The following is a 113,259-nucleotide window of genomic DNA, read 5'->3' on the forward strand; positions in this document are numbered from 1 at the left end:
CGCAGAACTGCGTGCACTGCAAGACCTGCGACATCAAGGACCCGACGCAGAACATCGTGTGGGTCACGCCGGAAGGCAGTGGCGGACCGAATTACCCGAACATGTAACGCAACGTATCCCCGCGCCTGCGGGCGCGAACGAACCGGAGTGAGACGATGAGCAATGCAGCGAAAGAAGTCGTGGTGGTGAGCGGTGTCCGTACCGCGATCGGTGATTTCGGTGGCAGCCTGAAGGATTTCTCGCCGACCGATCTCGGCGCGAAGGTCGTGCGCGAAGTGCTGTCGCGCGCGAACGTGCCGGGCGATGCGGTCGGGCATGTCGTGTTCGGCCACGTCGTGAACACCGAGCCGAAGGACATGTATATCGCGCGCGTCGCGGCGATCGACGGCGGCGTCGCGCAGCACACGCCCGCGCTGACAGTGAACCGCCTGTGCGGTTCGGGCCTGCAGGCGATCGTGTCGGCCGCGCAGACGATCATGCTCGGCGACGCCGACGTCGCGATCGGCGGCGGCTCGGAGAACATGAGCCGCGCACCGTACACCGTGCCGGCTGCGCGCTTCGGCCAGCGCATGGGCGACGGCAAGCTCGTCGACATGATGCTCGGCGCGCTGCATGACCCGTTCCAGACGATCCACATGGGTGTGACGGCCGAGAACGTCGCGGCGAAGTACGGCATCTCGCGCGACGCGCAGGATGCGCTGGCGCTCGAGTCGCATCGTCGCGCGGCGCGCGCGATTGCGGAAGGGCGCTTCAAGGATCAGATCCTGCCGATCTCGATCCGCACGAAGAAGGGCGAGGTTGCGTTCGACACCGACGAGCACGTGCGTCACGACGCGAGCGAGGACGATTTCACGAAGCTGCGCCCGGTGTTCAAGAAGGAGAACGGCACCGTGACGGCCGGCAACGCATCGGGCATCAACGATGCGGCCGCAGCCGTGCTGATGATGAGCGCGGACGCCGCGCGCGCTCAGGGCGTGAAGCCGCTCGCACGCCTCGTCGCGTATGCGCACGCGGGTGTCGATCCGGCGTACATGGGCATCGGCCCCGTGCCGGCGACGCAGAAGGCGCTCGAACGCGCGGGCCTGAAGATCACCGATCTCGACGTGATCGAGGCGAACGAGGCGTTCGCTGCCCAGGCGTGCGCGGTCACGCAGGAACTCGGCCTCGATCCCGCGAAGGTCAACCCGAACGGCTCGGGCATCTCGCTCGGTCACCCGATCGGCGCGACCGGTGCGCTGATCACGGTCAAGGCGCTGTACGAACTGAAGCGCATCGGCGGGCGTTACGCGCTCGTGACGATGTGTATCGGCGGCGGCCAGGGGATTGCGGCGATCTTCGAGAACATCTGATAATCGAACGCTCAGCACCCGAACACACAGGAAATTTCATGGCCATCGAAATTGTCGGCGTCGTGGGCGCCGGAACCATGGGTAACGGCATTGCGCAGACCGCCGCCGTTGCGGGACTCAATGTCGTGATGATCGACGTCAGCGACGCCGCCCTCGAGAAGGGCATCGCGACGCTGAAGGGCAGCCTCGAGCGGCTCGTGTCGAAGGACAAGCTCGACGCAGCCACGCGCGATGCGGCGCTGGCGCGCATCACGACGTCGACCGACTACGCGAAGCTCGCGTCGGCCGATATCGTGATCGAAGCCGCGACCGAGAACGTCGAGCTGAAGGGCCGCATCCTGAAGCAGATCGAGGCCGTTGCGCGTCCCGAAGCGATCATCGCGACCAACACGTCGTCGATCTCGATCACTGCGCTCGCGGCACCGCTCGCCGATCCGGCGCGCTTCGTCGGCATGCACTTCTTCAACCCGGTACCGCTGATGCCGCTCGTCGAGATCATCCGCGGGCTGCAGACGAGCGACGCGACCGCGTCGGCGGTGCGCACGCTGACCGAGCGTTTCGACAAGTCGCCGATTGGCGTGCGCAATTCGCCGGGCTTCGTCGTGAACCGGATCCTCGTGCCGATGATCAACGAGGCGTTCTTCGTGCTGGCTGAAGGGATCGCGTCGGCGGAGGAGATCGATGCGGGGATGAAGCTGGGTGCGAACCATCCGATCGGGCCGCTCGCGCTGGCGGATCTCGTCGGCCTCGACGTGTGCCTCGCGGTGATGGACGTGTTCGTGAAGGACTTTGGGGATCCGAAGTATCGCGCGTGCCCGCTGTTGCGCGAGATGGTGACGGCGGGGCGCCTCGGGCGCAAGACGGGGCGTGGCGTGTACGACTACAGCAAGTAAGCGGCAAGCCTTTCCACTTCGTGCGGCCGCCTGCGGGCGGCCGCACGCATTGAACGGCGCGACTATGCGTCGAGTACCGACAGATCCCGCGGCAGCGCACGCTTGAACATCGCGAGGATCTGTCGTGCCGCCTTCGGCGGCAGCGTGATCGCATGCCGCACGGCCGCCGCGATCTGGATCATCATCAGCTCGGCGAATGCGCTCCGTTGCGCATGGGGGGAGCCGGGCGCCACTTCTCCCAACGCATCAGCAAACAACCCGGCCAGGAACTCGCCGTCCTCGCGATCGAGTGCCTGCAGCGCGCGGTCGGCCTGCGTGGCTCGCCAGATGTCGCGCATCAGCGGCTCGTCGACGAACATCCGGTAGTAGCTGTCGGTAATGCGGCACAGCGTGTCGTGCAGATCGTCGAGCGTCTTCATCGCAGCCAGATCGCGCCGCACGCAATCGTGCCCGGCCTCGTTGTAGCGCTCCGCGAGCGTGCCGATCACGGCTGTCTTGTCCGGAAAATACTGGTACAGCGAACCGAACGAGATGCCCGTGCGTTCGACGATGTCGCTCATCCGGAACGCGTCGCAGCCTTTCTCGATCATCACTTCCGACGCGCACGCGAGGATGCGCTCGAACCGCTCGCGGCTGCGCTGCTGCGTCGGCACGAGCCGCGCGCGCACCGGCGCGTCGGCTGCCGCTTCGGGCTCGTCATTCCGCCCCGATTTCTGTCGCCCCATGCCGCCTCCGGAAAAACTTGATCTTTCAAATGCGAGAGTCTATCGTGTTTTTGAAACACGAGAAATTATCGTATTTTTGATCGAGACTGAAGGAGACGCACATGTCGGCACTTCCCACCCTCATCGTCGGCGGTTCGGGCAAGACGGGCGCCCGCGTCGATGCACGGCTGCGCGCGCGCGGCATCGCGACCCGGCCCGTGTCGCGTACGTCGGCCGTCCGCTTCGACTGGACGGCGCCCGCGACGTGGCCTGCCGCACTCGACGGCGTGTCGGCCGCATACGTGACTTACCAGCCCGACCTGGCCGTTGAAGGCGCGGTGGAAGCAATCGCCGCATTCGCGCGGCTGGCACGGGAAAGCGGCGTCGAGCGCGTGGTGCTGCTGTCCGGGCGCGGCGAGCCCCGCGCGCAGGCCGCCGAGGCCGCGTTACAGGCGTCGGGCGTGGGCTGGGGCGTGGTGCGCGCGAGCTGGTTCAATCAGAACTTCTCCGAGGGCTACCTGATCGACGGCGTGCTGGCCGGCGAAGTCGCATTGCCGGCCGGTGCGGTGCGCGAGCCGTTCGTCGATGCGGACGACATCGCGGACGTCGCGGTAGCCGCACTCACCGATGCGCGCGTCGCGAACCGCGTGATCGAGGTCACGGGCCCGCGCGCGCTGACGTTTGCCGAAGCTGTCGGCGAAATCGCGCTGGCCGCTGGCCGGCCGGTCGTCTATCGCGAGATTCCGGCGGTTGCGTTCGTTGCCGGATTGCGCGAGGTCGGCGTGCCGGAGCCGGTCGTCGCGTTGCTCGACGATCTGTTCGGCGTGGTGCTCGACGGGCGCAACAGCGCGGTGACGCACGGCATCGAAGAGACGCTCGGGCGGCCGGCACGCGATTTCGCCGACTATGCGCGCGCGGCGGCCGCGACCGGCGTGTGGAGCGCACGATCATGATCGCGTTCGCAACCGCCGCATTGCTGTGGGGTTCGGCCATCGGCTGCGGGCTGATGGCCGGCGTGTATTTCGCGTTCTCGACGTTCGTGATGACGTCGCTCGGACGGATCGCGCCGCATGCCGGCGTGGCCGCGATGAACGCGATCAACGTCGATATCGTGCGTTCGCCGTTCATGCCGCTGTTCCTCGTCACGACGCTGATGGCGCTTGCACTCGTCGTGCTTGCGCTGCTCGATCGCGACCAGCCGGGCGCGATGGCGGTGGTCGCGGGCGGCGTGCTGTACGTGTTCGGCATGTTCGCGGTGACGATGGCCGTCAACGTGCCGCTCAACGATGCGCTTGCCGCGGCCGATCCGTCGACCGCGCACGGCGCGGCGCTGTGGACGCGCTACGTGCACGACTGGACGATGTGGAATCACGTGCGCACGGTGGCATCGGCAGCCGCGTGCGTGTTCTTCATCGTGGGGATTGCGGCGCGGTAACGGTGTGCGTCATGCGGTGCGCGCGGCCTGCAGGGGCAACCGGTACTCGGCGATCGTGCCGGCATCGCATGCGATCAGCGAACCGCGTACCGGATCGTGCCGACGAGCGACGAAGCCCGGAAGTGCCCCGAGCGACGCACCCGACGCCAGGCTCCAGATCGTCGTTCCGCCCGGCGTCGCGACGTACAGCGATGCGCCATCGCTGAACAGGGCGCCGATCCGGTCGGGTTCGGTCGCCATCGGGATGCGCCGGTCGTGCGACTGCAGGGCGTCGGTCGCATCCAGGATGCGCACGCCGGCGTCTTGCCCGGTTTCGGCGAATTCATCTTCGTCCCAGTCGGCGAGCCCCCAGTACGCGATATGCCGGTTGTCGATCCAGCACGCGGGCGTATCCCAATCGTCGCGCTGGGTCAGGCTGACCACCGATGCGCCGTCTTCGCTTTCGAAGGGGTTGTCGTCGAGCCACGCGGCGACGGACCATGCACGCGGGATCGAAACGGGATGCCAGACCCATCCGTCATCGAACAGCCGGCTGCCGTCGGGGCTCGGCACGAGCCGGCCGTGGAAGTAGTCGAGGTAATGCGCGGGCCGGTCGTTGCTGGCGTACGGCGCGATGTCGCGCGCGGTCAGCGATGCGCCGGTGGCCGGGTCGGCCGCGTCGAGCCGGTTCCAGGCGGTGCGGTGCACGAAGATCGTGCGATCGCGATGGCGCAGGAAGCATGCGCTGAACGGGACGGTATGCGAGTAGTAGTCGCCGCCGTCGAGTTGCATCGTCGGTGTGCCGGTGGTGACGTCCAAGACGAGGCCGTGCCGCCCGTAGTCGGTCACGATCGCCGCGTGCTGGCCGTCAGGCGAAGCGTGCAGGCGATAAGCGGGCGCGCCGAACGCGGTGTGACCCGTAGGAGGCGGGAGCGGCGGTAACGACACCGAACACAGCATCGAGTGGCATCCCGTATCGAGATCGACGCCGTGCAGCGAGCCGTCCGTCGTCAACACGAGCAGATGGCCGTAGTTGGCCTGGACGGCGCAGATATCGGTGATCGGCGCGTGTTCCCACGTGAGCGTATTCACGGTACGGGATTCGTGCGGCGACGCTTGCAAACGGTGCGGGCTGATTGGGTTCATGAGCGCGATTCTATCGCTCACGGCGCCCGTGCTGCGCATGACACGCGCGGCACGCACGACCACGCGCTACGTGTAAAACGCCGACGGCGACACGCCGAAGTGCCGCTTGAACATCGCGGAAAACGCGCTCTGGCTGTTGTAGCCGTGATCCATCGCGACGGTCAGCACCTTCTCGCCGTGCGCGAGACGCTTGAGCGCGAGCAGCAGCCGCGCCTGTTCGCGCCAGCGGCGGAAGCTGAGCCCCGTCTCGCGCTGGAACGCGCGATGCAGCGTACGGACCGACAGGCCGAGCAGGTCGCCCCATTCTGCGATCGTGCGCGTGTCGTCGGGCGCGGCGACGAGCGTGTCGCAGATCGTCCGCAGGCGCGCGTCGTGCGGCCACGGCAGGTACAGCGGCAGCAGCGGCGCGACCGTCACCTCGGCAAGCAGCAGGTGCATCAGGTGATCGTGGCGGGAGCCCGGCGCATAGTCGAGCGGCACGTCGACCGCGGCGAGGATCAGCTCGCGCAACAGCGGGTGTACTTCCACGACGCAGCTCCGCGCGGGCAGGTGCTCGACCGCGCCCGGCTCGACGAACACGGTGCGCATCTGCACGTCGCCGCTCATCTGCACCGTGTGGTCGAGCCCGGCTTCGAGCCACACGCCGCGCGTCGGCGGCACGACCCACGACGCGCCTTCGGACTGCACGTGCATCACGCCCTCGATCGCATAGAGCAGTTGCGCGCGGCGATGGCTGTGCGTCGGGATCGACGTGCCGTGCGGGTACGCCGCCGCCATCGCCGATACGGGCATCGGCGTCGATTCGTAGCGCAGGTGTGCGCCGGGCGCGGTGGACTCGAGTGTCCGATTGGCGACAAGTCGTGACATTTTGGCGTGAGACAGGCAGTTGGGCGGACGGGCACGATGGCGTTCCGATCCACGCCAGACCCCTGTCACGATATTAATCCGTCAAATGCGATGAACAAGTCTCCATTTCTGTTTCCTTTCTGCGCGATCGCGCTGTGGGCCGGCAACGTGGTCGTGTCCAAGCTGTCGGCGTCAACGATCGACCCGTCGGCAATCACGTTCTACCGGCTGCTGCTCGCCGTCGCGCTGATGAGCGCGTTCACGTTGCGACCCGCGTGGCGCAATCGCGCGGCGCTCGTCGCACACCTGCCGCAGCTCGCGGTGCTCGGCTTTCTCGCGATGGCGCTGTTCCAGAGCCTGTCCTACGAGGCCGCGAAAACGACGAGCGCGACCAACATGGCGATCATCACGGCGCTCGTGCCGCTGATGACGATGGCGCTCAGCTCGCTGCTGCTCGGCGATCCGCCTAGCGCCGGCATGGTCGGCGGCGGGGTGCTGTCGCTCGCGGGCGTCGTCTACCTGATTGCCGAGGGGCATCCGACGACGATCGCCGCACGCGGCGTGCATGCGGGCGACCTGCTGATGCTGGCCGCGTCGGCCGCGTATGCGCTGTACGGCGTGCTGCTCAAGCGCTGGCGCATCGGTGCGCTGCCGGCGTGGCAGTCGACCTACGTGCAGGCGCTCGCCGCGCTCGTGTTCATGGTGCCGATGCTGCTGCGTTTGCCCGCGCAGGCGGCATGGCCGACGCGCGCGAGCGTGCCGTTGATCCTGTATGCCGGCGTGCTGGCGTCGGTGGTGCTGCCGTATCTGTGGATGCAGGGCGTGCGGCTGCTCGGACCGAGCCGCTGCGCGATGTTCATGAACCTGCTGCCGGTGATGACGGCCGGCGGCGCGATCGTGCTGCTCGGCGAATCGCTGCGGCTGTATCACCTGATCGGCGGCGGCGTGGCGCTCGTCGGCGTGGCGATCGCGCAGCGGTTTCCGTTTCAGGCGAGCGCATCGCAAGGAGTGCGGCAATGAGCGGCGATCGCGACATGCAGAACCTGATGGCCGCGCTGCCGGACGCTCGCGCCGCCGTCGACGGCCCGGGGCTCGCGCATCAGCTCGAACGGATCGCCGCCGCGCTCGAAGCGCTGGCGGGCACTGGCCAGCCGGCGGCGCCCGTCGATTTCGACGCGGCGGTCGCGTTCCGCTGGCGCGGTTTCGATGGCGGGACGCGGACAGCGCCGCTCGAGCCGGTTGCGGCACCCGCACTTATCGCGTTCGATGCGCTGCGCAACGTCGACCGTCAGGTGGCGATCGTCGAACGGAACACGCGGCAGTTCGTGCGCGGGTTCGCAGCGAATCACGTGCTGCTGACCGGCGCGCGCGGCACCGGCAAGTCGTCGATCGTGAAGGCGTGCCTGCATGCGTTTGCGCCGCACGGGCTGCGGCTGATCGAGGTCGGCAAGGAACGGCTGGGCGATCTGCCGGCGATCGTCGAGCTGGTGCGTGCGCGGCCTGAACGGTACATCGTGTTCTGCGACGACCTGTCGTTCGAGGCGGGCGAGACCGGTTACAAGGAACTGAAGACGGTGCTCGACGGCTCGGTCGCGAGCGACCTGTCGAACGTGCTGGTGTACGCGACGTCCAATCGCCGCCACCTGATGCCCGAGCAGGCGAGCGACAACGCGAACGTGTCGCGTGCGGAGAACGGCGAGCTGCATCCGGGCGATGCGGTCGAGGAGCGGATTTCGTTGTCGGAGCGCTTCGGGATCTGGGTGACGTTCTACGGGTTCACGCAGGACGATTATCTGGCCGTCGTCGAAAGCCGGCTCGGCGAGGCCGGGTTCGATGGCGCGCAGATCCATGCGGCGCGCGAACCGGCGCTGCAGTGGGCGCTGGAACGCGGTGCACGGTCGGGGCGGATCGCCGCACAGTTCGTGCGGGATTACGTGGGGCGGCTCGCGGACGAGGGCGACGGGAGCGAACCCGCGCACGCGTCGCGCACGGGTTGAGCAGGGCGCTACAACACCCGTTCCGACAACACCTTGAATGCGACATCGGGGACGACGAAGCACAGCGGTTCGCCGGTCGCGCCGATGCGCGCGAGGAACTCGCCGCCGCCGACCGGTTCGACCGGCTTCAGCGGCCGGACGGCATCGATGTCGATCGGCAGGTCGATCGACGCATGGGCCAGGCCGTCGCAGTCCGCGACATGCGCGACGGCCGCGTGCTGCAGCGACAGGTAAGCGATGGCGTCGCGCCAGCTTTCGAAGAACGGTGCAAACGCCGCGGGTAGCGTGTAGTCGTCCGACCGGGCCGCCGAGCAGTGGAAATCGGGCGCGCTTCCTCTGCCGCCGGACAACCGCGTTCGGTACCGTCCATCCTGCACGGCATGCGTGAAGCATTCGGCGAGATGCGACGGCAGCGCGTCGCTGAAGAGCCGGCTGCCGAGCGCATAGAGCGGATGATCGAACACGTTCTTCACGAACAGCACCGTCCGATCGGCCGGCCTGCCGCCCGGCAGCGCATCGACGTAAAGCCGCCAGTTGCTTTGCAGCGGCGACGGGAACACGCGTCGCAGCGGGCCCGCGATACGCGGGCCGAAATGACGGTGTGCATAGGTGAGGATCGTGAACGGCGTGCGGCCGTCGCGGCTCGCGAGCGTAACGCCGCGCGGCACGAGGTGGGCGACTGCGGCGACATCGACGAGCCACGTGCAGTACACGACGTTCTCGACCTCGCTCGCGAGCTGCAGGAACGGCAGGCGCGACAGCAGCGCGCGACGTGTGCGCAGCAGAGGGCGGTTCGCGACGAGCCGGTTGGCGAAGCGGCCGATGGGGCCGGCGGACGGGTAAACAAAGGCGTTGTCTGGGCGCATGAGCGGCATTGTGCCGGTTTTCCAGCGACTCGCCGAGCGGAGTGCGACGTTCGACAATTGCTATGTCGGCAGCATGGCGTGTATTCCTGCCCGCAGGGAATTGCATACCGGGCGCTACAACTTCCTGCATCGAAGCTGGGGGCCGCTCGAACCGTTCGACGATTCGATGCCGGACATGCTTCGACGCAAGGGCATCCATACCCATCTGGCCAGCGATCATCCGCACTACTGGGAAGATGGCGGCGCGACCTATCATACGCGGTACAGCAGCTGGGAGTTCTTCCGCGGGCAGGAGGGCGACCCGTGGAAGGGGCAAATCCGGCGGCCGCCGATGCCGACGCGGCTCAAGGGGGCGCTGAACGAAAAGGCCGCGCGGCAGGACTTCGTCAACCGCCAGTACTACCCGACCGAAGATCTCGATCCGAAAACGCTGACTTTCGACGCAGGCGAGGCGTTCATCCGGGAAAATCACGATGCGGAGTCGTGGTTGCTTCAGATCGAGACTTTCGATCCCCATGAACCATTCACCAGTTATCCGAAGTATCGCGATCTTTATCCGCGAAAGAATACGGACGCGCATTTCGACTGGCCGCCATACGGTCCTGTTTCCGACAACGAGACCGACGAGGACATCCGGCATGCACGAGCTGAATATGCCGCGCTCGTTTCCATGTGCGATCACTCGCTGGGCCGGGTTCTCGACCTGATGGACGAACTGAATCTGTGGCGGGACACCATGCTCATCGTGTGTACGGACCATGGATACATGCTGGGAGAACACGGCTGGTGGGCCAAGACGGCGCAACCCTGGTTCGACGAGCTTGCGCATACGCCGCTGTTCATCTGGGACCCCCGCTCCGGTCGTGCGGGCGTTCGGCGCCAGTCTCTCGTGCAGATGATCGACATCGCACCGACGCTCCTCGATTTCTTCGGCTTGCAGGCGACACCGCGCATGCAGGGCGTGGCGCTCGGGAAAACCATCGACGAGGATCTTCCGGTCCGGGAAGCGGCACTATTCGGCATGCATGGCGAACATGTCAACGTGACGGACGGGCGTTATGTGTACATGCGCTCCGGACCCGATCCGGACCGAAATGCGCCGCTGTTTGAATATACGTTGATGCCCACGCACATGCGCGAGATGTTCCGCGTCGAAGAACTGCAAGATGTCGAGCTGGCGGGGCCGTTCCCGTTTTCGCAAGGCGTGAGCATGATGAAGATCGTCAGCCCGCCCATTGGATACTCGTATCGTGCCGGTACGCTGCTATTCGATTTTCTCGCGGATCCTGCGCAGGCGCCCCCGCTGTTCGACGACGCCGTCGAGCATCGCATGGCGACGCTTGCACGCGACCTGATGCGCGCCAGCCATGCACCGGACGAGCAGTATGAGCGCCTGGGTTTGCCGGCCACGGGCCCGGTCGATTGCGATCAACTTCTCGCCCGTGCCCATGCGGATCGAGCCGAGGCGCTGCGCCTGCATCCGGCTGCCCGTGCGCTAGCGATGCGCGCTGAAGTGGAGAACCGGCGCGTCCGTTCCGACGCCGTGCCGGACCGGTGAGCGGAGCGGGAGGGTCGTCGGCCGTTCGTCGATGCTTGCGAGACGATGCGCATCCGTTCCGCTTGAGGGGCTTGCGGTCCGTCAGAAAGAGCGAGCCGATCGGCGATGCACGAAGGCTTCCGGCTTGCGGTTGACCCGGTACTGTCGAATGCAAAAAACCGCGAGGGCTTCACAGCCTTCGCGGGTTGTGTTCTTTCGGGCGAGCGTGCTGGGTTCCGCCCGACAGCACGGATCTGCAGCCGTCATCCAGCCATCGGGGTGCGGAATCCGACGTGTCCCGGATGCGCGTATTCAGCGTCGAGATGTTCACGCTGCCGTTGCTGCCGGACGTGACGTCGTGCCGGGTAGTGGCGGCTTGAGGCGTTCGTCAATACGCCGACTCGCTGCCACCTTGATCGGTCACGATCGCCACCCCCGAGCTCGTGCCGAGCCGCGTCGCGCCGGCCTCGATCATCGCGAGCGCGGCCGCGCGGTCACGTACGCCGCCCGATGCCTTCACGCCGAGCACGGGGCCGACCGTGCGGCGCATCAGCGCGACATCCGCGAGCGTCGCGCCGCCGTGGCCGAACCCGGTCGACGTCTTCACGAACGCGACGCCGAGATCGCGGCACATCTCGCACACGCACACCTTCTCGTCGTCGGTCAGCAGCCCCGTTTCGAGAATCACCTTGAGCGGCACCGCGCCGCATGCGCGGTGCACGGCTTCGATATCGGCCTTCACGTCGTCGGCGCGGCCGCTCTTCAGCGCGCCGATGTTGATCACCATGTCGATCTCGCCGGCGCCTGCCGCGATCGCGGCGGTTGCTTCAAATGCCTTCGCGGCCGACAGCCCGGCGCCGAGCGGAAAACCCACCACCGCGCACACGAGCACGCCGGTATCGGCCAGCTCGCGCGCGGCGAGCGGCACGTTCGCCGAATTCACGCAGACCGAGTAAAAGCGATGTTCGGCCGCCTGGCGGCAGAGTTCGCGGATCTGCGCGTCGCTCGCGTCGGGCGCGAGCAGCGTGTGATCGATGGTTTGAGCGAGTTGGGCGTTGGAAAGCGGCATGTTTCAGGACTCCACGGAGCGTGTGCCGGAAGGGCACACGTAAAGTTGATGTTTTCACATCGGTTTGTTACAAATACGACATTCCGGCCGGGCCCGCGCGCCCGGCACGACAAGCGACGGATGCGACGGACACGCAGGATACTGGCATGGAAACGAAGAAGGGCGAACGGATCAAGACACTGATGAACGTGCTGCAAGGGCAGAACGCGATTCATCTGAGGGAAGTCGCCGAGCTGTTCGGCGTCTCGGAAATGACGATCCGCCGCGATCTCGCGGACAATCCGCATGGCTTGAGCCTGATCGGCGGCTATGTGACGCGCCACTTCGCCGCGCAGCGCAGCGACATCGGCGAATACGTGGTCAGCGCCGAGAACAACCGGCAGACCGAGGAGAAGCGCCGCATCGGCAAGCTGGCTGCGCAGTTCGTGACGACCGGCGACACGATCTTCGTCGACTGCGGCTCGACCACGCCGTTCGTCGTCGACTTCATCCCGGACGACCTCGAATTCACCGCGGTCTGCAATTCGCTGAACGTATTCGCGAAGCTGCAGCAGAAGCCGCATTGCAGCGTGATCCTGTGCGGCGGTGCGTACCATCGCAAGAACATGGTGTTCGAGTCGGTGGCCGAGACGGGCATCCTCGACACGGTGCGCGTGTCGAAGGCGTTCATCTCCGCGGCCGGCGTGAGCGACCGCTGCGGCGTGACCTGCTTCAACTTCCACGAAGTCGACGCGAAAAAGAAGGTGATGGAGCGCGCGCAGAACCGCTTCCTGCTCGTCGACCATACGAAATTCGACGAAGTGCGCGCGGCCTATTTCGCCGAGCTGACCGACTTCAACTACGTGATCTCGGACGGGCAACTGAGCCGCCGCTACGAAACGACGATCCGCGAACATGGGATCGCGCTCGTGACCTGACGCCGCGCGGCCGCGCATCGCTTCACGCATTGCGTGCTTCCGCCGCGCTCAGGTAGCCGGTGACGACTTCGAAGCGGCGCGTCGCGCCCGGCGCGAGTGCCGCGACATGGCCTTTGCGGCGTTCGGCTTCATAACCCTCCGGCTCGCAGGTCGACGGCAGCGCGAACGCGGCGACCTGCTGGTCCGCGTTGTGCAGGATCCAGCGCGTCGCGTGCGGGAATTGCTCGGGGCGGTAGGCGGTGTGGAAGGCGCCGCCGTCCGGGTGCTCGAGCAGGAAATGCGCGACGCCGCTTGCATCCGTTGCCACGTCGTTCATGAAGAACACGATCTCCGGGTCGTACAACGCGGGCGTATCGAGCGTGTGAAGCCGTTCCGGTTCGCGCGCGAGCGTGGCCGTGTAGTCGCGCCATGCGGCGGTCGGCTTCACGTGCGCGGGCACGCTGTCGCGCAGCCGCAACCCGCCGCGCGGCTGCGACTGCACGAAACGGCCGCCCGGCACGTACACGTAGTTCAGGTGGGCCATGTACATCAGGTCCATCGACGTGCCGGCGAGGTTCGTCACGTCCATCGCGATCGTCATCTGCGCGGCGTGCTCGGCGAGCCGCACCGACGGGCGCGCCACATAGTGGCTGCCGAAACCCTGCACATATTCATATTCGCCGGTCACTTCGACGAACGCGCCGCGCGCATCCGCGCCGACGACCAGGCTCGCGCGATCCATCGGCGCGCACGGCATCTCGCCGTGCAGCGCATGCGTGTCGTCCGGCCCCGGGCAGCCGTTGCGCAGCAGCCCGCTGTGGAACATGAAGCAGCCATAGGTATCGATGATCGATGCCGCGCGCTTCGGCTGCCGGAACATGTGCTTCATCGTCAGGTCGCAGCCGTCGAACGCGGCGGCCCAGATCATCTGGCCGAGATATGGCAGCACGACGATGTGGCCGCGACGGTTCTCGAGCTTCAACGCCTCGACGCCGGACGGATACGCGAACGCGGTGACGGTCAGGCCGTCGGTGCGGTACAGCGTGCGCGGCGTGTCGCGGAAGTCGTCGCGCCGCAGTTCGATTTCGCCTCGCATGCTTACGCTCCCGACGTGTTGCGCGTGGCGGCGTAGCGCGCGGACGCGTTGCCGTCGGCGGCCGCGTCGGGCGTCGCGGCCGGCAGGTGGCGCAGGCAGTAGAAGCCGTAGTAGACGATCACGACGAAGCACGCGAGCGGCACGACGAACGCGAGCTGCATGTTGCCGCCCGTGTGATCGGAGATCAGCCCCTGGATCAGCGGCACGACCGCGCCACCGACGATGCTCATCACGAGGATCGAGCCGCCGTACTCGGTGTCCTTGCCGAGCCCGTCGATCGTGAGGCCGTAGATCGTCGGCCAGCACGGGCCGAGGAACACGCTCACGCCCACGGCCGCATAGACGGCGGTGATGTTGTGCACGCTGATCGTGTAGGCAAGCAGCACGATGCACAGGATGCCGTAGACGATCAGCACCTTGGCCGGGCCGACGCGCTTCATCACGAGCGTCGCGACCAGCTTGCCGACGAAGAACGCGAAGAACGTCGCCAGCAGGTAGTGCGATGCGCCGCGCTCGGTGAGGCCGCCGATCTGCATCGCGAGCCGGATCGTGAAGCTCCACACGCCGACCTGCGCGCCGACATACAGGAACTGCGCGACGATCCCCGCGACGAAGCGCCGGTTGCCGAACAGGCGCGCCAGCGTGCCGCGCGCGTCGATCCGGTGCGTGGCCACGCTGGGGCCGTTGCCCTTGCAGGCCGGGTAGGGTGTGAGCGCAAACACGATGAACACGGCGACGAGCACGACGATCAGCCATTTGTACGGCTCGAGCGTGGCCTGGATCATCGCGAGCTGGTGCACGTGGGCTTCGGCGGCCGACATCGCGGCGAGCTGCGCATGCGACGCGTCGCCTTCCTTGAAGATCAGGAAGCTGCCCATGTACACGCCGGCCATCGCGCCGAACGGATAGAACGTCTGCGAGATGTTCAGCCGCCGCGTGCTGGTCTCGCGCGGGCCCATCAGCGTCGAATACGAGTTCGACGCGGTTTCGAGGAACGACAGGCCCGCCGCGATCACGAACAGCGCGACGAGGAACATCCCGTACTTCGCCATCGACGCGGCCGGGAAGAACAGCAGGCAGCCGGTCGTGTAGAGCAGCAGGCCGACGAGGATCGTCGTCTTGTAGCTGAACTTCTTCACGACGGTCGCGGCCGGAATCGCGAGGAAGAAGTAGCCCAGGTAGAACGCGGACTGCACGAATGCCGATTCGAAATCGGACAGGAAGAACGACTTCTTGAACTGCGCGATCAACACGTCGTTCAGGTTCGCGGCGGTGCCCCACAGCGCGAACAGGCAGCACAGCAGCGTGAATGCGAAGAGCGGCGTGCGGTTCAGGTAATAGCCGTCGGGGGTGTGTTCGATTCTGGCTCGGCCCATGGGTGTCTCCTTCCCAATTGTCTCGTCGATGAAGGCGCCGTTTACATGCCGGCGTCGCGGAGGAAGCGTTCGAACGTCGCGGTGTCGGCGTACGACTTCTGCGTGCCGAGGCCCGTGACCGAATGCGCGGCGTACGCGGATGCGTAGCGCATCGCGTCGACCGCGTCGCGCGACGCGGCGTAGCAGCGCGCGAAGCAGCCGATGTACGCATCGCCCGCGCCTGTCGTGTCGCGCGCGTCGACCGGTACGCCCGGCACGTGCCGCACGCCGTCGCGCGATACCAGCAGCGAACCGTTGCTGCCGAGCGTGACGAGCACGTGCTTCAGCCCGCGCGCGACCAGCGCTTCGGCGGCGCGCGCCGCGGTGTCGCGCGAATCGACCGGCATGCCCGACACGATCGCGAGCTCGGTTTCGTTCGGCACGAAGAATTCGACGGGACGGATCCGCTCGAAATCGAGGTCGGCCACCGCGGGCGCGGGGTTCAGCAGCACCGGGATGCCGTGCCGCGCGCCGAAGTCGATCGCGTGATAGACGGTGTCGAGCTCGATCTCGAGCTGCAGCACGATCAGCGCGCATTCGGCGAGCTGCGGCGCGGCCGCGTCGATGTCGGTCGGCGTCAGGTGGCGGTTCGCGCCCTTGACGATCAGGATGCTGTTGCTCGAATCGGGTTCGACGAAGATCGGCGCGACGCCGCTCGGCACGCCGGCGACCTTGCGCACGTGTGTGGTGTCGATGCCCTCGCGCTCGAAGTTGCGGATCGTGTTGTCGGCGAAGACGTCGTCGCCGACCTTCGTGACCATCACGACGCGCGCGCCGAGGCGCGCGGCCGCGACGGCCTGGTTCGCCCCCTTGCCGCCGCAGCCGAGCTCGAAATTCGGCGCTTCGAGGGTTTCGCCCCGGGCGGGCATGCGGGCGACATAGGTCACGAGGTCGACCATGTTGCTGCCGATGACGGCGATTGTCTCCATCTGCGTCTCTTCCTTGGTATGGGGTGCGCCGCGCGCGTGGTCGGCGGCGGCGTGCAAGATGTGACAATAAAATCACATAAAATGTGAGAATGCAATCATATGATGTTCGGAGGGTTACTCTCCAGGTCGGCGCGCGTGCGGCGGCTTCTCGGCGAAATCGAGGCTTCTGCCGGGTTTTTGTGTGATGTCGTACAAGAATGACGAGGCAAGAGCCCGGCGCTGCGGGGTGCTGCTGGAAGAGGTCGTGCCGATCGGGCGTGTGGGTCGCCGGGCGTGACGGGGCGGCTCGGCCGAGCCGATGGTGGCCAGTCGGGCGCGTTCGTGCGGGCGTGCCCGGCGCTTATGCGTACGCGGCGATCAGCGTGTCGAGATTGCGCTGTGCGAGCGGCGTGAGCGGCGCGAATTCCGCCGATTGAAACAGCGGGACCTGTGCGCGCAGATGTTCGAGCGCCTGCCTGCGGCCCGTGCGGAATGCTGCCGACGGCGCATCGGGATCCTGCGCCCACTCGCGTGCGATGGCACGGTCGTATTCGCGCAGCCGATCGGGCGCGGCCGCGAGGATCGCGAGATCGGCGTCGAGAAAGATCCGCCCGGCGCGTTGCAGCTGCAGAGTGGATGCGAACGTATCGGGCAGCCGATGCGATTTCGTTGCGAGCACGAGATCGTGCGCAACGGATACGTGCGAAGCGTGCGCATGCAACCAGGCTTCGCTGCAATGGGCGTTCGTGACCTGCACGAGCCATTGCGCGCTGCGTGCTTCGTTATCCGCGTAATCGGGCAGCGTCGTCGCGTACACGAAGTCGTGCGCCCATACCGCGAGTTCGATCGCCGGCCACAGCGGTTCCGCGCGATACGGCGCGAGATGCGCGAACAGCTCGGCCAGGTGCGCGAGCGTGTGGTAGTGGCGTTGCGGTTCGCGATATGCGTGCTCGACCAGCGGCCAGATGGCGGCCGTGCCGAAGCGCGCGTCGCAGGAGGCGCACAGCGTGCGGGCGAGGTCGGGGGCGAGGGCGGTCATGGGTGGCGAGCGGCGCGGGCGGGCGATGCGCGCAGCATAGCAAACGCGGCGGCGCGGGCTGCATGAATGCATGAGATTCGTCGCGTGTGGCGCGCTGACCAGCGCTGCGGCAAGACATCAGTCCGTGTCCGTCGTCTCGAGACATGGCGCGTCGGGCGGTGCGAGCGCCCGACGCGACATGTCATGTGGCGTCGTGGAAGCGGGCGGGGCAGGGGCGCGGCGCCTGAAGTCGACGGCGATGCCCCGCGTCTCGCGCTGGCGATTGACACTTCGAAGTCGTTGGCGCAACGTCATGAACTGCACGAAGCCTTGGGCCGTGAAAGGCGATAGTCGTCGTGATACTGTCATCTGCGCGTTCCGTTCCGTACCCGGGACGCGAGCGGTGTGCGATCTCAATGGACGACAGGCAACCGATGCCATCTGTCGAGACAATCTTCCATGATGACGCGTCGTAATGTGACTGGCGGCCTGCGAAACACGGTGCACGGGCCGTCACCGAATGGAACACGGCTGAACAGGTGAACCGATATGAATACTGGAACACATTCCCACCAGGCAGAACACTGCGCCCGCATCCGGACCGCGCTTCTCGATTTGCACCGGACACTGGTCGAACTTGAGCGTCGCGAGTATGAGAAGACCCATGGGCACCAATCGGCCGGCGATTTTCTGCAGGTGATGGCCTTCGACGATTCGATGAAGTGGCTGGAGCCGCTCAGCCGACTGATCGTCATGCTGGACGAAGCGCTGGATCAAGAGGGTGAGCTGGAGCTGACGCCGACGGTAGTCGTGGCAAGAACACGGGAATTGCTCAAGCTGGACCGTGCGTCCACGGACGCATTTGCGACGCGTTATCTGTATCACTTCGACAACTCGGCCGATCTCGCGGTCGACCACACGGCGTTGTTGAAGCTCATCGGCAACGTTGCGTAGGTCATGCTCGAAACGAGTGGTCGACGTGCGTGGCGCGACCTCTACGCGTCACGCTGACAGGACGTGTAGCCGCTGCGATTTCGCATGAACAGGAAGTCATCGAGGGCAATCCCGATCGGCACAAGCCGTTGATCTGGATTGCACACACATGTCTGGTCCGTTGCACGCGGGTGGCTTTTGCATTGATCGTCGGGATCGAAGACGGGCCCGCCGCGTCCTGACCTCACGGGAGAGACGATATGGTTCTACGGCAGATCATCGGCAGTTGGCGTGATGTGTCCTTCGAGGTTGCCGCATGGGATGGCGTCGGGGCGGAGGTTGATCTTTCCTGTGGTTGCATGTTCGCCCACGAGGCGGCAGGTGGGGGGCCGGCGGGCGGACTACGCCATCTCGACCTCGCGCTTTCGGGGGCGCTCACCGGGTTGCGGCAAGAAGGTCACTTTCTGGCAGCGCCGATGGAAACACTGTTGATCAGCCGCCCGCCCGCGGGCATCGAAGCGGGCCGCGTGCTGTTGATCGGGCTCGGTGATCCCTCACGCTGGACAATCGATGTCACCGCGGAGGCCGCCGCCACGGCCGCCCGAACGGCGATGCAGCAGGGTTTGCAAAGTGCAGCCTTCGCGCCGAGCATACTCGACGGCGGGTTGACGAACGCGGCCACCGACGGTATGCCGCACGCCATGGTGACGGCCGTGCTGGCCACGATAGACACACAATACCGGATCGCGGAACTGGGGCTCGCCGCGCGACCGTCACTGCGCCATTGGGTCTTCGATGTCGGCGCGTCCCGCTTTGACGGAGCGGTAGAACAATTCGGAAACGCACTGGTGACCGCACAGTCCCAGCGCTCGAAGTAGAGGAAGATCGATTCGGTTTGCGTGAAATGCGGCGTTCTCAGGCGGCGCGTCGGGTTGTCCACCTCCGCCAGCAGCGTGCAGGCCGGCACCCGTTCCTCGAACCGCCGATGATCGCTGCCGTCGATCTGAATGGATTCGCCCAGGCGCACGCTGCAGCGCAGCCGCTTTTGACCTCGGACGCCAACTGCAAAGCGAAACTCGATCGGCGTCACCGCTGTCATTCCGCCTCGTGGCCGGTGGCGGATCGCGCGCGGGTGACGGCCATGTATGCAGTGGTTCGGACGCGAAACCTATCCCCGGAAGATTGCTGACGAACCTGTCGTCGCAGCGTGGGCCGCGAACCGCGCGATTCCGCAGACGGTAACGACCTGTCCGTCGGGCGCGTCTACAGGTTGACGACGCCGCGCCCCAGTTCGATCACGCGCCCACCGACCTCGATCTCGCCGGTTGTATTGACTGACAACCGCAGCAGGCAAGGCCGCCCGACGGCTTCACCCTGCTCGACGTGAAACGCGGCAGGCAGGTCGCGGTTCATCGCAAGCAGCCATCCGCCCAGATTCGCGCACGCAGATCCCGTGCCGGGGTCTTCCGACACGCTGCCCTGCTTCACGAAGAAGTAACGGGACACCACCGTCCCCGGTCGCTTGGCGTCGAACGCGAACACATACGCGGTCCTGCGGCCGAGACTGCTTTGAGGCCAGATGTCGAGGCGGGCGCTGTCGGGCTGCGCACGCCGTACGGCGGCGGGGTTCTTGACCGCGACCAGCAACTGGTCTGCACCCGTGTCGACCCAGATCGGCGGCGCGAGCAGATCGGCTTCCGTGAGTCCCAGCAGGGCCGCCGTGCGGGCAGCGGACAAATCGCACGGCGCCGTCTTTGGCATGCCCACGTGCGGCGCGGTGAACGTCCACACGTCGTCGTGCGCGTTGACGTCGACCACGCCGGCCTTGAATTCGAGCGCGAGATCGTTGCCCGCACCCAGCAGGTCGCGCACGACATGCGCGGTGCCGAGCGTCGGATGGCCTGCAAAGGCCATCTCGTAGCCCGGCGTGAAGATGCGTACCCGCGCATGCGCGCACGCCGACGGCAGCACGAAGGTCGTTTCCGACAGGTTGAACTGCACGGCGAGTGCGCGCATGGTCGCGTCGTCCATGCCGCGCGCATCTTCGAATACGCAAAGCGGGTTGCCGCCGAACGTCGATTCGGCGAAGACATTCAGCAGGCGGAAGGCGTAGGAAGGCATTTGACGCTCGTGTGAGTGGGGTGAGTGGCGTGTGCGCTGCTCGATGCGCCGGAAGCCGTGCAGGGTCGCATGGGCCGGCTCGGCTTGTCGAGTGGCGCAAGCATTGCCGGTGTTCCGACGGACCGAATGCGTCGATCAACACGCGCCCGCTCGCGTCCGGCTTGATGTACTCGACCGCGAGCAGCGCGACGATCGGATGGGTCGTCAAAAGGTGGCGCGATCGGGTGAATGATCGCCGAAGTCCGCCACCATCGCGCCGGTGTTGCACGCCACCACTGCCGCCACCGCGACGGCGAGCCGACCTCCGCCGCTTGGGCGCCGACGTAACGTGCGCATACGATCGGTCGGAATTTCATTTTTCGTGCATGATCGGGTTTCTCCGTCGATCGACGGCGATCGGGCTCCGGCATTCAGCTATCCGCAACGCTCGCGGATATTTTTGCGCTGAAGCAGACAGTCGCGCTCCTGCGCGTGTCAATTGCGATCGCATGCGAACACGGGCTCATCGGATTGACCACAACGACGCCGTGCCCATGCAACACGTGTCGGGTTCAGTGTCGCTCGGCGCGTGCAGGTTGCCGCACGCAGGAGGAAGACATGGAACCAGACAGAAGCGTCCTGAATACCAGCGGCGGGTTGGCCAGCGCGCTTGCGGGGACCGGCTCGCCGCAGGCCGCCCTGGACGCGATCGTTCGTGGCGTGGAAAGCCACGGCATTTCTGCCGGCATGGACTGGCCGACGGCGAAGCAGTCCCTCGCGGACAACGACGGACAGTGGAAATTCTCGGCGGTGCTGGTCGCGATCGTCGCGCGGCGCGAGCCGACGATCCTGCTGACCAAGCGCGCGTCGGATCTCAGCGAATACTCGTCGCATGTGAGTTTTCCGGGGGGACGCCCGGCGGAGTCCGACCGCGATATCGGCGCGACCGCATTGCGCGAGGCGTTCGAGGAAATCCGCCTTGCGCCGGACGCGGTTCGCGTGGTCGGCAGCTTGCCGATCCATAAAACCAGAAAGCGCAATCACGCGATCTTTCCCGTAATCGGCATCGTGCCGGAAACGGCGAAATGGGAAGCGGCGCCCGCGGAAGTTGCGGAGATCTTCGAGTTTCCGTTCCCGGTGCTGCTGAATCCGGATCTGCTCCGGCAATACCCGGACGGCGAGCGCGCGGGCGCATGGTACTGGGCGGAGCAGGCGCAGGACATCTGGGGCGTGACTGCGCTCATCCTGAAGTCGCTCGTGGGCCTGGTACGCGATGCCGCACGCGGCGAGCAGACGCGTCGCGACTAGTTCATGAACCGGGCCTCCGTCCGGCAAGGGTGACGCATGGAGATGGCAGAAACGTTCGGCGACGAAGGGTTCGACATTCCTCGCCGCTATTTTGCAGCGGTCGCGATTCTGGTCGGCGTATTCATGTCCGCGCTGGACAGCGCAATCGTCAATATCGCGCTGCCGACGATCTCGACCGACCTGCACGTGGGTGCGGCGGCGGTCATCTGGGTCGCGAACGGGTATCAGGTGGCGAGCGCGGCGACGATGCTGACGTGCGCGTCGCTCGGCTCGAGAATCGGCGAGCGACGCTTTTACACGATCGGGCTGGTGTTGTTTACCCTCTCGTCTCTCGGCTGCGGACTGGCGCCCACCTTCGGTGCGCTGGTGGCGATGCGGATCCTGCAGGGCATCAGCTACGCAATCCTGATCAGCGTCGGCTATGGTCTCTACCGGGTGATCTTTCCGCCCGGTTCGCTGGGGACGATCTTCGGTATCAATGCGCTGGTGTTTGCGGTCGGGACGGCTGTCGGCCCTGCATTGGGCGGCCTGATCGTCTCCTGGGCATCGTGGCCCTGGCTGTTCTACATCAACCTTCCGTTCGGGATCGCCGCCATCGCGTTCTCGTTCGTCGCGCTGGGGAAAGACACGCATCGGGAGCGCGGCTTCGACGTGCCGGGGGCGGTGACTTCCGCCGCGGCATTCGGCCTCTTTGCGCTGGCCATTGACCAGATCGGGCAGTGGAGCAATCGAACCGTGCTCGTGCTTGCCGCGGCGGCGGTGGCGTTGATGCTGGCCTTCTGCGTCGGGCAGGCCCGGGCACGGCATCCGCTGTTGCCGCTGGATATTTTCAGGTCGCGCCGGTACACGTTCGCGGTGCTGACGTCGGTGACGATGTTCGTGTCGCAGGGCATGGCGTTGGTGGCGTTGCCGTTCGTGCTGCAGCACACGTATGCATACAGCGTGTTGAAATCGGCGCTGGTCTTTACGCCCTGGCCGATTGCGGTCGCGCTGTGCGCGCCGTTTGCCGGGCGACTGGCGAATCGCTTCAATGCGACGCTGCTGTCGAGTGTCGGCGTGCTGATGTTCTGTCTCGGGATCGGTTCGCTGACCCTGTTGCCCGCGCAACCAACGGTCGATGATGTCCTGTGGCGCGTCGCGCTATGCGGCGTGGGGTACGGCTTCTTCCTGCCGCCGAACAACAAGGAGATGTTTGCGAACGCGGCGAAGAACCGGACGGCCACCGCTTCCGGCGTGCTGTCGACTGCGAGAACGACAGGCCAGTCGATTGGCGCCGCGCTGGTCGCCGTGGTGATCGCACTCGTCGGCGGCGTGGGCGGAGGCGGGGGCGAGCGGCAGTTTCCGGTCTACGTTTTCGCGTTGGCCTGCGCGATCGCCGCGCTGTCGTTTTTCGCGAGCATCGCGCGCATCTACCGGCAGCGGGGCTAGGTGCGGTTGACGGACATCCACACGCGGGCCTCGCGCGCTGCCCGATTCAATGCGACGACACGAACACCGCATCGTCGAATGCGGCCGGAATCGCGAAGTTTGCGCGCATGCGCTGCGTTTCCTTCGCCGGCGTCAGGCCGAACAGGCGCTTGAATTCGCGGCTGAACTGCGACGGGCTCGCATAACCGACCGCGTAGCCGGCCGCCTCCGCCGTCAGGTCCTCACGCACCATCAGCAAGCGGGCCTGATGCAGCCGTGTCGATTTCAGGTACTGCATCGGCGATACCTGCGTGATCGCCTTGAAGTGGCTGTGGAAGCTCGGCACGCTCATGCCGGCTTCGTCGGCCAGTTGCGGCACGTCGAGCGGCCGCGCGTAATCGGCGTGGATCACGCGCAGTGACCGGCCGATCCGGCCGAACTGTCCGCGCATCGCCAGGGCGCCGCGCATCGCGCTGCCCTGCGCACCGGTGAGCACGCGGAAATACAGCTCGCGCAGCAGCGCCGGGCCGAGCACCGCGGCGTCGAGCGGCCGGTGCATCGCCTCGACGAAACGCAGCACCGACGCGTGCATCGTGGCATCCATCGGCGTCGACATCAAGCTCCGGGGCGCCTGCACGGGCTCCGCGATGCCTGCGCGGTCGATCTGCGCCGCGAGTTCGGCGGCCATCGTGAAATCGAGGTGCAGGTACAGCGCGAGCAGCGGACGCTCGGACGTCGCGTCGGTTTCCATGCTGAACGGGACGGGCACGGACACCGCCAGGTAGTGATGTTCGTCGTACAGATAGCGCTCACCACCGAAGTAGCCGCGTTTGCGGCCCTGGCACACGATCACGATGCCGGGGTCGTAAAGCACCGGCGTGCGCGACAGCGCGCGGTTCGAGCGCAGGATGCGCACGCTCGGCAGCGCCGTCAGGTTGTAGCCTTCGTCGGGCGCCAGCGCGCGCAGCAGCGTCACCAGACGCTTCCGGTCGCGCGGCGGCAGCGATGGGGGCCGGGCGGAGGTGGGCTCGGGGCTCATAGTTTTGTGCAAGAAAATCAGCGGAATCGGGCTTATTCGGCGTGCAGCGTCAGACTAGTATGCACGCTCCAATCGACATTCGGGAGAAGCTCAAATGGCATCCGGCAACCTCATGCTCATCACCGGCGTCAGCAGCGGCTTCGGCCGCGCGCTCGCACAGGAGGCGCTCGCGGCCGGTCACACGGTGGTCGGCACCGTGAGAAGCGCGCAGGCGGCGCAGGATTTCGAAGCACTGTCCGCGCAGGCGTTCGCGCGGGTGCTCGACGTGACCGACTTCGATCGCATCGACGGCGTCGTCGCTGAAATCGAGGCGAACGTCGGGCCCGTCGACGTGCTGGTGAACAACGCCGGCTACGGGCACGAAGGGATCATGGAAGAAGCGCCGCTCGCGGAGATGCGCCGGCAGTTCGACGTGAACGTCTTCGGTGCGGTCGCGATGATGAAGGCGGTCGTGCCGTACATGCGTGAACGGCGGCGCGGCCGCATCCTGAACATCACGTCGATGGGCGGCCACATCACGATGCCGGGCATCGCCTACTACTGCGGCAGCAAGTTCGCGCTGGAAGGCATTTCCGAAACCGTCGGAAAGGAGCTCGAGCCGCTCGGCATCGCCGTGACGGCCGTGGCGCCGGGTTCGTTCCGCACCGACTGGGCCGGCCGCTCGATGATGCGCACGCCGCGCTCGATCGCGGACTACGACGCGCTCTTCGATCCGATTCGCCAGGCGCGCGAAGAGAAGAGCGGCAAGCAACCGGGCGATCCCGCGAAAGCTGCGCGGGCGATGCTCGCGGCGATCGCGGCGGAACATCCGCCCGCGCATCTGCTGCTCGGCAGCGATGCGCTGCGGCTCGTGCGCGGCAAACTGGCGGCGCTGGATGCGGAATTCCGGGCGTGGGAGGCCGTGACGGTGTCGACGGATGGTTGACACGTGGCTACGCACGATCGTTCGTCCGTAGCGGGTTCGTCCACGTTGACGAAAGTGTCGACGATCATTCGCATCTTGGCATCATCGTTTAACAAACCTGTCCGATAATGGCTGCCGGCCACAGCGCCGAGTCCAACCACCTTACAGGAGTCCATCGCGATGCCAACCGTCACAACGAAGGATCACGTCGAGATTTTCTACAAGGACTGGGGCCCGAAGGACGCGCAGCCCATCATGTTCCACCATGGCTGGCCGTTGTCCGGTGACGACTGGGACGCGCAGATGCTCTTCTTCGTCCAGAAGGGCTATCGCGTGGTGGCGCACGACCGGCGTGGCCACGGCCGGTCGGCGCAGGTGTCGGACGGCCATGACATGGATCATTACGCGGCAGATGCGTTCGCGGTGGTCGAAGCGCTCGACCTGCGCAATGCAGTGCACATCGGTCACTCGACCGGCGGTGGCGAAGTGGCGCGCTACGTCGCGAAGCACGGCGAGCCGGCCGGCCGCGTCGCGAAGGCCGTGCTGGTCAGCGCGGTGCCGCCGCTGATGCTGAAAACCGAATCGAACCCCGAAGGGCTGCCGCTCGAGGTGTTCGACGGCTTCCGGAAAGCGCTTGCCGACAATCGCGCGCAGTTCTTCCTCGACGTGCCGAGCGGCCCGTTCTACGGGTTCAACCGCGAAGGTGCAACCGTGCATCAGGGCGTGATCCGGAACTGGTGGCGACAGGGGATGGAAGGCAGCGCCAAAGCGCATTACGAAGGCATCAAGGCGTTTTCGGAAACGGACCAGACCGACGACCTGAAGTCGATCTCCGTCCCGACGCTCGTGCTGCATGGTGAAGACGACCAGATCGTGCCGATCGCAGATGCCGCGCTGAAGTCGATCAAGCTGCTGAAGAACGGCACGCTGAAGACGTACCCGGGTTACTCGCACGGGATGCTGACGGTCAACGCGGACGTCCTCAACGCCGACCTGCTGGCTTTCGTGCAGGCGTAACGGTATCGGCGCAGGCCCGCTTCGGCGGGCTGCGCTGTCGTTGCGTGCCGGCGGCGCGAGGGTGCGCCCGTCGCGCCGTCGGCAACGCGGCCGGATCGCCGGCCGCAGCGGTCAGCCCGGACCGTTGAAGCGGATGCCCGGAAACGTCAAACGCGGCATCCGGCTTTCCAGGAACGCGAGCAATTCGCGCACCTGCGCGGCCTTGGCGGAGTCTTCCGGCCAGACGAGGTAGTACGCGTCGCCGGTATTGACGGCCGTCTTGAACGGCAGCACGAGCTGCTTCTCGTCGATGGCCGTGGCACACAGCGCGAGATCGCCAATCGAGAGGCCGTGGCCGGCAATGGCCGCCGCGATCCCCTGTTCGAGCATGTCGAACACCTGCCCGCGCGTGATGTCCACTTCGAGATCATGGCCGCTGCCCTTGAGCCAGCGGCGCCAGTCGCGCCGATCGGGCGACGGGTGGATCAGCTCGCATGCCGCCGGATTCGTGCGTGCGACGGTCGCGGTCGCACGCGAGCACACCGGAATCAGCCATTCATCGAACAGCTTCACGCACTGCGTGGCCTCGCCGAACTTGCCTGCGCCGAGCAGGATCGCGCAATCGTAGGATTCGCTGAAAAAATCGACGGTATCGACATCCATCCACACGCTCGCGATCTGCACCTCGAACGCGGGACGCGTGGCGCGAAACGCGGCGAGTGCATCGAGCAGCCAGCGCATCGTGAGGGTGGACGGCGCCTTGAGCCGCAGCACGTCGCGTTGCGACTGGAACAGCACGCAGGCTTCCTCGATCTGCCGGAAGCCGCGCCGCAGGCCCGACGCGAAGATGTGCGCTTCCGCCGTCACGGTCATTTTCGGGCCGCGCCGGACGAACAGCTTCCGGCCGAAGTAGGCCTCGAGCGTTCGGACGTGCTTGCTCACCGCGCTTTGCGTCAGGCTCAGTTCCTCGGCGGCCAGCGTAAACGAGCCGGTGCGCGCGGCGCTTTCGAACGCGCGCAGCGCGTAGACGGGGGGGAGCGGTTTGGCCTTCACGGGTTTCGAATATGAATAAAACTCATGTCATCCGGCAGGATTTTCCGTTTTTCAGCAGCAGGGCGGGCACGCAATACTTGATAAACCCGTGCAATCCACTGCGCTGAATCCCGATGATGCCACCGTGGCGGGCGCACGCGTCAATCCATCCAACAACTTTTTGTCATGGCACTCCATTACCCGCTGCTGTTCGCCTATCTCGCCGCGATCGTGCTGCTCATCGCGACCCCCGGCCCCGTCGTCATGCTCGTGGTTGGCACCGTCGCGCGGCGCGGTTTTCGCCAGGGCTTGCTGACCGCGGTGGGCGCGAATGCCGCGAGCCTCGTGATGATCGCGGGGGCGATGCTGATGGTGTTCGGCGTCGTGCTCGTCAGCGATCGCCTGCTCACGGGGCTGCACGTGGCCGGTTGCATCGTCATCGCGGTGCTAGCCATCCGGACGCTGCTCGGCGAATGGCGCGCCAGCCGGACGCGCGACGGCAACGACTCGCGGGAAGGCGAACCGGCATCGCAGGCGCCGCGCTTGCCGGGCGTCGTGCGCGGCTTTCTCGTCGGCATCGCGAATCCGAAGGACCTGCTGTTCTTCGTCGCGTTCTTCCCGCAGTTCGTCGGCATCACGCCGGATTCGCGCGTGAGCCTGGCCATCCTGGCCGCACTGTGGATCGCGGTCGATTTCACGATCCTGACCAGCTACATGGCCGCGATCAACCATCCGCTGATTCATCGCAAGCAGCGCTGGATCACGGCTTCGTCGGCGGGCGCGCTGCTCGTGATTGCGCTCGCCGGGCTTGGCGGCGCGATCGCGGGTGCCGCATAGGCCCATCGGCGATCTGCGTTACGCTTCGTGTGCCTCAACGCTCTTATCGAGTTCAACCATGTCCAGCACTACCCCGACTTTCTCCGAGCACCTCTTTTCCTATGGCACGCTGCAACTCGAACCGGTGCAGCTTGCCACCTTCGGCCGCAAGCTCGACGGCCGTGAGGATGCGATGCCCGGTTACGCAATGACGATGCTGAAAATCGACGACCCGGAAGTGGTCGCGACGAGCGGGAAGACGCATCATCCGGTGGTGGCCTATACCGGCCACGCGGGCGACCGCGTCACGGGCACCGTGTTTGCGATCACGCCCGAAGAACTGCAGCACGCGGACGACTACGAAGTCGATTCGTATCGACGCGATCGCGTGGTGCTCGAGTCGGGCGTCGCCGCATGGGTGTACGTGGACGCGAATTCGCCGCGCCCGGATTGAGTCCGGTTCGCGGGCACGATCGACGCCGCCGCGATTGGGCCCGCTAATCGTTGCGCAGGAACACGACGTAGCCGCGGAACCACGGGTTCGTCGCGAGGTAGGGCGGCGCGTCCCATTCGCCGCCCTGGATGATGCCGATGCGAAACGGCAGCTGCAGCCGCGCGACGCGCGGCAAGTAGTCCGCGTAGTCGGGGATCGTGCTGCGGCCCTGGTAGGTCTGCACGACCACTTCGTCGACGATTCCCCTGAGCTGGTTGACCTGGTCGGTATCGATGCGGCTGCTCCAGTCGAGCAGCCCGGTGATGCTCAGCCGGCAATCGGCGGGCAGCGTCTCGCGCAGCGACCGCAGGAATTCGAGGTAATCCTGCAGGTGGCGCGTGCGCGCATCGAAGTCGATCTGGATACCGGTGATCGTGCGGCCCGACGCGCGCCAGCGCGTGAGCTGCGCGAGCATGATCTGCGTGACGCGCGGTGTCCACCGCAGCGTATGCGCACGATAGACGAGCCACACGCGCGCCTGCGGCGCGGGCGGCAGCGCGACGCCCTGCGCGATCACGCGGACCTGCGATTCGTCCCGCGGCGGGGCCTCGATCTGCCCTTGGAGCACGTAGACGGTGCGGGCGGCGCGCACGACCGCCTGCGGCTTCACGCCCGCCCACAGCCAGAACGCGTCGTACCGCGCGGCGTCGACGGTGCCGGCCAGGGCGACGCGCCCGGCCAGCAGCAGTGCGAGGCACGCCAGGCACGCGATGCGCTTCACGCGGCGCTTACCAGTAGTAGCGGAGCTTCTGCGCCCACGGCGTGCCCGCGTAGCTGGCCTTCAGCGTATCGAACCAGCGCTTGCGCACGTTCTTCGGCACGTCCTTGCCGCCGCATTCGTTGGAGCCGCCCGGCGCATAGCACTTGATCGCGCGGTAGTACGCGTAGGCGCGGTCGTTCGGGTTCGCCTGGGCATCGGCCATCACCGTCACGTAGCTCGACATCCGCTCGTACGGCTTGCCGGCGAACTGCGACGGCCCGGCGCCGAGCGTCGGCGGGATGCGCGTGGCGGCCGTCGTCGATGCGTTGCGTATCCACATCGGCACCGGATCGTTTTCGAGGCCGGGTGCGGGCGGGTGCAGGCGCACGAAATCGGCGAGGCAGTTCAGCCCTTTCGCATCGGCGGGATTCTGCTGGAGCGCCGTCGCAATGTCGTGCGCGGACGGGCACGTATAAGCGTCGTCGTTTTTGGCGCCGGCTGCGATGAACGGCTTCAACGGATCGGCGGGCTTGCCGGACACCAGCGCGGCATCCGCGATGAACTCGGCGTAATGCGAGCGCGTGAGCTCCTTGTACAGCAGCGTGTACAGCGCGGTGTCGCGCATCGCGCCGCCGGCCGCCTGGTTTTGCGCCTGCGCACGCAGCAGGTCCGCATTGGCCGAGCGTTGCAGCAGCACGGCGCGAATCGCGGCGTTCTGCACGGGCGAATCGTCGGCGAACGCGTCGTTGACGAGTCCGGCCTGCTCCAGGTTGATCGCGAGCGCGAGTTCCAGCGCCTCGCGCTGGAAGCGGAATTTCGCCAGCGGGATCAGGTCGCGCCACAGCTGGCGCGCCTTGTCGGTCTGGCCGCTGTCCTCCAGCGCGAACCCGCGCAGTGCCTGCTGGCTCAGGCCGAAGTAGTCGAGCGGCTCGGCGGGCGTCTGCGGCAGCAATGCGAGCGCGGCGTCCGGCTTGTGCCCGATCTGGACATACCAGGTCGCGAGCAGGTAGTCGTAGAGCGCGGGCGCATTCGCGAAGCGCGGCTTCTGCGCCTGCAGGTCGTCCAGCGTCAGCGACTTGCTGCGGCTCGAATCGCTGCTGTTCGACGTGCGCATGTTCAGCAGGTCGATGGTCGCGAGCACGGTCGGCGACTGGATCTGGCTCGGGTCGAAGTCCGCCCCGAACAGCAGCTTGCTGTCGAGTTCGTTCGCCAGCTGGATCAGCGGCACGTTCGACGTCGCCGGCGACCAGCGCGCGAGCGCGTGGCCGTACAGGTCGGCCTGCTGGGTGACGTTCCCGCCGAGCCACGCGACACGCCGCAACAGTCCCGTCGCGGAGGTCGCATAGCGTCCCTGCGGATACACCTTCAGGTAGGTGCGAAACACCGTATTGGCCGCGTCGAGCGATACCTTCGTCACGCGGCCGCGCGACGGCGTGGGGCCGTCGTTGTCGAACACGTTGGCCTGCGCGGCATTCAGCTGCGCGCGCCCGGCCATATAGAGGCCGGTTTCCTTCAGCCACGGGTTCGCGCTGTGCGAAGCGCTCGCGAAGGCCCGGGTCGCGGTGAGGAAGTCGGCACGGTAGAACGCGTTCGTGCCGTCGAGGTACGCAGCGAACTGCTGACCGAGCGGCGACTTGACCGGCGGTTTCGTCCAGGCCGCGGTGCTCGCGCCGCCCGTGGCGCAGGTCTTCTGCGTGATGTCGGCGCGCGCCGCGCGCAAGCGCGCGGCTTCGTCGGCGGGGAGGCCACCGGCACTGCCCAGCGCGTCGTTGAATGCGTCGGCGCCCGCGCTCATGCTGCGGCAGATGCTGCCTTCGCCGTCGGCGTACTGGTTCGACGGTGCTTCGCTATCCGCTGCGTTGCCGGTCTTGTCGGGCTCCTTCTGCCCGATGTAGATCCATCCGGAAAAGTCCATCGGGAACGGCACGATGATCTGGTTGATCCGGTCTTTCGCCGGGATCGTCTTCGGATCCGGAAACGCCTGCGCGACCTTGGTGCTGTCGACCATCATCAGCATCGCGTTGATGCGTGTGTCGTTGGCCGGGCTCAGCATCGGCAGGTTGGCGCAGGAGTAGGTGGTTTGCCGGAGCGTGGTCGGCGCATAGCAGCCGTCGTCGCCGCTGGCATGGGCGCCGGGGATCCAGAGCAGGCTGGCCGCCAGCGTGGCGAACAGGTTTCGGTGCAGCGATGGGTTTTTAGGCATTTTTTTCTTGTGCCGGGTGTGGGGCCGCAGCGGCCGAGTCTCTCAGGTGAGGCGATTTCGCCCCGGCGCGTATCGTACCGCACGGGCTGCACGAAATTCGCAGGCGCGCGCTGCGGCCGGGCTCAGCGGCAACCGACGAGCGTAGGTCGGCAAGTCATGTCGATGGCCGGTTCGATCCGGCGCCTGCATCACGCGTATACGCTGCTGGCGACGCCGTCGCCGGCCACATCGTCGATCGCGGCGCGCAGGTCGTCGATCGCCACCATCAACTCGCGAACCTGCCGCAACGACGGGTACTGGTGCAGCACGGCATGCCATTGCGGTAGCGTCAGCAGCGCGTGCCAGACGACGCCGAGGCTGCCCGGATCGGCATCCGGCCGCTGTGCCAGCGCGCTCGCGTATTCGAGGCTGGCCTGTGCCGACAGCAACTGCATCCGGCTGGCAGCGCCCAGCAGGCGCGGCGTCGCGTCCGCGGACGCATCGCAGCAATAGAGCACTTCCCGTGGCAGCGCCGCTTCGTCGGTCGTCAGCGCGCGCAGCGACGCGCCGTGCACGCGCACCGTGCCCTGGTGCGTCTCGAACGCATAGATCGTGTCCGGATCGGCCTGCGCGAGCAGGTTCAGGCCGCGCAGCAGCCGCGGCAGATCGGTCGTCGCGGCATCCGCGGACGCTTTCGCTTCGACGAGGAAGCGCACGTTCCACGCAGGCGCCGGGTCATCGCCGCGCGGGCGTTCAAGCAGGATCGCGTCCCATTCGGTTTTCGCGCGATCGTGCCGGCCCGGTATCGACGACGGCACGCGCATCGACGTCACCACCCGGTACGTGCGGCGTGCGTCGACGGCGTCGAGCCTGCTGGCCAGTGCGTCGAGCGCCCGCGCGGCCAGCGCTTCGACGGCTGCGCCACGCTGCTGCGACGCGACGCCTTGCGCGACGGCGACCGTGCTGCCTTCGAGCGGACCTTGGCGAACCCAGAGCGCACGGTAGCGACGGACGTGCTCGTTCGATGCCAGTGCGTCGACGCGCAGCATGCGTTCGAGCGCGGGGCTGTCCTTCAGCTTGACGATGTCCTGCTCGAATGCGGCGTCGGTCGCCATGTCGGGCAGCGCGAGCAGTTGCCGCAATGTGTCGTGCAGGTCGGCCCACGACGCGGCGGTAGCGGCCGCATGCAGCCGCGCGAGCCCGTCGCGTTGCCACGGCCGGGCGCTGCGCTCGAGCTTGGCCGGGTGCGCGATCGCATTGACGGCCGAGTGCAGCGCGCGACGGTCCTGTTCGGCGTGCGCGGACAACGACGCGTATTCGCGCACGCTCGGCGCATCGTGCCGCAGCACCGCGGCCTGGAAGGCGGGATCGCCGGAGTGCGTATCCGTCGCATCGCGGATCATCTGCGCGAGGGCGTCGATGAAGCGCTGCCGCAGTGCCGCGTCGGGCGTCTGTCCGTCGCTTCGCATCCTGCGTGCTTCCTCGATCACGATCGCGAGCGTGGCGGCCGGGTTCGCGGCATCGGCCGGCGACAGCGCGCGGTCGAGCGGCGGCAGCCGGTAGCGGCGCGCGACGGTGCGCAGTGTTTCGTCGAGCAGGGCGGGAAGCGGTGTCAGCGACATGGTCGGTATCGGCGTGAAAGCGTGCGTGCCAAGGGTTAGGGCGCAGTGCGCACGATGATGTGCAACGTTATCACGCCGGGGCGGGCGGGATGGGGCGCGTGCCGTTGCGAAGGGGCGTCGTGCCACGGCACGCGGCATCAGTCGCGCGCAATGTTCCTGGTCAGCGTCTCGATGGTCAGGCTGTCGTCTCGCGGCACGCCGACGCCTGCGTCGAACGGGTAGCCCATCCGCTCGCCCGTTCGCGTGTAGCCGCGGCGCAGGTAGAAGTCGATCAGTTCGTGGCGCACCGACAGGACGACCATCACGGCGGTTCCGATCTTCCAGTGGCGAACGGCGAATTGCTCGGCTTCGTTCAGCAACGCCTTGCCGAGCCCGCGGTCCTGCATCGACGGCGCGACGGCCAAGGTGCCGAGACAGGCCGCGTTGCCGTCTCGTCTGACTTCGATGCAGCCGGCGATGCTGCCATCGATCTCCGCGACGAGCAGGGCGGAGTCCGGTGCCCGCAGCGTCGCAGCGAGCTGTGACGACGTCATTCGCGGGCCGTCGATCAATGATGCTTCATGTGTCCATCCGGCCGCACCCGTCGTCGGGCGGTACGCTGCGTTGACCAATCGGACGAGCGCGTCGACGTCCTGCTCGGTCGCTGCCCGGTAGCTGGCGGCGCGCTTGAGCCCGCCTGTCGTTTCATCCATTTGAGCCTTCGGTGTCCGGTACAACGGTTGGTCCTGAACGTCACGTCGTCCAAGGATAGCCGAACGATCGGCCGGCATGGGCATGGGCCCGGCCTGGCCGAACACCCGGCCATCGACATTTCGCGTTACGCTGAAGCGTTCGCGCCGGGCCACCGGCATCATCGGCTTATGCGGCCCGTGCCGAACGGGCCGATCCCGATCCCGCCGTGGACTGCGAACGCGAATCCCCGACATGCAGCAGCCCGTCATGCCCCGCAGCCCGCCCGCCGTCGCGGATCTGCTCCTGCTCCTCACGCTCTCGACGTTATGGGGCGCGTCCTACACGTTCATCCGGATCGGCGTCGAGACGATTCCGCCGCTGACGCTGATCGCCGCGCGGACCCTGATCGCGGGCGCGGTGCTGCTGCTGTGGATGCGCGTCACGCGCATTCGGATGCCGCGCGATCTCGCGGTCTGGCGGCGCTTCTTCGTCCAGGCGCTGCTGAACAGCGTCGTGCCGTTCACGCTGATCGCGTGGGCCGAACGTTCGGTCGAAGCGGGGCTTGCGACGATCCTTAATTCCGCGTCACCCGTACTCGCATTCGTCGGCACCTGGCTGATCACGCGCCATGAGCCGCTGACGCCCAGGAAGCTGTTCGGCGTCGTCGCGGGGCTCGTCGGCATCGCGCTGGTGGTCGGCGTCAGCGCATTCGAAGGGCTCGGGCGGCAACTCGTGCCGCAACTGGCGATCGTCGCGGCGACCGTTTGCTACGCGGGCGCGGCGATCTACGGGCGGGCCTTCAGCGGACTGTCGCCCGCGGCGCCTGCCGCCGGCTCGCTCATCGTCGGCGCGGCCGTGCTGGTACCGGCCAGTCTCGTCGTCGATCGCCCGTGGACGCTTCATCCGTCGGCGCCATCGCTGATCGCGCTGGCAGCGCTCGCGGTCTTCTCGACCGCACTCGCGTTCGTCATCTACTTCCGGCTCGTCCAGACGCTCGGGTCGGTCGGCACGACGGCGCAGGCGTATCTGCGCGTGCCGATCGGCGTTGGCATCAGCATGGCGCTGCTCGGGGAGTCGTTGTCGGCATCGGCGTGGCTGGGGCTCGGATGCGTCGTCGCGGGCGTGGCCGCGATGACGCTGCCGTCACGACCGCGCGGGCAGCCACGCTCCTGACACCCGCCACGAAGCAGGCCGCGCATGGATCGCGGCCATCATGCTGAGGCCAGCGACCGCCCCGGTCAGCCGTGCCCGCGTGCCGCGTGCATCACGCCGTCAACGTCACCGACAGGCTGCCGAGGTCGCCGAAGCGGACCGTCAGCGCATCGCCGAGCGGCACGTCGATCGCGCCCGCGTACGAACCGGTCGTCACGATCTGCCCGGCGCGCACGGCGTCGCCGCGCGAGGCGAGGAAATTGACGAGCCACACCAGCGGTTTCAGCGGATCGCCGTCCGGATGGCGGCCATCGATCGCGCGGTTCAGCGCGCCTTCGAACGACAGCGCCAGCGTCTCGAGCGGCACGTTCAGCCCGTCGGGCACGACCGGGCCGACGCACAGCCCCTGGTTGAATTGCCCGTCGGCCAGCAGTTCGAACTTCGACGCGCGCGTGGGCTCCGCATAGCGGCAGCCCAGCACCTCGAGCACGATGCGCACTTCGCGGATCGCGTCGCGCACCTCCTGTTCGTCGTACGGCTGTTCGCGCGCGGGCAGGTCGCGATCGAGCACGAACGCGATTTCCGGTTCGATCCGCACGATCGGCCCGCCGACCACGCGGTACGGCGCATCGGCGTCGCGGATCGTCGACGCGAAGATCGGCGCGAGGATCACGCGGTCGGGCGGCGGCAGCGCGCATTTCCATCCGCCGATGGGTTCGCCGAGCAGGTCGGCCACGCGCTGCTGGATCGCGAGCGCGGTCTCGACGTTCTCGGGACGCAGCGCATCGGGCAGCAGCGGGCCGGGCGCGCCGGCATGGCGGGCGGCGACGAGATGCTGGGCGGCGCCGTCCACGCGTTCGGTAGTCGTTGTCATGTCGGTTGAGCGAGTTGAAAGTGGGCCGGCAAATAAGGGCCGGACGAAAGTCGCACATCCGATGATAGCGCCTTCGGCTCGATGGCCGCTCGATCCGGTTGCGCATGGACGGCTCGCAACCGCCGCGACAGGCCTCCGGGATATCCCCTAGACGATCGGTTCGCCCCGGCGCTTGCACGCCGGGCAGGTTGTGCGACACAATAGGGAAAGCGCTTTCCCAAATGAATCGGACGACGGGGAAACGCGGGCGACTGCGCGACGGATCGCGGCCGCATCGGATGCCGCATGTTCCGATCGCCGCACGCCATCGGCCGTGCGCCACTCGCCGTGCACAACGATTCGACAACAACATGGAGACAGCAGATGTTCAACAGGCTTCGGGCAGTAACTTTCGCAGTCCTTTCAGTGCTGGCGGCGCAGGTGTGCGCCGCGCCGGTCATGCTCGACGTGACGGGCTGGAAGGGCGGCGGCGCCGAGCCCGCCAACATGGCGGCGCTGATCGCAAAGTTCGAGAAGGAAAACCCCGACATCAAGATCAAGTTCGAGTACATGTCGCGCAACGACACGACGACGGTCGTGTCGTCGCGGCTGCAGGGCGGCAACGGGCCCGACGTGCTGATGGTCGACCGCGAGCTGATGCGGCAGTGGCAGGGCGCGCATCAGTTGCTGGACCTGAGCGGCGAGAAGTGGGTGCCGACGATCTGGCGCGGCGTGCGTAGCCACACGCAGATCGGCGGGAAGACCTACATGCTGCCGATGGAGCTGGTCGGCATCGGCCTGTTCGCGAACCTCGACCTGCTCAAGCGTGCGGGCGTCGCGACGGTGCCGACCGACGTCGACCAGTTGAAGGCCGCGTGCGGGAAGCTGGCAGCGGCCGGCATCACGCCGATGCTGCTGCCCGCGAAGGAAGGCTGGGCGCCCGCGGCGCTCGTGATTCCGTCCGGGCTGGCAGCCGGCGGCGGCGATGCGGATGCGCGCGCCGAATCGTTCGTCGGCGCGGGCAGCACGCGCTTCGCGGCCGATCCGGCGTTCAAGCAGTCGATGGCCGCGCTGAAGGTGCTCGCCGACGCGAAGTGCTTCGTGCCGCGCCTGAACAATGGCGTGAGCGCGTGGAGCACGGGGCTGACCGAATTCCAGGCCGGCCGCGTCGCGATGATGCCGCAGGGCGCATGGAACATCGCGAAGTTCAGCGCGACGAAGGGCCTGTCGTTCCAGTTCGCGCCGCTGCCGGCGCTCGTGCCCGGCAACGGGCCGGTCGCGCTCGACATGCTCGGCACCGCGTGGGCGATCAACGCGGCATCGCACCAGACCGACGCCGCGAAGAAGTGGCTCGCGTTCTGGGCACGCCCCGACAACGACCGCCAGTTCCTCGACGCGGAAGCCGGGTTCAGTCCGTTCGAAGGCGGCACCGATGCGATGCCGCCGCAGGCACAGCCCTACGCGGCCGTGCAGAAGAACGGGCACGTCGTGCTGTATCCGAAGGGCGTGTGGACCGGCACGCTGTTCACGGCGATCTGGAATTCGATGTCCGCGTATTTCCTCGACATCGGGCAGGACCCGGCGAAGCTGCTCGCCCGCTGGGATGCGGCCGCGCGATGAACGGCCTGACTGCTGACATTTCCCGTGCCGCGCGAGGGTGCGCGGCGCGGTTCGACGAAGGAGGCACCCGATGAAGCGCAACCGGACCTTGCTGTGGTGCGCCGTGCCGGCGCTCGCGCTGTACGCGCTGCTGAGCCTGTATCCGCTGTTCAAGGCCGCGCGGATGAGCCTGACGGATTTCTCCGGCGTGGGCGACGCGCACTGGATCGGGCTCGCGAACTACGCGGCCGCGTTTCGCGATCCGGCGAGCCTGCATACGCTCGTCGTCACGTTCGCGTATGCGGCGATCGTCGTGATCGTGCAGAACGGGCTCGGGCTGCTGTTCGCGGCGCTGCTGTTCTCGCTGCCCCGGCTGCGCGGCGCGCTGCGGGTCGGGCTGCTGGTGCCGAGCATGTTCTCGGCGGTGATCGCCGGGTTCGTGTGGGAGTACCTGTACTCGCCGCTCGGCGGCGGCATCAACGAGCTGCTGCATCTCGTGCATCTGGACGCGCTGCAGCAGGTATGGCTCGGCGATCCGTCGGTCACGCTGCCGGCCGTCACGGCCGTGCACGTGTGGATGTACGTCGGCTATTCGACGGCGATCTTCCTGGCCGGCTACCTGAACATTCCGTCGGAACTGCACGACGCGGCGAAGCTCGACGGCGCGAATGCGTGGGTGCGCTTCACGCGCATCGACCTGCCGCTGCTCGCGCCGGCCTTCACCGTGAACATCACGCTGAGCACGATCGGCACGCTGAAGACCTTCGAGCTGCCGCTCGTGCTGACCAACGGCGGGCCGGACGGCGCGACGACCACGCTCGGGCTGCAGATTTTCCACAGCCTGTTCAACGACTACAAGTTCGGCTTCGCGAGTGCACTGTCGATGATCATGCTCGCGATCGTCGTGGTGGTCGCCACCACGCAGAACACGATCCTGCGCCGCCGGGAGGACAACCTGTGAACGTCATCCGTCAACGATTTCATGCGGACCGTCCGTCCGCCGGCACGTCGGGCGGCGGGCTGCGCGCGGGGGCGCTGCTGCGCCGCATGCCGGGGTTCGCGCGGCTCGTCGCCGCGATCGCGATCGTCGCGATCGTGCTGCTGCCGACGATCTACATGGTGCTGATGTCGCTGCGCACCGGCGACGACATCATCGCGCGCCCGCTCGGGCTGCCCGACCACGTGTTCTTCGGCAACTACGCGGCTGTGTTCACGCAGATGAACTACTGGCGCAGCGTCGCGAACACGATCGGCATCACGCTCGCGGTCACGTTCCTCGTCGCGCTGCTGTCGTCGCTCGCGGCGTATCCGCTGGCACGCGTGAAGGGCCGGCTGTCGAACGCGGTCTACATCGTGCTGACGCTAGGCCTGACGATCCCGATGTTCGTCAGCCTGACGCCGCTGTACGTGCTGTTCCGCGACCTGCACCTGCTCAACACGTATCTCGGCGTCGTGCTCGCGTACACCGTGCAGAGCCTGCCGCTCGGCGTGTTCTTCTATACGAGCTTCCTGAAGCGCATTCCGCTCGAACTGGAAGAAGCGGCGGTGATGGACGGCTGCAGCCCGCTGCAGGTGTACTGGTACATCGTGCTGCCGCTGCTGCGGCCGATCACCGGCACGCTCGCGATGTTCGTCACGCTGTCGGTGTGGAACGACCTCGTCTATCCGCTGCTGTTCCTGACCGACTCGTCGAAGTTCACGATCACCGTCGCGGTGTTCCGCTTCATCGGTACCAACGACATCGATCCGACCAAGCTGTTCCCGGCAGCCGTGATGGGCACGCTGCCGCTGCTCGTGCTGTTCTTCATTCTCCAGCGCAGGATCGTCGCGGGCATCACGGCCGGTGCGGTCAAGGGGTAAAACCATGAATCCATTCGAATCGCTCGACGGCCGCGTGATCGTCGTCACGGGAGGCGGGGACGGCATCGGCCTCGGCATCGTCGAAGTGCTCGCGCAATGCGGCGCGCAGGTCGTCGTCGCGGAGAAGAATGCCGCGCGCGCCGACGTGGTGCGCGAACGGCTCGGCGGCCGCGACGCGCTGTTCGTCGAAACCGACGTCGCGGACCCGGCGAGCGTCGTTGCGCTGTTCGAGCGCGTGGATGCGCATCACGGCCGGCTCGACGGGCTCGTGAACAATGCGGGCATCACGCTGCACGGCCCGTTCGACGCGTTCTCGCTCGACGACTGCGACCGCCTGTACCGCACCAACCTGCGCTCGATGTTCCAGTGTACGCAGCTCGCGGCGCCGCGCATCGCGCGCGCCGGTGGCGGCGCGATCGTCAACATCGCGTCGAATCATGCGGGCGCGAGCGTGCCGGGCTTCGAGATGTACGCGGCGACCAAGGGCGGCATCGTCGCGATGTCGCGTGCGATGGCGACAAGCCTCGCGCCGCAGCGCATCCGCGTCAACACGCTGAGCCCCGGCTTCACGCTGAACGCGCCGATCGGCGCGGCACTCGAGCGCGATCCCGCGCTGCTCGACACGTATCGCGCGCTGCATCCCGCGCAGCGCATCAACGAACCGGCCGATATCGGCCGGATCGCTGCGTTCCTGCTGTCGGACGCGGCGACCGGCATCGCCGGCGCCGATCTCGTCGCCGACAACGGCATGTCGGCACTGCTGTTCAACCGGACCCGTTCCTCCACATGAAGATCACCGAAATCGAAACATTTGCGGTCGCGCCGCGCTGGCAGTTCGTCAAGGTCAGCACCGACGAAGGGCTGGCCGGCTGGGGCGAGCCGATCGTCGAAGGGCGTGCGGCCACGACCGCGGCGGCCGTGCACGAACTCGCCGACTACCTGATCGGCCGCGATCCGCGCCACATCGAGGATTTGTTCCAGGTCATGTATCGCGGCGGCTTCTATCGCGGCGGCCCGATCCTGACGAGCGCGATCTCGGGCATCGAGCAGGCGCTGTGGGACATCAAGGCGCGCGCGCTCGGCGTGCCCGTCTACGACCTGCTCGGCGGCCCGGTGCGCGACAAGGCGCGCGTCTATGCGCACGTGAAGGGCGACACGCCCGACGAGATGGCCGCGAACGCGCGGCAGCTCGTCGAGGCCGGTTATACCGCGCTGAAGATGGGCGTGGTCAACGCGACCGACTGGATCGAGTCGCCGGCGGCGATCGATCGCGCGGTGGCGCGCTTCGGCACGGTGCGCGATGCGGTCGGCAAGGAGGTCGGGCTCGGCATCGACTTCCACGGCCGCGTGCGCCGCCCGGTCGCGAAGGCGCTCGCGAAAGCGCTCGCGCCGTTCGACCCGATGTTCTACGAGGAACTGCTGCTGCCCGAGCACAACGACGCGCTGCGCGAAGTCGCGCGCGATTGCGCGGTGCCGCTCGCGACCGGCGAACGGCTGTTCACGCGCTGGCAGTTCAAGGAGCTGCTGCAGGAGGGCGTCGTCGACATCGTGCAGCCCGACGTGAGCCATACGGGCGGCATTTGGGAGCTGCGCAAGATCGCGGCGATGGCCGAAGCGTACGACGTCGCGGTCGCGCCGCATTGCCCGCTGGGGCCCCTGACGCTCGCGGCGTCGCTGCAGATCGATTTCTGCACGCCGAACGCGTTCATCCAGGAGCAGTCGACCAATGTGGCCTATCACGACGACAACGCGATGTACGCGTACACGCGCGGCATCCCGTTCGCATTCGACGCGGGCTACGTCGCGCGCCCGGATGCGCCGGGGCTCGGCGTCGAGATCGACGAGGAGAAGGTGAGGGAAGCCGCCGCGACGGGGCACCGCTGGCGCAACCCGGTGTGGCGCCGCGAGGATGGCTCGGTCGCCGAATGGTAAGCGGCACGAACGGACGAGGAGAAACGCAATCATGGCAAGTGTGTCGCTCAAGCAGATCCGCAAGCGCTACGACGACGGCGCGGATGTGATCAAGGACGTCAGCCTCGACATCGAGGATGGCGAATTCATGGTGTTCGTCGGCCCGTCGGGCTGCGGCAAATCGACGATGTTGCGGATGCTCGCGGGGCTCGAGGAGATCACGTCGGGCGACCTGCTGATCGACGGCCGCCGCGTCAACGACGTGCCGGCCGCGAAGCGCGGGCTCGCGATGGTGTTCCAGAACTACGCGCTGTATCCGCACATGACGGTGTTCGAGAACATGGCGTTCGGGCTGAAGCTCGCGGGCGTCGACGCGGCCGAGACGCGCGCGCGCGTCGGGCAGGCGGCCGAAGCGCTGCGGCTGTCCGCGCTGCTCGACCGCAAGCCGAAGGCGCTGTCGGGCGGCCAGCGGCAACGCGTCGCGATCGGCCGCGCGATCGTGCGCAAGCCGGGCGTGTTCCTGTTCGACGAACCGCTGTCGAACCTCGACGCGGCACTGCGCGGCGGGATGCGGCTCGAACTCGCGCGGCTGCACCGCGAGCTCGGCAGCACGATGATCTACGTGACGCACGACCAGGTCGAGGCGATGACGCTCGGCGACCGGATCGCGGTGTTCAACGGCGGACGCATCGAGCAGGTCGGCTCGCCGCTGGCGCTGTACGAGCAGCCGGCGAACCATTTCGTCGCGTCGTTCCTCGGTTCGCCGTCGATGAACTTCCTGCCGTGCCGCGCGCAGGGCGGCGCGGACGCACCGCGCTTCGACGTGCCGGGCGGCTCGCTCGCCGCGACGCCGGACGCGTCGCGCACGTGGCCGTCCGGTTCGCTGCAGCTCGGCATCCGCCCGGAGAACCTCACGATCGGTGCGCCCGGCACGGGGCTCGACGGCCGCGTCACGCACGCCGAGCACCTGGGCGACGCGACGATCGTCTATGTCGAGCTCGCGGGCCACGACCGGCTGCTGTCAGTGCGGCAGAACCGCGACGCGTACACGGTCGCGTCGGGTCAGCCGGTCGGCGTGCGCGTCGACATGCGGCACGCGCACTTCTTCGACGACGCGGGCCGCGCGCTCTGAGCCCGGCTCGCCGGCAGGTTCCGCTCGCCGTACCGGCGGGCGGCCGAACGCATGCATAACAACAGAATTTCGATGACGACAGTAAAACTGGTACAGGGCGCGAACGCGATCCTGGGAGAGGGCCCGCTCTGGTGCGAACGCTCGGCGTCGCTCTATTGGATCGACATCAAGCGCACCGCGCTCTACCGCTACACGCCCGGCCACGGGCAGACGGGCTTCTGGCTGCTGCCGGAGCTGGCCGGCTGCGTCGCGGGCGTCGACGACGGGCGGCTGCTGGTCGCGCTGAAGAGCGGCCTGCACCTGTTCGACCCCGCGCACGGCACGCTCGAACGGCTGACCGACGCCGCGCATGCGCGGCCGTCGCTGCGCTACAACGACGGTGCGGTCGACTCACGTGGCCGCTTCTGGGTCGGCACGATGGCCGACGACGGCGACGGCCCCGGCGATCTGCATTGCTTCGAGCATGCGCGTGCGTCGCGCGTCGCGGTGGCCGGCTTCGCGTGCGCGAACGGGATGGGCTGGAGCCCGGACGGCACGACGATGTACGTGACGGATTCCGGCCGCCGCACGATCTTCGCGTACGACTTCGACGTCGATGCCGGGCGGTTGTCGAATGCGCGGCCGTTCGCGACGTTCGGCGACGCGCGCGGCGTGCCGGATGGGCTCGCGGTCGATGCGGAGGGCGGCGTGTGGTCGGCGATCTGGGACGGCTGGCGGCTGCATCGCTACGCGCCGGACGGCGCGCTCGACCAGGTCGTCGAAATGCCGGTGCAGCGGCCGACCAGCGTCGCGTTCGGCGGCGCCGATCGCGCGACGCTGTTCGTGACGTCCGCATCGGTCAACGTGAGTGCTGACGGGTTGCTGCGCGGGCCGCTCGCGGGCAGCCTGTTCGAGATGCGCCCGGGCGTGGCCGGGCTCGAGCAGCATTGCGTCGCGCGCGCGTGGCTGGGGGACGCGGTCGCGGCCGTGCCGCGTTGATCGGGCCGTAAGCGGCGAACGCTCAGCGGCGGCGCGCGTCGCGCGGCCGCACCGTCGATTCGCGGACGACGAGCCGCGCTTCGAGCATCGTATGCGGGGCGGGCGACTTGCCCGCGAGCGCGTCGAGCAGCGTCGTCATCGCGATTTCGCCGGCGCGCTCGGTTTCGGTGTCGATCGACGTCAGCGTGGGCGACGTAAGCTTGCCGAGTTCGAGGTTGTCGAAGCCGCACACGGCGACGTCGTGCGGGATCGCGATACCGAGCCGTTCGGCCTCCTTGATGAAGCCGGCCGCGATCATGTCGTTGTAGCAGATCACCGCATCGGGCGGCTCGGCCGACAGCATCACTGACGCGCACACACGCTCGCCGTCGGCCACCGTCGCACGCGGCACGCTGAAGGTGCGCAGCGGCAGCCCGGCACGTGCGAGCACCTGCTCGGCACCGGCGCGGCGTTCGTCGTCGCCGCGCGCGTTGGGCAGGCTGATGTACGCGAAGCGCTGGTACTTCTCCATCAACAGGTGCTGCGCGAGCATCTCGCCCGCACGGATCGGATCCGAGTACAGCGTGAGCAGGCCGTCGCGCGGTGCGGAACCGACTGCGACCACCGGCTTGCCGAGGCTCGCGGTCCAGCGCAGGTCGTCGTCGGGCATGCTGGTGTTCAGGATCAGCCCGTCGACGCGCCGGCTCAGCTTGGTCAGCGCGGGCCGCTCGCCCTTGCGGTTCTCGTCGGCATCGACGATCAGGACGACGAAGTCGTTGCGCTGCGCGATCCGGTTCACGCCCTTGACCATCGCGGTGAAGTACGGGTTGAGAATGTCCTGGATCACGACGCCGACCGCGCCGGTCTGGCCGGTCGCCATCGAGCGCGCGAGCGGGTTCGACTCGTAGCCGAGTTGCTCGATCGCTTCGGCAATGCGGCGCTCGACGTCGGGCGAGAAGCGCTTCGTCTTGTTGATGAACTTCGAGACGGTTCCGATGGAGACGCCTGCGGCGGCGGCGACTTCGTTGATCTTGGCCACGATGAAAGTGAGTGTCAGTGCATTTTGCCGGCGAGCATAGCATGCGCACCGGCGGCGGCGATCGGGCGGCGGCATCGCAGGCGTGCCGCGCGATCGGACTCGGTAGTATCCCTTGGAGGGCCAGAATTTTCTTGAAAAAGCGCAACCGCGCGTCGACAATGAAAACGCTTTCCCTTTTCGCGAGCATAGCACGCGTGCCTTCCGCAAGAAACGTAGCGGAAAACGATGCACGACAACCGCCGCGAAATTTTTTTGCTGTCGAGGGAAAGCGCTTTCCCCAATCAAACGAGACGTGAACGAAAAGAAGGAGGAGATCTAGATGCGACAGTATGGGTGGATCGCGGCGCTGGCCCTGGCGGTGCCGGCGGTGGCGCAGGCTCAATCGAGCGTCACCGTGTGGGGGCGTGTGGGCGGCGACGTGCAGTACCTGAGCGGCGTACAGAACGGCCCGCATTCGACGGGCTCGCGCATTTCGGAAGGCAACGACTGGGGGACGAGCATCCTCGGCATCACCGGCAAGGAGGATCTCGGCGGCGGCAACCAGGCGGTGTTCTGGCTCGAATCGTCGATCAACGCGGCGAACGGCAACTACGGCGGCGGTGTGCTGTTCCAGCGCGGGGCGTGGGTCGGCTTCAAGAACGAGCGCTACGGTTTCCTGCGGCTCGGGCAGGGTTCGTTCATCAACAGCTATATCTGGTCGTACGATCCGCTGCTCGAGGAAAACTATTCGGTCGAGTCGCTGACGTCGTACCGGAACGGCCCGAAGCTGTCGAACGGGATCCGCTACGAATCGCCGAAGTTCGGCGGCTTCTCGTTCGCGCTGCAGGCGAACCTCGGCAACAGCTCGAACGGCTGGCTGCGCGGCTCGCCGAACAACGTGGGCGCGACGGGGTTGTCCGATGGCGCGACGGTGGCCTACACGCACGGCGACTTCGAAGTGCGCGCCATCTGGAACGAGATCCGCAACCAGTACGGCCGCGAAGACAACCTGTTCACCGCATCGCAGGAAGCATTCATCGGCGTGCGCGACCGCTTCGGCCCCGCGCTGGTGCAGATCGGCTATACGCGCTACAGCGCGCCCGACACGCCGGCCGGCCTGTCGCGCACCGCGAACTACTACTGGGGCGGCGTGACCTACGACGCGACGCCGTTCCTGCATCTGCAGAGCGCGGTCTATTCGATGAAGATCGACGCGGGCCAGTGGACCGCCGACCACAGCGGCGAAGGGCGCTCGACGATCATCGGCCTCGGCGCGATGTACGACCTGTCGAAGCGTACGTTCCTGTATGCGACGGCCGCGCATGTGTTCAACAGCGCGGGGGCGAACCTGGGCGTGAACCCGCAGTCGCCGGGGCTCGGCAACGGCAACGGGCTCGGTGCGTCGCCGATGCCGGGGCACGGGCAAACGGGCGTCTACGCGGGTATCGAGACGCTCTTCTGATACCGGCCTGACGAAGCCGCGAGCCGCAACCGTCAAACAGAGGAATCCTATGCAAGATGCAATACCACGACCAGGCGGCCCCTCGCCGGTGCCACGCCTGATCGCGCTCGACTGGGGCACCACGTCGCTGCGCGCGTACCTGATGACGGATGCGCGGACCGTGCTCGACGAGCGGGCCGCGCCGAAGGGCGTGATGCAGCTGGGCGGCGCGGGCGCCGCGATCGCTGACGCATGCGATGCGGCCTTCGAGGACGTGTGCGGCGCATGGCTCGATGCGTGGCCGGCGCTGCCGGTCGTCGCGGCCGGCATGGTCGGCAGCACGCAGGGCTGGCGCGAGGCCCCGTATGCGGACGTGCCGATCGACGCGGCGCGGCTTGGCGCGTCGCTGCAGACGGTGCGTGCGCGGCGCGGCGTGACCGTGCACATCGTGCCGGGGCTGATCCAGCGCGGCGAGCTGGCGAACGTGATGCGCGGCGAGGAGACGCAGATCGTCGGTGCGTTGCAGGCGGGCGGCGTGTCGCCCGGTTCGGCGTTGGTCCGGTGGATCGGTCTGCCGGGCACGCATTCGAAATGGGTCGCCGTGCGCGGCTCGCGCATCGAGCGCTTCCGCACGTTCATGACGGGCGAACTGTACGCGCTGCTGTGCACGCACAGCCTGCTCGGCCGCACGATGCAGCCGTCGGCCGGGTTCGCGCGCGACGCCTTCGAGCGCGGCGTGCGCGCCGCACGGGCCGGCCATGCGACGGGGCTGCTCGCGACGATCTTCGGCAGCCGTGCGCGGCTGCTGGCCGGCGATCTGGCGCCCGACGAGCAGGCCGACTACCTGTCCGGCGTGCTGATCGGTCATGAGCTTGCGGGGCTGGCGGCCGAAGACGGTGGGCCAGGCGGTGCGACCCGTGATGACGCGTCGCGCCCGATGCTGATCGGCGACGCCGCGTTGTGCATGCGTTACCGGCATGCGGCATCGCTGTTCGGCTGGCCGCCCGTCGACACGATCGACGGCGCGGCGGCAGCCGGCCTGTGGGTGCTGGCCGAGCGGGCGGGGCTGCTGCCCGCGGCAAGCGAGGAGGGGGCGCCGGTTCGTCTCGACGAACCGGCTGCCGGAATGGGCGGCCGGCATGAGGATCGAACCGCGGATCGACCTGCGGTCGACCCGGTGCCGGATCACGAATGCAATATTTCGGGAGACTGACTTTGAAACACTGGAAGATTGTCGCAGCGCCGCTGATCGGCGCGCTCGCAGCATGCGGTGGCGGGGAATCGGCGGACGGCGTCGCGGCCGGGCAGCAGCTCGCCGCCGCGCCCGCTGCCGGAAAGACGGCCGATGACGTGCCCGGCACGCTGCACGTCGACTGCTCGCTCGGCGCGAACGGAACGGGCTCGCCCGCGACGCTCGGCTCCGCCGCGAATCCGATTCACGATCTCGCGACGCTGAACCGGATCGTGCTCGCGCCCGGCATGCATGTGCGCTTCAAGCGCGGCACGACCTGCGACGGCAGCTTTACGCCCGCACCGGGCAGCACCGGCGCGGCTGGCGCGCCCATCGTCGTCGATGCGTACGGCGACCCGAAGGCGCCGCGCCCCGTCATCGCGGCCGGCTGCACCGATGCGACGGCCGACCCCGACCAGTCGATCACCGAGCAGCACAAGACGCCGAGCGGGTTCAGCGGCTATTACTCGCTATGCAAGTCCGACAATCCCACGGTGAATCGTGCGGCCATTTATCTCTACAACACCCAGTACTGGGAGATCCGCTCGCTCGAGCTGACCAACGATGCGACGACGCCCGGCGGGCGCCTCGGGCTGTATGTGCGGCTCGAGGATTACGGCACGGGCAGCCACTATCACGTCGACGACGTGTACGTGCATCACGTGCGCGGCTATCTGAAAGACGTTGCCGGCAATACGGTCGGGTCGTACAAGACGACCGGCGGGATGCTGTTCGAAGTGACCCGCGACAACGAAGTCGTCGGTACGAAGGAGAAGCGGACCGGCTTCGACGACATCGCGGTCGAGAACAGCGAGATCTACAACGTCGACGCGGTGGCGCTGTCAACGCGATCTGCGTGGATGTGCCGGGAGGGTGGTGCGCCGTGCGGCGACTATCCGCCGTACAAGGGCAACTCGGCCTACCTCACGAATCCGGCCACGCAGGCATCGACCGACTATTTCCCGATGACGCGCGTCGTGTTCCGCAACAACCTGATCCACAACGTCGGCGGCGACGGCATCATCGTCCGCACGGCAACCGCGCCGCAGGTCGAGGCGAATCACCTGTACGACATCTGGATGCGGGCGCCGGGCAACAGCGCCGGCGCCTGGGCGATCAACACGGACGATGCGCTGTTCCGCTACAACGAAGTCAACGGCGTGCGGCTGCAGAACAATATCGAGGCCGGCGACGGGATGGCGTTCGACGCCGATCTCGGCACGCGCAACACGCGCGTGGCCGAGAACTTCAGCCACGACAACGACGGCGGGCTGATGCTGTTCTGCGGATGCGGTTCCGACGGGCTTGGCCACGTCGCGCAGGAAACCGGTGCGATCGTCGACAACAACCTGAGCCTGAACGACAAGCGGCGGATCGTGTCCGCCGCGGGCTCGGCCGACTCCGTCGTGCGCGACAACGTCGTGATCACGCGCACGCCGGGCCTGATCACGCCGATCGTCGAAAACCTCAGCTATGCGAACGCGTTCCAGGTGACGGGCAACCGCTTCTACAACGCATCGGACAGCGGCGCGATCTTCCGGACGAAGAATCCGCAAGGCAGCTACGCCAACATCGTGTGGAGCGGCAACACGTACTTCGGCTACGCGGCGGACCCCGAATTCACCGGGCCGAACTATCGTCACGGCGCCCAGCCCGATACGGTCCTGCCGTTCGCGGGACAGGACGTGGATGCGGTCGCCAGCGAATGGTCGCGTGCCAGTGGGTTCGACAAGTACAAGTACCGCGCGCCGCACGCACGATGACGTAAAGGCCGCCGGCGCGGGGCGGCGCCCTGCGTCGGCCGGTCGCAGCGTGAATGCCGGCGCGACTTGATCGCCGTCAACATTCGAACCCGCCATCCGCCGATGATGGTGACAGGGCCGCGCGCGATCAGACGCGCGGCCAATCATCCCAGCGAGGTTCGCATGTACGAGAAGATCATGGTGGCCGTCGACGGCAGCGCTTCGTCGAAACAGGCGCTTGCCGAGGCAGTGAAGGTTGCGCTGGCGGGTGACGCGCACGTCAGCGTCGTGTACGTGGTGGACAAGTCGGTGTTGTTCACGTACGCGGGCCGTTTCGACCCGCACGCGCTGGTCGAGGAAATCCGCGACGACGGGCGCAAGGTGCTGCGCGAAGCGGAGCAGATCATCGCGCTGGCCGGCGCGAAGGGCGAGGCCGAACTCGTCGAGACCGAGAGCATCGGCGAGGACATCGCGGAACGCCTGCAGCGCTACGTGAAGGAATGCGGGATCGATCTCGCGGTGGTCGGTACGCACGGGCGGCGCGGCATCCGGCGTGTGCTGCTCGGCAGTGTCGCCGAGCGCTTCGTGCGCGGCTCGAAGTGCCCGGTGCTGCTGATCCGCGGCGACGATGACGACGGCGCAGCGGCTGCCGCTGCTTAACGCGGCGGGTGCGCGATGATACGTCGCCAGTACCGGATCGTCGTCGCGGCGATCGCCGTGTTCGTGTCGTTCGCGGGGATGATGGCCGTCGTGTCGGGGCTGCTGTTCGACAACGCGATGGCGCTGCGCGGCGGCGCGATCGCGCTGGTCGTTGGCGTGGCGGGCTTCGTCGTGATGCTCAATCCGGGCGCGAAAGGCGAGGAGTGACGGAAGCGAGCGTGGCCGGCCTCGTCCGGGGATGGTGCCGGTAGCCGCTTTCCACACTTCTGGCGACAGCCGTTGCGGCGCCATGCGTCCGCTTGCCTGTCCGCTCGTATCGCCGGTTACTCGCTTGTCGTACCCGACGCCTTCGCGCCATCCTGCCCGAGCGGTATCGCCAGCCGCTTCAACGTCTCCGCCAGGTCCGCGTTCTCCGGCTGGACCTTCCGCGCCTGCGCGAACGCATCGCGCGCGGCATCCTCGCGGCCCAGCTTCCACAGCACTTCCCCCTTGTGCGTCAGCCCGCTCGCATAGGCTTCGAGCGTGCCCTTGTCCGCGTCGTCGTCCTTCGCGAAGATCGCGATCGACCGGTCGAACCACGTCAGCGCGTCGTCGTTGCGACCGAGGCGATACAGTGCCCAGCCCTTGCTGTCGAGCGCATACGCGTCGTTCGGTGACGTCGCCAGGTGCGCATCGATCATCGCCATCGCACGATCGATCTTCAGGCCCGCATTGACGAGGTCGTAACCGACGCTGTTCAACATGCGATCCGAGAAATGGCCGACCTCGAGCGCGGTGTCGATGCGGCCTTCGTCCCGCTCGGCAATCGCCAGCGCGACCATCTTGGCCGCGATCTGTTGCTGGAGTGCCCGGCCGAGGTGCTGGCCGTCGGCGACCAGGCTGCCGAGATACTGCGTGTAGAGATCGGGCACGCCCGGATTGCCGGCACTGTTGGCGATGTCCGTGGCGGGCCCGGCACACCAGTCGGTGTCCGCGGGCACGCGCAATACCGTGGGGTGCAACCAGAGCTTGCGGTCCACCTGCGATTGCGCGAAGACGGTATAGCCGTTGGCATCGATGCGCCCGCAAGCCAGGTATGCGCCCGTCACGTCGAGTACATACGAGTAACGGCCGTAGGGTCGCCCCGTATCTTCGTCGATCACGCGAAACGTCCCGCCCATGTCGCCTTCGCCGACGACAGGCTGAAGCGCCCACTCGCTCTCGGGATGACGGGCGGGCAGGCGAATCCGCACCGTGCGACCGGCGGCATCGGTTGTGCCGAACACGACGCTTTCGCCGCCTTCTTCATAGGGAGGCAGCCCCGCGATCACCTGCCCGGGCAGCAGCAGCCGGTAGCGTGCATTCGGCAGCGGCTGGTGCGTGACGGGGTCGCGCAGCACGAATTGATGCACATAAGCTCCTTTGCCGAACGACGCGGTCGGCGGGACATAGGTGCGTGCGTGGGCAGCGGGCAGGACGGTGCAGCTCAAGGCCGCGGCAGCGAGCGCGGCGAGAAGTCGGGATGTCATGAAATTGCAGTGCTTATTGGTATGGGTTTTTGTTGGTCGACGGCCGGAAATGGAAATGCGCTGAACCTGTTGCGCAACCGTCGACCGGCAACCGGCTGCGGCATGCGAATCCCGCTACGGATGGCAGGGATGTTCAGCACAATTCAATGCGAAATCCGAGCGCCGCTACGCGATGCAGGGAAGCGGCGGACGGATGACGCGCGAATGCAGTGCGCAGCATAGCAGGGCTTGCCGCGCGCTCGCGCCCCAGGTGGCGTTTGCTGTTGCGCGCGGATCAACGATATCGTGATTTGTATCAAGTCATGATATGTCGATCCGCCCGACAATCGATTCGACCACGGTGGAAAGGGCGAAACGAATGCGATCCGATCGACCTTTACATCCGCCATTTCACCTCCTTAAATAATCAGGGTCTGCCAAAAGACCGGAAAAACGAGATCCCCATGAGCCATTTCCTGGATAGATTGCGTTATTTCTCCACCACGAGGCCACGCTTTTCCGACGGACACGGTGCCGTCACGGACGAGGACCGAAAATGGGAAGACGGCTACCGGCTGCGCTGGCAGCACGACAAGATCGTCCGCTCGACCCACGGCGTGAACTGCACGGGCTCGTGCTCGTGGAAGGTCTATGTGAAAGGCGGGATCGTCACCTGGGAAACCCAGCAGACCGACTATCCGCGCACGCGCCCCGACATGCCGAACCACGAGCCGCGTGGCTGCTCGCGCGGTGCGTCCTACTCCTGGTATCTGTATAGCGCGAACCGCCTGAAGCATCCGATGGTGCGCAGCGCGCTCGTGAAGCTGTGGCGCGAACGCCGCCGCACGCTTGGGCCCGTCGACGCGTGGCGCTCGATTGTCGAAGACGACGAAGCACGCCGTTCGTACCAGAGCCGGCGCGGGCTCGGCGGCTTCGTGCGCGCGAGCTGGGACGAGGTCAACGAGATCGTTGCGGCCGCAAATGTCCACACGGTGAAGCAGCACGGCCCCGATCGCGTGGTCGGCTTCTCGCCGATTCCGGCGATGTCGATGGTGTCGTATGCGGCGGGTTCCCGTTCCCTGTCGCTGATCGGCGGCGTGTGCCTGAGCTTCTACGACTGGTATTGCGACCTGCCGCCTGCGTCGCCGCAGACCTGGGGCGAGCAGACCGACGTGCCGGAATCGGCCGACTGGTACAACTCGACGTTCATCATGATGTGGGGCTCCAATGTCCCGCAGACGCGTACGCCGGACGCGCACTTTCTCGTCGAGGCGCGCTATCGCGGCACCAAGGTCGTGTCGGTGTTCCCCGACTACTCGGAAGGCGCGAAATTCGGCGACCTGTGGCTGCACCCGAAGCAGGGCACCGACGCGGCGCTCGCGCTCGCGATGGGGCACGTGATCCTGAAGGAATTCCATCTGGCGGGGAAGAGCGACTACTTCACCGACTATTGCAAGCGCTATACCGACATGCCGTGCCTCGTGCGCCTCGTGCCGCACGGCGACGGCTACGTGCCCGAGCGTCTCGTACGCGCATCCGACTTCGACGATGCGCTCGACGAAGCCGCGCATCCGGACTGGAAGACCGTGATGATCGACGATGCGACCGGCGAGTTCGTCGTGCCGGTCGGCTCGGTCGGGTTCCGCTGGGGGCAGCAGGACGAAGCCGACAAGGGCAAGTGGAACCTGCGCGGCGAGACGTCGAAGGGCGCGGCACTCGCGCCGCGGCTGTCGTGCACGGCCGCGCACGACGACGTGGTCGACGTGCTGTTCCCGTATTTCGGCAACCAGCCGCACGCGCATTTCAATTCGACGCAGCACACGTCCGAGCTGTCGCGCCGGATCGGCGTGCGGCGCATCGCGACGCGCAACGGCGACCTGCTGGTCGCGACCGTCTACGACCTGTTCGTCGCCAACTACGGGCTCGACCAGGGCCTCGGCGGCCGCGACGTGGCCGCGAGCTACGACGACGACCTGCCGTACACGCCGGCCTGGCAGGAAGCGATCACCGGCGTGAAGCGCGCGGACGTGATCTCGGTCGCGCGGCAGTTCGCGGAGAACGCGCACAAGACGCAAGGCAAGTCGATGGTGATCATCGGCGCCGGGATCAACCACTGGTTCCACATGGACATGTCGTACCGCGCGATCATGAACATGCTGATCATGTGCGGCTGCGTCGGCAAGCCGGGCGGTGGCTGGTCGCACTACGTGGGCCAGGAGAAGCTGCGCCCGCAAACCGGCTGGACGGTGCTATCGGGCGCGCTCGACTGGAGCCGCCCGCCGCGCCAGATGAATGCGACGTCGTTCTTCTACGCGCACACCGACCAGTGGCGCTACGACCCGATGGACCCGGCCACGCTGCTGTCGCCGCTCGCGGACAAGTCGCAGTTCCACGGCGCGCCGATCGACTACAACGTGCGCGCGGAACGGATGGGCTGGCTGCCGTCCGCGCCGCAGCTCGCGGTGAATCCGCTGAAGGTCGGCGCGGCGCTCGCCGATCCCGCGCATGCCGGTGCGGCGCTCGCGCAGCAGTTGAAGGCGGGCACGCTGAAGTTGGCGAGCGAGGATCCCGATGCGCCGGAGAACTTCCCGCGCAACCTGTTCGTGTGGCGCTCGAACCTGCTGGGTTCGTCGGGCAAGGGGCATGAATATTTCCTGAAGCACCTGCTCGGTACGACCCACGGCGTGCAGGGCGAGGATCTCGGCGCGACCGGCGGCACGCGCCCCGAGGAAGTGACGTGGCATGACGACGCGCCGCGCGGCAAGCTCGACCTGCTCGTGACGCTCGACTTCCGGATGTCGACGACCTGCATGTACTCGGACGTCGTGCTGCCCACCGCGACGTGGTACGAGAAGGACGACATGAACACGTCCGACATGCACCCGTTCATCCACCCGCTGTCGGCGGCCGTCGATCCCGCGTGGGAATCGAAGAGCGACTGGGAGATCTTCAAGGGGATCGCGAAGCGCTTCTCCGAACTGTGCGACGGGCATCTGAGTGTCGAACGCGACGTGGTGCTCGCACCGATCGCGCACGACACACCGGGCGAGCTCGCGCAGCCGTTCGACGTGCAGGACTGGAAGCGCGGCGAATGCGAGCCGGTGCCGGGCCGCACGATGCCGAACGTGACCGTCGTCGAGCGCGACTATCCGAACACCTACGCGCGCTTCACGTCGCTCGGGCCGTTGATGGACAAGCTCGGCAACGGCGGCAAAGGCATCGGCTGGGACACGAAGGACGAAGTGAAGCTGCTCGGCGAGCTGAACTACAAGGTGGCCGACGGCGCGGCGCAAGGGCGGCCGCGTATCGACACGGCGCTCGACGCGGCCGAGGTGATCCTCGCGCTCGCGCCCGAGACCAACGGCGAGGTGGCGGTGAAGGCGTGGCGCGCACTGTCCGGCATCACGGGCATCGACCATACGCACCTGGCCGCCGCGCGCGCGGACGAGAAGATCCGTTTCCGCGACATCCAGGCGCAGCCGCGCAAGATCATCTCGTCGCCGACGTGGAGCGGGATCGAATCCGAGCACGTGTCGTACAACGCCGGCTACGTGAACGTGCACGAGCTGGTGCCGTGGCGCACGATGACCGGCCGCCAGCAGCTCTATCAGGATCATGCGTGGATGCGCGCGTTCGGCGAATCGCTGTGCGCATACAAGCCGCCGGTCGATACGGGCAGTTACGCGCACATGGTCGGCACGCGTTCGAACGGCAACCCGGAACGGGTGCTGAACTTCCTGACGCCGCACCAGAAGTGGGGGATCCACAGCACCTACACGGACAACCTGCTGATGCTGACGCTGTCGCGCGGCGGCCCGATCGTGTGGATGTCGGAGGACGACGCGAAGGCGATCGGCGCGGTCGATAACGACTGGATCGAGTGCTACAACTCGAACGGCGCGTTGTGCGCGCGGGCCGTCGTCAGCCAGCGGATTCCGTCCGGGATGGTGATGATGTACCACGCGCAGGAGAAGATCGTGAACACGCCGGGCTCCGAGATCACCGGTACGCGCGGCGGCATCCACAACTCGGTCACGCGCATCGCGCTGAAGCCGACCCACATGATCGGCGGCTACGCGCAGCTCGCGTACGGCTTCAATTACTACGGCACGGTCGGCTCGAATCGCGACGAGTTCCTGATCGTGCGCAGGATGAACAAGATCGACTGGCTCGATAGCGAAGAGACCGCGGTCGACCCCACAACGCAAGCCGTACGGGCTACCGGAGAAACGTCATGAAGGTACGCGCACAGATCGCGATGGTGCTGAACCTCGACAAGTGCATCGGCTGCCATACCTGCTCGGTGACCTGCAAGAACGTATGGACGAGCCGCGAAGGGATGGAATACGCGTGGTTCAACAACGTCGAGACGAAACCGGGCATCGGCTACCCGAAGGACTGGGAAAACCAGGACCGTTGGCGCGGCGGCTGGAAACGGCGTGCCGACGGCAAGATCGAGCCGCGTCTCGGCAGCAAGTGGCGGTTGCTCGCGCAGATCTTCGCGAACCCGCACCTGCCCGAGATCGATGACTACTACGAGCCGTTCACGTTCGACTACGCGCACCTGCAGGAAGCCGGCAATACGCGCGCGATGCCGGTCGCGCGGCCGCGCTCGGTGATCAGCGGCCAGCGGCTCGAGAAGATCGAGTGGGGGCCGAACTGGGAGGAAATCCTCGGCGGCGAGTTCGAAAAGCGCGCGAAGGACTACAACTTCGAGAATGTGCAGAAGGAGATCTACGGGCAGTTCGAGAACACTTTCATGATGTACCTGCCGCGCCTGTGCGAGCACTGCCTGAACCCGGCGTGCGTCGCGTCGTGCCCGTCGGGCTCGATCTACAAGCGCGAGGAAGACGGCATCGTGCTGATCGACCAGGACAAGTGCCGCGGCTGGCGCATGTGCGTGTCGGGCTGCCCGTACAAGAAGATCTACTACAACTGGCAGAGCGGCAAGGCCGAGAAGTGCATCTTCTGCTATCCGCGCATCGAGGCCGGCCAGCCGACCGTGTGCTCGGAAACCTGCGTGGGCCGCATCCGCTATCTCGGCGTGCTGCTGTACGACGCCGACCGGATCAGCGAGGCGGCCAGCGCCGAGAACGAGAAGGATCTGTACGAAGCGCAGCTGTCGCTGTTCCTCGATCCGGACGACCCGGCCGTGATCGCGCAGGCCGAACGCGACGGCGTGCCGGCCGCCTGGATCGACGCCGCGCGGCGTTCGCCGACCTACAAGATGGCGATCGACTGGAAGATCGCGTTCCCGCTGCATCCGGAATACCGGACGCTGCCGATGGTGTGGTACGTGCCGCCGCTGTCGCCGATCAACGCGGCCGCGAACAGCGGGGACCTCGGGATGAATGGCTACCTGCCGGACGTCGAATCGCTGCGCATCCCGCTGCGCTATCTCGCGAACCTGCTGACGGCCGGTGACGAGGCGCCCGTGAAGCTCGCGCTCGAGCGGCTGCTCGCGATGCGCGCGTTCATGCGCGCGCGCCACGTGGACGGCATCGACGCGCGCGGCGTGCTCGACCAGGTCGGGCTGTCGCTCGCGCAGGTCGAGGAGATGTACCGCTATCTCGCGATCGCGAACTACGAGGATCGTTTCGTGATCCCGACCACGCATCGCGAGTATGCGGAGAACGCCTACGACCTTCGCGCGTCGTGCGGCTTCTCGTTCGGCAACGGCTGCTCGGATGGCCGTTCGGAGGCCAGCCTGTTCAGCCCGAGGAAGGGCAGCAAGACGATTCCGATCCACGAGGCTTCCCGATGATGAGCACCGCATCCGATCCGACCTATGCGGCGCTCGCTGCGCTGCTTGATTATCCCGACGAGGCGCTCGTTGTCGCGCTCGATTCGATCGAAATGCACCTGCGCGAGCATGCGCGCCTGCCGAAAACGGTGCGCGCGGGCCTCGACCGGTTCCTTGCATACGTGCGCGAGCGCGACCTGCTGACGCTGCAGGAGAACTACGTCGGGCTGTTCGACCGTGGCCGCGCGACGTCGCTATACCTGTTCGAGCATGTGCACGGTGAATCGCGCGACCGCGGGCAGGCGATGGTCGACCTGCTGCAGATGTACGAGCGGCACGGGCTGTTCCTGAACCAGGGCGAACTGCCCGACTACCTGCCCGTGTTCCTCGAATACCTGTCGCGTCTGCCGGCGCCCGATGCGCGCAAGCTGCTCGCCGAAACCGGCGAAATCCTGAGCGCGCTGGCCGGCCAGCTCGCGCAGCGCGGCAGCCATTACGGCTTCGTCGTCGGGGCGCTGCTGCCGATGGCCGGCCTCGCACCGGCCGACGCGCCGGACGACACCGACGACGACGTGGCCGCCGAGCGGCCGAGTGCCGCCGACTACCGCGCGCTCGACGCGTCGTATGCGGACGAGGCCGTGCGCTTCGTCGGCGCGGCCACGCCGGCGGAGGAACCGGTGCGCTTCTACGATCAACGGCCTGCGCGGCGCGCGTAAGCGCGCCGGTTCAACAGGGGAAAGCCATGAACGATTACCTGCATCAATTCCTGTTCGGGATCTATCCGTACATCTGTCTCGCCGTGCTGCTGCTGGGCAGTCTGATCCGCTTCGACCGTGAGCAATACACGTGGAAAAGCGATTCGTCGCAGCTGCTGCGCCACGGCATGCTGCGGCTCGGCAGCAACCTGTTCCACTGGGGCGTGCTGGTCGTCGTGCTCGGGCACTTCGGCGGCTTCCTCGCGCCGCACTGGCTCGTGTCGCCGTTCCTGTCGGCGTCGGGGCACCAGCTCGTCGCGATGGTGGCGGGCGGCGCGGCCGGCGTAGCCGCGATCATCGGGCTGACGATCCTGATCTGGCGGCGCCTCGGCGACCCGCGTATCCGTAAGAACAGCCGCAAGTCCGACATCCTGATCGTGCTGATGCTGTGGGTGCAGCTCGCGCTCGGGCTCGGCACCGTCGTGCTGTCGACGCGCCACATGGACGGCGCGATGTTCGAGCAGCTGACCGACTACGTGAAGGGCGTCGTCACGTTCCGGCCGGACATCGCGAGCCTGCTGGTCGGCGTGCCGCTGACGTACCGGCTGCATATCCTGCTCGGCTTCACGATCTTCCTCGTGTCGCCGTTCACGCGGATGGTGCACATCTGGAGCGGGATCGCGTCGGTCGCGTACCTGATCCGCCCGTACCAGCTCGTGCGCAAGCGCTGAGGAGGCCGCATGAACGACGTTCTCCATGACGTGCCGGCCGCGTTGCGCATCAACGGCATCGCGATCGATGACGACGCGGTCGCGGCCGAGGCCGCGCATCACGGCGACGCGCCCGATCCGCTCGACGCCGCACGGCGCGCGCTCGCGGTGCGCGAACTGCTGCGGCAGCGCGCAGTGTCGCTCGCGCTGCTCGACGAAGGCGCGCCGCTCGACGACGCGGCCGTCGACGCATTGCTCGAACGCGAGCTCACGCACCTGCCCGAACCCGATCGCGCGGATTGCGAGCGCTACTACGCGCAGCATCCGGCGCGCTTTCGCCGCAACGACATCGTCTATGCGAGCCACGTGCTGTTCGCGATGACGGACCGTGTGCCGCTCGCGCCGCTGCGGCAGCGCGCGGAAGCCGCGCTCGCCGATGTGGTGGCCGCACCCGACACGTTCGAAGCGCTCGCTCGCGCGTCGTCGAACTGCCCGTCGGCGGAAGTCGGCGGCAGCCTCGGGCAACTGCTGCGCGGCGACACGGTGCCGGAATTCGAGGCCGCGCTGTTCGACACCGACGGGCTCGGCGTGCTGCCGAAGCTCGTCAATACGCGCTTCGGCTTTCACATCGTGCGCATCGAGCGCCGTGTGCCGGGCGATGCGGTGCCGTTCGACGAAGCCGCCGCGCAGATCGCCGCGTACCTGTCGGAACGCGTGCGGGAGCGGGCGATGCGGCAGTACGTGGCGATTCTCGCGGGTAGTGCGCGCGTCGAAGGTGTCGCGTTCGATGGCGCGAACGGCCCGCTGGTCCAATGAAACGGGGTTTGGCGTATGGCAACTCAACAACAAGGTAACGTGGTGCCGGCCGGCGGCGCGCCGGCGATTCCGCTGCGCGCGTGGTCGGTGCTGGCCGCGAGCACGCTCGCATTCATGGTGTGCTTCGTCGTGTGGATGATGTTCGGCGTGCTCGGCGTGCAGCTGCGCACCGATCTCGGGCTGAACAGCACGGAGTTCGGGCTGCTCACGTCGACGCCCGTGCTGACCGGCGCGCTGATGCGCCTGCCGCTCGGCACCTGGACCGACCGCTTCGGCGGCCGGATCGTGATGACGGTGCTGCTCGTCGTGTGCGCGGTGCCCGTCTATATCGTCAGCTACGCGACGCAGCTGTGGCAGTTCCTGCTGATCGGGCTGTTCCTCGGTTGCGTCGGTGCATCGTTCGCGGTCGGCACGCCGTATGTCGCGCGTTTCTTCCCGCCGCAGCGGCGCGGGCTCGCGATGGGCGTGTTCGGCGCGGGCACCTGCGGCGCGGCCGTCAACCTGTTCGTCACGCCGCTGCTGCTCGGTGCGTACGGCTGGCGCTTCGTGCCGCGCGTCTACGCGGTCGCGCTGCTCGTCACGGCCGCGATCTTCTGGTTCGCGTCGGCGCCGGACCCGGGCGCGGGCAAGCGCGGCGGCTCGTGGCTCGATTCGTTCAAGGTGCTGCGCGACCCGCGCGTGTGGCGGCTGTGCCAGTACTACTCGATCACGTTCGGCGGCTTCACAGCGCTGTCGCTGTGGATTCCGCAGTACCTCAAGAGCGAATACGGGATGTCGCTCGTGATGGCGTCCGCGTTCGCGGCCGGCTTCTCGCTGCCGGGCTCGGTGCTGCGCGCGCTCGGCGGCGCGCTGTCCGACCGCTTCGGCGCGCACGCGGTCACATGGTGGGGGCTGTGGATCGCGTGGATCGCGCTGTTCCTGCTGTCGTATCCGGCGACCGACTTCGTGATCCACACGATCGACGGCACCGCGACACTGAACGTGTCGATGCCCGTGGCCGGTTTCGTCGCGCTGACCTTCGTGCTCGGCGCGGTGTTCGCGCTCGGGATGGCGTCGACGTTCAAGTACGTCGCCGACGATTTCGCGGACAACATGGGCGTCGTTACGGGCATCGTCGGGCTCGCGGGCGGGCTCGGCGGGTTCCTGCTGCCGATCCTGTTCGGCGTGCTGCTCGACCTGCTGCGCGTGCGCACGACCTGCTTCATGTTCCTGTACGGGATCGTGTGGGTGTCGCTGATCCTGATCTATTTGTCGGAAGTGCGGCGCACGCCGGTCACGGGCTGACGGGTTTCGATCGATGTGATGTGTCTGAGCGCGACGCCGGAACGATCCGGTGTCGCGCATCGGTGCCCGTCGCGCCAGGAACGCCGCGCGCGACGTATCCGGCCGCGCGCGCTTCTGTCAAACTGGCGGCCATGAAACCGCGCCTCGCTTCACCGCCTTCCCCCGATTCTGCGCCTGCGCCCGCAGGCTTTCCCGACGCCGACGAACTGGCCGCGCTGCGTGCGTGGTATGCGGGCATGACCGTGCGCCAGGCCGTCGCGCGCTACCTGCCCGATCGTCTCGGCGAAGGGCGCTCGGCGCGCGGCGTGATCGGCGTCATCCGCCGCCGTCTCGTGCGCGTCGCGCGGCAGGCTGGCCGGCCCGATCTCGCGGAGCAGCTCGGTCATCCTGACGGTGAGCGTTTGCAGGAGGCGAAGGCTGCGGCCGAAGCGATCGGCCTGCTGCGTCATGCACGCCCGCCGGTCCCGCAGATCAGCGACGACGTCGGCCTGTGGCTGCCCGCGCGCGCGGTCGTCGCGCTGCGTGCGCACGGGATCGCGACGCTGGCCGATCTCACGGTGCGGATTCCGCGCCGGCGCCAGTGGTGGCGTGCGATCGCGGGCCTCGGCGTGGCCAGTGCGCGGCACATCGAGGCGTTTTTCGCCGCGCATCCGGCCCTGACCGAACGGGCGCGCGCACTGATCGCGGCGACACCGCGCGGCAGCATCGTGCCGTGGGAGCAGTTGAAGCTGCCGCACGAGGTCGACGGCTCGGCCGGCACGTTCCGCGCGCCGCGCGCGACCAGCACGCTGGATGCGGACAACGATTACGCGGCCGTGCACGCGTGGCTGTCGCTGCACGAATCGGCCGCGACACGGCGTGCGTACCGGAAGGAGGCCGAGCGGCTGATCCTGTGGGCGATCGTCGAACGCGGCCGCGCGCTGTCGTCGCTGACGACCGAGGATGCGGTCGCCTATCGCGCGTTCGTGCGGCGCCCGACGCCGCACGAACGCTGGGTCGGGCCCGTGCGGCCGCGCGGTGCGCCCGACTGGCGGCCGTTCTCGGGCGCGCTGTCCGCGCGCTCGGCCGCGTATACGCTGTCGGTGCTCGGCGCGCTGTTTCGCTGGCTGATCGAGCAGCGCTACCTGCTCGCGAATCCGTTCGCGGGCGTCAAGGTGCGCGACACGCGCGGCGCGAACGCACTCGACACGTCGCATGCGTTCACCGAAGGCGAGTGGCTGCTCGTGCGCACGATCGCCGACGGGCTCGAGTTCCGCAAGGGCGCGACGGCTGCGCCGCAGTCGGGCTGGACACCGGCCGCCGCGCAACGGTTGCGCTTCATTCTCGATTTCGGCTATGCGACCGGGCTGCGCGCGAGCGAGCTGGTCGGCGCGACGCTCGGCGACATCGAGACCGATGCGCACGGCGACGCGTGGCTGAAGGTGATCGGCAAGGGCAGCAAGGCCGCGCGCGTCGCGCTGCCGCCGCTCGCACGCACGGGGCTTGACCGTTTTCTGGTCGCACGCCGGTTGCCGGTCACGCCATCGCGCTGGCGGCCCGACACGCCGCTGATCCCGAGCCTCGCGGAAGACGGTGCGGCCGCGATCACGAGCGTGCGGCTGTGGAAGGTGATGCAGCGTTTCTTCGCGCAGACGGCCGATCAAGTCGATGCCGACAATCCCGCGCTTGCGCAGAAGCTGCGGCAGGCGAGCCCGCACTGGATGCGTCATACGCATGCGACGCACGCGTTGGCGCGCGGCGCGGAGTTGACGACCGTGCGCGACAACCTGCGGCATGCGTCGATTTCCACGACGTCGATTTATCTGCATGGCGACGACGTGAAGCGGGCGCGGCAGATGTCGAGCGCGTTCGCGGCCGACAAGTAACGGCGTCGTGCCGGTCGGGCAGGGGCCGCCTGCGCGTCGTCAAGTCGCCTGTCGGCCTGCGTCCGGCGGTGCAAGGTGCTGCGCCGCGCGCGCCACGACCGCATGACGATCGGGCCGCACGCGCTCGAACAGCGCGGACACCGACGCGAGAATGTCCGGTGCGGCCTGCTCGGGACGTCCGCAGTCGAACGGCGGCTCGGGCGCGTACTCGATGCCGAGCTGCACGGCTTGCGCGTAGGCCGGGCCGGCGATGTCGGCCATCACCGACAGCGCCATGTCGATGCCGGCGGTGACGCCGCCGCCCGTGATGACCGGGCCGTCACGCACTACGCGGCCGGTGTCGACGATCGCGCCGAACGGCGGCAGCAGGTCGCGCCACGCCCAGTGGCAGGCGGCCCGCCGGCCGTACAGCAACCCGGCCGCGCCGAGCACCAGCGACCCGCTGCACACGGAGGTAACATAGCGGGCGCCTTGCGCGAGCCGGCGGACTTCGCAAACGAACGCGTCGTCGGCGATCGCGTCGATCACGCCGAGCCCGCCCGGCACGCAGACGAGATCGGCGTGTGCGATGTCGGCAAGCCGCTCGACGGCCGCGATGGTCAGGCCGCTGTCCGCGCGAATCGATCCGCCGCGCACGGAAGCCCGGTGAATCCGCGCGCCCGGCAGGCGCCAGAACACCTCGTCCGGGCCGGTGAAATCGAGCTGCGTGACATGATCGAACAACGCGAATACGACGATGAACGGCGTGGTGGCCATCACGATCTCCCGAAGACATGAACGGCCTGTAGGATCGGGCCGCGCGCCGTCCGTCGCAATGTCATTTCTCCCGCACTTTCTGCCATGACCCATCGCGTCGCCATGCTCGTGTATCCCGGCTTCCAGTTGCTCGATGCCGCCGGCCCCGTTGCCGCGTTCGAGATGGCCGACTACGCGCGCACGCCGTATTACGCGATTCGCATCGTCGCGGTGCAGCCGGGGCTGGTTCGCAGTTCGTCGGGCGTGAGCTGGCACGCCGAGCCGCTGCCGGAGGCGGCGGACCTCGATACGTTGCTGGTCGCGGGCGGCGATGGCGTCGATGCGGCGATGGCAGACGACGCGACGTGCGCATTCGTCCGGCGCTGCGCGGCGCGCGGCATCCGCGTCGCGAGTGTCTGTTCGGGCAGCCTGCTGCTGGCCGCGGCCGGCGTGCTGGACGGCCGGCTGGCGACCACGCACTGGGGCTGCGGCGAGCGCTTCGCGCAGGCGTTTCCGCAGGTGCGGCTGGCGCTCGACCGCATCTACGTGAACGACGGGCCGTTCTGGACGAGCGCCGGCATCACGGCCGGCATCGACCTGACGCTCGCGCTGATCGGCGCGGATCGCGGCGAGCGGCTGGCGCGCGCGGTCGCGAAGCGGCTGGTCGTGTACTACCGGCGCCCCGGCGGGCAGTCGCAGTTCTCGGCGCTGATCGAACTCGACAGCGCGCAAGGGCGCTTCCAGCCGTTGCTCGACTACATTCGCCGCAATCTCGGCGCGCGCTTGCGCGTGAGCGACCTGGCCGAGCAGGCGTGCATGAGCCCGCGTCAATTCGCGCGGGCGTTCCAGACGGAAACCGGCCTCACGCCGGCCAAGGCCGTCGAGAAACTGCGCGTGGAAGCCGCCCGTGCCGCGCTGGAAAGCGGTGCGGCATCGCTGCAGCGCGTGGCGAACGAGTGCGGGTTCGGCGATACGGAAAACATGCGGCGCAGTTTCCAGCGCTGGCTGGGCGTCGCGCCGTCGGCGCTGCGTTCGTAGACGGGCAGCGGCGCGATCGGCGACGGGGCGCGACGTGTCGCGCCGCATTCGCCGCCCGCTCAATCGCCGGCCGGATCGTCACGCTCCGCCGCCACGCGCGCGAGCCATTCCGCATAACTCGACGCGACCCGTTCACGCCGGTCGTCGTCATGCCAGACCCGGATCACTTGCCCGACCGTGCCGCCTTCGGCGGGATCGAGGTCGACGCACAGATGATTGCCGCTGCCGTCGTGCGTGAACGGAATCCACTTGAGGTTGTACCAGTCGTCGCGGATGCCGGCGGCCGGGTCGGACGTCATGTCGTCGAAGTCGCCACCCGATACCAGTTTCTTCCAGATCGACCATTGCGCGATGATCTCGTGCGCGCTCAGCAATGCGTCGTTTTCGGCGAAGACGGTTGCCGGATCGGCCTGGCCGTCGTGAAGCCGAAGGCTTTCCAACAGGTCATCCGGCAGCGTCGTGCCCAGCGTGCCGTGCAGTGCGGCGATCGCGTGCGCTGAGGCCGGCCCGTTGAGGCCGCCGGGAAGGTGCTTCGGATCGGCGTCGATCCGGTTTTCGATGTGTTGCCATGATTCGCGAACGTCGGGGACGGTTGCGTCAGCAACCAATGTGCCGGTACCGGTGTCGGTGTCGGCTGCTTGCGGTGGCAGTGGCGGCGGCGCGTCCGTCGCCGTATCCGGAGGTTTTACCTCGCCGCGACGCGGCGCTTCGTGGCCGGTGCGGTCGAGCCATACGAACAGGACGGGCGTACCGGCAGGCAGCACCGTTTCCCCGGCCGGGATCGCGACGAGCACCTCGGCGTCGGTCACGGCGCGAATGGGTCCGTCTCCCTGGCATGGCAGCAGGCTGACCCGCGATTCGCCGCGTTCGGCGCCATGCCGAACGCCCCAGCGCATCCCGTTGAGTTCGGCGTCCGGTGCGATATCGTGCGCGGTCAGCGCGGTTTCCCAGTGCGGGCCCGGCGACGCGACATGCTCCAGCGAATCGAGCACGTACCGGACGATCGCATGCATCAATACCGCGACGCCGCTCGTATGGCCCGGCAGGTTGACCAGTACCGCCTGATCGTAGCTGACCTTCGCTTCCGACCTGTAGATGTAGCCGTTCGGCCTCGTATATTCCACCAGCCACTTCTTCGGTGGCGAGCGGTCCATACTGCGTCCGACATTGAATATTCCACCGGGCGTCTGCTTGATCCGGATCGTGTCCCGACTGTTCGGGTACGCCATCTGGCTGTTCAGGCCGCGAATCTGGAATGGATCGCCCGCCGGCAGCCCGGCGCCGACGATCAGGTCGTAGCGCCCGGCCAGTTCGGCCAGCTGTCGCCCGAACGCCTGGTCGTCGCGCCGCGCGTCGGCCGACCACGGAACCGCGGAGGGCAGTGGAAGATACTCGACGGCAGGCACGTCATAGCCCCATTGCCGCAGGATCGCGCGGACATACGGGCCGCACGAATCGTAGCGCTGCCACGATTCGCGTGCATGGCCAGGCGGCACCACCTCGTAGCCGGCGATCACGATGCCGATGCGCGGCCGCTTCGTAACGGCCACCTCGCGCACGCCCGCCGCAATCAGCGCCGCCTGCCGCGCCGGCGTAATCCGCAGACCCTTCTCGAGCAGCACGTCTCCTTTCCGGTATTCGCTGCCGGCGGCGATCACGTGCTGGCCGGGCGCATACGGCGCGCGAAACCGCAGGTATGCGCCCACGTCTGCGCTGGCGCAGCGATGGGTGGACGTCGGCGCAAGGGTGTCGGCGTGCTCCGGCATCGTCACGTAGGCCGGGATGCTGGCCGCGTGGCCGGGCGCGAGCGCGCGGGCGGCCGGGTTGGCCGTTCGCGACGCCAGATAGCCCAGCGAGCGTTCGCAGTCGAGATCGACGAGTTCGCGATGCGTCGCGCGAGCCGTATCGGATGCGCGCAGCGCATAGCCGTCGCACGCGGCAAGCGGAACGGATGGCACATCGTCCGGAGCGATGACGTCGACCGCGGTGACGCGCGATACGGCGTCGTCGATCGCGACCGTCTCGCTCAGCATCGCGCCCGGGACGAGTTGACGGCAATAGTGCTCATAGACCTGCTTGAGCCACGCGGGGAAGGGGGCAGGTACGCTCATCGGGTTCCTTGTATCGACGCTTCGGGGCGCACGGCGATCCGGTCGGGTGGCCCGTGCCGCTCTCCCGGCACATCGGCGAAGCCAGTTTTTTGTGAAGCGTCATTGGACGATTCATCGAGACGTCATGTAACTGTCAGGGATGTCAGGGATGTCAGGGATGTCAGGGATGTCAGGGATGTCAGGGCGCGGTGGGCGTCGAAGGCCCGCCCGTGCCTGAATGCGCGTTGCTGTGACGCAGGGATGACGCGCCGCAGCGTATCTGCCCAACAAGCGGAACGGTCTGGTGCACACTGCGGTCTTAAACTTTTTGCAAGGAGCGGCAGATGGCATCGAGCCAAAGCACAGTCGATTTCATCGTCGAGCAGATGGCGGCGGCCGGTACGGTCTCGGCACGGAAGATGTTCGGCGAATACGGCATCTATTGCGACGGCAAGATGGCCGCGCTCGTCTGCGACGATCGGCTGTTCGTCAAGCCGACACCCGAGGGCCGCGCGTTTCTCGGCGCCTGCGAAGAAGGTTCGCCGTATCCGGGCGCGAAGCCGCACCTCGTCATCTCCGGCGAGCGCTGGGACGATCGCGAATGGCTGTCGGCGCTGATCCGGATCACCGCCGCGCAGTTGCCGGTGCCGGTGAAGCGGAGCCGATAGCGGCCCCTTCGCGTGCAATGTTGCGCTGCGGCCAGGCGTATTCTGTGAAACATGTGCGCGACCATCGCGCGCCAGGCGGGAGCACAAGAATGAAGACATCCGGAGATCCGCGCCGCACGTGGCTGGCTCGCCGCGCGTGGCACGCGCTTGCTGCGGCCCTGTGCGTTGGCTGGAGCACGCTGTCGTTCGGCGCGGACGATGCGGCGACGTTGCTCGACCGTTACCGCAGCCTCGGCCCGCAACTGAAGGACAACGCGTTTCACCGGCCGCTGGTTCTCGAATCGGCGGAAGCGTCGTCGTCGCTGAAGGGCGACATCTACGCGGTGGTCGATTATCCGTACGCGGTCGTGAGCAGCCAGCTCGACGAGCCTGCGCAGGGCCCCGCGAACTGGTGCGCGGTGCTGATCCTGCACCTGAACACGAAGTATTGCCACGCGTCGAGCGGCAGCAACGGCCCGGTGCTCGACGTGAACCTCGGCCGCAAGATCCAGCAGAAGCTGTCGGACACCTATCGCGTGCAGTTCCGCTATCGCGTGGCGGCCGCGACACCCGACTATTTCCAGGTCGACCTGACCGCCGACAGCGGCCCGATGGGCACGAAGGATTACCGGATCGCGCTGGAGGCCGTGCCGGTCGGCGCGTCGCGCACGTTCCTGCATCTCACGTATTCGTATGGCTTCGGCACGGTCGGCCGCATGGCGATGAAGACCTACCTCGCGACCGTCGGCAGCGACAAGGTCGGCTTCACGACCGTCAGCGGCGCATCGGCCGCGCAGCCGCAGTACATCGGCGGCGTGCGCGGGCTGCTGGAGCGCAACACGATGCGCTACTACCTCGCGATCGACACGTATCTTGCGACGCTCGACAAGCCGCTCGACCAGCGCCTTGCGCGCTGGTTCGATGCGACCGAGCAGTATCCGCAGCAACTGCACGAGGTCGAGCGCGGCGCCTATCTGCAGATGAAAGCGCAGGAGGTGCAGCGGCAGCAGGCGGCGCGGTAGGCGGTGCGCGGAAAACGCTCTCCCGCACGACTTACTTCAGCGTGCGCGTCGCCGCTTCCGTGCCGGACGGTTGGTCGAGTTCGGCAACTACCTTGAGCGGTACCTCGCCCACCCCCATCGCACGTTCGATCAGCAAGTCGTCGCCATGTTGGGCCAGCAACGCCTGCAACCGGCCGAACTCGCCACACCAGAGCGTTTCGACATCCTTGTCGCGGGCAACGTCGCGATTCGCGACGAGGGAAACGGCCCGAACCTGCAGGCGGCCGGCTTGCGCCTGACCGCCGACTTCGACGCCATAATCCGGCAGCGAGGGTTTCTTGACGACGACCCGGCCGTCCTTCGCCCATGCGGTCGTCATGCCCTCATGCACTTCGTAGCCGAGTCGCGCCAGGCCATTCAGGATCGCGTTGCGCCGCGCCTCCGCTGCCTGTTGCTGCCGCACCTGCGCGATCAGGTCCTGCCCGGTTCGGGTCAACTCGGCCACGACGTCCGGTGACGTGGCGATATCGCACTGTCGAGCGCATTCGACAAAATTCGCCGCGTCTGCCGTGTGGCAAGCCCGAATCTCCGCCGTCAGTTCTTCCAGTGCCGCGATCGCCGCGCGACGTGCGCGAGCGGCCTCGATTGCACTCGACAGGTCGAGGATCAGGCTGTCGAGCAACAGGTGCTTGCGCGCGTCGTTCACCTCGTCTTCGAGCGCATCCAGTCTCGACGAGAATCCGGCAACGGCTTGCGGGTCCAGAAATACCCGTGCTTCTCCGATCTGTCGATCGAGACGGTCGATCGACGGATCGCGAGACGCCGCCCGTTGCGCGGCCTTCCAGGTCTCGAAGTCCGCCGACTGTTCGGCGGGCATCAGGCTATTCGCCAGCGCCCGTTGCGCATCGTTGAGTGTGCGTCCCGCAGCCGGCGTCAGAAGGGCGAACCCTTGCGCGAGCAGCGTATCGGCATGCTCGAGCAGATCGCCCGAGCGCAGGCGATCAAGCTGGCCATGAAGCTCAGCCGGTATCTCGATCCCTTTCGCTTCCAGCGCGCCGAGCAAGGTCGTCGCGCTGTACCGTCCTTGCCGCCGGCGTTTCTCTGCCTGCTCTGCCTGCTCGACGGCCACCTGTTGACGCCGGGCGAGATCCGCCTTCAGGAAAGCAATCTCGTCGGGCACTTTCTTCTGCAGCTCCATGAACGCGTCGGCGGCGATCAATGCGGCCAGCGCTTCACGTCGAGCCCGAGTTGCCGCGATCGCTTCGTCCGACAGCGCGCCGGTACGTCGGCCTTCGGCAATCCATGTGGCGATGGCCTGGTCGAGGCGCTGCAGATGTCCGTCGCAGATCGCGACGATTTCCTCGCGCGTCACGATCCGGACGACTTTCGGGCCGCTCATGCCATCACCTCCTGGTTCAGTGCCTGCGCGACGGCTGCCTTCAGGCGAGCCTTCTCTGTCTCCGGTGCGTGGTACCAGGCTTGCGACGAGACGCGATGCAGCGTCGGAATGGCGCGTCCCAGCACGGACGGCCGCCAGATTTCCCGGGCACGCGCATGTTCGAGCAGGGGATGACGTGGCGCATCGCATTCGATGCCGATCGCATAAAGACCGGTTTCCGGATCGGCGATCGCAAAATCAAGCCCGAAGGCATCGCCTTCCTGGGCGGGCACCGGTGACAGGCCGAGTCCCCTCAGATAAGCCTGCACATCTTCCGCGAAGCCGTCGACGACACCCGTCTGCTGCAACTTCGCATGCGCCCGTTCGCTGCTCATGCGGCCAAGCAATGCGCGGCCGGCGGGCAGTTCACCGTTCGACATCGCGCGTGCGTATTCCATATAACCCTGAAGATAATCGCGCGGAATCGCGGGCTTGCGCTGCGTCGTGAGCATGTCGGAGATCTCACGGATCGGCATCGACGTGATGAGCACGACTTTATGGCGCGCACGCGTCACGGCCACGTTGAGGCGCCGCTCGCCACCGCTTTGGCCCAGCACGCCAAACATGCGCCGGAAGGTGCCCTGGCCGTTGCGCCCGAAGGTCGTGGAGAAGACGATGATGTCGCGTTCGTCCCCCTGGACGTTCTCGACGTTCTTCACGAATACGGCCATGTCCTCACCGCGATCGGTTCGCTCGAGTTCCTCGCGATACGCGTCGCGGAATGCTTCATCCTCTTCCGCGCGCTGCTCCAGGCGCTCCAAGATGAGGTCGGCTTGCTTGCGGTTGAACGTGACCACGCCGACGGACGGGCGCTGTGCGTAAGGCTGTTGCCACAGTTGCGCCAGATAGGCGACCACGCGATCCGCTTCGTCGCTGTTGGTCTGCTGCGCGTAAAGACCATTCACCTGGACGAGTTCGAGCGGCTTCACCTCGCGCACCGTGGCATCCGGATGGCGGACCGGCACACTGAGGTTGTTCTCGTAGAACGCGGCGTTTGAATAGCCGATCAGCTCTCGATACGCCGAACGATAGTGGATCTGCAGCGTCGACACGGGCAGTGCGCTCCGTGCCAGTTGCAGCACGTCAGGGCAGTCCTTGATTTCGCGTCGGTTCCAGGTGTCCTCGAAGCGCTCGCGTTCGTCTTCCGTCGCGGCCTCGTCGGGTTGCTCGCCGTCGAAGATGTCCGTCTCGTCGCTATCCGCCCGGCTCGAAAAGAACGCCGTCGGCGGCATTTGCTTCTCGTCGCCGCTGACGATCGACAAGTTACCGCGGAACAGCGTCGGAATCGCGTATTCCACCGGCATCTGCGAGGCCTCGTCGTAGACGACGGAATCGAACAGCCCCGATTTCAGCGGCAGTACGCGGCTCGCGACGTCGGGGTTCATCAGCCACACCGGCCGCAGCGCCATCAGGCCCAGCCCCGTCCCGAGTTCGATGAATTCGCGCAGACGCCTGGAGCGCCGGCCGGTCAAACGCGTCACGTCCTCCCAATCGCGCGCCGAACCCAGTCGGCCGTGGTCGATGCCGTTGCGAAGCATCTCGCGGTTCAGGCGCCGCATTTCCCCGTCGGCGGCCGCGAGTGCTTCGATCTTGGCGGCCGTTTCGCTCTGGTCGAGCAGCAATTCGGGATGGTCCTGCTCCATGCGCCGCTTCCATCCGAGCCGCGCCTCGCGGTTGATCATGCGCCGCACGGCGTCGTCGAGGCGTTCAGGCGGCAGACGCGTCAGCGCGTCTTCGTGGTCGCGCATGATCGCAAACACGTCGAGTGCGTCGGCGGTGACATGCCGTGCCCGGGTGCGGAACTGCTGATAGGCGGCGAGCGTCGGCAACGCATCGCCGATTCGGTTCAACGGCGCCTGATAACTGATGTTGTCGGCAATGGTCTGCCGACAGGCGGTGACGAGTTCTGCCGAGAGCCATTCATCGAGCGGCCTCAGCGCCCGCAGACTATGCTGGCGCGCGCTGTGCCGCACGAACGCGGTCTCGAAACCGTCGAGCAACTGTTCGACGGGCGCCCGATCGCCGGTCATCACGGCCGAGTCGAATTCGTCGCCGCGTGGCGCGATCGCCAGATGCTGCGCGAGTTCGCGGATGTCCTCGAGCTGGCGCAGGCGGGTCAGGCAGGCATCGGCGAGCGTCGGCCCGCACGCGGGCTCGACCGTCTCGAGATGCAATGCCCGGCTGATCGTGTTCAATGTGTCGCGCAGCGGCCGCCAGGTTGTTTCGAGCCGGCTGGCGGCCAGCAGCTTGCGGAGCGTTTCGTCGGTCGCGGGCGCGCCGCAGCCGGTGACGAACTTCATCAGGCGGCCACGCCGCAGATACGTGACCGGGTTAAGGCGGCGCAAGAGAGACGGGGCGCGAGTCGCCAACGCCGCCTGGGCCTCGAGCTTGCGGAGCGCGGAATCCGGCAGGTGCGCGACGGCAGCCGACAGCACCGCATCGAAGCCGCTGGTCTCGACGGCCAACAGATCGCGATGCAGGGTGCCGAGCGCCGAGTAATACCGATGGCCTTCCGCATCGGCATGGTCGGCCGGTCGGAACAAGGGCAGCCATTGAGCCAGCCGCTTGCGTTGTGTCTCGTCCAGCGCGACGAGGCGGCCGGCGTTGGCATCGAGCCAGGCCCGATACGGGGCGGGGTCGTCGACGTCGAAGCGCGCGGGATGCGCGGCGAGCGTCTCGATGCGCAGGCGTTCCGCGTCGCGGAAATCCGCGAAGATTGCGTTGAACGCGTCGAGCGTGGCGGCATCGGTCGCAAACGACTTCAATTGCGCCAGCGGGCTGCCCTCGAACTTCGACGGCAGCCAGTAGCGGGCGAGCGGTGCGCAGTGTTCTTCCAGCGTGGTCAGTGCCGAAATATCGAGCGTGGCAAGCCGGGTACGCAACTGCGGCACGCTGACCGGCGGCGTGCCGGCTTCGAGCCGGATCAGTTCGCCGAGCAGCGCCCGATAGCTGAGGCCGGTCGATGCGTCGACGCGATGCAGCGCGGCATGCTGGCGATCGAGTTCGCCCTCGAGGGCCTCGATTCTCGCGGCCATGCGTTCACGCTGGCGTATCAAACCGGGGTCGAACGCGGCACCGCGAAAGATTCCATCCAGTTGTTCGCGGACGGCTCGAATCGTCGGCTCGCGGTCCTTGTTGACGTCGTTGAGCATCACGATGCGATCGCCCAGGCCTTCCGCGACGAGACGCTTGCGAACCACTTCCAGCGCGGCATGCTTCTGGCAGACGATCAGCAGGCTCCGGCCTTGTCCGATCGCGTCGGCGACCATGTTGACGATCGTCTGACTCTTGCCGGTGCCGGGCGGCCCTTCGACCAGCAGTCCGGGGCCCTGACGCGCCTGCAGGATGGCCGCTTCCTGCGACGGATCGCTTGCCACCGTCAGGAATCGGCCGAGCTCGGTCGACGTGGCCTCGGACGCGTCGTAGTCGGATTTGTCCTTGAGCCGCAGCATCGATTCGAGCGCCGTGCCGGAAGGCGACAATTGCTTGAGCTGGCGCAGATCCTCGCCGATGGCCTGGCCGGCGAAGTCGACGTGAAACAGCACGCCGGCGCAGGCGAGGCGCGTCGCGCCGGCGGGCACGTCGAGGGTCGGCAGCGGCAGCGCACCGAGTTTGCGGCTTTCCACGTCGGCCAGCAGGCCGAACGCATCGACCACGTCGGCTGCTTTCAACGCGGAACGTCCGAGCACCTCGTCGGCTGCGACACGCCATGCCTTGACGGCCTCGCGTCCCAGCAGGCCCTCGAGCGCCGGATTCAGGCGAACCTCCTCGCGCTCGCCGTCGAAAGCCATCGCCACCTGGCGTCGCGCGCCGAGCTCCATCAGCAGTTTGACCGGCCACAACAGGACGGGGGCGATGCGAGGGCGCGTCGTGCTGCGATGATCCTTGTAAAGCAGGAACGGGAAGCCGAGATAGAGGCCGTCGATGCCGGTATCCCGCTTGTAGAGCGAGGTCTGCCGGTACAGCGTGTTCAACCGGCCTTCGAGCGTTCCGCTTGCACCGAACACGGCCGGGTCCACCGGTACCGTCTGCACATTGCGCTGGAGCAGATGGTCGAGGAGCGCGGTGCTGGCGAATCGCTCGCCGTTCAGTTCGTGGAGATCGACCCGCCCCGTGGTCTTGCCGATGGTCATCCGTACCAGCGGACCGCGCAATACGGTCGTGGCGACTTTCTTCTCGAAGAAGTCGAGGATCTGCGACACGTATTGCTGCTTCTGCGGTTCCAGCCACTGCTCGGCGGGCACCGACAACAGAACGACGACTTCATGCAGGGGCAAGCGACGTTCCAGCCGGAACTGCTCCGCCCATTCATCGACGGTCGGGTTGCCGGTTCGCGCGAATCCGGCGATTCGGTCGTCGACGGCATGGAACAGGTCGACGCGCGGCAGCGCAAGCGCGATCCGGGCAGCCTGGCGATCGAAGACCAGAATCTGCTCTCGTTCCGCGAGGGCCGCCGCCTGGTCGAGGATCTCGTCGACCGGGCGAAACTGTGAAATGGCCGCGCTCAACAGAACGATCAGGTCTTCCTCGCTGAGGACGCGGCGTTCCGACAGCGACAGCAGACCGTGATGATCGGAATCCGGCAACAACAGGCGCCGTTCTTCCCATTGCGCGGCCAATTGGGCACGCGAGGTGGAAAGCAGCGCGATGCGCACCAGGTCTTCGTTCAGTTCGATGCCAAGATACGCAGCCCGGTGTCGTACTTCATCGGCTCGAGCGCGTAGCCTGGACAGCCAGCTTTCCGTGCCCAGCCGCTCCAGGAGCGTCGGCACCGGCCCGGTCACCAGGTCGTAACCTTCCAACGGGTTGTGCAGCAACCAGCCGGGCGTGACGATGTCGCCGCGCAGAATGAGCGGCATGTCGGGATTCAACAGCTTGAGCGCGATCATCAGGCGGCCATCGTCATCGACGCCGTCGAGTTGCGCAACCTGACGCAGGCCGGCCAGCACTTTCGCACCGGCACCGGCTTGTTCCGCCCATGTCAGGACAACGCCGCGATTCAGGTGATCGCGCGCCGCTTCCCAATTCTCGCGCTCCGCCGCGGCGAGCGCGAAGATCGCCGGCTTGCGATATTGGCGGGCGCCCAACGCGATGCTGGCGCCTTCGTCGCCATCGGCATCGATCGTCGCCGCCGACGGTGCATCGACCGGTTTGCCGTCCAGCCAGGCCTTGACTTGCGGCCATTGCCAGCGTTGATGTCGGTCACGCGCGAGCAGGCCTCGCAGCAACAGGTGAAGCGAGGGATCCAGATCGTCCGGTAACGTGACGCCGTTGGCCAGCACGTGAATCAGAAACGCGCGCGGATTGATGCCCTCGAAGCAGCGGCCGTCCGTCAACTGCTCGAGCAGGATCATGCCGAGGCTCCACCAGTCGGATGCCGCGGCGACACCGCCCGCAATGGCCTCGGGCGCCATATAGCGCGTCGTTTCGAGCGGCGAGACGATATCGAGATCGAATTCGGACAGCCGCGCCGAACCGAAGCCGCTGATGACGAGATCCAGCGGTTCGCGGCTGCGCACCAGCAGCGTGCCGGGCCGCAGGTCCCGATGCCGAAGCCCCACGTCCGAGAATGCCTGCAGGGCCTGGCCCAGTTCATCGACCACCCGGCGGATCGTCGCGCGATCGCGGACGGCCACACCGAGATCCGCCAGCGTCCCGCCGCTCATCTCCTCGGCGACTTCGTACGCACGTTGATCCCAGCGTCCGGTAGCGATGATCTCCGGCACGTGCTCGCGCGGCAGGCGGCGCACCACATCGTAGACCGCCGGGTCCGGTTCCGCGCCCGGTCGATACAGCGTCAGCACGGCCTGCCTGCCGGTCCCGTCCTGCTGGGCCACATAGCGTTCGCGCACGCCGTCCGTGCTGGAAATCTGGCGCAACAACCGCCAGCCGTCGATCCGCGTTTCTTCGACGGGCGGCGGCGCGTCCTCCGCCGAGCTGCCTGCAGGAGCCTCGTCGCCGGCGCCGAGCCGCTGCGCGTCGGCGGGCACGGCCGGATCCGCGCCGCATTCGAGGCACATGAGGTCGCCGTCGTTCATCGGATGGCCGTTCGTGCACGACAACGAGGGCGGCACGGAGGATCCGGGTGCGTCCGCAGCCACTTGCTGGCTGACCGTCTCGACCGTGACCACATCCTGGGGGCGCCAGCCGTTCGCCCGGATCGGTACGCCTGACAAGTCCCAGTTGCAAACGGCATCGCCGACCGTGCCGGCACAGTACCACTCGTCCACCGACCGCTCGGTTCGGCAATTCGGGCAAAAACGCATCATGGCTGACATTTCCTGTCTTATCTGTTTCTCGCCTTGTCGGCACTGATCCGGACGTGATGCCCCTGATCGGTCAATAGGTCTCTCAATCGATGAAAATCGTCCCGGCCCGGTATCCCCGCGAACCAGACGCTACCGTCCTCGTCGAACATGACGTCCAGGGCCTTGCCGGTGTGCCGCGGCGCGTGTTCGTACTGTGCAAAACGCGCGTGGCCGAGTGCCGTCAGGCAATGTAATCGCTGGTTGTCGCTGCCGCGCAGCGTGCGTGTCTGCGGCGCGTCGATGTCGAACGGATCGGAGATCAGCGCATCGATCAGGCCGTCGGCGCGTGCCAGCGTATCGTCCAGCGATTCGATCGGGTGGCCGCTGTAGACGAGGATGTCGCCTGCCGACAGTTGCCGCAGGCCATGCAGGAGCGCAATCAGCGCATCGGGCTGATCGAACGGCTCGCCGCCCGAGATCGTGATGCCGGTAGCGTCGGGCAGCCAGGTTCGGACCTGCGCCAACAGCGCATCGACGGTGGTTTCGCCCCCGGCGTGCGCCCAGGTATCCATCGAAATGCAGCCCGGGCATCGGATCGTGCAACCTTGAAACCAGATGCCGATCCGCTGCCCCGGCCCGAGTGTCGTCACGGGAAAGTGCAGGCGCGAAACACGGATGTCCATGGCCTACCGCTTTTGCAACTGGAACGAACCCGAGTCGATGCCCGAGATGACGAAGCGATCGCCGGCGGCCGCATCCTGATCGAACAGGCCGCGTGCCAGCGGGTTGAGCAGATGCGCTTCGATCTGGTTTCGGATGCCGCGGCCGCCATTGGATAGATCGCCGAGGCATCGCGCCTGGAGCGCGATCCTGGAGCTGGCGTCCAGGTCGACGGCGATACCCTGGGAGGCGACGTCGTCGAGCACGGCACGAACCATCTGCTCGAAGATCTCCGTCGCGACATCCTCGCGGATGAAGTCGAAGACGATGATGTTTTCGCCGATGCGGTTCAGGATTTCGGGCCGGTTCAGGACCAGCTTGAAATGCTGCTGGATTTCCCCGAGCACCTTCTTCTGGATGTCCGCAAAGTCGTTTCCCGGCTGGATATTCGCCACGCGCTGACCCGATTCGTCCTGGCGGTAAATGCCGAGGTTCGACGTGAAAACGATCAACGCTTCGGAAAAGTACACGCGGTCGCCGCGCCCTGACGTCAGCACGCCGTCATCGAGGATTTGCAGAAACTTGTCGAGAATGCGCGGATGCGCTTTTTCGATTTCGTCGAAGAGCACCACGCTGAACGGGCGTTCGCGAATCGCATTCGTCAATTCTCCGCCGACGTCGTAGCCGACGTAGCCGGGCGGCGCGCCGATGAGGCGCTGGTCGGCATGTTCCGCGCTGAATTCCGACATGTCGAAGCGGATGTACGCGCTTTCGTCACCGAACAGCAGGCTCGTGATCGTCTTGGCGAGTTCGGTTTTCCCGACGCCGGTCGGGCCGGCGAGGAATGCGACACCGCGCGGCCGGTTGCCTTTCCGCTGAGAACCCACCCCCGTCATCGCGCGCTTGACGAGGTCGAGCATGTGCGTGACTGCGTGCGTTTGCCCTTTGACGCGGCGGCGAATGAACGCGTCGGCGTGACGGATCTTGTCGCGGTCGATTTGCTGCCACGGATCCTCGGTGACGCCCACTTTATAACGCCGCACGGCGTCGGCAATTTTATCGAGGGGCACCTGCTCGACGCGGGCGAGCGTGGCGATCGCGTTCATGTCGGCGAGCAGCAATCCCTCGGAACCGTCGACGAACGCGGACGCCGCGTCGGCAAGATGGTCCGGCGTAGCGCTCTGGGCACCGGGTACGCCGCGCAGCAATGCACCGGCCAACGCGCGACGGGCGGCACTGTCGGGTTTCGACACGGGAATATGCCGGATGCGCGGATTGTCGATCAGCAACCAGTCCGGCAGATCGCCTTCCTTGTCGACGATCCAGATCACGGTATTGAAAAACGGACGTCGCAGTTCTCCCGCGGGGCGGGGGGCCGCCATATGCGCCAGCACCAGTGCGCGCGTGAACAGCGTGTGCTCGGCCGGGTTCAGCGTTTCGGCGCGAATCGCCAGTCGCGAAGCAAAATCGACGACGAGGGCAATCGGCGGGCCGGGCAGCGCGACCAGGCGTTCAACGCATGCGGTGAGCGCATCGATGCCGCCCGGCGCCGTGCCGTCGACCGGTGTCAGGCCGAGACGTCGCAGGGTTTCATCGGCAGGCTCCGTGGGCGACACCCGGCTGTCGGGCACCGTGAAGCCGGAAATCGGATTCCAGACGACGAGCTGCGCATAGCCCGCCTCGCGGAGATTGTCGCCGAGTGTATTCACCAGCGACTGCGCGGTCACCACTTCGGGGGCAACTTCACAGGCCTGTAAATCGCGGACGTTTCCCGACAGCACGAACTGGCTTTTCAACGGGAGGAAACGCAGCAGATCCCGTAACCATCTGGGTTTGACGTAGGCAGGCATGTCGTGATGGCGCGCAAAGAAAGCGAAAGCAAAACGTTATCACAGCCACTCGACCGATATATACCGAATGAATAGGGCTGCCGGAAACGACTCGATTTATTGATAGGCGCCGGGAAATGAATTTCGACGGCCCTATTCATTTTCCGGTTGCGCCCAGCAGCCCCGCGACGACGTCGACGATCCGCTGCAGCAACGCTTCGTCATAAGGCAGCCACGGCACCGCGCGCAGCGGCGACGGCGGCGGCTCGATCGCGGGTTCGACGGGTGCGCCGTCGCGCGTCACGCGCCCGGTCGCGCAATGTACCGACCACGCGCCGACCCGCACGTGGCGTTCGTCGAGCGTCATCCGGCCTTGCGCGATCGGTTCGGCGAACACGAGCGCGAGCACCTGCTTGCGATGCCGCGCCATCGTGCCGAGCGGCAAGCCGGACAGCCCGTGCAGGCGCTGTTCGCGCTCGTTCCGCGCGGCGCGCTGGCGCACCGGGTCCGCCAGCGTGTCGGCCGCGCGCGTTGCTTCGTCGTCGAGCGCAAATGCGGCGACGCTGACAAGCAGGTCGACCGCGCGCGCCACTTCCGAGAACACGACGGGATCGATTTCGCCGATCGGCGCGGCGATCCAGCGCCGCTCGCGCCTGCGCTCGACGTGCAGCCGGCCCGACGTGCCCTGGCCGTCCGTGCCGGGAAAGAGCCGCGCGGCGACGCTGAAGGTCGCGCGCACGTCGCCGAACTCGCGCGCGAGGCCGTCGTCGTACGCGCGGATCGACCAGCCTTCGCGGCGTGCGACGCCGATCAGCGGGCGGCTTGCGAGGACATGACCTTCGAACATCGCGGAATGACTGGCCGCGGCGTCTTCGTCGGCTGGCACGTAGAACTCGCGGAACGCCTGCCGAACGGGTTGCCGGATCGCACGGCCGACGATCGCGCGCTGCCACGCGAGCCGCTCGTCCGCATCGGCCAGCAGCGGATGCCAGAGCCGGATCTCGCTGTCGGCGTCGAGTTCGCACGCCGCGCCGGCGGCGTCGCGCAGCACGACCTTGCCTTTCGCGACGTCGGGCATGAACGAGACCGTCGCGCCGTCGCGCGCGCGTGCCTGCCAGATCATGCAGGTCGAGAACGCGGCGCCGGCCGGCGCATCGACGAGGCGCTCGCGCCATTCGGCATGGCCCAGCGTCATCGACTGCCAGAAACCCGCTTCCATGCAGGTGGCGAGCATCGTGAGCTGCTTCTTGTCGGGTTTCGCGTCGAGCGTCATGCGCAGCGCCGTGTGCGGCCGCTCGCCGAGCGCGCGTTCGGCGGGCTTCAGGTTGCGTGCGAGCTTCTTCTGCACGCCCGCGTGACGTACGGTGGCCAGCGCATCGCGCAGCGCACGCAGGCTCTCGGGTGTCGGGATCGTCTCGACCGCATGGCCGAGCGCGATTGCAAGCGATTGCGACGGCGCGGTTTTCGCGGCGGTCGGCGCGACGCACACGCCGGTCAGCAGCGGCCCGATCAGCGGGGGTAGCCACGGGGCGTCGCGATAGGCCGCGACGCGCGCCGCGCGCGCGACGACCTGCGCGTCGTCGGTCGTAAACGCGCGATCGGCCTGATAGGGGACTTCGCCCGCGTGAATCGCGGCGACGTGCCGCGCGGCTTCGGTCAGCGTGTCGCGCGCGAAGTCGACGTAAGCGGGCTCCTCCGCGAGCGTGGCGGCCGGATCGTCGGCATTGAACCACAGCCGCTTCGGCGCGAAATAACCGTCGTTCGTCTCGGCCAGCGCGAGCAGCGCGGCCGGCCCGAGTTCGGGCAGCACGTCGAGCTCGCGCACGCGCGCCGGTGAATCGGCATTCAACTGCGCATACGCGTCGCGCAAGGCCGTGATGTCGCGCCGGCCGGCGAACGAGAGGAGGGCATATTTTCCGTACGCGGAGAGTCTTTGCAGGCCGTCGTTCTGCGGTTCGTCGAGGATGCGCACGAGTTCGGCCTGCAGTGCGGGCGCGGGCAGCGCGTCGAGACACGACAGTTCCTGCAACGCGCGCCGCCACGCGCCGGCCGGAATGTCGCGGAACAGTTCGAGCGCGGCCTCGGCATCGACGAGCGGCGCGAGATCGAGCGCGTCGATCTGCGCGCGCAGCCAGCGCGCGAATGTGGCGCGCGGATCGTCGTAGGCGTAGTCGTGCTGCGCGACGCGTTCCTCGGTGCGGCGCAGCGCGGGCCACACCGCGCCGAGCGCATGCGCGTCGAGCGTCGACAGGTCGGGCGGCGCACCGGTGAAGCGCGGGTGGTCGGCGGTGCCGGTCAGCCGCTCGACGAGCTGGGCGACGACAGGCGGGTGGACGGATTCGGTCATGATGTTGGGTGGCCCTCGCGTGGCGGCATCGGATCGGCGTCGGTGGTGTCGTGGCGTCAGCGCGGCCGCAGCCGCTCGACCCTCTCGTGGATGACGATAGGGGGGATCGCGCGCAGCAGGTGCATCTCGCCGCCGAGCGTCGCTGTGAGTTCGGGGCGGGCAGTCTTCATCGCGTCGATGGCGGCGACGAGGGTGCGCTCAGTCATGCGACGCCTCCTCGCCGGCGGGGCGCGCGTGGTCGGGCACAGCTTCACCGGCGTCTGCCAGCACGCGGCGCGCGATCTCGATTGCGCGGGCCGCAGCCTGGCGGCCGGCGTCGGTCATCCTGATCCGCGGGCGGCGCGTGTCGTCCGTACCCGCGCCGGACGCTTCGACAGGCGACAGCACGAGACGCGCGGCCGCGAGCATGCGCGCGGCCGCACGAGCGGGCGGCGCGGTTTCGGCGGCCGGGGCCGTGCGCGCGGCGTCCGCGCGCAGCAGCAGGCGCTCGGCCACGCGTCGTGCACGAACGCCGGCCCGATGGCTCGCGCGCGCCGACTGGCGCTCGAGCAGTTCTTCGCTGGCGTCGGGAATGTCGACGACGACCTGCACGCCGAGCCCCTGCAGGATCTGGAACACCTTGCCCCACTGAATGGTGTCCGCGCCGCGCTCGGCCTTGACCATGAACGACTCGCTGACGCCGACGCTGCCGGCCGCGTCGTCCTGGCGTAGTTGCTGCACTTTCCGCGCGGCGCGGATCACGCCGCCGATGTCGGATGCCTGTTCGATCGTGTATCGCATGGTTGAGCCCCGCCACCGTTGCCGGCGTGGCAGGATGAAAACTGTAAGGTCGAACAGTATTGCATCTCGATGGAAGCATTCAAGAGAAAACCGTTCGCTCGACGAGTTTGGGCTCGTTGGCGACGGTGTCGAAAGAAAAACTGTTAGATCGAACAGTTTCATTTCCGAATTGCCGGCAACGTGTACCGACCGTCCCGCGGCCGCAGGGCGCATTCGCGGTTCGTGGTCGTGCCTTCCCTGAAAGCCACGCGCTCCGTCCGGCGCCGCTGCGCGCGATTCGCCGCCATCGCGGCCCATTCATAAGACGTACAGTTTTCCTGTCGTGCGCGATTCGCGCCGAACTGTACTCTTGTTCGCGTGATCGATGTGTGTACTCGTCGCAAACTGTTCTGCTCTTAAGATTCCATCATCAAGTGCACAGTGCCGCAGATCCAGTCGTACCGGAACGCTGTCGGCGCATCTTCAAGAGAGAGCCAGTGCGATGGAAAAGGCAAAACCGGAGGGAAAGATCAGGAATCACGACGGCCCGGTCGGCGGGCGAAACACGTGCGTATCGGACGCATGCGGTCGGGCGACACGGCTGCGCAAGCCGGCGGGAGGCGCGCGATGAAACTCTATGAAAAACTCGCGGACGACATCGAGCGCCTGATCCGCCAGGGCGTGTACCGGCACGGCGACCGGATTCCGTCGGTGCGGCAGGCCAGCCAGCAGCACCGGATCAGCATCACGACCGTGCTGCATGCGTACCTGCTGCTCGAGAGCCGCGGGCTGCTGGAAAGCCGGCCGCAGTCGGGCTATTTCGTGAACCTGCGGCGCGACGACAGCCATGCGCCGGTACGCGAGCTGCGGCCGTCGAAACCGATCGCGATCTCGTCGTCGGTCGACGTGAGCCGGCTCGTGCTGTCGACGCTGCGCTCGATCGGTACCGACGACGCGGTGCCGCTCGGCTCGCCGTATCCGGATCCGAGCCTGTTCCCGTTCGAGAAGCTGAACCGCTACGCGTATGCGGCCGGCCGCGACAAATCGCTGTGGGGCGTGACGGACGGGCTGCCGCCCGGCCATCCGCGGCTGATCCGGCAGATCGCGCGCCGTTACCTGGAAAACGGGATGTCGGTCGACCCGAACGAGATCATCGTGACGGTCGGCGCGACGGAGGCGATCAACCTGTGCCTGCAGGCCGTTGCGAAGCCCGGTGACACGATCGCGGTGGAATCGCCGACGTTCTACGCGATGCTGCACGCGATCGAGCGGATGGGGATGAAGGCGATCGAGGTGGCCACGCACCCGGAATACGGGATCGATATCGCGGCGCTGGCCGCGATCGCGAAGTCGCAGCCGATCGCGGCATGCATGGTGATGCCGAACTTCCAGAACCCGCTCGGCTTCCAGATGCCCGACGAGCGCAAGCGCGAGCTGGTCGAGTTCGCCACGAAGGCCGGGATGCCGCTGATCGAGAACGGCGTGTACAACGAACTGTATTTCGGCGACGCGCATCCGAGTTCGCTGAAGTCCTACGATCGCAGCGGGATCGTGCTGCATTGCTCGTCGTTTTCGAAGAGCCTGACGGCCGCGTACCGGATCGGCTGGGCGCTGCCGGGCCGCTATCGCGACCAGGTCGAGAAGCTGAAATTCCTGAACACGCTCGCGACGCCGTCGCTGCCGCAGCTCGCGATCGCGGAGTTTCTCGAACGCGACGGCTACGAGCATCACCTGCGGCGTCTGCGCAAGGCGTATGCGCAGCAGGCGAACCTGATGCGCGCGATGGTGTCGCGGTTCTTTCCGGAGGGCACGCGCATCTCGAGCCCGGCGGGCGGATACGTGCTGTGGGTCGAGCTGCCCGCGCAGGTCGATGCGATGCGGCTGTACCAGCTCGCGCTGGAGCAGGGGATCACGATCGGGCCCGGCTACATGTTCTCGATCACGGACAGCTACCGGAACTTCATCCGGCTCAACTACAGCAGCCCGTGGTCGCCGGAGATCGAGCAGGCGGTGATCGCGGTCGGGAAGCTGGCGGCGGCGTGCATGCGGTAGACGGGGGCGGGCGATGCCTGCGCTTCAAAGACGGAGCCGGACTTGTGCCGGCTTTGTTATGTGCGCCCAGCATGGGCGCACTCCTGCGGGTGCAAGTCCCGCCATAAGCTTGACGGATGGCCGCGCCGTCCCGGCACACAGGACCGAACCGGCTCCCGCCGCGCACGGCCGGCCGGGATATCCGTCGATCAGAGACTGTCCAGGAACGCCTGCGTGACTGCCACCCACGGGCCGTTCCCGTCGTTATTCGCATCGTATTCGACTGCGGGATTCTGGCCGCCCCAGATGATCAGGCCGGCCGCGGCGGTGCTGCGGATCGTGTTCAACATGCTCTGCCACGTTGACGCCGGGATCAGCGTCGTGTTCTGGTCGTAGTACTGCGGCCAGATGTACGGAAAGACCGGGTGCGTGCCGGTGCTGCTCTGGCGATCGATCGTTCCGGTCGTGGCGAGGTCTGCATTGAGCTGTGCGGCCCATGCCGCGCCCGTATACGGCGACGTGCCGTTGGCCTTCACGTATTCGCTCGGGAAGTACGCGGTTCGGCCGTTGTTGAGATCCATCAACTGCGCGATGTCGCGATAGGCGCTGGCGGAATCCACCGCGCTGATGTTGGCCGCGTTCGCGAGCCCGTACCACCCGAGCACGCGATTGGGGCGAATCGCCTGGGTCCATTGTTGAAGTTGCTTGAGGATCGCGAACCGGTTGGCGATCGTCGCCGTGCTGCCGGTCAGGTACAGCTTTTCGCAGTCGAGCACGAGATAGCCGGCCGAGTCGGCCGGCGTCGGATCGTACGTATTGACCAGCGCCTCCCAGTCGCTTTGCGACGGCAGTTTCACCTTGCCCGTCGATGCGTCGTACGTGAGCGGCTGGCAGTAGCGGGCCGGGATGAAGTTGGTCTTGATCGAGCCGTGCCCGAGTGAGACATCGGCGTATGCGGTGTTGTCGAGCACCGTAAACGACGACGCGGCATCGACGTCGCGGGGATGGACGAACGCAAGCGCGATCAGCGCGGCCGTGCCGACGATGGCGGTGCGCGATGCACGCGGGCGGAGGGATACGGATGGCATGGTTCGACTCCTGGTTGGCAAAGTGGAAAGGCGTGGCGGGCGGCGCATGGACTGCGCGCGCCGGCCACGCGGCTAGAACACCGTCTCGATGCCGGCATAGACGCCGGTTTGTCCATGACCCGGTGCGGGGTTCGTGCCCCAGCCGGCGTTCATCGGCCCCAGCCCCGGGCTCTGCGGATTGACGCCGAAATTGGCGTTGGCACTGTTGAACACGTGCGCGGCCATGCTGTACAGGAAGGTCCGCTTCGACAGGTCGTACATGCAGCCGACGCCGACCATCGTCACGCGCGATTCGCCGTCGTGATCGGCGGTCCACTTGCCGGGGCCGACCTTCATCGTGTAGGCCGCACCCTGCAGGTGGAGGAAGGGGTTCACGTCGTATGTGAGGCCGGCCCACCAGAGGTCGGCGCGGTCGGACAGCCCCGCCGGCGTATCGGGCGCGGAGTAGTGCGTGTAGGCGGCCTGCACGCGAAACGGGCCGAACCGGTCGCGCACGCCGACGAACAGCTCGCGCGAATAGCTGAACAGGTTGTTCTCGATGCCCTGCGCGTTGCGGATCTCGTCCCAGACCACCCGCACCTGGAAATCGCCGTGCGTGTAGGCGCCGCTGAAGCCGTCCGCGCGCCCGGCCTTGCCCGCATTGCCCGGATCGCCCGCGTTGAAGTTCGTCGGGCTGTTGCCCAGGTTCAGCTCCGCGTCGAACGAGAAGCCGTGCAGATCGGGCGACAGGTAGCGGATGCCGTTGGAGAGGCGGGAGCCGTTCCGGTACGCGACGAACGATTGCGCGCCGAAGTTTTCTTCGAGCAACGGGTCGTATTCCCATACGTAGTTGTTGAGCATGGGCCCCTGGCCGAACCGGATCGTGCCGTAGGTGTCGTTCTTCAGCCCGACCCAGGCCGCGCGCTGGAAGATCAGCCCGGCGACGAGCGAGCCGGTCGGCGTGAACGCCGACTCGAGCCAGAACAGCGCGTGATTGCCGTTTCCCAGGTCTTCCGTACCCTTCAGGCCGATGATGTTGACGCCCCAGTCGCTGCCTTGCGACCAGCGGGACGCGGGCCCGTGCGGTGTCTGCACGCCGCTCGTGTACTGGACGTCGCCGCCGAGGCGTCCCCACAGCAGGACGTTCGATTGCGCATGCGCGAGGGTCGTCACGAGGCACGCGACCGCGAAGGCGATTCCGCTTTTCATTTATTTAGCTATCCATATTGAACAGAGCGATAAAGAGACGGCTGCCCCCCGGCACGACCGCCTTTCCGCCATGCCGCCGGGTGCGCTCAGCGCGGCTGTTGCACCGGCAGCGGCCCGTCGGCGCGCGGTTCCGCGCGGTGCGAAGCGGGGCGAACGAACTGCCGGCGCTGATCCTGCGTCAGCCCGAAGCACCACGTGAGCACGAAGGCCGATGCATAGGCCGTCGCCGTCGCGAGGCAGTAGACCGCGATGCTGCTGCCCAGCCCCATCGGCCCCGTGACGAGCGGGATCAGCATCAGGTTGGCGGGGCCGATCGTGGTCGCGCCCACGAAATCGCCGTGGCTCGCGAAGTACCCGAGCACGAGCGCGCCGATGCCGCCGCCGATCGACGACGTGACGAGCGGGCGCCCGAGCGGCAGCGTGACGCTGTACAGCAGCGGTTCGGAGACGCCCAGCATGCAGGTCGGCAGCGTGTCGCGGATCCGCTGCTTCAGGCCCGCGTCGTTCACGCGGAAATAGAGCGCGAAGGCCGCACCGGCCTGCCCGCAGCCGGACATCGCGAGGATCGGGAACAGCGCGGTGAAGCCGTATTGCGCGATGAGCTGCGCATGAATCGGGATCAGCGCCTGATGCAGCCCGAACATCAGGAGGCCCACGAACGACGCGGCGAGGACGAACGCGGCCGGCATGCCGCCGACATTCAGCAGGAGCGTGGTGAGCTTGCTGACGCCGTTCGTCAGCACGTCGGCCACCGGCATCAGCACGAACAGCGTCGCGACGCCCGCGACGAGCAGCGACACCGTCGGCGTCACCAGCGTCTCGATCGCAGACGGCACACGCGTGCGCAGCTTGCGCTCGACCAGTGCGACCAGCACGCCGGCCAGTAGCGCGCCCATCAGCCCGCCCTGGCCGGGCCGCAGCACGATCTCGCCGAGCAGCGGCAACGTGAACGCGGGAAGCTTGGCCAGCGCCGGGACGATCATCACGCTGGCGGCGGCGCCCCCGAGGCTCGGCGTGCCGTCGAATTCGCGCGCCGCATTCATGCCGACCTGGATGACCAGGAACGCGAAGAACGCCGTGCCGATCGTCGAGGCGACGGTCGCGAGAAAGGTCAAGTCGCTCGCGCTGTCGGGCGGCGAATGCCGAGCCCAGAGCAGCAGCAGGCCGCCGAGCGCATTGATCAGCCCCGCGCCGACCAGCGCGGGAATCAGCGGTGTGAAGATCGCGGCGATGCGGCGCAGGAAGCCACGCACCGCGCGGTTGCCGCGCTTGGCGGGCGCGGCCTGCGTCGCAGCCGGCGCATCGTCCTGCGCGCGTGCGTCGCTGGCATCGGGATCGCTCGATGCCTGTGCGAACGCGCTCCATACCTGCTTGACCGCGCCGGGGCCGATCACCACCTGCAGCGGATTGCCGGTCACCACGCCCAGCACGCCGGGCAGTTGCCGCAGCGCGGCCGGATCGGCGAGCGCGGGATCGACGAGATTGACGCGCAGTCGCGTCATGCAATGCGTGTGATTGCGCACGTTCCGCGCGCCGCCGATCGCAACGAGAATCGCGCGGGCCAGTGTCCCGAACCGCTCTGTCGTGTCCGCCGCCATGCTTGCTCCTGTGAAATACCGAACCGCCCCGGTCCCGAGGCGGATACGTTGAACTGTCGATGGATTGGAACGTACCAATTCATATAATGGTTGGCAATAGGTAGTTTTTTAGAAGTTGTCCAGGGATCGGATGGATAGCTTTTCAGTTCCGGAGATAACAGGGGCAGAGTTGCGTCATGACGCGTTATTTCATTGGAATGTGCTTGTTATCAATGGCTTGCCGGTGATCTGTTGCGGGTGGCGGCGAAGTTGGCGGCTTCCTTGATGCGACATCCGATGAATCGGTGATTTACAACCAATGCCATACCAATTATGATCGAACCCACTTCTCACCCAACCTGTGGAGTGCCCCCATGCCGCTGGACCGTTTGATCACCGAGCAGCCCAACGTCTTCAGCGCCAACCTCGATCAGCTCAGCATCGAAGAAGGCGTGGCGTTGATGAATCGCGAGGATGCGTTCATCGCGCCGTGCGTGGCGCGCGCGTTGCCGTCCATCGCGGCGGGGGTGCGGGCGGTCGCGCAGGCACTCCGCGCGGGCGGCCGGCTGGTCTATATCGGTGCCGGCAACAGTGGGCGGATCGGCTATCTCGATGCGCTGGAATGCCAGCCGACCTTCGGCATGTCGCCGCAGGAAGTCGTGGGCATCGTCGCGGGCGGCTTCGTCGGGGTGTCCGAGGGCATCGAGGATTCCGCGGAAAGAGGGCAGGCGGACCTGGAGGGCATCGCGCTGCGGCGCGAGGACGTCGTGGTCGGGCTGAGCGCGAGCGGCCGCACGCCCTATGTGATCGGCGCGCTTCGCCATGCGCGGCAGATCGGCTGCCGTACGGTCTCGGTGGCCTGCAATGGCGGGAGCGAGGTCGGCGCGGTGGCCGATATCGCGATCGAAGTGGACTGCGGCCCGGAGATCCTGGCCGGGTCCACGCGCCTGAAGGCCGGGACCGTCCAGAAGATGGTCTGTAACATGCTGTCGACGCTGTCGATGGTCGCGCTCGGCAAGACCTATGGCAATCTGATGGTCGACCTGCAGGTGCACAATCACAAGCTGCAGTTGCGGGCGCAATCGATCGTCGCGCAAGCGGCGGGTGTCGCGCCGGACGTCGCGGCGCGCACGCTGGCGGAAGCGGGCAACCGCCCGCGGATCGCGATACTGATGCTGTTGGCCGGTTTGAGCTGCAGCGAAGCCGAGGCGTTGTCCGTCGAGCATGGCGGATCGATTCATCACGCGCTGCAGTCGCGCAAGCCGTCCTGATGCCGTGCATCGCACCGTGTCGCCTGTTCAATCCTGACCATTTCTAGTGTATCGATGACGGAACGCCGCCTGGATGACCTTCTTTCGCCCGACTCGCAACCCGACGCGCACCTGTTCGGCGCGTTGCAGGTCGCCGAGTTGCATGCGCCGTCGTCGAGCGGCGCGAGAATGCCGATCGCGTCGCGACTCGCGCGGATGCTGCGCGCGCTGATCGTCGACGGCACGATGAAGACCGGGGAGAGCTTTCCGCCGGAGCGGGAACTGGCCGCCCAGTTGCAGGTGTCGCGCGACACCGTGCGACGCGCGATCGAGGAGCTGATCCGCCAGGGGCTCGTCGAGGCGCGGCAGGGCGCGGGGACGTTCGTCTCCGCGCGCGTCGAGCAACCGTTGACCGAGATCACCAGTTTCTCGGACGACATGCTCCGTCGCGGCTTCCGTCCGGGATCGCACTGGGTCAAGCGCGAATTGCGCCGCCCGACACCGGAGGAATCGCTCGCGCTGGGGCTCGCGCCGGATTCGGTCGTCATGCATCTGGAGCGCGTCAGAACGGCGGATGACGTGCCGATGGCCGTCGAGCGCGCGGTGCTGGCCGCCGATCTGCTCGGCGGCAACCTGGAATTCGGCGATTCACTTTACGGGGCGTTGAATGCCGCCGGCATTTGCCCGGTCAAGGCGCTCCAGCGGCTGCGTGCGGAGCTGGCATCCGGGCTGGATGCCGAGTTGCTCGGCATTCGCCGCGGCGATCCGGTGCTGCATATCGAGCGCCGGTCGTTTTCGGTCGAGGGGCGGCCGCTCGAACTGACGCGATCGTTCTACCGTGGCGATCGTTACGACTACCTCGCCGTGATGGGAAAGGCGTGATTGCCTGAGCGGTCGATCCGGTTTCCCGCTCCCCGGTCAGCCGGTCTCCGGCAGCCAGATCCCGGCCGGCTGCCGGCCGCGGATGTCCTGACGCCCCAGCTTGGTTCGCAGTCGCATCACGACATCGCGTGCCGTCGCGGTCAATAGATCCTCGCTGGGATATGCGAGGTACATGCCAAGGCGCGGCGTGCCGCCGCGCAGTTTCAACTGCTTCAGCTTGCCTTCGCGAAAGCGCGGCTCAAGCAGCGGCAACGCGGGTGTCGTCCAGATCGACACGGCCGGCATGCGCAGCGACAGCTCGCCGTAGAGATTCATCGACGAGCAGCGGATCATCCGCTTCGGCAACGGCATCCCGTATGCGTTGAACAAGGTGACGACGAAGCTCGACGGGTCGTCCGTCGAGTCGAGCACGAGCCACGGCAGCTCGTGCAACTGCTCGATCGTCAACGACGTCGGCCCGCCGTAGGAACCCGAAATCGTCAGCAACGTATCGAGCTCGTAAAGCCGCTGCCATTCGAACGACGTCGTCTGCGGATCGCTGTATTGCGTGAACAGCCCGACGTCGACGGTGCCGTCGCGCAACCCTTCGACGATCTGTTCCGCGCGCCACTCGAGTACGTGCAGTTTCGCGTCCGGGCGATTCGCGGCGAAGTCGGTCAGCGTCTCCGCGAGCGCCCGGCTCGACGCCGGCGGCGTCATCGCGAGCGTCAACTGCCCGTTCAACGCGCCGCGGATCGCCTCGACGTCCTCGATGATCCGGTGAACCTCGCGGTGAATCGCACGCGCACGCTTGAGCACGCCGACCGCATACGGCGTCAGGGTCGCGCCGCGCGCGGAACGCACGAGCAGCGGAATGCCCAGCTCGCCCTCCAGCTCCCGGATCGAACGGCTGACCGCCGGCTGCGTGACGAACAGCCGGCGCGCGGCTTCCTGCAGGCTGCCCAGCTCGGCGACCGCCTGCAGCGCTTCCAGTTGTCTCAGTTTCATGGTGCCGGCGCTTGTGTCTGGTTATAAGAAAACATCATAGGCCTAAAAAAATTTGTTTTGTCCGGGAATTTCTGTCCGGGAATGATGCGATGACAGGCGAATCGTGCCGATCCGCACAGTGAGGATTTTCCCGATGCAAAACTCCACCCTCGATCGAGCGGTCGATGCCGCACCGCGTACGCTGAATGCCACGGCGACCCGCAAGCTGATCGTCGCGACGTCGCTCGGCAACGGACTCGAAATCTTCGATTTCACCGTGTTCAGCTTTTTTGCCGCACACATCGGTGCCGCGTTCTTTCCGTCGCACGATCCGCTGACCTCGCTGCTGCTCGCGGTCGGTACCTTCGGCGCCGGCTTTTTCGCGCGTCCGCTCGGCGCGCTGCTGATCGGCAGCCATGCCGACCGCGTCGGGCGCCGTGCGGCGATGACGATGACGATCTGGCTGATGGCGATCGGTACCTGTGCGATCGCGCTGTCGCCGACGTATGCGCAGATCGGCGTGGCCGCACCGCTGATCGTGCTCGCGGGCCGGTTGCTGCAGGGCTTTTCGGCGGGCGGCGAAGTCGGCGCGTCGACCACGCTGCTGATGGAGTCCGGCCAGGCGAGCCGCCGCGGCTACATGATCAGCTGGCAAATGACGAGCCAGGGCATCGCCGCGGCCACGGGTGCGGTGGTCGGCCTGATCCTGACGCGCACGCTGCCGGCGGATGCGGTCGCGAGCTGGGGCTGGCGTGTGCCGTTCCTGATCGGGCTGCTGATCGCGCCCGTCGGCTACTACATTCGCCGGCATTTGCCGGATCACCATGCGCGGGACGGCGTGGAAAGGGTCCAGAGCCCGCTGCGCGAGTTGTTCACGAACCATGTCCGCGCGTTCGTCGTCTCGACGTTGATGATCATCAGCGGCACCGTGTCGATGTACACGCTCGTCTACTTCATGCCGAACTACCTGTCGCGCGTGATGCACCTGCCGGCGACGCTCGGGTTCTCGGCGGCGCTGCTCGGGTCGATCATGATCGTGATCGTGTCGCCGGTCGCGGGCGTGATCGCGGATCGTGCGATGCGCCGCAAGCCGCTCGCGATCGTGCTCGGCGTGATCGGCGCGAGCTGTACGCTTCCCGCGTTCTGGCTGCTCACGCATACGACCGCGCCCGGCATCGTGCTGGGCGTGATCGCGTTGATGGTCGCGCTGATGATCCTCGGCACGGGCAACGGGATGCTGATGATCATGGAAGCGTTCCCGGCATCGGTGCGCGCGAGTGGTTTTGCGAGTACGTATGCGACCGGCGTCACGCTGTTCGGCGGCACCGCGCAGTTCGTCGTGACCGCACTGGTCGCGCGGACCGGTCACCCCTTTTCGGCGGGGTGGTACGTGTTTGCCGCGAATATCGTCAGCCTGCTCGCCGTCTGTGCATACCGCGCGGCGAAGCGCGCGTGAGCGATGCCGTTCCCCCTTCTTCAGAGCCCCTACATTCATGTCGCAAGCCTCACTGATTCCGGCGTTGATCGAACGCCAACCGTTCTTCGCTCAATTGCGCCGCGAGGTGCACATGTATCCGGGCCTCGGCTTCGACGTCCGGCGTACCGCCGACATGGTCGCCGAGCGCCTGCGCGAGTGGGGCTATGACGTGACGACGGGTGTCGGCGGCACTGGCGTCGTCGGTACGCTGAAGCTGGGCACCGGCACGCGCCGGATCGGGATTCGCGCGGACATGGACGCGCTGCCGATCGTCGAGAACACCGGGTTGCCGTGGAGCAGCAGAATTCACGGGCACATGCACGCGTGCGGGCACGACGGCCATACCGCGATCCTGCTCGCGGCGGCGTGGCAGCTTGCGCAGACGCGCGGGTTCGACGGCACGCTGCACCTGATTTTCCAGCCGGACGAGGAGAACCTGTGCGGCGCGAAGGCGATGATCGACGACGGTCTCTTCGAGCGCTTCCCGTGCGATGCGGTGTACGGCCTGCACAATTTCCCGGGCCTCGCGGTCGGCACCGCGCTCGTCGTGCCGGGGCCGGTGACCGCGTCGTCGGACCGGATCAGCGTCCTCGTGCGCGGCAAGGGCGGTCATGGCGCGATGCCGCATCTCGCGCGCGATCCGGTCGTGGCCGCCGCCGCGATCGTGATCGCGCTGCAGTCGATCGTCTCGCGGAGCGTGAAGCCGGGCGACCTGAGCGTCGTCACGGTCGGCCAGATCAACGGCGGCTCCACGTTCAACGTGATTCCGCAGCATGCGGAACTGTCGATCAACGTGCGCGCGACGAACGTCGATACACAGAAGCTGATCGAGCAGCGCATCCGCGAGATCGTCGATGCGCAGTGTGCGTCGTATGGCGTGAGTGCGGACGTCGAGATCGAGCATCTCGTGCCGGTGATGGTGAACCACGAGCGGGAAACGGCCTTCGCGGCGGAGATTGCGCGCGGCGTGTTCGGTGCGGAGGCGGTGTCGAGTACGCGCACGGCCGGCGGCTCGGGCAGCGAGGATTTCGCATGGATGCTGCAGGCGCGTCCGGGTTGCTATGTCGTGATCGGCAACGGGGAGGGGAGCTGGGGCGGGTGTTCCGTGCACAACCCGGGGTACGACTTCAACGACGAAGCCATTCCGTATGGCGCGTCGCTGTGGGTGCGACTGGTCGAGGCCTATCTGAAGCAGGCTTGACCGGGCGGTGGTCGCGCCGGCCGCGATGATCGGCCGATCGACGGAACGCATGGACACCGGGCGACGAGCCCGGTGTTTTTTTACGGATGCTTCGACGCAAGCGCGCCGAGTTCAGAACTGGTGCGCAATCCCGATCGACACGCTCGTCAGAGAATGCCCCTTCGCCACGATCGTCGAGCCCGACGTGCTGTCGTAGTTGTACGTGAGCGCCGATTGCGGGCCGTTCTTCAGGAACGCGACGCGCGTGTAAAGCGACGTGCGCCGGGAAAGGTAGTAGTCCGCTCCGATCGTGCCGCCCCAAGCGTAATTCTGCTTGATCGTCGTATCGCGATAGTCGAGCGCGATCCGATACAGCGTGCGGCCGCTGAAGCGTTGCAACCCGACCGTGTACAGGCGCGTGATCGCATCACCGGCGTAGTGCGGAATGTATTGCAGGTAGCCGACCTGTGCGACGGCGGGCCCGAAGTCGTGCTCGATGCCGGCGATGTACAGGTCCGTGCGCACCGACCCCGCGTCGCCCGTATTCGGGCTGCAACTGCCGGCGAAGCCCGGATCGCACCAGGTCTGGCTGTAGGCGATGCCCGCGATCGTCGTGTCGGAGTTGAACCCGAGCGATGCGCCGCGCGTGTGGACCGCCGGCCCCGGTGTCTGCGTCGTCTTGAAGCCGTAGCTGAAGCCCGCGGTGAAATACTGCAGGAAGCGCGGCGACGTATAGTTGATCAGGTTGTTCATCCGGTTGCTGCCGTCGGCTGTCGCGCCATGGCCGAGATCGGCGTTGACCAGGCCCATGTACGAGAACACTGCCTCGTGCGCGTTCGCGTAGAACGGATCGATCGCCAGCGCCGCGGTGCCGGTCACCGAATAGGTACGGCCCAGCGTGATCTTGCCGTAACGCGGGTTGTCGAGGCCGATGTACGACGCGCGATTGAACAGCGAGTTCGTATCCTGCACCGCGCCGTTGTTCGCGATGAATCCCGATTCGAGGCGAAAGAACGCGGTCCATTGGTCGCCGAGGTCTTCCTGTCCGTACAGGCCGAACTTCGAGGTCCACGTGTTGCCGCTCTGCATGCGCACCATCGACTTGCCGCCGGCGTTGATGTAGTTGACCGCCATGTCGACCGAGCCGTACAGCGTGACGAAGCTGCGCCCGGTGGCGACGTTCCACGCCTGTGGCCCGAAGCCGGGCGTGACGGCGCCAAGGACATAGGACAACTGACCGGATGCACAGGCAGGAGAGGTCGCGGTGAGCAGGAGCGCGCAGGTGCAGGTACCCGCGATCGTCGCGAAGCGGATGGGGCGAGACTGGATGGAACGCATGTCGGTTTATTTATAGTGGCTCGAGCGTTGACGGGAACGGCGCGGCGCGCATCGCTCGTCGGGCTTGCTTGCTGTCCGTCGATACGCGGCACGTAAGCGTCACCGGACCAAAATCACAGCACCAATCAAATTCTTTAAGAGCTAAAAGATTTGGTTGGGAAGGAGGCAGGTCGCTGTTCGTCGCGGCGAGCGCAGGGCATCGACACCTGCCGGCGTTCCAGGTCGACACCGGTGAGAAGCCGCGCGGCACGGCCATGGCCGTGCGAGATCCGGCCCACGGCAATCGTTCAAAAAAACGGGACCGTCGATTCAAATAATTCGAATTTTCAGAATGCGCGCGACTGGCTAGGCTGAAATCGTCAATCCCCACAACAGGTGACCCGATGGCCCAACCCGCTTCCGATCTGGAAAAAGTCGCCCGAATCGCCCCGAAGCTTGCTCAGTTGAGCGAAGACGTGCTGTTCGGCGATGTCTGGCAGCGCCCCGAGCTTTCGCCGAGAGAGCGCAGCATTGCAACGGTTGCCGCACTCACGGCGCTGTATCGCCCCGAGCAACTGACCGGACATCTGCAGAGAGCGATCGCCAACGGCGTTACGAGGAGCGAGCTGGGCGAACTGTTTACCCACCTCGCGTTCTACGCCGGCTGGCCAGCCGCGGCATCCGCGGTCAATGCGCTGGGCGCGCTGCCGGAATAGCGGAGGGGGCGAGATGCCATATGCACGAATCGTGTTGCATGACGGTAAATCCGCCGACTGGCTGGCGGCGATTTCGACCAGCCTGCAGGATGCGCTCGAGGAAGCGTTCGAGGTGCCGGCGGGGGACTGTTTCCAAGTGTTTCAGCAGTGCCGGCAGGGCGAGCTCGTCTATGACCGGGACTACGGCGGCGGGCCGCGTAGCGGTGATTTCGTGCTGATCCACATCACGGGCGGCCGCCCTCGCGGTCTCGCCTGCAAGGAGGCGTTCTACGCGCGACTCGTCGAACGGCTCACCGACAACCCGGGTATCGCGCCCGCGGACGTGATGGTGATCATCTGCACGATCGGCCCCGACGACTGGTCGTTCGGGAACGGCCGGGCCGCATCGCCACCGGCGGCGTCTGCTCATCAGGCCGTACCTGGTGACACCCGGATGCGGGATCCCCGAGCCTGACGCGGCTGCGTTCGCCGATCGACGCGCCGATCTCGTAGCGGGCCGGCGATGCACACCGGCCCGCTACCCGCGCGCATCGACCGCGCCGAATGCGATTCACGTCGCGGCCGCGAACTTGGCCACGCCGCTGCGTGCATTCGCGTCGGCCGCGAGGCGCCGTTCCAGGTCGGTCGCATGGTCACGATCCCATGCGAGCACCTTGGGCGTCATCAACGTGTGCCACAGCGGCGGAATCATCGCGACGACGATCGTCGTCAGGTAGCCGCCGATCATCATCGGGGCATCGGAAAACGGTTTGAGATCCTGATAAGGCACTTCGCCTTGCGCATGATGATGCGAATGGCGCGTCAGGTTGAACATCGACCACGAACTGATGCGCCGATTGGTATTCCATGAATGGCGCGGCTGAACCGGCGTGCCCGGATCGCGAACGATACCGTAGTGCTCCATGTAGTTGACGATTTCCAGCAGCGCTTTGCCCCACAGCGCGCAGAGCAGGAAGTAGGCGCCCGTTCGGTACCCGTCGATGCTCCACGCGCCCGCGAGCAACAGCACGCTCGTCAGGTGGCCGCGAATCACCGCGTTGAATGGCGTGAGCAGACCGTGCCCGGCACGCTTCAGGCGTTTCGCCTCGATCTTCCAAGCGCTGACGTTGCCTTTGAGTGTCGACGCGACGACGTGAACATAGACATTGCGGCCGCGCGGCGCCGTGGCGGGATCTTCGGTCGTCGACACGTAGCGATGGTGCCCGTAGACATGCTCGATCGAGAAAATCGTATCGAAGCTGAACGCGAGCAGCCAGCGGCCGATGAACATCGACGTCCGGTCCCACGTGCGATGGGTCAGCTCGTGCGCGGGAATGGTGCCGATCATCCCGATCATCAGGCCGGTCAGCACGATGCCGGACACGTGGTGGAGCCCGTTCCCCGTCGCGCGTGCCGCCAGCGCGTCGTATCCGGTCACCCTTTCGATCAGCGCGCCGAACCCGAGCGGGTCGGATGCGGCCATCGACCAGACCGACGCGAACACGATCAGCGACAGCAGCGGCAGTGCCATCCAGAGTTGAAACGTCAGGATGCCGGAATGGCGCAGGACGGGTGTCGACGTGTCGTCGCCGCACAGCGCGTCGCCGACGATATAGAACGCGAGGATCGCGACCAGATCGATCGTGATCCACGCCCCGCCCGCGACGAACGCGGCGATCGACGAGAGGCCGATCACGTGAAACAGGAAATACTTCAGATAGTGGTGCATGGGAACGTCTCCTCCTCCGGGTTGGTATTGAAATTCACGCGATTGCCTGCGTGTCGTGCTGCGTCGTGAACCGGTCGGCGTGAATGTGCGCGTGGGACAGGCCGCGCGCGAGCAGCGCGCCGGTTGCCGCGTCGATCATCGGAGGCGGCCCGCACAGGTACGCATGTGCGTCCGCCGGCAGATCGTCGGCGATGCCGTTCGTCACCAGCCCGCGTGCGCCTCGCCACGACGAATCGAGCGGCTCTTCGGACAGGATCGGCAGAAAATCGAAGCGGTCGTGCCAGCGACGGGCCAGATCGGAAATCGTGTCGAGCGCGTACAGGTCGCGCTGCGCGCGTGCGCCGAACAGCAGCGTGACCGGCCGCGCCACGCGCGCCGCCGCGCCGTCTTCCAGCAGCGACAGGACAGGCGCGAGGCCGCTGCCGCCGGCAATCAGGATCAGCGGGGCGGCGGCGGCGCGCATCCAGAAGTCGCCGAGCGGACCTTCGACGGTCACCGTCTTGCCGACGACGTCCTGTTCGTGCACATGACCGGAAAACACGCCGCCGGGCACCCTTCGCACGAAAAACACCGCCTGCGCATCCGGCCGCACGCCCGTCGCGAACGAGTAGCTGCGGGCCTCGCCGGGCAACGACGCGAGGGACAGGCGTGCATGCTGCCCGGCCTTGTACGGCAGCGATTCGTCGAGCTGGATGCGCAGCCGCAGGATGTCGTGCGTCAGCCGGTCCTGGCCGATCACGCGGCCGCCGACCGTGCGTCGCGCGCCGTCACGGCTCATGTCGACGGCGACGGTCACGTCGGTTCGCGGGACGCTCTGGCAGGCCAGGATGAACCCCTGGTCGAGATCGTCGTCCGACAGGATGTACCCGGTCTGCGTGAGCTCCTTCACGCGACCGTCGATCAACCTGCACTTGCACGTCGCGCACCCGCCGACCCGGCAGCTGTGTGGAAAGTCGATTCCCTGGCGCAATGCCGCCTGCAACAGCGTTTCACCCGGTTGAACCGCGATCGCGCGATCGTTGACGACGGCCGTCACAGTCTTGGGCTTTGTCAGGAAGCTGAGCATATTCCCTTCCGGTCGGTACGATTGAGGTGCGTTCATCGTAGGGAACCGGCCACGTTTCCGGGAGTGCTCGAATTGACATCGATGGCGCATTTGCGGTCAATTAATGTCCGTCACGCAACGAGGATGTCCGACATGTCCGAGACGGACTTTTTTCTTCAACCGCAGTACGCGCTCCAGATCTCGGATCAGGTCGTCCGAATGGGCGCGCGTTTGCCCGACTGGTTCGTGCAGTTGCAGCGGCCGGGCGCCAACGGCGAACTGACGGTCCAGGATTTTTCGTTCGACGCGTTCAAGCGGCTGGTGAGCGACGCGATCGATGCAACCGGCGAGCCGGCGTTCGGGCTGCTCGTCGGGGAACGGCTGCGTATCGGCAGCCACGGGATACTCGGCTATGCGATCACCAACAGCGTGACGCCGAGACAGGCACTCGAACTCATCGAGCGTTTCGTGCAGGTGCGGACCTCGCTCGTTTCCGCGAAGCTCGAGGTCGCGGGCGAACATGTGCGGCTCGTGTTCGTCGAGCGCCATCCGCTCGACGGCATCCGGCAGCCGGTGATGGAAGCGATCGTGCTGACGATCAAGAACCTGCTCGACTACATCACGCGCGGTGCGAGTTCGGCATCGTTCGTGGCGCTCCCGTTCGATGTGCCGGACTACGCGAATCTGGCGAGGGACCTGTTCGGTTGCGACGTCCGTTACGGCCTGAACTGGACGGGCCTGGATTTCCGGGCCACCGATCTGGACCGGCCGCTCGACAGCAGCAATGCGCGCGCGTTGACGGAGGCGGTGCACATCTGCCAGACCGAACTCGCGAACCTGACCCGGCAGCATACGCTGCCGTCCAGGGTCCGGCGGCTGATGCTCGAGAAGGTGGGCGCGTTCCCGTCGCAACAGCAGACCGCCCAGCTGCTGAACATGACGCCGCGCACGTTGCATCGGCGCCTGGCCGACGACGGAACGTCGTATCGCGAGATCCTCGAAGGCGTGCGCCATACGCTGGCGCGCGAGAGCGTGAGGTCGAGCAAGCTCAGCCTGCAGGAAATCGCGTTTCTGCTCGGCTACGACAGCCTCGGCAATTTCCGGCGTGCCTTCATCCGCTGGGAGGGCAGGTCGCCGTCGGAATTTCGTCGCGCCGCCACGGGAGAGTGATGCGTGGCGAACGGCGATGCCGTGCTTGCCGGGGGCGGTGCGGCGTTACCCGCCCGTCACCGGCGGAAAAAATGCCACCTCGCTGTCCTCCCGCACGACGAAGCCGCCCGTCACCATCTCGAGATTGACGGCCGCGCGCACGGGCCGGTCCATTCGCAGCGCTTCCGCGCTGCGCGCGTCGCGTGCTGCCAGCGTACTGCGCAGCGCGTCGACGGTGAGTTCGCGCGCCTCGATCTCGACGATTTCCTCGTCGCGATCGAGTTGTTCGCGAATGCTTGCAAAGTATTTGATCGTCAGTTTCATCGCGATGTCTTGAAAGGAATCGGCGGAATCGGAACACGCGCAGCGCGCACGTCAACCCCAGCGCCGCATCGCCTGGTCGTCGTGCGCCTTCGCCTCGACCCAGCCGGATACGCCGTCGTGGCGGATCTCCTTCTTCCAGAACGGTGCATGGGTCTTCAGGAAGTCCATCAGGAATTCGCACGCATCGAACGCGGACCCGCGATGCGCGGCCGCCACCACGACCAGCACGACCGCCTGGCCGAGCGGAATGCGCCCGACACGATGCACGATCTTGATCGCTTCGAGCTGCCAGCGCGCGCTGGCTTCCTCGACGATGCTCCACAGGGCCTGTTCGGTCATCGTCGGATAGTGCTCGACCTCGAGCGCGACGACATCGTCGACGTCGCCTTCGTTGCGCACGACGCCGAGGAAATTCACGACCGCGCCGACATTCGGATTACGAACGATCGGCGCGAGCTCGGCGCCGGCGTCGATCGGCGCGTACTGCACGCGCACTTCGAAGCCGGCGGTTATCGATGGTGGCGGCTCGGGGTGCGGCTCGGTCGCGCCGTCGGGAGCGGGGCCGCCGGCGTGCAACGGATCGTCCGGCAGCCCGGCACGGGATTCGGTGAAGGTCGTCATGACAGGTTCTCCTGTAGGCGGTGCGTTCTGTGTCGCGCGGCGGCCCCTCAGCCGCCGACCAGCGACATGCGCACGGTCGGATAGGTCTTGCCCGGCGCGCGGGCCGGCCGTGCGGCCCGGCGCTCGGAATAACGGTCGTCGCGGTGTGTCCAGCGATCGCGCACGGCGGCGGCGAGGTCGGCGGTCGATGCTGCGTCGTCGAGCCACGGCCGCAGGTCGGTGTCTTGCGTCGCGAACAGGCACGTATAGAGCTTGCCGTCGGCCGACACGCGGGCGCGCGAACAGGTGCCGCAGAACGGATGCGACACGCTCGCGATGAAGCCGACCTCGCCGGCGCCGTCGATGTGTGCGCAACGGATCGCGGTCGCGTCGTGCGCCGGTTCGCCGACGAGCACGAGCGGATAGTGTTCGTCGATCGTTTCGCGCATCCGTGCGGCCGGCACGACTTTGTCGCCGGACCAGAAGCTCGCGCCGCCGACGTCCATGTACTCGATGAAGCGCACGGCCACGCCGGTATGACGGAAGTGGCGCACGAGCGGCAGGATCTGGTCGTCGTTCACGCCGCGCTCGATCACCGCGTTGACCTTGACCGGCGCGAGCCCTGCCGCCTGCGCGGCCTCGATGCCGGCCAGCACGCGCGACACGGGCACGTCGGCATCGCTCATCCGGCGGAACACCGCGTCGTCGAGCGCATCGAGGCTGACGGTCACGCGCGACAACCCCGCGTCGCGCAACGTGCGCGCCTTCGCGGCCAGCAGCGAGCCGTTGGTCGTCAGTGCGATTTCGACGGGCTTGCCGTCGACGGTCGTCAGCGCGGCGAGGCGTTCGATCAACGCTTCGAGGTTGCGGCGCAGCAGCGGTTCGCCGCCCGTGATGCGGATCTTCTCGACGCCGAGCGACGTGAACGCGCGGGCGATCTTTTCCAGTTGCGCGAACGACAGCCGTTCGGACGACGGCATGAATGCATAGTCGGCGCCGAAGCTTTCGCGCGGCATGCAGTAGCCGCAGCGGAAATTGCACTGGTCGATCACGGACAGGCGCAGGTCGCGCAGCGGGCGGCCGAGCGTGTCGGTCGTGCGGGGGAAAGCGCCGGGCGATGCGCCGCCGGAAAGTGCGGCAGCGGCCGGCGCGGCGGAAACGATGGCATTCACGATCGGTTCGTCGGCCTGCAAGAAGTAAGCGATGGGGCGTCGCCGGTCGGCCGTGCGTGTGCGGATGGGCAGGCGCACGGCGCGTGACGAGCCTCTTCGTGAGGATAGTCCGCCGGGTTTTTCCGGCAGGGACACAATCGCGCCCGAATTGCAGGAATACAGTTCGGCGCGCGGCCGGTGCGGCCTGCGTGGCCTGTCTGGCGAAGGGCGCGGATCGGGCGCGTGTCCGGCGTCGCGATCATGCGAGCCAGTGCGTGAATTCGTAATACGGTACCGCGTCGCCGCACGCGATGCGCTGCCCGGCCGGCAGCCGGGCCAGTCCGCTCGCCTGCACGAGCGACTGCAGCGTGCCGGCGCCTTGCTGGCGCAGCGTGTCGAGGGCGGGCATGCCGTCGAGGCCGACGGTGCAGTGCACGCGCACGAAGCGCTCGCGCTGCGCATCCGGTTCGAAGTCGCCGTCGATCGGCAGCGACGGCACGATCGGCAGGCGTGCGCTGCGCCCCTGCAGGCGGCGGATCAGCGGCGCGACGAACAGCGCGAACGCGGTCATCGCGGCGCCCGGATTGCCGGGCAGCAGCACCACCGGTTGCATGTCGAGCCGGGCGAGTGCAACCGGCTTGCCCGGCTTCATGCGCACGCCGGCGACGATGAACGAGGCGCCGAGCGCGTCAAGCGCGGGGCGCAGCAGATCCTTGTCGCCGACCGACGCGCCGCCGACGCAGATCACGAGGTCGCAGCCCGCGTGCAGATCGCGCAGCGCACGATCGACGGCGGGCGCGGTGTCGGCCGCATGCAGGCTCATCGCGACCTCGGCGCCGGTTCCCGACACCAGCGCGGCGAGCATCGGCGCATTGCTGTTGTAAATCTGTTGCGGCGCGCGGGGCTGCCCGCACGCGACGAGTTCGTCGCCGGTCGTCAGGATGCCGACGCGCAGCGCCCGGCGCACGTCGACGCGCGCGAACCCTTGCGCGGCGGCCACGCCGACATGCATCGCGCCCATCCGCACGCCGGCCGGCACGAGCAGGTCGCCGGCGCGCACTTCCTCGCCCCGGCGGCGGATGTGCGAGCCGCTGCGCTGCGGCGCGTCGAACGCGACCCAGCCGTCCTGCTCGCGTGCATGTTCCTGCATCACGACGGTGTCCGCGCCCGGCGGAATCATGCTGCCGGTGAAGATGCGTGCCGCCGTGCGCGGGGCCAGCGGCGCCGGGGTGTCGCCTGCATAGCAGCGCTGGGCGACGTGCAGCGGCTCGCCCAGTGCGAGATCCGCGTGACGCACGGCGTAGCCGTCCATTGCGCTCTGGTCGGCCGGCGGCTGGTCGAGCACGGCGGTGAGCGGCGCGGCCAGCACGTGGCCGGCGGCTTCCGCGACCGGGAGGGAGATCGTGGCCTCGAGCGGCGCGAACGCGCTGGCGAAATGCTGCTGCGCGGTATCGAAATCGGTAAGGGGTTTCATCGGGAGAGAGCCGGATGCGCTTGAGCGAGCGCCGGTTGATCAGGTTGAACGGCGTCGGGCGACACGTACTCGACGAAACCGTCGTTGCGGCAGAAGCCGAGCAGCCGCACGCCCGCTTCGCGGGCGACGTCGATCGCGAGCGACGTCGGCGCCGAGATCGTCGCGATCATCGGGATGCCGACCCGCGCGGCCTTGCGCACCAGTTCATAGCTTGCGCGGCTCGACAGGAACACGAAGCCGTCGTGCAGGTTCGCGCGGCGCCGCGCGAGCCGGCCGATCAGCTTGTCGAGCGCGTTGTGGCGGCCGACGTCCTCGAACACGTCGAGCACGGCGCCGTCGCGATCGCACCAGGCGGCCGCGTGAATGCCGCCCGTCTCGCGCATCAGCGCCTGATGGGCCGGCAACGTGCGCGCGGCGCGGGCGATCGCGTCCGCGCCGATACCGGCTGCGGTGCCGGCAGCGGCGATGCGCGGCGGGTGCAGGTCGAGCTGCGCGATGCTTTCGATCCCGCACACGCCGCAGCCCGTGCGGCCGGCCAGCGCGCGCCGGTGCGCCTTCATCGCCATGAACGCCTGCTGCGACACGGTCAGCCGCACTTCGGCGCTGCCGGGCCGGCATTCGCTTTCGATATCGAAAACGTCCGACGCGCGCTCGACGATGCCTTCGCTCAGCGCAAAACCCAGGCCGAACACGTCGAGGTCGATCGGGGTCGCCATCATCACCGTGTGCGCAATATCGTTGAACACGAGTGCAACCGGCGTTTCGTCGACGACGCGGTCGACGGTGTCGCGCGCTTCGCCGGCACGGTGACGTGTCACATGACACGCGGTGCTGCCGGTCGGATCGTCGCGGCGGATGCAGGACTCCATGCGGTTTTCTCCAGGCGGATCGGCCGGCGGGCCGGCCGGGTCGGGCGCGGATGCCCGACCAGGGGATTCGATGCTGCCGGGCGGGCGCGGCCGAGGGGCGCGCCGTGGCCGCGGGCAGGCGTTGAGTCGGATGTTAACGGGGATGAAAGGTGCGCCGGATGTACAGCGCTGCAACGCGGAAAGCAGTACAGCTGACCATCCCGCAGGCACGAAATGTGTTTTCCGGGCACACATCTTCGGCAACGGAAGCAGCACAGTTTCAGCGCACGTTCGAACGATTGCGAGTATCGTTGCAAACGCGATATCGTCATTCACGCTTCGATGCCATGCGAGTGACCGTTTGTGTTCGCATGTGTTGTCGCCAAGCCGTCGCGCGATTTCCTGCTTCGGGCGTACGTCCTCACAACCACGAGCAAATTACGGTCATGGAAATCTTCGATGCGTTCCATCTCGCCCGATTGCAATTCGCGTTCACGGTGTCGTTCCACATCGTGTTTCCCGCGATCAGCATCGGCATGGCGAGCTTCCTGGCGGTGCTGGAATGGCGCTACCTCGTCACCGGCGATGCCGCCTACAAATCCATGTTCCAGTTCTGGTCGAAGATCTTCGCGATCGGCTTCGGGATGGGCGTGGTCTCCGGCGTCGTGATGGCGTACGAGTTCGGCACCAACTGGGCCGGCTTCTCGCGCGTCGCGGGCAACATCACGGGCCCGCTGCTCACGTATGAAGTGTTGACGGCGTTCTTCCTCGAAGCCGGTTTCCTCGGCGTGATGCTGTTCGGCTGGCAGCGCGTGAGCCCGCGCGCGCACTTCTTCGCGACGCTGATGGTCGCGGTCGGCACGCTGATCTCGACGTTCTGGATTCTCGCGTCGAACAGCTTCATGCAGACCCCGCAGGGCTACAAGATCGAGAACGGCCTCGTCGTGCCGGTCGACTGGTTCAAGATCATCTTCAACCCGTCGTTCCCGTACCGCCTCGTACATATGACGATTGCGGCATTCATCGTCGCGGGCTTCATCGTCGCCGCGTGCGGCGCGTGGCACCTGCTCAAGGGGCGCCGTGACGAGCCGGTGAAGCGCAGCTTCTCGATGGCGCTGTGGATGCTGCTGATCCTCGCGCCGATCCAGATCGTCGTCGGCGACGCGCACGGGCTGAACACGCGCGAATACCAGCCGGCGAAGATCGCGGCGATCGAGGGGCTGTGGGAAACCGAGAAGGGCGGCACCGCGCTGAACCTCGTCGGGCTGCCCGACATGCAGGCCGAAACCACGCACTATGCGATCCAGGTGCCGCACCTCGGCAGCCTGATCCTCACGCACAGCTGGAGCGGCGAGATTCGCGGGCTGAAGGAGTTCCCGCCGCAGGATCGCCCGTATTCGCCGATCGTGTTCTGGACGTTCCGGATCATGGCGGGCCTCGGGATGCTGATGCTGCTCACCGCGCTGCTCGGGCTGCTGCTGAGAAAGGGCGGGCGCCTGTATGAAACGCGCTGGTTCCAGTGGTTCGTGGTGGCGATGGGGCCGTCGGGCATCCTCGCGCTGCTCGCCGGCTGGATCACGACCGAGGTCGGGCGGCAGCCGTGGACCGTGTACGGCGTGCTGCGCACCGTCGATTCGGTCGCGCCGCTCAGCGCGCAGCAGGTCGGCGTGTCGCTGCTGATCTTCGTGGTCGTGTATTTCCTGGTGTTCGGAACGGGTATCTATTACATGATGAAACTGATGAAGCGCGGGCCCGCTGCCCAGGCCGGGTATATCGAGCTGCACCGGCACCCGGGGCTGCGCAAGAGCGCGCTGTCCACGCCGCTGAACGTGACCGAAGCGGAGTAAGCCATGCAAATCGATCTTCCTGTCATTTGGGCCGCGATCATCGGCCTCGGCGTGTTCATCTACGTGATGCTGGACGGCTTCGATCTCGGTATCGGCCTGCTGTTTCCGTTCTTCGATGCGAAAGCCGAGCGCCAGGTGATGCTCGACACCGTCGCGCCGGTGTGGGACGGCAACGAAACGTTCCTGGTGCTCGGCGGCGCAGGGCTCTACGGCGCGTTTCCGGTCGTGTATTCGACGCTGCTGCCGGCGAACTACCTGCCGCTGGTGCTGATGCTGGTCGGGCTGATCTTCCGGGGTGCGGCGTTCGAGCTGCGCGCGAAGGCCACCCGCACGCAACACATGTGGGATCTCGCGTTCATCGGCGGCTCCGCGCTCGCCGCGTTCTGCCAGGGGATCGTGCTCGGTTCGCTGCTGCAGGGCATCAAGATCGAGAACAACCAGTTCGCAGGCGGGCCGTTCGACTGGCTGTCGCCGTTCAGCCTGCTGTGCGGGATCGGCGTGCTCGTCACGTATGCGACGCTCGGCTGCGGCTGGCTGATCCTGAAGGTCGACGGCGAACTGCAGCGCAAGATGCGCCTCCTGATGAAGCCGCTCGCGGGCGTGCTGCTCGCCGTGATGGGCGTGGTCAGCCTGTGGACCGTGATCGGGCTGCCGGCCGTCGCGCACCGCTGGTTCGGCAGCGGCAACCTCGGCTGGTTCCTGCCGGTGCCGATCCTCGTCGTCGCGTGCGTGTGGGGCATCTTCCACACGGTGAAGCGCGAGCACGAGGCCACGCCGTTCCTGCTGACGCTCGCGCTCGTGTTCCTCGGCTACACGGGGCTCGTGATCAGCATCTGGCCGAACATCGTGCCGCCGTCGCTGACGATCTGGGACGCGTCGTCGAGCCATTCGAGCCAGAAGTTCGCGCTCGTCGGCACGGTGATCGTGCTGCCGATCATCCTCGTGTACAACGCGATGCAGTACCGCGTGTTCCGCGGCAAGGTGCGCGAGGGCGATATCGGCTATCACTGAGCGGCTATCACTGAACGCCGCATGATGTGACGGGCGTGGCGGGCGCGGGCGTATCATCACGCGCAACGCGGCACACGTGCCCGGCATTCACCCGACAGCGGCCCGCCACGCGCGGGCCGTTGTGCATCGGGCGCAGGCGCGCCGTCTGATGCATCCCTTGGCAGTCGAGAAAACACCATGATCGTCCGACCACAACAAAACTGGCTCAGGATGCTGTTCGTCTGGAACGGCTCCGTGCTGCAATCGATCATTCCGCAGCTCGTGTTCATGGCGATCGTCAGCACGCTGGCGGTCTTCACGAACGGGCGCATCTTCGGCGAGAAGATCCCGCTCAACACCGCGCCGTTCACGCTGTTCGGGCTTGCGCTCGCGATCTTTCTCGGGTTTCGCAACAGCGCGAGCTTCGAGCGCTTCAAGGAGGCGCGGCATCTGTGGGGCAACCTGCTGATCGCGGCGCGTACGCTGACGTCGCAGTTCAATCGCTACCTGCCTGACAGCGTGAGCGACGCCGAGCGCAACCGGCTGGCCGACCTGCTGATCGCGCTCACCTATGCGCTGAAGCATCAGCTTCGTCATACCGATCCGACCGCAGACCTGCAGCGCATTCTCGGTGCGGAACGTACGGCGGAGCTTGGAGGCAAATGCTTCAAGCCGGTCGCGATCCTCGACGAGCTGCGCGGCAGCATCGTCCGTGCGCTGGGCCGCGCGCCCGGCAGCGACGCGACCCGCTGGATGGTCGAGACGCAACTCGACGAGGTCGGCAAATCGGTCGGCGGTTGCGAACGCATCCTGTCGACGCCGATCCCGTTTTCGTACAGCGTGCTGCTGCATCGCACCGTGTATGCGTATTGCGTGCTGCTGCCGTTCGGCCTCGTCGATTCGACGGAGTTCTTCACGCCGCTGATCTGCGTGTTCATCTCGTACACGCTGATCGCGCTCGAAGCGATCGCGAGCGAGGTGGCCGAGCCGTTCGGCCTCGCGCCGAATGCGCTGGCGCTCGATGCGATCACGCGCACGATCGAGCGGTCGGTGCTCGAACTGGGCGATCGCCCGCTGCCGGAGGAATTCGTGCCGGCGTCGACGTACCAGATCACGTAGGCGGGGGCGCGCAAGCGCGGAAGTGGCGGATCGCGTCGGGCGCTAGAATGGCGCTTGACTGTTCTTCGGACCTGACGCAATGACCCTCGTCGATACCTATCTCGCCGGCTTGCGCGCTGCACTGCCCGACAACGACAATGCGGCGCTTGCCGCTGCCACGGGCGCGACGCCCGTGCAACTCGACGCGCTGCGCGCCGTGTATCCGCAGTGCCCGGCCAGCCTGATCGAATTGCTCGGCAAGCTCGACGGGACCTACAGGCGCGATTACGACGGCACGACGGTCAAGGTGCTGGTGCTGGGCTCCGACGTCGACGAATACCCGTATTTCCTGCTGTCGGCCGCGCAGATGCTCGAGAAGGGGGCGACGTACCGCGACAGCATTGAGGAGATGTATGGCGACGACGCCAACGACGACGGCGAACTCGTCGATCCGCGCATCGACATCGCGCTGCCGCTGGGCCGGCGGCTGTGCTTCTCGCATTGCGTGAACAACGGCGGCACGTCGCAGCTCTACATCGATTTCGACCCGGCGCCGGGCGGCAAGGTCGGGCAGGTCGTGCGCTACCTGCACGATCCCGACAACTATGCGGTGATCGCCGACGACTTCGACGGCTACCTGCGCAAGCTGATCGACGGCGGTTATGCGTTTGTCATCGATTTCGACGAAGCATAACGGCGGGGCGTGGCTGCCACTTCAGGAGAGGTTGAAATGCGAATCTACGTGACGAGTATTTTTGTCGACGACCAGGACAAGGCGTTGACGTTCTATACCGACAAGCTCGGGTTCAAGCTGAAGAACAACGTGCCGGTGGGCGAGTACCGCTGGCTGACCGTGGTGTCGAAGGATCAGCCGGACGGCACCGAGCTGCTGCTCGAGCCGAGCCACCATCGTGCGGTCGGGCCTTACAAGCAGGCGCTGTACGAGGACGGCATTCCGGCGGCATCGTTCCAGGTCGACGATCTCGATGCGGAGTTCGTGCGGCTCAAGGCGCTCGATGTCCGCTTCACGCTGGAGCCGATGGACGCCGGGCCCGTGCGCGTCGCGGTCGTCGACGATACGTGCGGGAACCTGATTCAGTTGATGCAGATGAAGTGAAGTAAGGCACCGCCGCGCGGGGCGTTCACGCGGTTGCGGCCGGCCGCGCATCGTGCAACCAGCTGCGCTCCTGCGTGCGGCTCCGGATGCGCCACCCGCATTCGGTTCGCACCAGCAGGTCGCGATACCAGAGCCCGACGAAGCACATGCGGTTGCGGCCCGCGTCGTCGGCCGAGATCATCATCGCCTGGCCGGCCGTTCGCGCGGTCGCGGCGTCGCCGTCGATGATCAGCAGCGACGTCGAGATCGTGTGCCGGGTGCCGCGCATCGCCGACGTCACCTGTTCCAGATAGGCGGCAATCTCCGAACGGCTGCCGACCGGGCCGCCGAAGGCCGTGTAGTCGAGGGGCGCATGGGTTGCGAAGAGGCGCTCGAATTCATGCCGGTCGTGGCGGTCGACGGCGTGGCAATAGCGGGTCAGCAGATCCTGGATCTCCATCCGGTCGATCGTTTCCTGGGGCGTCATGGTGTCGTGGGTGGATGACGGGGAAACGATAGCGGGGGCGGACGCTCGGGTATCGCCCACGAGCAGCAGGGTGACTTCGGCGCGAAATGCCACGCTCATGTAGACTCGTGTGCCCTTCAACGGAGTAGATGCGATGCAACTGCTTGATCACGTATCAATCAGCGTGCCGGATATCGACCTGGCGCGCCCGTTCTACGATGCCATCATGGCCGCGCTGGGCGCAGCCAAGGTCTATGACCGGCCGACCGCGCTCGGCTATGGCGAACGCTGCAATGCGAACGACACCGCGTCGACTTTCCTGGCGGTCTATCACGATCCCGCTGAAGTCGGCGTGAGCAAGCGGCACTGGTGCTTCAAGGCCGCGAGCCGCGAGCAGGTGGATGCGTTTTTCAAGGCCGGCCTGTCGACGGGCGGGCAGTCCGACGGCGAACCCGGCTTGAGGCCGCATTATCACGGCGACTACTACGGCGCGTTTCTCGTCGACCCGGCCGGTAACAGGGTGGAAGCGGTGTGTCACGCGGCCGCGCCGACGCACGCGTCGTGATGCGGTTGCGGTGGCATCGACGCTCGCTTGCGCATGTGACGCGGTGGTGATCGCCGCGCGCCGGGCCGATACCGTCCGGCGCGCGAAGCGGGTTCGCTCTGCCTGCGCCGCTCAATCGAAGTAGTTCAACCCCATCGCGCCCTTCACCTCCGCGAGCGTCGCGCCGGCGACATCCCGCGCGTGCATCGTGCCGCGCTTCAGGATCGCCATCACTTCGGCCTTGTCGGCCTCGAATTCGCGGCGGCGCGCGCGGATCGGCTCGATCAGCGCCTGCAGCCGCTCGTTCAGCACGCGCTTGACGACGCTGTCGCCGAGCCCGCCGCGACGGTAGTGGGCCTTCAACTCGTCAACCTTCTGCACGTCGGGCTCGAACGCGTCGAGGAACGTGAACACGACGTTGCCCTCGACCTGGCCGGGATCGTTCACGCGCAGGTGGTTCGGGTCCGTGTACATGTCCTTCACGGCCTGCGTGATCTCGTCCGGCGTCGAGCCGAGCGTGATCGCGTTGCCGAGCGACTTGCTCATCTTTGCCTTGCCGTCGATCCCCGGCAGCCGTGTGACCGGCGACAGCACGGCTTCGCATTCGACCAGCACGGGTTGCTCGACGGTCGCGTTGAAGCGGCGCACGAGTTCGTTGGTCTGCTCGATCATCGGCAGCTGGTCGTCGCCGACCGGCACGTGCGTCGCCTTGAACGCGGTGATGTCGGCCGCCTGGCTCACCGGGTAGGTCAGGAAGCCGGCCGGGATGTCGCGCTCGAAGCCGCGCAGGCGGATCTCTTCCTTGATGGTCGGATTGCGTTCGAGGCGAGCGACCGTGACGAGGTTGAGCAGGTATTGCGACAGCTCGGCAAGCTCGGGCACCTGCGACTGCACGACGATCGTCGAAATCGACGGATCGATGCCGACGGCGAGATAGTCGAGCGCGACTTCGATCACGTTCTCGGTGACGCGCTGGCGGCGGCCCATGTTGTCGGTCAGCGCCTGCGTGTCGGCGAGCAGCAGGAACTGCTTCGCTTCATGCTGCATTTGCACGCGGGCGCGCAGCGAGCCGATGTAGTGGCCGAGGTGCAGCGGGCCGGTCGTGCGGTCGCCGGTGAGGATGGTCGGACGGGTCATGTTGGTCGTTGCTCCGGGTTATCGAAGCCGCCAGCCATGGTGTCTGCAGAAACGCAAATGCCGCCATCGCTGGCGGCATCACGTTTGGGACATGCAAAAGGAAACGGGCCGCCTGGGTCAGGCGCGCCACCAGCAATGCACGTTCGGCGAGGCAGGTTGGGTTTCCATTGCGTGAGTATAGCGTAGTGCGGGGATGGACGTGCTGCGTCAGCGTACGACCGACTCCATCGCGAGGTAGGCGGTTTCGGCCGACGGCCACAACAGGTACAGCAGGCCGGCCATCAGCAGCAGCGCGCCGGTGCGCGCGAGCGGCGTGCGGTCTTTGCCGTGCGGAGGACGGGGGGGCTGCTTCGGTTTCTTCATGCTTGCAGGCGCGGGGCGCGCCACTCCAACGGTTGCTGCAACGGTTCGCGCGGGGCGATGCCGGGGTGTTGCGGGGTTCAACGGGGCCTTCAACCACGTCGTGCTGCGTTTGAGCATGCATTCGGTACGTGGATCGGCCCGGCGCGCGACGATCCCGGGCAGATCGGTCGTGTGCGACGCGCATGCTATCAGCTTGGCAGACCGAGAACCGTCAAGAATTGTCGGGCAATGGCCGGCTCGACGTGCATTCAAACACGGAGACGTTTGTCGCCGGCCTTCAGGGAGAATGGAAAAATCAATAAAATCAATGAATTGTATTTCATTGAGGATTCGTCAAATCCTCCGTCGCGCGATCGCGCGGCCGCTGGCATCGTGCGATTGTTTTTGCGTGAACGTTGCATTTAAAATCAGTGACCAAACAATTAAGTGCGCAGGTGGCCTGGCGGTCTGAGAGCGCCGTTGCCGAATGCCCTATCGACAAGTGAACGTGACCGAAATGCTGCGCGCCTTCGTTGGCGCGCTCGATCAGAACAATCGTGCGATCCGGTTTCACTGGGGCCGTCACCAGGATGCGCTGGCCCACGTCCTGGTACCGCAAACATCGATTGGACGGAAGGCATCTGTGCCGGGAGCGAAGGGCACCTGACCGGTCAGTCTTCATGCCCGGATCTTCCGCTCTCCACCTTTCTGGGGTTGCCGCTTGCGGTGCAGCCGAGATGGATCGAGGAAGCCGTACCCGATCAACGGGATCATCACTGATGTCCGCGCCGACCGGCTTTCTCCTTCAGCATCCGTCCCGTGATGAGCGTGCGACAGGCGTTCGCTTATCCTGAGTAGACTTCCCAAATCGTGCTGAATCAATTGCGTTCGACTCCCGCCAACCGTATCGGCTTTACCCGGTTAATTTCTGCTTTCCTGTTCCTTGCATGTGCAGCCTGCTCAATGAACGATTCGCTGCCTCGCAACATGTCGTTGACCGCCTTCAACCCTCATCGCACAGCATTTGAGTGCAAGCACGAGGTTGACGTGGTTCCTCCGCTCGATCCAGAGGCCGATCGATGGAACCAGCAAGCAATGGCGCTCACCAGCGCGCTGTTGTGGCCGAACCAGCGCAATTACAAGGGTGCTGTCGATTTGTGGACGAAGGCAGCCGAGCGCAAGCACTGGAAGGCAATGCTGAATCTGGCGAATGCCTACGCCCAGGGGGAGGGGGTGGATCGTGATTCCGAACATGCCCTGCAGATCACCGAACAGGCGATGAAACTGGGTATTCCGGCGGCCTACGATTTGATGGGTACGTATCACATGGACGGCATGGGCGTAAAACAGGATGCCAGCCGCGCCTATGCTTTCTGGCAACTTGCAGCGGACAAGGGCAGCCCCAGCGCCATGGCTTATTTGGGCAGCAAGCTCGATGCAGTCTACGATGATCCGAAATCCGGCTTCTGGGGGAATCGGAAGATTGCGCTCAAAATGCTTGAATGCGGATTCGCCCAGGGTAGCGGAGATGCCGCGTACGCGCTTGGGACGACGCTGGTTGGCTCCGACAGGTCGCTGGACGAGGACAATGCGCGAGCACTCAGGATTCTGCATGAAGGCGTGAAATACGGTAGCGCCACGAGTGCTGCATATTTGTTCGGTGCGTTCGACGATGGCGATCCGGTAGCGGGTAGCGTGAAGGATCGCGCTCGTGCCGAGCGTTATAGCGTCCTTGCCGATCGCCTGGAGCGCGACCCCGACCTGCGTCTGCCGAATCTCGACAAGGTGGTGCCGCTGCCGCCCGCCAAACTGCCCAAGTGGGACCGCAACAAGGAGACGTTGATCGACGCGGCGAAGGCGGTGACATCCGCGCCGGTGTCGCCGGTCAAGTCCGCCGTGCACCCCGTGTCGCTGCGTACGGGTCGCACGCACGTGCCCGATGGCTACATGCTGCCGGAGAAGCCGCAGGTCGCCGTTCCTCCACAGGCGGAAACGACCGCTGCTCCTGTCGGCGGATACCGGCTTGCACAACCGAAATATCCGACCGCCGAACGTCACTTCGCATCGCATGCGGCTCAGGTACCGATGCATGACCGGCGGGAGGAACTGTTTGATCGGAGCCGCCCCGGCTTGATGCCAGAGGATGGCCGCATCTTCTTCCACTATGTCGGTGACGTGATTCCCATGCCCGCGCGACCGGTGGAGTCGCATCCGCGCGTCACGCAGAGCATCGTGCGCGCCACCGGATTTCCCGAACCGGCGATCCGGAGTTGCGGCACGCGCGTGTGCCCGGTGACGGGCATTCGGCATGCCGATGTGGCGGGCGATCATCCTTGGGCGGCTACGTTCAACCAGGGGTATCGCCACGTCTACGTCACGCAAGGCGACACGTTCCCCGATCCACGGGCCAGGCGTCCGGGCGTATCGTCGGCGGACGTGACGTGGACGTGGTGGAACGAGGCCAATCACCCGGGGTTCGCGAAGCTGCCTCAGGTCAGTGTCGGCAACGCTTCCGAGAACGCTTGACGGAGCAGAAATGCGTAAATCGACGATTGTCGCGATGGTGTTTGCCGGAGGTCTGATCCTGACTGCCTGGGGTGCGTTTGCGGTATTGGAGGCCGTGGCCCAGATCAGCGGAGGTAGCTACGGTTCGCATGATGTGAACGATTTTGCAATCGAGCATTTCCTGTTTTTCGGTCCGCTGCTTGCGTTGGGTGGGTTGGTCGCATGGTTCGCCAGCCGGGGTTCGGCGACATCCGACGACGATGAGGATGAGCCGCCCTCGGGCAAGGATGAATGCGATCCGGCTGCTCCCGCGCACCGGGAGGCAGACCGATGAGCAGTGTTGAAATCGCCTGCAGGTACGATCTGTGGCGCAAGGTCGCCGGCGCTGTGATGTTGATGGCGAGGCCTGCGGATTGCTGTTAGCAATGGCTTCGGCCTTGCCGATCGTGCCAGCCACGTTATGCCCTGTGCCTGTTCGCGGAACGCGTGTCAGGTGCGCACCTTTTCCGGGCGGCTGCGCAAGGTCGGACTCACGGCATCTCTGAGCGAAACGCCGGATAGGGGGCTGGCATCATTCGCGAATCGTTGGCCGGTATGTTGACACCCAGCAGAGACAGAAGTGGCGGATCAAGGCAATTCTCAGGAAAGAAGTTGCTGAAATACGAAACGTCGTCGTCACGGTCTGCCCTCTCGAACATGGCTTCGATGGGGCCCCAGTAGTATCGCCAGGACAACCTGTCAATCTCGCGTTGTCGATCGGTCGGAAGCGCATCAACCGCAATTTCGTTCAACCCGTCACGAGAGAACTGATAGACGCGCCAAAGCGGGTCGATCAGGAAATTGGGTGCACTCGGAGAGAAGGCAACATAGTCTGCTCCGTCCTGGGGACCTATCCGGCCATCGTGCAATCGTGGCAGCGTGCATGGGAGCACGTCGTACCGTTCTACGTGTTCCCGC

The 113,259-nt window shown here is 66.7% G+C and carries 101 protein-coding genes and 1 pseudogene (1 of these 102 only partly in view); 58 read left to right on the forward strand and 44 right to left on the reverse strand.

The window, feature by feature from the left end; genetic code table 11:
- From BDO18943_RS06025 to BDO18943_RS06035, 3 genes are all read left to right on the forward strand, one after another.
- Window positions 1–107 (forward strand): 4Fe-4S dicluster domain-containing protein (locus BDO18943_RS06025; protein ID WP_174985278.1); only part of this gene is annotated, 107 nt, incomplete at its 5' end.
- A gap of 48 nt (window positions 108–155) precedes the next feature.
- The gene (bktB, locus tag BDO18943_RS06030; protein ID WP_175021635.1) at window positions 156–1,349 is read left to right on the forward strand and encodes a beta-ketothiolase BktB; all 1,194 of its coding nucleotides are present in this window, start codon (window positions 156–158) and stop codon (window positions 1,347–1,349) included.
- Between the two features lie 38 nt (window positions 1,350–1,387).
- Window positions 1,388–2,242, forward strand: a complete 855-nt coding sequence (locus tag BDO18943_RS06035) for a 3-hydroxybutyryl-CoA dehydrogenase (protein WP_175021636.1) — start codon at window positions 1,388–1,390, stop codon at window positions 2,240–2,242.
- A 62-nt stretch (window positions 2,243–2,304) separates the two neighbouring features.
- On the opposite strand, the gene BDO18943_RS06040 is transcribed toward BDO18943_RS06035, so the two are convergent.
- Window positions 2,305–2,967 carry a TetR family transcriptional regulator gene (locus BDO18943_RS06040; protein ID WP_175021637.1) on the reverse strand — a complete coding sequence of 221 codons (663 nt, stop codon included), beginning with the start codon at window positions 2,965–2,967 and terminating at the stop codon, window positions 2,305–2,307.
- A 101-nt stretch (window positions 2,968–3,068) separates the two neighbouring features.
- On the opposite strand from BDO18943_RS06040, the gene BDO18943_RS06045 reads away from it, so the two are divergent.
- Complete coding sequence (locus tag BDO18943_RS06045) at window positions 3,069–3,899, forward strand: Rossmann-fold NAD(P)-binding domain-containing protein (protein ID WP_175021638.1); 831 nt, start codon at window positions 3,069–3,071, stop codon at window positions 3,897–3,899.
- A complete protein-coding gene (locus BDO18943_RS06050; protein WP_174957446.1) occupies window positions 3,896–4,381 on the forward strand; it encodes an anthrone oxygenase family protein in 486 nt (161 codons plus the stop codon). The genes BDO18943_RS06045 and BDO18943_RS06050 overlap by 4 nt, the downstream gene beginning before the upstream one ends.
- A gap of 9 nt (window positions 4,382–4,390) precedes the next feature.
- Here the strand turns inward: BDO18943_RS06050 and BDO18943_RS06055 are convergent, their stop codons facing one another.
- Both BDO18943_RS06055 and BDO18943_RS06060 read right to left on the reverse strand, forming a co-directional pair.
- The gene (locus BDO18943_RS06055) at window positions 4,391–5,452 is read right to left on the reverse strand and encodes a hypothetical protein (protein ID WP_175021639.1); all 1,062 of its coding nucleotides are present in this window, start codon (window positions 5,450–5,452) and stop codon (window positions 4,391–4,393) included.
- Between the two features lie 120 nt (window positions 5,453–5,572).
- Window positions 5,573–6,373 carry an AraC family transcriptional regulator gene (locus tag BDO18943_RS06060; RefSeq protein WP_175021640.1) on the reverse strand — a complete coding sequence of 267 codons (801 nt, stop codon included), beginning with the start codon at window positions 6,371–6,373 and terminating at the stop codon, window positions 5,573–5,575.
- Between the two features lie 90 nt (window positions 6,374–6,463).
- Here BDO18943_RS06060 and BDO18943_RS06065 point away from each other — a divergent pair, with 90 nt between their 5' ends.
- Complete coding sequence (locus tag BDO18943_RS06065; protein ID WP_175021641.1) at window positions 6,464–7,372, forward strand: DMT family transporter; 909 nt, start codon at window positions 6,464–6,466, stop codon at window positions 7,370–7,372.
- A 26-nt stretch (window positions 7,373–7,398) separates the two neighbouring features.
- On the forward strand, window positions 7,399–8,349 hold the full coding sequence (locus BDO18943_RS06070) for an ATP-binding protein (protein WP_407649792.1): 951 nt from the start codon (window positions 7,399–7,401) through the stop codon (window positions 8,347–8,349).
- Between the two features lie 8 nt (window positions 8,350–8,357).
- On the opposite strand, the gene BDO18943_RS06075 is transcribed toward BDO18943_RS06070, so the two are convergent.
- Complete coding sequence (locus BDO18943_RS06075; RefSeq protein ID WP_175021643.1) at window positions 8,358–9,224, reverse strand: DUF2071 domain-containing protein; 867 nt, start codon at window positions 9,222–9,224, stop codon at window positions 8,358–8,360.
- Here BDO18943_RS06075 and BDO18943_RS06080 point away from each other — a divergent pair.
- A complete protein-coding gene (locus BDO18943_RS06080) occupies window positions 9,214–10,773 on the forward strand; it encodes a sulfatase (RefSeq protein WP_235995850.1) in 1,560 nt (519 codons plus the stop codon). The genes BDO18943_RS06075 and BDO18943_RS06080 overlap by 11 nt on opposite strands.
- Window positions 10,774–11,140: 367 nt before the next feature.
- On the opposite strand, the gene deoC is transcribed toward BDO18943_RS06080, so the two are convergent.
- Window positions 11,141–11,821, reverse strand: a complete 681-nt coding sequence (deoC, locus tag BDO18943_RS06085) for a deoxyribose-phosphate aldolase (protein WP_175021644.1) — start codon at window positions 11,819–11,821, stop codon at window positions 11,141–11,143.
- A gap of 146 nt (window positions 11,822–11,967) precedes the next feature.
- On the opposite strand from deoC, the gene deoR reads away from it, so the two are divergent.
- Entirely contained in the window at window positions 11,968–12,738 is a 771-nt protein-coding gene (gene deoR, locus BDO18943_RS06090) for a DNA-binding transcriptional repressor DeoR (protein WP_043188597.1), read from the forward strand.
- 22 nt (window positions 12,739–12,760) lie between these two features.
- Here the strand turns inward: deoR and BDO18943_RS06095 are convergent, their stop codons facing one another.
- From BDO18943_RS06095 to BDO18943_RS06110, 4 genes are all read right to left on the reverse strand, one after another.
- Window positions 12,761–13,813, reverse strand: a complete 1,053-nt coding sequence (locus BDO18943_RS06095) for an aldose 1-epimerase family protein (protein ID WP_175021645.1) — start codon at window positions 13,811–13,813, stop codon at window positions 12,761–12,763.
- Window positions 13,814–13,815: 2 nt separating this feature from the next.
- Window positions 13,816–15,189: an L-fucose:H+ symporter permease gene (gene fucP / locus BDO18943_RS06100; RefSeq protein ID WP_043188594.1), complete on the reverse strand. Its 1,374-nt coding sequence runs from the start codon at window positions 15,187–15,189 to the stop codon at window positions 13,816–13,818.
- A 41-nt stretch (window positions 15,190–15,230) separates the two neighbouring features.
- Window positions 15,231–16,157: a ribokinase gene (gene rbsK, locus BDO18943_RS06105; protein ID WP_175021646.1), complete on the reverse strand. Its 927-nt coding sequence runs from the start codon at window positions 16,155–16,157 to the stop codon at window positions 15,231–15,233.
- 340 nt (window positions 16,158–16,497) lie between these two features.
- The gene (locus tag BDO18943_RS06110; RefSeq protein WP_175021647.1) at window positions 16,498–17,175 is read right to left on the reverse strand and encodes a hypothetical protein; all 678 of its coding nucleotides are present in this window, start codon (window positions 17,173–17,175) and stop codon (window positions 16,498–16,500) included.
- Window positions 17,176–17,703: 528 nt separating this feature from the next.
- Here BDO18943_RS06110 and BDO18943_RS06115 point away from each other — a divergent pair.
- Together BDO18943_RS06115 and BDO18943_RS06120 are read left to right on the forward strand one after the other, a co-directional pair.
- A complete protein-coding gene (locus tag BDO18943_RS06115; protein ID WP_175021648.1) occupies window positions 17,704–18,108 on the forward strand; it encodes a hypothetical protein in 405 nt (134 codons plus the stop codon).
- Between the two features lie 239 nt (window positions 18,109–18,347).
- Entirely contained in the window at window positions 18,348–18,965 is a 618-nt protein-coding gene (locus BDO18943_RS06120; protein WP_175021649.1) for a M17 family peptidase N-terminal domain-containing protein, read from the forward strand.
- Here BDO18943_RS06120 and BDO18943_RS43135 read toward each other — a convergent pair.
- Together BDO18943_RS43135 and BDO18943_RS06125 are read right to left on the reverse strand one after the other, a co-directional pair.
- Window positions 18,956–19,108, reverse strand: a pseudogene (locus BDO18943_RS43135) (ISNCY family transposase); the annotation flags it as partial. The gene BDO18943_RS06120 and the pseudogene BDO18943_RS43135 sit on opposite strands and share 10 nt — an antisense overlap.
- Before the next feature lie 242 nt (window positions 19,109–19,350).
- Window positions 19,351–20,208 (reverse strand): PhzF family phenazine biosynthesis protein, encoded by an 858-nt coding sequence (locus BDO18943_RS06125; protein WP_175021650.1) that lies wholly within the window; start codon window positions 20,206–20,208, stop codon window positions 19,351–19,353.
- 471 nt (window positions 20,209–20,679) lie between these two features.
- Between BDO18943_RS06125 and BDO18943_RS06130 the strand changes: the two genes are divergently transcribed.
- Window positions 20,680–21,495 (forward strand): NUDIX hydrolase, encoded by an 816-nt coding sequence (locus BDO18943_RS06130; RefSeq protein ID WP_235995851.1) that lies wholly within the window; start codon window positions 20,680–20,682, stop codon window positions 21,493–21,495.
- A gap of 42 nt (window positions 21,496–21,537) precedes the next feature.
- Window positions 21,538–22,923, forward strand: a complete 1,386-nt coding sequence (locus tag BDO18943_RS06135; protein WP_235995865.1) for an MFS transporter — start codon at window positions 21,538–21,540, stop codon at window positions 22,921–22,923.
- Window positions 22,924–22,969: 46 nt separating this feature from the next.
- On the opposite strand, the gene BDO18943_RS06140 is transcribed toward BDO18943_RS06135, so the two are convergent.
- A complete protein-coding gene (locus BDO18943_RS06140) occupies window positions 22,970–23,941 on the reverse strand; it encodes an AraC family transcriptional regulator (RefSeq protein WP_175021652.1) in 972 nt (323 codons plus the stop codon).
- A gap of 94 nt (window positions 23,942–24,035) precedes the next feature.
- Here BDO18943_RS06140 and BDO18943_RS06145 point away from each other — a divergent pair, with 94 nt between their 5' ends.
- Together BDO18943_RS06145 and BDO18943_RS06150 are read left to right on the forward strand one after the other, a co-directional pair.
- A complete protein-coding gene (locus BDO18943_RS06145; protein WP_175021653.1) occupies window positions 24,036–24,866 on the forward strand; it encodes an oxidoreductase in 831 nt (276 codons plus the stop codon).
- Window positions 24,867–25,025: 159 nt separating this feature from the next.
- The gene (locus tag BDO18943_RS06150) at window positions 25,026–25,862 is read left to right on the forward strand and encodes an alpha/beta fold hydrolase (protein WP_175021654.1); all 837 of its coding nucleotides are present in this window, start codon (window positions 25,026–25,028) and stop codon (window positions 25,860–25,862) included.
- A 111-nt stretch (window positions 25,863–25,973) separates the two neighbouring features.
- On the opposite strand, the gene BDO18943_RS06155 is transcribed toward BDO18943_RS06150, so the two are convergent.
- On the reverse strand, window positions 25,974–26,894 hold the full coding sequence (locus BDO18943_RS06155) for a LysR substrate-binding domain-containing protein (RefSeq protein ID WP_043192128.1): 921 nt from the start codon (window positions 26,892–26,894) through the stop codon (window positions 25,974–25,976).
- A gap of 165 nt (window positions 26,895–27,059) precedes the next feature.
- Between BDO18943_RS06155 and BDO18943_RS06160 the strand changes: the two genes are divergently transcribed.
- Window positions 27,060–27,710 (forward strand): LysE family translocator, encoded by a 651-nt coding sequence (locus tag BDO18943_RS06160; protein ID WP_175021655.1) that lies wholly within the window; start codon window positions 27,060–27,062, stop codon window positions 27,708–27,710.
- 58 nt (window positions 27,711–27,768) lie between these two features.
- Entirely contained in the window at window positions 27,769–28,143 is a 375-nt protein-coding gene (locus tag BDO18943_RS06165) for a gamma-glutamylcyclotransferase family protein (RefSeq protein ID WP_175021656.1), read from the forward strand.
- 43 nt (window positions 28,144–28,186) lie between these two features.
- Here BDO18943_RS06165 and BDO18943_RS06170 read toward each other — a convergent pair whose 3' ends face one another.
- The 4 genes from BDO18943_RS06170 to BDO18943_RS06185 form a co-directional block, all read right to left on the reverse strand.
- Window positions 28,187–28,903 (reverse strand): DUF3142 domain-containing protein, encoded by a 717-nt coding sequence (locus BDO18943_RS06170; protein WP_175021657.1) that lies wholly within the window; start codon window positions 28,901–28,903, stop codon window positions 28,187–28,189.
- 7 nt (window positions 28,904–28,910) lie between these two features.
- Window positions 28,911–31,085 carry a hypothetical protein gene (locus tag BDO18943_RS06175; RefSeq protein WP_175021658.1) on the reverse strand — a complete coding sequence of 725 codons (2,175 nt, stop codon included), beginning with the start codon at window positions 31,083–31,085 and terminating at the stop codon, window positions 28,911–28,913.
- A gap of 188 nt (window positions 31,086–31,273) precedes the next feature.
- The gene (locus tag BDO18943_RS06180; RefSeq protein ID WP_175021659.1) at window positions 31,274–32,686 is read right to left on the reverse strand and encodes a 3-deoxy-D-arabino-heptulosonate 7-phosphate synthase; all 1,413 of its coding nucleotides are present in this window, start codon (window positions 32,684–32,686) and stop codon (window positions 31,274–31,276) included.
- Window positions 32,687–32,823: 137 nt separating this feature from the next.
- On the reverse strand, window positions 32,824–33,540 hold the full coding sequence (locus BDO18943_RS06185) for a GNAT family N-acetyltransferase (protein ID WP_175021660.1): 717 nt from the start codon (window positions 33,538–33,540) through the stop codon (window positions 32,824–32,826).
- 85 nt (window positions 33,541–33,625) lie between these two features.
- On the opposite strand from BDO18943_RS06185, the gene BDO18943_RS06190 reads away from it, so the two are divergent.
- Window positions 33,626–34,531: a DMT family transporter gene (locus BDO18943_RS06190; RefSeq protein WP_175021661.1), complete on the forward strand. Its 906-nt coding sequence runs from the start codon at window positions 33,626–33,628 to the stop codon at window positions 34,529–34,531.
- Between the two features lie 91 nt (window positions 34,532–34,622).
- Here BDO18943_RS06190 and BDO18943_RS06195 read toward each other — a convergent pair whose 3' ends face one another.
- On the reverse strand, window positions 34,623–35,384 hold the full coding sequence (locus BDO18943_RS06195) for a 2-keto-4-pentenoate hydratase (RefSeq protein ID WP_175021662.1): 762 nt from the start codon (window positions 35,382–35,384) through the stop codon (window positions 34,623–34,625).
- 363 nt (window positions 35,385–35,747) lie between these two features.
- Here BDO18943_RS06195 and BDO18943_RS06200 point away from each other — a divergent pair, with 363 nt between their 5' ends.
- The 7 genes from BDO18943_RS06200 to BDO18943_RS06230 all read left to right on the forward strand — a co-directional run bounded on the left by BDO18943_RS06200 (window position 35,748) and on the right by BDO18943_RS06230 (window position 42,843).
- Window positions 35,748–36,983, forward strand: a complete 1,236-nt coding sequence (locus tag BDO18943_RS06200) for an ABC transporter substrate-binding protein (RefSeq protein ID WP_175021663.1) — start codon at window positions 35,748–35,750, stop codon at window positions 36,981–36,983.
- Window positions 36,984–37,053: 70 nt separating this feature from the next.
- Window positions 37,054–37,923 (forward strand): carbohydrate ABC transporter permease, encoded by an 870-nt coding sequence (locus BDO18943_RS06205; protein WP_011349624.1) that lies wholly within the window; start codon window positions 37,054–37,056, stop codon window positions 37,921–37,923.
- Window positions 37,920–38,822, forward strand: coding sequence for a carbohydrate ABC transporter permease (locus BDO18943_RS06210; protein WP_043192111.1), 903 nt, complete (start codon window positions 37,920–37,922; stop codon window positions 38,820–38,822). Before BDO18943_RS06205 ends, BDO18943_RS06210 begins: the two co-directional genes overlap by 4 nt.
- Before the next feature lie 4 nt (window positions 38,823–38,826).
- Window positions 38,827–39,612 (forward strand): SDR family NAD(P)-dependent oxidoreductase, encoded by a 786-nt coding sequence (locus BDO18943_RS06215; RefSeq protein WP_175021664.1) that lies wholly within the window; start codon window positions 38,827–38,829, stop codon window positions 39,610–39,612.
- Window positions 39,609–40,754 (forward strand): galactonate dehydratase, encoded by a 1,146-nt coding sequence (gene dgoD, locus BDO18943_RS06220; protein WP_175021665.1) that lies wholly within the window; start codon window positions 39,609–39,611, stop codon window positions 40,752–40,754. Before BDO18943_RS06215 ends, dgoD begins: the two co-directional genes overlap by 4 nt.
- A gap of 31 nt (window positions 40,755–40,785) precedes the next feature.
- Complete coding sequence (locus tag BDO18943_RS06225; protein WP_175021666.1) at window positions 40,786–41,865, forward strand: ABC transporter ATP-binding protein; 1,080 nt, start codon at window positions 40,786–40,788, stop codon at window positions 41,863–41,865.
- Window positions 41,866–41,937: 72 nt separating this feature from the next.
- Window positions 41,938–42,843: an SMP-30/gluconolactonase/LRE family protein gene (locus BDO18943_RS06230; protein ID WP_175021667.1), complete on the forward strand. Its 906-nt coding sequence runs from the start codon at window positions 41,938–41,940 to the stop codon at window positions 42,841–42,843.
- Between the two features lie 22 nt (window positions 42,844–42,865).
- Here the strand turns inward: BDO18943_RS06230 and BDO18943_RS06235 are convergent, their stop codons facing one another.
- Window positions 42,866–43,861 carry a LacI family DNA-binding transcriptional regulator gene (locus BDO18943_RS06235; protein WP_230624523.1) on the reverse strand — a complete coding sequence of 332 codons (996 nt, stop codon included), beginning with the start codon at window positions 43,859–43,861 and terminating at the stop codon, window positions 42,866–42,868.
- A gap of 319 nt (window positions 43,862–44,180) precedes the next feature.
- On the opposite strand from BDO18943_RS06235, the gene BDO18943_RS06240 reads away from it, so the two are divergent.
- The 5 genes from BDO18943_RS06240 (at window position 44,181) to BDO18943_RS06260 (ending at window position 49,121) form a co-directional block, all read left to right on the forward strand.
- The gene (locus BDO18943_RS06240; protein ID WP_175021668.1) at window positions 44,181–45,302 is read left to right on the forward strand and encodes a porin; all 1,122 of its coding nucleotides are present in this window, start codon (window positions 44,181–44,183) and stop codon (window positions 45,300–45,302) included.
- Between the two features lie 49 nt (window positions 45,303–45,351).
- Window positions 45,352–46,494: a 2-dehydro-3-deoxygalactonokinase gene (locus BDO18943_RS06245; protein ID WP_175021669.1), complete on the forward strand. Its 1,143-nt coding sequence runs from the start codon at window positions 45,352–45,354 to the stop codon at window positions 46,492–46,494.
- Between the two features lie 2 nt (window positions 46,495–46,496).
- A complete protein-coding gene (locus tag BDO18943_RS06250) occupies window positions 46,497–48,275 on the forward strand; it encodes a right-handed parallel beta-helix repeat-containing protein (protein WP_175021670.1) in 1,779 nt (592 codons plus the stop codon).
- Window positions 48,276–48,437: 162 nt separating this feature from the next.
- Entirely contained in the window at window positions 48,438–48,914 is a 477-nt protein-coding gene (locus BDO18943_RS06255; protein WP_175021671.1) for a universal stress protein, read from the forward strand.
- A gap of 15 nt (window positions 48,915–48,929) precedes the next feature.
- Window positions 48,930–49,121 carry a DUF2964 family protein gene (locus BDO18943_RS06260; RefSeq protein ID WP_175021672.1) on the forward strand — a complete coding sequence of 64 codons (192 nt, stop codon included), beginning with the start codon at window positions 48,930–48,932 and terminating at the stop codon, window positions 49,119–49,121.
- Between the two features lie 116 nt (window positions 49,122–49,237).
- Here the strand turns inward: BDO18943_RS06260 and BDO18943_RS06265 are convergent, their stop codons facing one another.
- Entirely contained in the window at window positions 49,238–50,422 is a 1,185-nt protein-coding gene (locus tag BDO18943_RS06265) for a tetratricopeptide repeat protein (RefSeq protein WP_175021673.1), read from the reverse strand.
- A gap of 443 nt (window positions 50,423–50,865) precedes the next feature.
- On the opposite strand from BDO18943_RS06265, the gene BDO18943_RS06270 reads away from it, so the two are divergent.
- From BDO18943_RS06270 to BDO18943_RS06300, 7 genes are all read left to right on the forward strand, one after another.
- A complete protein-coding gene (locus BDO18943_RS06270) occupies window positions 50,866–54,639 on the forward strand; it encodes a nitrate reductase subunit alpha (protein ID WP_175021674.1) in 3,774 nt (1,257 codons plus the stop codon).
- The gene (narH, locus tag BDO18943_RS06275; RefSeq protein WP_089454320.1) at window positions 54,636–56,165 is read left to right on the forward strand and encodes a nitrate reductase subunit beta; all 1,530 of its coding nucleotides are present in this window, start codon (window positions 54,636–54,638) and stop codon (window positions 56,163–56,165) included. Before BDO18943_RS06270 ends, narH begins: the two co-directional genes overlap by 4 nt.
- Complete coding sequence (gene narJ, locus BDO18943_RS06280; RefSeq protein ID WP_089454349.1) at window positions 56,165–56,860, forward strand: nitrate reductase molybdenum cofactor assembly chaperone; 696 nt, start codon at window positions 56,165–56,167, stop codon at window positions 56,858–56,860. Before narH ends, narJ begins: the two co-directional genes overlap by 1 nt.
- A 26-nt stretch (window positions 56,861–56,886) precedes the next feature.
- Window positions 56,887–57,570, forward strand: a complete 684-nt coding sequence (narI, locus tag BDO18943_RS06285; protein WP_043192090.1) for a respiratory nitrate reductase subunit gamma — start codon at window positions 56,887–56,889, stop codon at window positions 57,568–57,570.
- 9 nt (window positions 57,571–57,579) lie between these two features.
- A complete protein-coding gene (locus tag BDO18943_RS06290) occupies window positions 57,580–58,365 on the forward strand; it encodes a peptidylprolyl isomerase (protein ID WP_175021675.1) in 786 nt (261 codons plus the stop codon).
- A 15-nt stretch (window positions 58,366–58,380) separates the two neighbouring features.
- On the forward strand, window positions 58,381–59,649 hold the full coding sequence (locus BDO18943_RS06295) for an MFS transporter (RefSeq protein WP_175021676.1): 1,269 nt from the start codon (window positions 58,381–58,383) through the stop codon (window positions 59,647–59,649).
- A 131-nt stretch (window positions 59,650–59,780) separates the two neighbouring features.
- Complete coding sequence (locus BDO18943_RS06300) at window positions 59,781–61,514, forward strand: site-specific integrase (RefSeq protein WP_175021677.1); 1,734 nt, start codon at window positions 59,781–59,783, stop codon at window positions 61,512–61,514.
- Between the two features lie 39 nt (window positions 61,515–61,553).
- Here the strand turns inward: BDO18943_RS06300 and BDO18943_RS06305 are convergent, their stop codons facing one another.
- Window positions 61,554–62,270 carry a DJ-1/PfpI family protein gene (locus BDO18943_RS06305; RefSeq protein WP_175021678.1) on the reverse strand — a complete coding sequence of 239 codons (717 nt, stop codon included), beginning with the start codon at window positions 62,268–62,270 and terminating at the stop codon, window positions 61,554–61,556.
- An 84-nt stretch (window positions 62,271–62,354) separates the two neighbouring features.
- On the opposite strand from BDO18943_RS06305, the gene BDO18943_RS06310 reads away from it, so the two are divergent.
- On the forward strand, window positions 62,355–63,287 hold the full coding sequence (locus tag BDO18943_RS06310) for a GlxA family transcriptional regulator (protein ID WP_175021679.1): 933 nt from the start codon (window positions 62,355–62,357) through the stop codon (window positions 63,285–63,287).
- Window positions 63,288–63,346: 59 nt separating this feature from the next.
- Here BDO18943_RS06310 and BDO18943_RS06315 read toward each other — a convergent pair whose 3' ends face one another.
- Window positions 63,347–65,398, reverse strand: a complete 2,052-nt coding sequence (locus tag BDO18943_RS06315) for an SMI1/KNR4 family protein (RefSeq protein WP_175021680.1) — start codon at window positions 65,396–65,398, stop codon at window positions 63,347–63,349.
- A 323-nt stretch (window positions 65,399–65,721) separates the two neighbouring features.
- Between BDO18943_RS06315 and BDO18943_RS06320 the strand changes: the two genes are divergently transcribed.
- Together BDO18943_RS06320 and BDO18943_RS06325 are read left to right on the forward strand one after the other, a co-directional pair.
- Window positions 65,722–66,045, forward strand: a complete 324-nt coding sequence (locus BDO18943_RS06320) for a TfoX/Sxy family protein (RefSeq protein WP_043192078.1) — start codon at window positions 65,722–65,724, stop codon at window positions 66,043–66,045.
- 89 nt (window positions 66,046–66,134) lie between these two features.
- Window positions 66,135–67,046 (forward strand): hypothetical protein, encoded by a 912-nt coding sequence (locus BDO18943_RS06325; protein WP_175021681.1) that lies wholly within the window; start codon window positions 66,135–66,137, stop codon window positions 67,044–67,046.
- 31 nt (window positions 67,047–67,077) lie between these two features.
- On the opposite strand, the gene BDO18943_RS06330 is transcribed toward BDO18943_RS06325, so the two are convergent.
- The 7 genes from BDO18943_RS06330 to BDO18943_RS06360 form a co-directional block, all read right to left on the reverse strand.
- Window positions 67,078–68,397, reverse strand: a complete 1,320-nt coding sequence (locus BDO18943_RS06330; protein ID WP_235995852.1) for a hypothetical protein — start codon at window positions 68,395–68,397, stop codon at window positions 67,078–67,080.
- Window positions 68,398–68,420: 23 nt separating this feature from the next.
- Window positions 68,421–74,732, reverse strand: a complete 6,312-nt coding sequence (locus tag BDO18943_RS06335; protein WP_175021771.1) for an AAA domain-containing protein — start codon at window positions 74,730–74,732, stop codon at window positions 68,421–68,423.
- Window positions 74,733–74,749: 17 nt separating this feature from the next.
- Window positions 74,750–75,394, reverse strand: coding sequence for a 4Fe-4S single cluster domain-containing protein (locus tag BDO18943_RS06340; RefSeq protein WP_175021682.1), 645 nt, complete (start codon window positions 75,392–75,394; stop codon window positions 74,750–74,752).
- 3 nt (window positions 75,395–75,397) lie between these two features.
- Entirely contained in the window at window positions 75,398–77,221 is a 1,824-nt protein-coding gene (locus BDO18943_RS06345; RefSeq protein WP_175021683.1) for an AAA family ATPase, read from the reverse strand.
- A gap of 136 nt (window positions 77,222–77,357) precedes the next feature.
- Complete coding sequence (locus BDO18943_RS06350) at window positions 77,358–79,547, reverse strand: DUF4132 domain-containing protein (protein WP_175021684.1); 2,190 nt, start codon at window positions 79,545–79,547, stop codon at window positions 77,358–77,360.
- 56 nt (window positions 79,548–79,603) lie between these two features.
- Window positions 79,604–79,753: a hypothetical protein gene (locus tag BDO18943_RS06355; protein WP_175021685.1), complete on the reverse strand. Its 150-nt coding sequence runs from the start codon at window positions 79,751–79,753 to the stop codon at window positions 79,604–79,606.
- Window positions 79,746–80,327, reverse strand: a complete 582-nt coding sequence (locus BDO18943_RS06360) for a helix-turn-helix domain-containing protein (protein ID WP_175021686.1) — start codon at window positions 80,325–80,327, stop codon at window positions 79,746–79,748. The genes BDO18943_RS06355 and BDO18943_RS06360 overlap by 8 nt, the downstream gene beginning before the upstream one ends.
- Window positions 80,328–80,933: 606 nt before the next feature.
- On the opposite strand from BDO18943_RS06360, the gene BDO18943_RS06365 reads away from it, so the two are divergent.
- A complete protein-coding gene (locus BDO18943_RS06365; protein WP_175021687.1) occupies window positions 80,934–82,358 on the forward strand; it encodes an aminotransferase-like domain-containing protein in 1,425 nt (474 codons plus the stop codon).
- Between the two features lie 188 nt (window positions 82,359–82,546).
- On the opposite strand, the gene BDO18943_RS06370 is transcribed toward BDO18943_RS06365, so the two are convergent.
- The 3 genes from BDO18943_RS06370 to BDO18943_RS06380 all read right to left on the reverse strand — a co-directional run bounded on the left by BDO18943_RS06370 (window position 82,547) and on the right by BDO18943_RS06380 (window position 86,211).
- Complete coding sequence (locus BDO18943_RS06370; RefSeq protein WP_175021688.1) at window positions 82,547–83,425, reverse strand: hypothetical protein; 879 nt, start codon at window positions 83,423–83,425, stop codon at window positions 82,547–82,549.
- A gap of 72 nt (window positions 83,426–83,497) precedes the next feature.
- Complete coding sequence (locus BDO18943_RS06375) at window positions 83,498–84,613, reverse strand: porin (protein ID WP_175021689.1); 1,116 nt, start codon at window positions 84,611–84,613, stop codon at window positions 83,498–83,500.
- 86 nt (window positions 84,614–84,699) lie between these two features.
- A complete protein-coding gene (locus BDO18943_RS06380) occupies window positions 84,700–86,211 on the reverse strand; it encodes a PTS transporter subunit EIIC (protein WP_175021690.1) in 1,512 nt (503 codons plus the stop codon).
- A gap of 353 nt (window positions 86,212–86,564) precedes the next feature.
- Here BDO18943_RS06380 and murQ point away from each other — a divergent pair, with 353 nt between their 5' ends.
- Together murQ and BDO18943_RS06390 are read left to right on the forward strand one after the other, a co-directional pair.
- A complete protein-coding gene (gene murQ, locus BDO18943_RS06385; protein WP_175021691.1) occupies window positions 86,565–87,461 on the forward strand; it encodes an N-acetylmuramic acid 6-phosphate etherase in 897 nt (298 codons plus the stop codon).
- A 54-nt stretch (window positions 87,462–87,515) separates the two neighbouring features.
- The gene (locus tag BDO18943_RS06390) at window positions 87,516–88,322 is read left to right on the forward strand and encodes a GntR family transcriptional regulator (RefSeq protein WP_175021692.1); all 807 of its coding nucleotides are present in this window, start codon (window positions 87,516–87,518) and stop codon (window positions 88,320–88,322) included.
- A 36-nt stretch (window positions 88,323–88,358) separates the two neighbouring features.
- Here BDO18943_RS06390 and BDO18943_RS06395 read toward each other — a convergent pair whose 3' ends face one another.
- On the reverse strand, window positions 88,359–89,309 hold the full coding sequence (locus BDO18943_RS06395; protein WP_175021693.1) for a LysR family transcriptional regulator: 951 nt from the start codon (window positions 89,307–89,309) through the stop codon (window positions 88,359–88,361).
- Window positions 89,310–89,442: 133 nt separating this feature from the next.
- Between BDO18943_RS06395 and BDO18943_RS06400 the strand changes: the two genes are divergently transcribed.
- Both BDO18943_RS06400 and BDO18943_RS06405 read left to right on the forward strand, forming a co-directional pair.
- The gene (locus BDO18943_RS06400; protein ID WP_175021694.1) at window positions 89,443–90,744 is read left to right on the forward strand and encodes an MFS transporter; all 1,302 of its coding nucleotides are present in this window, start codon (window positions 89,443–89,445) and stop codon (window positions 90,742–90,744) included.
- Window positions 90,745–90,781: 37 nt separating this feature from the next.
- Window positions 90,782–91,966: a M20 aminoacylase family protein gene (locus tag BDO18943_RS06405; RefSeq protein ID WP_175021695.1), complete on the forward strand. Its 1,185-nt coding sequence runs from the start codon at window positions 90,782–90,784 to the stop codon at window positions 91,964–91,966.
- A 111-nt stretch (window positions 91,967–92,077) separates the two neighbouring features.
- Here the strand turns inward: BDO18943_RS06405 and BDO18943_RS06410 are convergent, their stop codons facing one another.
- On the reverse strand, window positions 92,078–93,283 hold the full coding sequence (locus BDO18943_RS06410) for a porin (RefSeq protein WP_175021696.1): 1,206 nt from the start codon (window positions 93,281–93,283) through the stop codon (window positions 92,078–92,080).
- 383 nt (window positions 93,284–93,666) lie between these two features.
- Between BDO18943_RS06410 and BDO18943_RS06415 the strand changes: the two genes are divergently transcribed.
- Window positions 93,667–93,978: a carboxymuconolactone decarboxylase family protein gene (locus BDO18943_RS06415; protein WP_175021697.1), complete on the forward strand. Its 312-nt coding sequence runs from the start codon at window positions 93,667–93,669 to the stop codon at window positions 93,976–93,978.
- Window positions 93,979–94,009: 31 nt separating this feature from the next.
- A complete protein-coding gene (locus BDO18943_RS06420) occupies window positions 94,010–94,432 on the forward strand; it encodes a tautomerase family protein (protein WP_235995859.1) in 423 nt (140 codons plus the stop codon).
- A 96-nt stretch (window positions 94,433–94,528) separates the two neighbouring features.
- On the opposite strand, the gene BDO18943_RS06425 is transcribed toward BDO18943_RS06420, so the two are convergent.
- Both BDO18943_RS06425 and BDO18943_RS06430 read right to left on the reverse strand, forming a co-directional pair.
- A complete protein-coding gene (locus BDO18943_RS06425) occupies window positions 94,529–95,686 on the reverse strand; it encodes an alkane 1-monooxygenase (RefSeq protein WP_175021699.1) in 1,158 nt (385 codons plus the stop codon).
- Between the two features lie 34 nt (window positions 95,687–95,720).
- Window positions 95,721–96,752 (reverse strand): 2Fe-2S iron-sulfur cluster-binding protein, encoded by a 1,032-nt coding sequence (locus BDO18943_RS06430; RefSeq protein WP_175021700.1) that lies wholly within the window; start codon window positions 96,750–96,752, stop codon window positions 95,721–95,723.
- 132 nt (window positions 96,753–96,884) lie between these two features.
- On the opposite strand from BDO18943_RS06430, the gene BDO18943_RS06435 reads away from it, so the two are divergent.
- Window positions 96,885–97,901 (forward strand): AraC family transcriptional regulator, encoded by a 1,017-nt coding sequence (locus tag BDO18943_RS06435; RefSeq protein ID WP_175021701.1) that lies wholly within the window; start codon window positions 96,885–96,887, stop codon window positions 97,899–97,901.
- Window positions 97,902–97,946: 45 nt separating this feature from the next.
- Here the strand turns inward: BDO18943_RS06435 and BDO18943_RS06440 are convergent, their stop codons facing one another.
- The 5 genes from BDO18943_RS06440 to fdhD all read right to left on the reverse strand — a co-directional run bounded on the left by BDO18943_RS06440 (window position 97,947) and on the right by fdhD (window position 102,298).
- Entirely contained in the window at window positions 97,947–98,204 is a 258-nt protein-coding gene (locus BDO18943_RS06440) for a MoaD/ThiS family protein (protein ID WP_175021702.1), read from the reverse strand.
- Window positions 98,205–98,255: 51 nt separating this feature from the next.
- Entirely contained in the window at window positions 98,256–98,825 is a 570-nt protein-coding gene (locus BDO18943_RS06445) for a molybdenum cofactor biosynthesis protein MoaE (RefSeq protein WP_043192060.1), read from the reverse strand.
- 47 nt (window positions 98,826–98,872) lie between these two features.
- The gene (gene moaA, locus BDO18943_RS06450; RefSeq protein WP_175021703.1) at window positions 98,873–99,997 is read right to left on the reverse strand and encodes a GTP 3',8-cyclase MoaA; all 1,125 of its coding nucleotides are present in this window, start codon (window positions 99,995–99,997) and stop codon (window positions 98,873–98,875) included.
- A gap of 217 nt (window positions 99,998–100,214) precedes the next feature.
- Window positions 100,215–101,429, reverse strand: a complete 1,215-nt coding sequence (locus BDO18943_RS06455; protein WP_175021704.1) for a molybdopterin molybdotransferase MoeA — start codon at window positions 101,427–101,429, stop codon at window positions 100,215–100,217.
- Window positions 101,426–102,298, reverse strand: a complete 873-nt coding sequence (gene fdhD, locus BDO18943_RS06460; protein WP_175021773.1) for a formate dehydrogenase accessory sulfurtransferase FdhD — start codon at window positions 102,296–102,298, stop codon at window positions 101,426–101,428. Before fdhD ends, BDO18943_RS06455 begins: the two co-directional genes overlap by 4 nt.
- Before the next feature lie 425 nt (window positions 102,299–102,723).
- Here fdhD and BDO18943_RS06465 point away from each other — a divergent pair, with 425 nt between their 5' ends.
- The 5 genes from BDO18943_RS06465 (at window position 102,724) to BDO18943_RS06485 (ending at window position 107,329) form a co-directional block, all read left to right on the forward strand.
- Window positions 102,724–104,124 (forward strand): cytochrome ubiquinol oxidase subunit I, encoded by a 1,401-nt coding sequence (locus BDO18943_RS06465; protein ID WP_043192051.1) that lies wholly within the window; start codon window positions 102,724–102,726, stop codon window positions 104,122–104,124.
- Between the two features lie 3 nt (window positions 104,125–104,127).
- The gene (gene cydB / locus BDO18943_RS06470) at window positions 104,128–105,135 is read left to right on the forward strand and encodes a cytochrome d ubiquinol oxidase subunit II (RefSeq protein WP_043192049.1); all 1,008 of its coding nucleotides are present in this window, start codon (window positions 104,128–104,130) and stop codon (window positions 105,133–105,135) included.
- Window positions 105,136–105,312: 177 nt separating this feature from the next.
- A complete protein-coding gene (locus tag BDO18943_RS06475) occupies window positions 105,313–106,233 on the forward strand; it encodes a bestrophin family protein (protein ID WP_175021705.1) in 921 nt (306 codons plus the stop codon).
- A gap of 79 nt (window positions 106,234–106,312) precedes the next feature.
- A complete protein-coding gene (locus BDO18943_RS06480; RefSeq protein ID WP_175021706.1) occupies window positions 106,313–106,906 on the forward strand; it encodes an SMI1/KNR4 family protein in 594 nt (197 codons plus the stop codon).
- Between the two features lie 36 nt (window positions 106,907–106,942).
- Entirely contained in the window at window positions 106,943–107,329 is a 387-nt protein-coding gene (locus tag BDO18943_RS06485; RefSeq protein ID WP_175021707.1) for a VOC family protein, read from the forward strand.
- 25 nt (window positions 107,330–107,354) lie between these two features.
- Here the strand turns inward: BDO18943_RS06485 and BDO18943_RS06490 are convergent, their stop codons facing one another.
- The gene (locus BDO18943_RS06490; protein WP_210771944.1) at window positions 107,355–107,894 is read right to left on the reverse strand and encodes a nuclear transport factor 2 family protein; all 540 of its coding nucleotides are present in this window, start codon (window positions 107,892–107,894) and stop codon (window positions 107,355–107,357) included.
- 34 nt (window positions 107,895–107,928) lie between these two features.
- Here BDO18943_RS06490 and BDO18943_RS06495 point away from each other — a divergent pair, with 34 nt between their 5' ends.
- A complete protein-coding gene (locus tag BDO18943_RS06495; protein WP_175021709.1) occupies window positions 107,929–108,339 on the forward strand; it encodes a VOC family protein in 411 nt (136 codons plus the stop codon).
- 111 nt (window positions 108,340–108,450) lie between these two features.
- Here the strand turns inward: BDO18943_RS06495 and trpS are convergent, their stop codons facing one another.
- Window positions 108,451–109,455, reverse strand: coding sequence for a tryptophan--tRNA ligase (trpS, locus tag BDO18943_RS06500; protein WP_175021710.1), 1,005 nt, complete (start codon window positions 109,453–109,455; stop codon window positions 108,451–108,453).
- Between the two features lie 207 nt (window positions 109,456–109,662).
- On the reverse strand, window positions 109,663–109,818 hold the full coding sequence (locus BDO18943_RS06505) for a hypothetical protein (protein ID WP_175021711.1): 156 nt from the start codon (window positions 109,816–109,818) through the stop codon (window positions 109,663–109,665).
- A 487-nt stretch (window positions 109,819–110,305) separates the two neighbouring features.
- Between BDO18943_RS06505 and BDO18943_RS42555 the strand changes: the two genes are divergently transcribed.
- From BDO18943_RS42555 to BDO18943_RS06525, 4 genes are all read left to right on the forward strand, one after another.
- Window positions 110,306–110,464, forward strand: a complete 159-nt coding sequence (locus tag BDO18943_RS42555; protein ID WP_226215115.1) for a hypothetical protein — start codon at window positions 110,306–110,308, stop codon at window positions 110,462–110,464.
- Between the two features lie 527 nt (window positions 110,465–110,991).
- Entirely contained in the window at window positions 110,992–112,323 is a 1,332-nt protein-coding gene (locus tag BDO18943_RS06515) for a tetratricopeptide repeat protein (RefSeq protein WP_407649793.1), read from the forward strand.
- A gap of 10 nt (window positions 112,324–112,333) precedes the next feature.
- Entirely contained in the window at window positions 112,334–112,636 is a 303-nt protein-coding gene (locus tag BDO18943_RS06520) for a hypothetical protein (protein WP_175021713.1), read from the forward strand.
- Window positions 112,637–113,051: 415 nt separating this feature from the next.
- Window positions 113,052–113,259: the 5' end (the start) of a transposase gene (locus BDO18943_RS06525; protein WP_265328598.1), read on the forward strand. The gene runs 236 nt beyond the window's last position; only the first 208 of its 444 coding nucleotides appear in the window; it begins with the start codon at window positions 113,052–113,054; its stop codon lies off the right edge, out of view.

The sequence above is a fragment of the Burkholderia aenigmatica genome (assembly GCF_902499175.1).
Classification (GTDB): Bacteria; Pseudomonadota; Gammaproteobacteria; order Burkholderiales; family Burkholderiaceae; genus Burkholderia; species Burkholderia aenigmatica.

Excerpts from the sequence above, each read along its gene's own strand:
- bktB (WP_175021635.1), top strand. The coding sequence starts at position 156 with ATGAGCAATGCAGCGAAAGAAGTCGTGGTGGTGAGCGGTGTCCGTACC.
- BDO18943_RS06035 (WP_175021636.1), top strand. The coding sequence starts at position 1,388 with ATGGCCATCGAAATTGTCGGCGTCGTGGGCGCCGGAACCATGGGTAAC.
- BDO18943_RS06040 (WP_175021637.1), bottom strand. The coding sequence starts at position 2,967 with ATGGGGCGACAGAAATCGGGGCGGAATGACGAGCCCGAAGCGGCAGCC.
- BDO18943_RS06045 (WP_175021638.1), top strand. The coding sequence starts at position 3,069 with ATGTCGGCACTTCCCACCCTCATCGTCGGCGGTTCGGGCAAGACGGGC.
- BDO18943_RS06050 (WP_174957446.1), top strand. The coding sequence starts at position 3,896 with ATGATCGCGTTCGCAACCGCCGCATTGCTGTGGGGTTCGGCCATCGGC.
- BDO18943_RS06060 (WP_175021640.1), bottom strand. The coding sequence starts at position 6,373 with ATGTCACGACTTGTCGCCAATCGGACACTCGAGTCCACCGCGCCCGGC.
- BDO18943_RS06065 (WP_175021641.1), top strand. The coding sequence starts at position 6,464 with ATGAACAAGTCTCCATTTCTGTTTCCTTTCTGCGCGATCGCGCTGTGG.
- BDO18943_RS06070 (WP_407649792.1), top strand. The coding sequence starts at position 7,399 with ATGGCCGCGCTGCCGGACGCTCGCGCCGCCGTCGACGGCCCGGGGCTC.
- BDO18943_RS06080 (WP_235995850.1), top strand. The coding sequence starts at position 9,214 with ATGAGCGGCATTGTGCCGGTTTTCCAGCGACTCGCCGAGCGGAGTGCG.
- BDO18943_RS06075 (WP_175021643.1), bottom strand. The coding sequence starts at position 9,224 with ATGCCGCTCATGCGCCCAGACAACGCCTTTGTTTACCCGTCCGCCGGC.
- deoC (WP_175021644.1), bottom strand. The coding sequence starts at position 11,821 with ATGCCGCTTTCCAACGCCCAACTCGCTCAAACCATCGATCACACGCTG.
- deoR (WP_043188597.1), top strand. The coding sequence starts at position 11,968 with ATGGAAACGAAGAAGGGCGAACGGATCAAGACACTGATGAACGTGCTG.
- BDO18943_RS06095 (WP_175021645.1), bottom strand. The coding sequence starts at position 13,813 with ATGCGAGGCGAAATCGAACTGCGGCGCGACGACTTCCGCGACACGCCG.
- fucP (WP_043188594.1), bottom strand. The coding sequence starts at position 15,189 with ATGGGCCGAGCCAGAATCGAACACACCCCCGACGGCTATTACCTGAAC.
- rbsK (WP_175021646.1), bottom strand. The coding sequence starts at position 16,157 with ATGGAGACAATCGCCGTCATCGGCAGCAACATGGTCGACCTCGTGACC.
- BDO18943_RS06110 (WP_175021647.1), bottom strand. The coding sequence starts at position 17,175 with ATGACCGCCCTCGCCCCCGACCTCGCCCGCACGCTGTGCGCCTCCTGC.
- BDO18943_RS06115 (WP_175021648.1), top strand. The coding sequence starts at position 17,704 with ATGAATACTGGAACACATTCCCACCAGGCAGAACACTGCGCCCGCATC.
- BDO18943_RS06120 (WP_175021649.1), top strand. The coding sequence starts at position 18,348 with ATGGTTCTACGGCAGATCATCGGCAGTTGGCGTGATGTGTCCTTCGAG.
- BDO18943_RS06125 (WP_175021650.1), bottom strand. The coding sequence starts at position 20,208 with ATGCCTTCCTACGCCTTCCGCCTGCTGAATGTCTTCGCCGAATCGACG.
- BDO18943_RS06135 (WP_235995865.1), top strand. The coding sequence starts at position 21,538 with ATGGCAGAAACGTTCGGCGACGAAGGGTTCGACATTCCTCGCCGCTAT.
- BDO18943_RS06140 (WP_175021652.1), bottom strand. The coding sequence starts at position 23,941 with ATGAGCCCCGAGCCCACCTCCGCCCGGCCCCCATCGCTGCCGCCGCGC.
- BDO18943_RS06145 (WP_175021653.1), top strand. The coding sequence starts at position 24,036 with ATGGCATCCGGCAACCTCATGCTCATCACCGGCGTCAGCAGCGGCTTC.
- BDO18943_RS06150 (WP_175021654.1), top strand. The coding sequence starts at position 25,026 with ATGCCAACCGTCACAACGAAGGATCACGTCGAGATTTTCTACAAGGAC.
- BDO18943_RS06160 (WP_175021655.1), top strand. The coding sequence starts at position 27,060 with ATGGCACTCCATTACCCGCTGCTGTTCGCCTATCTCGCCGCGATCGTG.
- BDO18943_RS06165 (WP_175021656.1), top strand. The coding sequence starts at position 27,769 with ATGTCCAGCACTACCCCGACTTTCTCCGAGCACCTCTTTTCCTATGGC.
- BDO18943_RS06175 (WP_175021658.1), bottom strand. The coding sequence starts at position 31,085 with ATGCCTAAAAACCCATCGCTGCACCGAAACCTGTTCGCCACGCTGGCG.
- BDO18943_RS06180 (WP_175021659.1), bottom strand. The coding sequence starts at position 32,686 with ATGTCGCTGACACCGCTTCCCGCCCTGCTCGACGAAACACTGCGCACC.
- BDO18943_RS06185 (WP_175021660.1), bottom strand. The coding sequence starts at position 33,540 with ATGATGCCGGTGGCCCGGCGCGAACGCTTCAGCGTAACGCGAAATGTC.
- BDO18943_RS06190 (WP_175021661.1), top strand. The coding sequence starts at position 33,626 with ATGCCCCGCAGCCCGCCCGCCGTCGCGGATCTGCTCCTGCTCCTCACG.
- BDO18943_RS06195 (WP_175021662.1), bottom strand. The coding sequence starts at position 35,384 with ATGACAACGACTACCGAACGCGTGGACGGCGCCGCCCAGCATCTCGTC.
- BDO18943_RS06200 (WP_175021663.1), top strand. The coding sequence starts at position 35,748 with ATGTTCAACAGGCTTCGGGCAGTAACTTTCGCAGTCCTTTCAGTGCTG.
- BDO18943_RS06205 (WP_011349624.1), top strand. The coding sequence starts at position 37,054 with ATGAAGCGCAACCGGACCTTGCTGTGGTGCGCCGTGCCGGCGCTCGCG.
- BDO18943_RS06215 (WP_175021664.1), top strand. The coding sequence starts at position 38,827 with ATGAATCCATTCGAATCGCTCGACGGCCGCGTGATCGTCGTCACGGGA.
- dgoD (WP_175021665.1), top strand. The coding sequence starts at position 39,609 with ATGAAGATCACCGAAATCGAAACATTTGCGGTCGCGCCGCGCTGGCAG.
- BDO18943_RS06225 (WP_175021666.1), top strand. The coding sequence starts at position 40,786 with ATGGCAAGTGTGTCGCTCAAGCAGATCCGCAAGCGCTACGACGACGGC.
- BDO18943_RS06230 (WP_175021667.1), top strand. The coding sequence starts at position 41,938 with ATGACGACAGTAAAACTGGTACAGGGCGCGAACGCGATCCTGGGAGAG.
- BDO18943_RS06240 (WP_175021668.1), top strand. The coding sequence starts at position 44,181 with ATGCGACAGTATGGGTGGATCGCGGCGCTGGCCCTGGCGGTGCCGGCG.
- BDO18943_RS06245 (WP_175021669.1), top strand. The coding sequence starts at position 45,352 with ATGCAAGATGCAATACCACGACCAGGCGGCCCCTCGCCGGTGCCACGC.
- BDO18943_RS06255 (WP_175021671.1), top strand. The coding sequence starts at position 48,438 with ATGTACGAGAAGATCATGGTGGCCGTCGACGGCAGCGCTTCGTCGAAA.
- BDO18943_RS06260 (WP_175021672.1), top strand. The coding sequence starts at position 48,930 with ATGATACGTCGCCAGTACCGGATCGTCGTCGCGGCGATCGCCGTGTTC.
- BDO18943_RS06265 (WP_175021673.1), bottom strand. The coding sequence starts at position 50,422 with ATGACATCCCGACTTCTCGCCGCGCTCGCTGCCGCGGCCTTGAGCTGC.
- BDO18943_RS06270 (WP_175021674.1), top strand. The coding sequence starts at position 50,866 with ATGAGCCATTTCCTGGATAGATTGCGTTATTTCTCCACCACGAGGCCA.
- narH (WP_089454320.1), top strand. The coding sequence starts at position 54,636 with ATGAAGGTACGCGCACAGATCGCGATGGTGCTGAACCTCGACAAGTGC.
- narJ (WP_089454349.1), top strand. The coding sequence starts at position 56,165 with ATGAGCACCGCATCCGATCCGACCTATGCGGCGCTCGCTGCGCTGCTT.
- narI (WP_043192090.1), top strand. The coding sequence starts at position 56,887 with ATGAACGATTACCTGCATCAATTCCTGTTCGGGATCTATCCGTACATC.
- BDO18943_RS06290 (WP_175021675.1), top strand. The coding sequence starts at position 57,580 with ATGAACGACGTTCTCCATGACGTGCCGGCCGCGTTGCGCATCAACGGC.
- BDO18943_RS06295 (WP_175021676.1), top strand. The coding sequence starts at position 58,381 with ATGGCAACTCAACAACAAGGTAACGTGGTGCCGGCCGGCGGCGCGCCG.
- BDO18943_RS06300 (WP_175021677.1), top strand. The coding sequence starts at position 59,781 with ATGAAACCGCGCCTCGCTTCACCGCCTTCCCCCGATTCTGCGCCTGCG.
- BDO18943_RS06305 (WP_175021678.1), bottom strand. The coding sequence starts at position 62,270 with ATGGCCACCACGCCGTTCATCGTCGTATTCGCGTTGTTCGATCATGTC.
- BDO18943_RS06310 (WP_175021679.1), top strand. The coding sequence starts at position 62,355 with ATGACCCATCGCGTCGCCATGCTCGTGTATCCCGGCTTCCAGTTGCTC.
- BDO18943_RS06315 (WP_175021680.1), bottom strand. The coding sequence starts at position 65,398 with ATGAGCGTACCTGCCCCCTTCCCCGCGTGGCTCAAGCAGGTCTATGAG.
- BDO18943_RS06320 (WP_043192078.1), top strand. The coding sequence starts at position 65,722 with ATGGCATCGAGCCAAAGCACAGTCGATTTCATCGTCGAGCAGATGGCG.
- BDO18943_RS06325 (WP_175021681.1), top strand. The coding sequence starts at position 66,135 with ATGAAGACATCCGGAGATCCGCGCCGCACGTGGCTGGCTCGCCGCGCG.
- BDO18943_RS06335 (WP_175021771.1), bottom strand. The coding sequence starts at position 74,732 with ATGATGCGTTTTTGCCCGAATTGCCGAACCGAGCGGTCGGTGGACGAG.
- BDO18943_RS06340 (WP_175021682.1), bottom strand. The coding sequence starts at position 75,394 with ATGGACATCCGTGTTTCGCGCCTGCACTTTCCCGTGACGACACTCGGG.
- BDO18943_RS06345 (WP_175021683.1), bottom strand. The coding sequence starts at position 77,221 with ATGCCTGCCTACGTCAAACCCAGATGGTTACGGGATCTGCTGCGTTTC.
- BDO18943_RS06350 (WP_175021684.1), bottom strand. The coding sequence starts at position 79,547 with ATGACCGAATCCGTCCACCCGCCTGTCGTCGCCCAGCTCGTCGAGCGG.
- BDO18943_RS06355 (WP_175021685.1), bottom strand. The coding sequence starts at position 79,753 with ATGACTGAGCGCACCCTCGTCGCCGCCATCGACGCGATGAAGACTGCC.
- BDO18943_RS06360 (WP_175021686.1), bottom strand. The coding sequence starts at position 80,327 with ATGCGATACACGATCGAACAGGCATCCGACATCGGCGGCGTGATCCGC.
- BDO18943_RS06365 (WP_175021687.1), top strand. The coding sequence starts at position 80,934 with ATGAAACTCTATGAAAAACTCGCGGACGACATCGAGCGCCTGATCCGC.
- BDO18943_RS06370 (WP_175021688.1), bottom strand. The coding sequence starts at position 83,425 with ATGCCATCCGTATCCCTCCGCCCGCGTGCATCGCGCACCGCCATCGTC.
- BDO18943_RS06375 (WP_175021689.1), bottom strand. The coding sequence starts at position 84,613 with ATGAAAAGCGGAATCGCCTTCGCGGTCGCGTGCCTCGTGACGACCCTC.
- BDO18943_RS06380 (WP_175021690.1), bottom strand. The coding sequence starts at position 86,211 with ATGGCGGCGGACACGACAGAGCGGTTCGGGACACTGGCCCGCGCGATT.
- murQ (WP_175021691.1), top strand. The coding sequence starts at position 86,565 with ATGCCGCTGGACCGTTTGATCACCGAGCAGCCCAACGTCTTCAGCGCC.
- BDO18943_RS06390 (WP_175021692.1), top strand. The coding sequence starts at position 87,516 with ATGACGGAACGCCGCCTGGATGACCTTCTTTCGCCCGACTCGCAACCC.
- BDO18943_RS06395 (WP_175021693.1), bottom strand. The coding sequence starts at position 89,309 with ATGAAACTGAGACAACTGGAAGCGCTGCAGGCGGTCGCCGAGCTGGGC.
- BDO18943_RS06400 (WP_175021694.1), top strand. The coding sequence starts at position 89,443 with ATGCAAAACTCCACCCTCGATCGAGCGGTCGATGCCGCACCGCGTACG.
- BDO18943_RS06405 (WP_175021695.1), top strand. The coding sequence starts at position 90,782 with ATGTCGCAAGCCTCACTGATTCCGGCGTTGATCGAACGCCAACCGTTC.
- BDO18943_RS06410 (WP_175021696.1), bottom strand. The coding sequence starts at position 93,283 with ATGCGTTCCATCCAGTCTCGCCCCATCCGCTTCGCGACGATCGCGGGT.
- BDO18943_RS06415 (WP_175021697.1), top strand. The coding sequence starts at position 93,667 with ATGGCCCAACCCGCTTCCGATCTGGAAAAAGTCGCCCGAATCGCCCCG.
- BDO18943_RS06425 (WP_175021699.1), bottom strand. The coding sequence starts at position 95,686 with ATGCACCACTATCTGAAGTATTTCCTGTTTCACGTGATCGGCCTCTCG.
- BDO18943_RS06430 (WP_175021700.1), bottom strand. The coding sequence starts at position 96,752 with ATGCTCAGCTTCCTGACAAAGCCCAAGACTGTGACGGCCGTCGTCAAC.
- BDO18943_RS06435 (WP_175021701.1), top strand. The coding sequence starts at position 96,885 with ATGTCCGAGACGGACTTTTTTCTTCAACCGCAGTACGCGCTCCAGATC.
- BDO18943_RS06440 (WP_175021702.1), bottom strand. The coding sequence starts at position 98,204 with ATGAAACTGACGATCAAATACTTTGCAAGCATTCGCGAACAACTCGAT.
- BDO18943_RS06445 (WP_043192060.1), bottom strand. The coding sequence starts at position 98,825 with ATGACGACCTTCACCGAATCCCGTGCCGGGCTGCCGGACGATCCGTTG.
- BDO18943_RS06455 (WP_175021704.1), bottom strand. The coding sequence starts at position 101,429 with ATGAAACCCCTTACCGATTTCGATACCGCGCAGCAGCATTTCGCCAGC.
- fdhD (WP_175021773.1), bottom strand. The coding sequence starts at position 102,298 with ATGGAGTCCTGCATCCGCCGCGACGATCCGACCGGCAGCACCGCGTGT.
- BDO18943_RS06465 (WP_043192051.1), top strand. The coding sequence starts at position 102,724 with ATGGAAATCTTCGATGCGTTCCATCTCGCCCGATTGCAATTCGCGTTC.
- cydB (WP_043192049.1), top strand. The coding sequence starts at position 104,128 with ATGCAAATCGATCTTCCTGTCATTTGGGCCGCGATCATCGGCCTCGGC.
- BDO18943_RS06475 (WP_175021705.1), top strand. The coding sequence starts at position 105,313 with ATGATCGTCCGACCACAACAAAACTGGCTCAGGATGCTGTTCGTCTGG.
- BDO18943_RS06480 (WP_175021706.1), top strand. The coding sequence starts at position 106,313 with ATGACCCTCGTCGATACCTATCTCGCCGGCTTGCGCGCTGCACTGCCC.
- BDO18943_RS06485 (WP_175021707.1), top strand. The coding sequence starts at position 106,943 with ATGCGAATCTACGTGACGAGTATTTTTGTCGACGACCAGGACAAGGCG.
- BDO18943_RS06490 (WP_210771944.1), bottom strand. The coding sequence starts at position 107,894 with ATGAGCGTGGCATTTCGCGCCGAAGTCACCCTGCTGCTCGTGGGCGAT.
- BDO18943_RS06495 (WP_175021709.1), top strand. The coding sequence starts at position 107,929 with ATGCAACTGCTTGATCACGTATCAATCAGCGTGCCGGATATCGACCTG.
- trpS (WP_175021710.1), bottom strand. The coding sequence starts at position 109,455 with ATGACCCGTCCGACCATCCTCACCGGCGACCGCACGACCGGCCCGCTG.
- BDO18943_RS06505 (WP_175021711.1), bottom strand. The coding sequence starts at position 109,818 with ATGAAGAAACCGAAGCAGCCCCCCCGTCCTCCGCACGGCAAAGACCGC.
- BDO18943_RS06515 (WP_407649793.1), top strand. The coding sequence starts at position 110,992 with ATGCTGAATCTGGCGAATGCCTACGCCCAGGGGGAGGGGGTGGATCGT.
- BDO18943_RS06520 (WP_175021713.1), top strand. The coding sequence starts at position 112,334 with ATGCGTAAATCGACGATTGTCGCGATGGTGTTTGCCGGAGGTCTGATC.